General features: G+C 66.8%; 104 protein-coding genes, 2 tRNA genes and 1 pseudogene (2 of these 107 running past the window's edge). 65 read left to right on the top strand and 42 right to left on the bottom strand.

Features of this window, described 5'->3' with window-relative positions:
- The 6 genes from JM664_RS14330 to JM664_RS14305 all read left to right on the top strand — a co-directional run.
- On the top strand, positions 1-151 hold the 3' portion of the coding sequence (locus JM664_RS14330) for an acyl--CoA ligase (RefSeq protein WP_227420602.1). It extends 1,364 nt beyond the left edge of the window; 151 of the gene's 1,515 nt are visible here — the last part of the coding sequence; its start codon lies beyond the left edge, outside the window; the stop codon is at positions 149-151.
- On the top strand, positions 148-1,125 hold the full coding sequence (locus JM664_RS14325; RefSeq protein ID WP_227420601.1) for a 2-dehydropantoate 2-reductase: 978 nt from the start codon (positions 148-150) through the stop codon (positions 1,123-1,125). The genes JM664_RS14330 and JM664_RS14325 overlap by 4 nt, the downstream gene beginning before the upstream one ends.
- A 130-nt stretch (positions 1,126-1,255) precedes the next feature.
- On the top strand, positions 1,256-1,942 hold the full coding sequence (locus JM664_RS14320; protein ID WP_227420600.1) for a fumarylacetoacetate hydrolase family protein: 687 nt from the start codon (positions 1,256-1,258) through the stop codon (positions 1,940-1,942).
- A gap of 201 nt (positions 1,943-2,143) precedes the next feature.
- Entirely contained in the window at positions 2,144-4,600 is a 2,457-nt protein-coding gene (locus JM664_RS14315; RefSeq protein WP_227420599.1) for an NAD-dependent epimerase/dehydratase family protein, read from the top strand.
- Positions 4,601-4,682: 82 nt separating this feature from the next.
- Entirely contained in the window at positions 4,683-5,660 is a 978-nt protein-coding gene (locus JM664_RS14310; RefSeq protein WP_227420598.1) for a calcium/sodium antiporter, read from the top strand.
- 21 nt (positions 5,661-5,681) lie between these two features.
- Positions 5,682-6,644 carry a magnesium transporter CorA family protein gene (locus tag JM664_RS14305; RefSeq protein WP_227420597.1) on the top strand — a complete coding sequence of 321 codons (963 nt, stop codon included), beginning with the start codon at positions 5,682-5,684 and terminating at the stop codon, positions 6,642-6,644.
- 357 nt (positions 6,645-7,001) lie between these two features.
- Here JM664_RS14305 and JM664_RS19035 read toward each other — a convergent pair.
- Positions 7,002-7,121 (bottom strand): annotated as a pseudogene (locus JM664_RS19035) (very short patch repair endonuclease); the annotation flags it as partial.
- Positions 7,122-7,607: 486 nt separating this feature from the next.
- Between JM664_RS19035 and JM664_RS18900 the strand changes: the two are divergent.
- Positions 7,608-7,916, top strand: a complete 309-nt coding sequence (locus JM664_RS18900) for an IS3 family transposase (RefSeq protein WP_227420596.1) — start codon at positions 7,608-7,610, stop codon at positions 7,914-7,916.
- Positions 7,917-8,284: 368 nt separating this feature from the next.
- On the opposite strand, the gene ssb is transcribed toward JM664_RS18900, so the two are convergent.
- Entirely contained in the window at positions 8,285-8,770 is a 486-nt protein-coding gene (gene ssb, locus JM664_RS14290) for a single-stranded DNA-binding protein (RefSeq protein WP_227420595.1), read from the bottom strand.
- 154 nt (positions 8,771-8,924) lie between these two features.
- Between ssb and JM664_RS14285 the strand changes: the two genes are divergently transcribed.
- On the top strand, positions 8,925-9,506 hold the full coding sequence (locus JM664_RS14285; protein ID WP_227420594.1) for a lytic transglycosylase domain-containing protein: 582 nt from the start codon (positions 8,925-8,927) through the stop codon (positions 9,504-9,506).
- Here the strand turns inward: JM664_RS14285 and JM664_RS14280 are convergent.
- Positions 9,503-10,354 carry a DUF1206 domain-containing protein gene (locus JM664_RS14280; protein WP_227420593.1) on the bottom strand — a complete coding sequence of 284 codons (852 nt, stop codon included), beginning with the start codon at positions 10,352-10,354 and terminating at the stop codon, positions 9,503-9,505. The two genes, JM664_RS14285 and JM664_RS14280, sit on opposite strands and share 4 nt — an antisense overlap.
- Before the next feature lie 167 nt (positions 10,355-10,521).
- On the opposite strand from JM664_RS14280, the gene JM664_RS14275 reads away from it, so the two are divergent.
- Entirely contained in the window at positions 10,522-12,042 is a 1,521-nt protein-coding gene (locus tag JM664_RS14275) for a DMT family transporter (protein WP_227420592.1), read from the top strand.
- Between the two features lie 12 nt (positions 12,043-12,054).
- Here the strand turns inward: JM664_RS14275 and JM664_RS14270 are convergent, their stop codons facing one another.
- The gene (locus JM664_RS14270) at positions 12,055-13,689 is read right to left on the bottom strand and encodes an ABC transporter substrate-binding protein (protein WP_227420742.1); all 1,635 of its coding nucleotides are present in this window, start codon (positions 13,687-13,689) and stop codon (positions 12,055-12,057) included.
- A gap of 203 nt (positions 13,690-13,892) precedes the next feature.
- Positions 13,893-14,756 carry a tRNA (adenosine(37)-N6)-dimethylallyltransferase MiaA gene (miaA, locus tag JM664_RS14265; protein ID WP_227420591.1) on the bottom strand — a complete coding sequence of 288 codons (864 nt, stop codon included), beginning with the start codon at positions 14,754-14,756 and terminating at the stop codon, positions 13,893-13,895.
- A 127-nt stretch (positions 14,757-14,883) separates the two neighbouring features.
- Between miaA and pyrH the strand changes: the two genes are divergently transcribed.
- The 12 genes from pyrH to lpxB all read left to right on the top strand — a co-directional run bounded on the left by pyrH (position 14,884) and on the right by lpxB (position 26,514).
- Entirely contained in the window at positions 14,884-15,570 is a 687-nt protein-coding gene (gene pyrH / locus JM664_RS14260) for a UMP kinase (protein ID WP_227420741.1), read from the top strand.
- 49 nt (positions 15,571-15,619) lie between these two features.
- Entirely contained in the window at positions 15,620-16,183 is a 564-nt protein-coding gene (gene frr, locus JM664_RS14255; RefSeq protein ID WP_227420590.1) for a ribosome recycling factor, read from the top strand.
- Positions 16,183-16,938: a polyprenyl diphosphate synthase gene (uppS, locus tag JM664_RS14250; protein ID WP_227420589.1), complete on the top strand. Its 756-nt coding sequence runs from the start codon at positions 16,183-16,185 to the stop codon at positions 16,936-16,938. The genes frr and uppS overlap by 1 nt, the downstream gene beginning before the upstream one ends.
- On the top strand, positions 16,935-17,726 hold the full coding sequence (locus JM664_RS14245) for a phosphatidate cytidylyltransferase (RefSeq protein WP_227420588.1): 792 nt from the start codon (positions 16,935-16,937) through the stop codon (positions 17,724-17,726). The genes uppS and JM664_RS14245 overlap by 4 nt, the downstream gene beginning before the upstream one ends.
- The gene (gene dxr / locus JM664_RS14240; RefSeq protein ID WP_227420587.1) at positions 17,726-18,895 is read left to right on the top strand and encodes a 1-deoxy-D-xylulose-5-phosphate reductoisomerase; all 1,170 of its coding nucleotides are present in this window, start codon (positions 17,726-17,728) and stop codon (positions 18,893-18,895) included. Before JM664_RS14245 ends, dxr begins: the two co-directional genes overlap by 1 nt.
- A gap of 4 nt (positions 18,896-18,899) precedes the next feature.
- Positions 18,900-20,240 carry an RIP metalloprotease RseP gene (gene rseP, locus JM664_RS14235; RefSeq protein WP_227420586.1) on the top strand — a complete coding sequence of 447 codons (1,341 nt, stop codon included), beginning with the start codon at positions 18,900-18,902 and terminating at the stop codon, positions 20,238-20,240.
- 83 nt (positions 20,241-20,323) lie between these two features.
- Positions 20,324-22,657, top strand: coding sequence for an outer membrane protein assembly factor BamA (bamA, locus tag JM664_RS14230; protein ID WP_406675804.1), 2,334 nt, complete (start codon positions 20,324-20,326; stop codon positions 22,655-22,657).
- A complete protein-coding gene (locus JM664_RS14225) occupies positions 22,657-23,247 on the top strand; it encodes an OmpH family outer membrane protein (protein WP_227420584.1) in 591 nt (196 codons plus the stop codon). Before bamA ends, JM664_RS14225 begins: the two co-directional genes overlap by 1 nt.
- Positions 23,248-23,317: 70 nt before the next feature.
- Positions 23,318-23,773 carry a 3-hydroxyacyl-ACP dehydratase FabZ gene (gene fabZ, locus JM664_RS14220; RefSeq protein WP_227420583.1) on the top strand — a complete coding sequence of 152 codons (456 nt, stop codon included), beginning with the start codon at positions 23,318-23,320 and terminating at the stop codon, positions 23,771-23,773.
- A 44-nt stretch (positions 23,774-23,817) separates the two neighbouring features.
- Positions 23,818-24,576: an acyl-ACP--UDP-N-acetylglucosamine O-acyltransferase gene (gene lpxA, locus JM664_RS14215; protein WP_319637544.1), complete on the top strand. Its 759-nt coding sequence runs from the start codon at positions 23,818-23,820 to the stop codon at positions 24,574-24,576.
- A complete protein-coding gene (locus JM664_RS18895) occupies positions 24,548-25,390 on the top strand; it encodes an LpxI family protein (RefSeq protein WP_227420582.1) in 843 nt (280 codons plus the stop codon). Before lpxA ends, JM664_RS18895 begins: the two co-directional genes overlap by 29 nt.
- Positions 25,387-26,514 carry a lipid-A-disaccharide synthase gene (gene lpxB / locus JM664_RS14205; protein ID WP_227420581.1) on the top strand — a complete coding sequence of 376 codons (1,128 nt, stop codon included), beginning with the start codon at positions 25,387-25,389 and terminating at the stop codon, positions 26,512-26,514. Before JM664_RS18895 ends, lpxB begins: the two co-directional genes overlap by 4 nt.
- Here the strand turns inward: lpxB and mnmA are convergent.
- Positions 26,511-27,647 (bottom strand): tRNA 2-thiouridine(34) synthase MnmA, encoded by a 1,137-nt coding sequence (gene mnmA / locus JM664_RS14200; RefSeq protein WP_227420580.1) that lies wholly within the window; start codon positions 27,645-27,647, stop codon positions 26,511-26,513. The two genes, lpxB and mnmA, sit on opposite strands and share 4 nt — an antisense overlap.
- A gap of 128 nt (positions 27,648-27,775) precedes the next feature.
- Between mnmA and sciP the strand changes: the two genes are divergently transcribed.
- The 5 genes from sciP to JM664_RS14175 all read left to right on the top strand — a co-directional run bounded on the left by sciP (position 27,776) and on the right by JM664_RS14175 (position 33,348).
- The gene (gene sciP / locus JM664_RS14195) at positions 27,776-28,075 is read left to right on the top strand and encodes a CtrA inhibitor SciP (RefSeq protein WP_227420579.1); all 300 of its coding nucleotides are present in this window, start codon (positions 27,776-27,778) and stop codon (positions 28,073-28,075) included.
- A 77-nt stretch (positions 28,076-28,152) separates the two neighbouring features.
- Positions 28,153-28,860: a response regulator transcription factor CtrA gene (ctrA, locus tag JM664_RS14190; protein WP_227420578.1), complete on the top strand. Its 708-nt coding sequence runs from the start codon at positions 28,153-28,155 to the stop codon at positions 28,858-28,860.
- Between the two features lie 105 nt (positions 28,861-28,965).
- Positions 28,966-31,071 (top strand): NAD-dependent DNA ligase LigA, encoded by a 2,106-nt coding sequence (ligA, locus tag JM664_RS14185; RefSeq protein ID WP_227420577.1) that lies wholly within the window; start codon positions 28,966-28,968, stop codon positions 31,069-31,071.
- Positions 31,068-33,158: an ATP-dependent DNA helicase RecG gene (gene recG, locus JM664_RS14180; RefSeq protein ID WP_227420576.1), complete on the top strand. Its 2,091-nt coding sequence runs from the start codon at positions 31,068-31,070 to the stop codon at positions 33,156-33,158. The genes ligA and recG overlap by 4 nt, the downstream gene beginning before the upstream one ends.
- Before the next feature lie 31 nt (positions 33,159-33,189).
- Positions 33,190-33,348 (top strand): hypothetical protein, encoded by a 159-nt coding sequence (locus JM664_RS14175; RefSeq protein WP_227420575.1) that lies wholly within the window; start codon positions 33,190-33,192, stop codon positions 33,346-33,348.
- Positions 33,349-33,469: 121 nt separating this feature from the next.
- On the opposite strand, the gene JM664_RS14170 is transcribed toward JM664_RS14175, so the two are convergent.
- Positions 33,470-33,922 (bottom strand): iron-sulfur cluster assembly scaffold protein, encoded by a 453-nt coding sequence (locus JM664_RS14170; RefSeq protein ID WP_227420574.1) that lies wholly within the window; start codon positions 33,920-33,922, stop codon positions 33,470-33,472.
- A gap of 64 nt (positions 33,923-33,986) precedes the next feature.
- Here JM664_RS14170 and hisI point away from each other — a divergent pair, with 64 nt between their 5' ends.
- Positions 33,987-34,346 carry a phosphoribosyl-AMP cyclohydrolase gene (gene hisI, locus JM664_RS14165; protein ID WP_227420573.1) on the top strand — a complete coding sequence of 120 codons (360 nt, stop codon included), beginning with the start codon at positions 33,987-33,989 and terminating at the stop codon, positions 34,344-34,346.
- On the opposite strand, the gene gluQRS is transcribed toward hisI, so the two are convergent.
- Genes gluQRS through gyrA form a run of 3 tightly spaced genes read right to left on the bottom strand, consistent with a single transcriptional unit; the run spans position 34,292 to position 39,313 of the window.
- Positions 34,292-35,215, bottom strand: coding sequence for a tRNA glutamyl-Q(34) synthetase GluQRS (gene gluQRS, locus JM664_RS14160; protein WP_406675803.1), 924 nt, complete (start codon positions 35,213-35,215; stop codon positions 34,292-34,294). The two genes, hisI and gluQRS, sit on opposite strands and share 55 nt — an antisense overlap.
- A complete protein-coding gene (gene trmFO / locus JM664_RS14155) occupies positions 35,212-36,564 on the bottom strand; it encodes a methylenetetrahydrofolate--tRNA-(uracil(54)-C(5))-methyltransferase (FADH(2)-oxidizing) TrmFO (protein ID WP_227420572.1) in 1,353 nt (450 codons plus the stop codon). Before trmFO ends, gluQRS begins: the two co-directional genes overlap by 4 nt.
- A gap of 16 nt (positions 36,565-36,580) precedes the next feature.
- Positions 36,581-39,313 carry a DNA gyrase subunit A gene (gene gyrA, locus JM664_RS14150; protein WP_227420571.1) on the bottom strand — a complete coding sequence of 911 codons (2,733 nt, stop codon included), beginning with the start codon at positions 39,311-39,313 and terminating at the stop codon, positions 36,581-36,583.
- 190 nt (positions 39,314-39,503) lie between these two features.
- Here gyrA and JM664_RS14145 point away from each other — a divergent pair, with 190 nt between their 5' ends.
- Positions 39,504-39,770: an usg protein gene (locus JM664_RS14145; protein WP_227420570.1), complete on the top strand. Its 267-nt coding sequence runs from the start codon at positions 39,504-39,506 to the stop codon at positions 39,768-39,770.
- On the opposite strand, the gene JM664_RS14140 is transcribed toward JM664_RS14145, so the two are convergent.
- Both JM664_RS14140 and JM664_RS14135 read right to left on the bottom strand, forming a co-directional pair.
- Entirely contained in the window at positions 39,745-40,218 is a 474-nt protein-coding gene (locus tag JM664_RS14140) for a disulfide bond formation protein B (RefSeq protein WP_227420569.1), read from the bottom strand. The genes JM664_RS14145 and JM664_RS14140 overlap by 26 nt on opposite strands.
- Positions 40,215-40,793 carry a YqaA family protein gene (locus JM664_RS14135; protein ID WP_227420568.1) on the bottom strand — a complete coding sequence of 193 codons (579 nt, stop codon included), beginning with the start codon at positions 40,791-40,793 and terminating at the stop codon, positions 40,215-40,217. Before JM664_RS14135 ends, JM664_RS14140 begins: the two co-directional genes overlap by 4 nt.
- 90 nt (positions 40,794-40,883) lie before the next feature.
- Here JM664_RS14135 and ypfJ point away from each other — a divergent pair, with 90 nt between their 5' ends.
- Both ypfJ and JM664_RS14125 read left to right on the top strand, forming a co-directional pair.
- Positions 40,884-41,720, top strand: coding sequence for a KPN_02809 family neutral zinc metallopeptidase (gene ypfJ, locus JM664_RS14130; protein ID WP_227420567.1), 837 nt, complete (start codon positions 40,884-40,886; stop codon positions 41,718-41,720).
- A gap of 44 nt (positions 41,721-41,764) precedes the next feature.
- A tRNA-Leu gene (locus JM664_RS14125) sits at positions 41,765-41,848 on the top strand.
- Positions 41,849-41,863: 15 nt separating this feature from the next.
- Here JM664_RS14125 and JM664_RS14120 read toward each other — a convergent pair.
- The 6 genes from JM664_RS14120 to JM664_RS14095 form a co-directional block, all read right to left on the bottom strand.
- Positions 41,864-42,448 carry a nucleotidyltransferase family protein gene (locus JM664_RS14120; RefSeq protein WP_227420566.1) on the bottom strand — a complete coding sequence of 195 codons (585 nt, stop codon included), beginning with the start codon at positions 42,446-42,448 and terminating at the stop codon, positions 41,864-41,866.
- Position 42,449: 1 nt separating this feature from the next.
- A complete protein-coding gene (locus JM664_RS14115; protein ID WP_227420565.1) occupies positions 42,450-43,754 on the bottom strand; it encodes a branched-chain amino acid ABC transporter permease in 1,305 nt (434 codons plus the stop codon).
- The gene (locus JM664_RS14110; RefSeq protein WP_227420564.1) at positions 43,751-44,761 is read right to left on the bottom strand and encodes a branched-chain amino acid ABC transporter permease; all 1,011 of its coding nucleotides are present in this window, start codon (positions 44,759-44,761) and stop codon (positions 43,751-43,753) included. Before JM664_RS14110 ends, JM664_RS14115 begins: the two co-directional genes overlap by 4 nt.
- Before the next feature lie 129 nt (positions 44,762-44,890).
- Positions 44,891-45,571, bottom strand: coding sequence for an ABC transporter ATP-binding protein (locus JM664_RS14105; protein WP_227420738.1), 681 nt, complete (start codon positions 45,569-45,571; stop codon positions 44,891-44,893).
- Between the two features lie 56 nt (positions 45,572-45,627).
- Positions 45,628-46,407, bottom strand: coding sequence for an ABC transporter ATP-binding protein (locus JM664_RS14100; RefSeq protein ID WP_227420563.1), 780 nt, complete (start codon positions 46,405-46,407; stop codon positions 45,628-45,630).
- Between the two features lie 117 nt (positions 46,408-46,524).
- Positions 46,525-47,715, bottom strand: a complete 1,191-nt coding sequence (locus JM664_RS14095) for an ABC transporter substrate-binding protein (protein WP_227420562.1) — start codon at positions 47,713-47,715, stop codon at positions 46,525-46,527.
- Positions 47,716-47,947: 232 nt separating this feature from the next.
- Between JM664_RS14095 and JM664_RS14090 the strand changes: the two genes are divergently transcribed.
- Positions 47,948-49,315, top strand: a complete 1,368-nt coding sequence (locus tag JM664_RS14090; protein ID WP_227420561.1) for a class II 3-deoxy-7-phosphoheptulonate synthase — start codon at positions 47,948-47,950, stop codon at positions 49,313-49,315.
- 40 nt (positions 49,316-49,355) lie between these two features.
- On the opposite strand, the gene JM664_RS14085 is transcribed toward JM664_RS14090, so the two are convergent.
- Positions 49,356-50,048: a PAS domain-containing protein gene (locus tag JM664_RS14085; RefSeq protein ID WP_227420560.1), complete on the bottom strand. Its 693-nt coding sequence runs from the start codon at positions 50,046-50,048 to the stop codon at positions 49,356-49,358.
- Positions 50,049-50,205: 157 nt separating this feature from the next.
- Here JM664_RS14085 and gmk point away from each other — a divergent pair, with 157 nt between their 5' ends.
- Genes gmk through JM664_RS14070 form a run of 3 tightly spaced genes read left to right on the top strand, consistent with a single transcriptional unit; the run spans position 50,206 to position 52,579 of the window.
- Positions 50,206-50,877 carry a guanylate kinase gene (gmk, locus tag JM664_RS14080; protein WP_227420559.1) on the top strand — a complete coding sequence of 224 codons (672 nt, stop codon included), beginning with the start codon at positions 50,206-50,208 and terminating at the stop codon, positions 50,875-50,877.
- Positions 50,874-51,404 carry a gamma carbonic anhydrase family protein gene (locus JM664_RS14075; protein WP_227420558.1) on the top strand — a complete coding sequence of 177 codons (531 nt, stop codon included), beginning with the start codon at positions 50,874-50,876 and terminating at the stop codon, positions 51,402-51,404. The genes gmk and JM664_RS14075 overlap by 4 nt, the downstream gene beginning before the upstream one ends.
- Positions 51,401-52,579: a trans-sulfuration enzyme family protein gene (locus JM664_RS14070; protein ID WP_227420557.1), complete on the top strand. Its 1,179-nt coding sequence runs from the start codon at positions 51,401-51,403 to the stop codon at positions 52,577-52,579. The genes JM664_RS14075 and JM664_RS14070 overlap by 4 nt, the downstream gene beginning before the upstream one ends.
- On the opposite strand, the gene JM664_RS14065 is transcribed toward JM664_RS14070, so the two are convergent.
- Entirely contained in the window at positions 52,564-52,851 is a 288-nt protein-coding gene (locus JM664_RS14065; RefSeq protein WP_227420556.1) for a hypothetical protein, read from the bottom strand. The two genes, JM664_RS14070 and JM664_RS14065, sit on opposite strands and share 16 nt — an antisense overlap.
- A gap of 307 nt (positions 52,852-53,158) precedes the next feature.
- On the opposite strand from JM664_RS14065, the gene JM664_RS14060 reads away from it, so the two are divergent.
- The 3 genes from JM664_RS14060 (at position 53,159) to JM664_RS14050 (ending at position 55,510) form a co-directional block, all read left to right on the top strand.
- Positions 53,159-54,238 (top strand): sensor histidine kinase, encoded by a 1,080-nt coding sequence (locus JM664_RS14060; protein ID WP_227420555.1) that lies wholly within the window; start codon positions 53,159-53,161, stop codon positions 54,236-54,238.
- Between the two features lie 82 nt (positions 54,239-54,320).
- Positions 54,321-54,764 (top strand): type II 3-dehydroquinate dehydratase, encoded by a 444-nt coding sequence (gene aroQ, locus JM664_RS14055; protein ID WP_227420554.1) that lies wholly within the window; start codon positions 54,321-54,323, stop codon positions 54,762-54,764.
- Positions 54,764-55,510, top strand: a complete 747-nt coding sequence (locus tag JM664_RS14050) for a LuxR family transcriptional regulator (RefSeq protein ID WP_227420553.1) — start codon at positions 54,764-54,766, stop codon at positions 55,508-55,510. The genes aroQ and JM664_RS14050 overlap by 1 nt, the downstream gene beginning before the upstream one ends.
- A gap of 275 nt (positions 55,511-55,785) precedes the next feature.
- On the opposite strand, the gene tsf is transcribed toward JM664_RS14050, so the two are convergent.
- On the bottom strand, positions 55,786-56,661 hold the full coding sequence (gene tsf / locus JM664_RS14045; RefSeq protein ID WP_227420552.1) for a translation elongation factor Ts: 876 nt from the start codon (positions 56,659-56,661) through the stop codon (positions 55,786-55,788).
- 67 nt (positions 56,662-56,728) lie between these two features.
- Positions 56,729-57,589 carry a 30S ribosomal protein S2 gene (rpsB, locus tag JM664_RS14040; protein ID WP_227420551.1) on the bottom strand — a complete coding sequence of 287 codons (861 nt, stop codon included), beginning with the start codon at positions 57,587-57,589 and terminating at the stop codon, positions 56,729-56,731.
- Positions 57,590-57,792: 203 nt separating this feature from the next.
- Here rpsB and JM664_RS14035 point away from each other — a divergent pair, with 203 nt between their 5' ends.
- The 3 genes from JM664_RS14035 to JM664_RS14025 all read left to right on the top strand — a co-directional run bounded on the left by JM664_RS14035 (position 57,793) and on the right by JM664_RS14025 (position 60,399).
- Positions 57,793-58,686 (top strand): PfkB family carbohydrate kinase, encoded by an 894-nt coding sequence (locus JM664_RS14035; RefSeq protein WP_227420550.1) that lies wholly within the window; start codon positions 57,793-57,795, stop codon positions 58,684-58,686.
- Positions 58,686-59,609, top strand: coding sequence for a pseudouridine-5'-phosphate glycosidase (locus tag JM664_RS14030; RefSeq protein WP_227420737.1), 924 nt, complete (start codon positions 58,686-58,688; stop codon positions 59,607-59,609). Before JM664_RS14035 ends, JM664_RS14030 begins: the two co-directional genes overlap by 1 nt.
- Before the next feature lie 76 nt (positions 59,610-59,685).
- Positions 59,686-60,399: a DUF502 domain-containing protein gene (locus JM664_RS14025; RefSeq protein WP_227420549.1), complete on the top strand. Its 714-nt coding sequence runs from the start codon at positions 59,686-59,688 to the stop codon at positions 60,397-60,399.
- Here JM664_RS14025 and JM664_RS14020 read toward each other — a convergent pair.
- Positions 60,396-61,427 carry a patatin-like phospholipase family protein gene (locus JM664_RS14020; RefSeq protein ID WP_227420548.1) on the bottom strand — a complete coding sequence of 344 codons (1,032 nt, stop codon included), beginning with the start codon at positions 61,425-61,427 and terminating at the stop codon, positions 60,396-60,398. The two genes, JM664_RS14025 and JM664_RS14020, sit on opposite strands and share 4 nt — an antisense overlap.
- Positions 61,428-61,433: 6 nt before the next feature.
- Positions 61,434-62,207: a 3-hydroxybutyrate dehydrogenase gene (locus tag JM664_RS14015; protein WP_227420547.1), complete on the bottom strand. Its 774-nt coding sequence runs from the start codon at positions 62,205-62,207 to the stop codon at positions 61,434-61,436.
- A 313-nt stretch (positions 62,208-62,520) separates the two neighbouring features.
- Between JM664_RS14015 and JM664_RS14010 the strand changes: the two genes are divergently transcribed.
- The 3 genes from JM664_RS14010 (at position 62,521) to JM664_RS14000 (ending at position 65,341) form a co-directional block, all read left to right on the top strand.
- Complete coding sequence (locus JM664_RS14010) at positions 62,521-64,290, top strand: extracellular solute-binding protein (protein ID WP_227420736.1); 1,770 nt, start codon at positions 62,521-62,523, stop codon at positions 64,288-64,290.
- A gap of 92 nt (positions 64,291-64,382) precedes the next feature.
- Positions 64,383-64,664 (top strand): hypothetical protein, encoded by a 282-nt coding sequence (locus JM664_RS14005; RefSeq protein WP_227420546.1) that lies wholly within the window; start codon positions 64,383-64,385, stop codon positions 64,662-64,664.
- Positions 64,665-64,708: 44 nt separating this feature from the next.
- Positions 64,709-65,341 carry a DsbA family oxidoreductase gene (locus tag JM664_RS14000; protein ID WP_227420545.1) on the top strand — a complete coding sequence of 211 codons (633 nt, stop codon included), beginning with the start codon at positions 64,709-64,711 and terminating at the stop codon, positions 65,339-65,341.
- Between the two features lie 432 nt (positions 65,342-65,773).
- Here JM664_RS14000 and mfd read toward each other — a convergent pair whose 3' ends face one another.
- Both mfd and JM664_RS13990 read right to left on the bottom strand, forming a co-directional pair.
- Positions 65,774-69,247 (bottom strand): transcription-repair coupling factor, encoded by a 3,474-nt coding sequence (gene mfd, locus JM664_RS13995; RefSeq protein WP_227420544.1) that lies wholly within the window; start codon positions 69,245-69,247, stop codon positions 65,774-65,776.
- A gap of 43 nt (positions 69,248-69,290) precedes the next feature.
- A complete protein-coding gene (locus tag JM664_RS13990) occupies positions 69,291-69,791 on the bottom strand; it encodes a component of SufBCD complex (protein WP_406675802.1) in 501 nt (166 codons plus the stop codon).
- A 126-nt stretch (positions 69,792-69,917) separates the two neighbouring features.
- Between JM664_RS13990 and hemB the strand changes: the two genes are divergently transcribed.
- A complete protein-coding gene (gene hemB, locus JM664_RS13985) occupies positions 69,918-70,910 on the top strand; it encodes a porphobilinogen synthase (protein ID WP_406675801.1) in 993 nt (330 codons plus the stop codon).
- Positions 70,911-70,972: 62 nt separating this feature from the next.
- On the opposite strand, the gene aroB is transcribed toward hemB, so the two are convergent.
- Both aroB and JM664_RS13975 read right to left on the bottom strand, forming a co-directional pair.
- Complete coding sequence (gene aroB / locus JM664_RS13980) at positions 70,973-72,091, bottom strand: 3-dehydroquinate synthase (protein ID WP_227420542.1); 1,119 nt, start codon at positions 72,089-72,091, stop codon at positions 70,973-70,975.
- Positions 72,088-72,627, bottom strand: a complete 540-nt coding sequence (locus tag JM664_RS13975; RefSeq protein WP_227420541.1) for a shikimate kinase — start codon at positions 72,625-72,627, stop codon at positions 72,088-72,090. The genes aroB and JM664_RS13975 overlap by 4 nt, the downstream gene beginning before the upstream one ends.
- A 139-nt stretch (positions 72,628-72,766) precedes the next feature.
- Between JM664_RS13975 and JM664_RS18760 the strand changes: the two genes are divergently transcribed.
- From JM664_RS18760 to JM664_RS13960, 4 genes are read left to right on the top strand one after another with little or no spacing between them, the layout of a single operon-like run.
- Positions 72,767-72,901, top strand: coding sequence for a hypothetical protein (locus tag JM664_RS18760; protein WP_264465717.1), 135 nt, complete (start codon positions 72,767-72,769; stop codon positions 72,899-72,901).
- Positions 72,891-74,339 carry a hypothetical protein gene (locus tag JM664_RS13970; protein WP_227420540.1) on the top strand — a complete coding sequence of 483 codons (1,449 nt, stop codon included), beginning with the start codon at positions 72,891-72,893 and terminating at the stop codon, positions 74,337-74,339. Before JM664_RS18760 ends, JM664_RS13970 begins: the two co-directional genes overlap by 11 nt.
- Positions 74,336-75,274: a tyrosine recombinase gene (locus JM664_RS13965; RefSeq protein WP_227420539.1), complete on the top strand. Its 939-nt coding sequence runs from the start codon at positions 74,336-74,338 to the stop codon at positions 75,272-75,274. Before JM664_RS13970 ends, JM664_RS13965 begins: the two co-directional genes overlap by 4 nt.
- Positions 75,275-75,328: 54 nt before the next feature.
- Positions 75,329-76,621 carry an HlyC/CorC family transporter gene (locus JM664_RS13960; RefSeq protein ID WP_227420538.1) on the top strand — a complete coding sequence of 431 codons (1,293 nt, stop codon included), beginning with the start codon at positions 75,329-75,331 and terminating at the stop codon, positions 76,619-76,621.
- On the opposite strand, the gene ligD is transcribed toward JM664_RS13960, so the two are convergent.
- Both ligD and ku read right to left on the bottom strand, forming a co-directional pair.
- Positions 76,618-79,032 carry a DNA ligase D gene (gene ligD, locus JM664_RS13955; RefSeq protein WP_227420537.1) on the bottom strand — a complete coding sequence of 805 codons (2,415 nt, stop codon included), beginning with the start codon at positions 79,030-79,032 and terminating at the stop codon, positions 76,618-76,620. The two genes, JM664_RS13960 and ligD, sit on opposite strands and share 4 nt — an antisense overlap.
- Position 79,033: 1 nt before the next feature.
- On the bottom strand, positions 79,034-79,942 hold the full coding sequence (ku, locus tag JM664_RS13950) for a non-homologous end joining protein Ku (RefSeq protein WP_227420536.1): 909 nt from the start codon (positions 79,940-79,942) through the stop codon (positions 79,034-79,036).
- Between the two features lie 87 nt (positions 79,943-80,029).
- Between ku and JM664_RS13945 the strand changes: the two genes are divergently transcribed.
- Entirely contained in the window at positions 80,030-80,515 is a 486-nt protein-coding gene (locus JM664_RS13945; RefSeq protein ID WP_227420535.1) for a DUF2383 domain-containing protein, read from the top strand.
- A gap of 1 nt (position 80,516) precedes the next feature.
- Here JM664_RS13945 and JM664_RS13940 read toward each other — a convergent pair whose 3' ends face one another.
- Together JM664_RS13940 and JM664_RS13935 are read right to left on the bottom strand one after the other, a co-directional pair.
- Positions 80,517-81,218, bottom strand: a complete 702-nt coding sequence (locus tag JM664_RS13940) for an RlmE family RNA methyltransferase (RefSeq protein ID WP_227420534.1) — start codon at positions 81,216-81,218, stop codon at positions 80,517-80,519.
- A gap of 281 nt (positions 81,219-81,499) precedes the next feature.
- A complete protein-coding gene (locus JM664_RS13935; protein WP_227420533.1) occupies positions 81,500-82,615 on the bottom strand; it encodes a Ppx/GppA phosphatase family protein in 1,116 nt (371 codons plus the stop codon).
- A 146-nt stretch (positions 82,616-82,761) separates the two neighbouring features.
- Between JM664_RS13935 and JM664_RS13930 the strand changes: the two genes are divergently transcribed.
- From JM664_RS13930 to JM664_RS13915, 4 genes are all read left to right on the top strand, one after another.
- Entirely contained in the window at positions 82,762-83,067 is a 306-nt protein-coding gene (locus JM664_RS13930) for a virulence factor (RefSeq protein WP_227420532.1), read from the top strand.
- Positions 83,064-83,786, top strand: a complete 723-nt coding sequence (locus JM664_RS13925; RefSeq protein WP_227420531.1) for an HAD family hydrolase — start codon at positions 83,064-83,066, stop codon at positions 83,784-83,786. The genes JM664_RS13930 and JM664_RS13925 overlap by 4 nt, the downstream gene beginning before the upstream one ends.
- Entirely contained in the window at positions 83,771-84,730 is a 960-nt protein-coding gene (locus JM664_RS13920; RefSeq protein ID WP_227420530.1) for a methyltetrahydrofolate cobalamin methyltransferase, read from the top strand. Before JM664_RS13925 ends, JM664_RS13920 begins: the two co-directional genes overlap by 16 nt.
- Before the next feature lie 181 nt (positions 84,731-84,911).
- Positions 84,912-85,535 carry a VPLPA-CTERM sorting domain-containing protein gene (locus tag JM664_RS13915; RefSeq protein WP_227420529.1) on the top strand — a complete coding sequence of 208 codons (624 nt, stop codon included), beginning with the start codon at positions 84,912-84,914 and terminating at the stop codon, positions 85,533-85,535.
- Positions 85,536-85,604: 69 nt separating this feature from the next.
- Here JM664_RS13915 and JM664_RS13910 read toward each other — a convergent pair whose 3' ends face one another.
- Entirely contained in the window at positions 85,605-86,519 is a 915-nt protein-coding gene (locus tag JM664_RS13910) for a DUF3616 domain-containing protein (protein WP_319637542.1), read from the bottom strand.
- A gap of 268 nt (positions 86,520-86,787) precedes the next feature.
- Between JM664_RS13910 and JM664_RS13905 the strand changes: the two genes are divergently transcribed.
- Both JM664_RS13905 and JM664_RS13900 read left to right on the top strand, forming a co-directional pair.
- Complete coding sequence (locus JM664_RS13905; protein WP_227420527.1) at positions 86,788-88,806, top strand: ASKHA domain-containing protein; 2,019 nt, start codon at positions 86,788-86,790, stop codon at positions 88,804-88,806.
- A 43-nt stretch (positions 88,807-88,849) separates the two neighbouring features.
- Positions 88,850-88,923, top strand: a tRNA-Gly gene (locus tag JM664_RS13900).
- Positions 88,924-89,159: 236 nt separating this feature from the next.
- Here JM664_RS13900 and JM664_RS13895 read toward each other — a convergent pair.
- On the bottom strand, positions 89,160-91,238 hold the full coding sequence (locus JM664_RS13895; RefSeq protein ID WP_227420526.1) for a putative bifunctional diguanylate cyclase/phosphodiesterase: 2,079 nt from the start codon (positions 91,236-91,238) through the stop codon (positions 89,160-89,162).
- Between the two features lie 274 nt (positions 91,239-91,512).
- Between JM664_RS13895 and JM664_RS13890 the strand changes: the two genes are divergently transcribed.
- Positions 91,513-92,808, top strand: a complete 1,296-nt coding sequence (locus tag JM664_RS13890) for a cytochrome-c peroxidase (RefSeq protein WP_227420525.1) — start codon at positions 91,513-91,515, stop codon at positions 92,806-92,808.
- A 121-nt stretch (positions 92,809-92,929) separates the two neighbouring features.
- On the opposite strand, the gene JM664_RS13885 is transcribed toward JM664_RS13890, so the two are convergent.
- Positions 92,930-94,456, bottom strand: coding sequence for an FG-GAP repeat domain-containing protein (locus JM664_RS13885; protein WP_319637541.1), 1,527 nt, complete (start codon positions 94,454-94,456; stop codon positions 92,930-92,932).
- Positions 94,457-94,601: 145 nt separating this feature from the next.
- Between JM664_RS13885 and xylF the strand changes: the two genes are divergently transcribed.
- From xylF to JM664_RS13845, 8 genes are all read left to right on the top strand, one after another.
- A complete protein-coding gene (gene xylF / locus JM664_RS13880; RefSeq protein ID WP_227420524.1) occupies positions 94,602-95,630 on the top strand; it encodes a D-xylose ABC transporter substrate-binding protein in 1,029 nt (342 codons plus the stop codon).
- 59 nt (positions 95,631-95,689) lie between these two features.
- Positions 95,690-96,982, top strand: a complete 1,293-nt coding sequence (locus JM664_RS13875; protein ID WP_227420523.1) for a sugar ABC transporter permease — start codon at positions 95,690-95,692, stop codon at positions 96,980-96,982.
- The gene (locus JM664_RS13870) at positions 96,982-97,740 is read left to right on the top strand and encodes an ATP-binding cassette domain-containing protein (protein ID WP_227420522.1); all 759 of its coding nucleotides are present in this window, start codon (positions 96,982-96,984) and stop codon (positions 97,738-97,740) included. Before JM664_RS13875 ends, JM664_RS13870 begins: the two co-directional genes overlap by 1 nt.
- The gene (gene xylB / locus JM664_RS13865; RefSeq protein WP_227420521.1) at positions 97,740-99,173 is read left to right on the top strand and encodes a xylulokinase; all 1,434 of its coding nucleotides are present in this window, start codon (positions 97,740-97,742) and stop codon (positions 99,171-99,173) included. The genes JM664_RS13870 and xylB overlap by 1 nt, the downstream gene beginning before the upstream one ends.
- A complete protein-coding gene (gene xylA / locus JM664_RS13860) occupies positions 99,170-100,471 on the top strand; it encodes a xylose isomerase (RefSeq protein WP_227420520.1) in 1,302 nt (433 codons plus the stop codon). Before xylB ends, xylA begins: the two co-directional genes overlap by 4 nt.
- Positions 100,472-100,536: 65 nt before the next feature.
- Complete coding sequence (gene rpe, locus JM664_RS13855) at positions 100,537-101,235, top strand: ribulose-phosphate 3-epimerase (RefSeq protein WP_227420519.1); 699 nt, start codon at positions 100,537-100,539, stop codon at positions 101,233-101,235.
- A gap of 29 nt (positions 101,236-101,264) precedes the next feature.
- Positions 101,265-101,909 carry a phosphoglycolate phosphatase gene (gph, locus tag JM664_RS13850; RefSeq protein WP_227420518.1) on the top strand — a complete coding sequence of 215 codons (645 nt, stop codon included), beginning with the start codon at positions 101,265-101,267 and terminating at the stop codon, positions 101,907-101,909.
- Positions 101,910-102,068: 159 nt separating this feature from the next.
- The gene (locus JM664_RS13845) at positions 102,069-102,632 is read left to right on the top strand and encodes a lipid-binding SYLF domain-containing protein (RefSeq protein WP_227420517.1); all 564 of its coding nucleotides are present in this window, start codon (positions 102,069-102,071) and stop codon (positions 102,630-102,632) included.
- Here JM664_RS13845 and JM664_RS13840 read toward each other — a convergent pair.
- Positions 102,622-103,506, bottom strand: a complete 885-nt coding sequence (locus JM664_RS13840; protein ID WP_227420516.1) for an NAD(P)-dependent oxidoreductase — start codon at positions 103,504-103,506, stop codon at positions 102,622-102,624. The genes JM664_RS13845 and JM664_RS13840 overlap by 11 nt on opposite strands.
- A gap of 75 nt (positions 103,507-103,581) precedes the next feature.
- Here JM664_RS13840 and JM664_RS13835 point away from each other — a divergent pair, with 75 nt between their 5' ends.
- On the top strand, positions 103,582-106,038 hold the full coding sequence (locus JM664_RS13835) for a penicillin acylase family protein (protein WP_227420515.1): 2,457 nt from the start codon (positions 103,582-103,584) through the stop codon (positions 106,036-106,038).
- A 22-nt stretch (positions 106,039-106,060) separates the two neighbouring features.
- Here the strand turns inward: JM664_RS13835 and hflX are convergent, their stop codons facing one another.
- The 6 genes from hflX to JM664_RS13805 all read right to left on the bottom strand — a co-directional run.
- Positions 106,061-107,338: a GTPase HflX gene (hflX, locus tag JM664_RS13830; protein ID WP_227420514.1), complete on the bottom strand. Its 1,278-nt coding sequence runs from the start codon at positions 107,336-107,338 to the stop codon at positions 106,061-106,063.
- A gap of 2 nt (positions 107,339-107,340) precedes the next feature.
- Positions 107,341-107,574: an RNA chaperone Hfq gene (gene hfq / locus JM664_RS13825; protein ID WP_227420513.1), complete on the bottom strand. Its 234-nt coding sequence runs from the start codon at positions 107,572-107,574 to the stop codon at positions 107,341-107,343.
- 130 nt (positions 107,575-107,704) lie between these two features.
- Positions 107,705-109,219 carry a TrkH family potassium uptake protein gene (locus JM664_RS13820; RefSeq protein ID WP_227420512.1) on the bottom strand — a complete coding sequence of 505 codons (1,515 nt, stop codon included), beginning with the start codon at positions 109,217-109,219 and terminating at the stop codon, positions 107,705-107,707.
- Positions 109,219-110,595, bottom strand: coding sequence for a Trk system potassium transporter TrkA (gene trkA / locus JM664_RS13815; protein WP_227420511.1), 1,377 nt, complete (start codon positions 110,593-110,595; stop codon positions 109,219-109,221). Before trkA ends, JM664_RS13820 begins: the two co-directional genes overlap by 1 nt.
- A 59-nt stretch (positions 110,596-110,654) precedes the next feature.
- Complete coding sequence (ntrX, locus tag JM664_RS13810) at positions 110,655-112,061, bottom strand: nitrogen assimilation response regulator NtrX (protein ID WP_319637540.1); 1,407 nt, start codon at positions 112,059-112,061, stop codon at positions 110,655-110,657.
- Positions 112,061-113,857, bottom strand: partial view of a sensor histidine kinase NtrY-like gene (locus tag JM664_RS13805; RefSeq protein ID WP_227420509.1) — the 3' portion only. It continues 459 nt past the right edge of the window; the window shows 1,797 of its 2,256 coding nt (coding positions 460-2,256); the start codon falls outside the window, past its right edge; the stop codon is at positions 112,061-112,063. Before JM664_RS13805 ends, ntrX begins: the two co-directional genes overlap by 1 nt.

Below are 113,857 nucleotides of genomic sequence, written 5' to 3'. Positions count from 1 at the left end.
CGTCGACCCGGTCGAGCTGCGCGAGTTCGCGGCGAAGTCTCTGGCGCCGTTCAAGGTGCCGCGCAAGGTGGTGGTGCTGGACGAGATCCCGAAAGGGCCGACGGGCAAGCTGCAACGTATAGGCCTTGCCGAAAAGCTGGGGCTGACATGAGAATCTGTGTCTTTGGAGCCGGCGCGATCGGCGGCTACATGGCGGTTCGGCTGGCCAACACCGGTCAGGACGTCTCGGTGGTGGCACGCGGACCGCACCTTGCGGCGATCCGCGAGAACGGCCTGCGCCTGAGGATCGGCGGCGCGGAGGAGGTGGCAAAGATCGCCGCCACCGATGACGCCGCCGAGCTCGGGCCGCAGGACTACCTCGTCATCACGCTCAAGGCGCATTCGGTGCCGCCGGTGGCAGACAAGCTCACGCCGCTGATCGGGCCGGAGACGACGGTCGTGACGGCGATGAACGGCGTGCCCTACTGGTATTTCCACGGCCTCGACGGCTGGGAGGGCAGGCGAGTCGAGGCGGTGGATCCCGGCGGCGCCGTCAGCCGCGCGCTACCGCCGGCGCAGGCGCTTGGCTGCGTCGTCTACCCCGCCTGCGAGGTCGACGAGCCGGGCGTGATCCGCCACGTCGACGGCGACCGCTTCACGCTGGGCGAACCCGACGGGTCGAAGTCGGAGCGCGCGACGGCATTGGGCGAGGCGATGCGCAAGGCGGGATTCAAGGCGCCGGTGAAGCCGCGCATCCGCGACGAGATCTGGGTGAAGCTCTGGGGCAACCTCGCCTTCAACCCGCTGAGCGCGCTGACCGGCGAGACGCTCGACGTGCTGGCGACGCAGGATGACCTGCGCAGCGTGGCTCGGGCGATGATGGTCGAGGGGCAGGCGGTGGGCGAGGCGCTCGGCACCCGCTTCGCCATCGACGTGGACCGGCGGATCGAGGGCGCGGCGGGCGTCGGCGCGCACAAGACCTCGATGTTGCAGGACCTCGAGCGCGGGCGGCCGATGGAAATCGATGCGCTGGTGACGGCGGTGTCGGAGCTGGGCCGCATCACCGACACGGCGACGCCCACGATCGACCTCGTTCTCGCGCTGGTGAAGGCGCGCGGCCGCACCGCAGGCTGCTACGAGCGCTGATCACGAAACCGCTCATGGCAGCGGGCGTACGTCGGCCCGGATGTGGGGCGGAGAGCTTGCGCAGTCGAGATTGATCCGCCGTCGCGGCCGGTCTAATCGATGCGCGATCAGGATTGGGAGGAGCCCCGAAGTGACCGAATTCGTCATCGACCCGCCGAAGCCCGTCGTCCTGCCCGTTGCAGGCACCGACAAGGTGTTCCCGGTGCGTCGCGTCTACTGCATCGGGCGGAACTACGCGGCCCACGCGGTCGAGATGGGGCACGACCCGGATCGTGAGCCACCATTCTTCTTCCAGAAGAACCCGGACAACCTCGATCCGTCCAGCGAGTTTCCCTATCCGGCCAAGACCGAGGACGTGCACCACGAGGTCGAGCTTGCGGTCGCGCTCAAGGCGGGCGGCACGAACATCGGGATCGACAAGGCGCTCGACCACGTCTTCGGCTACGCGATCTGCCTAGACATGACTCGGCGCGACCTGCAGGGCGAGGCAAAGAAGCTGGGCCGGCCCTGGGAGATCGGCAAGGCATTTGAGCGTTCGGCTCCGATCGGCCCGCTGCACACGGTCGACGCGGTCGGGCATCCGGCGGACGGCCGCATCGAGGTGAAGGTAGGTAGCGAGGTGAAGCAGGAGGGCGACCTCAACCAGATGATCTGGAAGGTGCCCGAAATGATCTCGTATCTCAGCGAATATTTCGAGCTGGCGCCCGGCGATGTGATCATGTCCGGCACGCCCGCGGGCGTCGGGCCGGTGAAGAAGGGCGACACGATGGTCGCCACCATCGAGGGGCTGGGCGAATTGACGGTCCGGGTGGTCTGATCCTGCCGGCACCGCCCGCTGCGGCGGGCGGTCCGCTCTCTCGGCGGATGGCGCTTCAGCCCTCCGCCACCCGACCGACGGGACCGCTTGCTGCGTCAGCGAGCCGCGCGCACGGCGCCGCGTCTGGAACCGCCGGCAATCGCGATGGACCCAGCCGCCGCCGCTGGCGTTGAGGCCCGAAGCATCCGGGGGCAAGAAGCTGTGGAGAAGCCTGTCGTTCTGATTACCGGCGCCGACGGCGAGATCGGCAGTCAGCTGACCCGGCGCCTGGCCGAGCGCTACGAGGTCATCGGCCTGAGCCTCGACAACGAGAAGGGCCTCGACCACATCATAGAGTGCGACCTGAGCGACGATCCCTCGGTCGAACTTGCGATGCGCAAGATCCGCGAGCGGGCGGGCGACCGGCTGGCGTCGGTTGTGCACCTCGCCGCCTACTTCGACTTCACAGGCGAGGAGAGCCCGCTCTACGAGGAGGTCAACGAGGAGGGGACGCGCCGCCTCCTGCGCGCGCTGCAGGACTTCGAGGTGGAGCAGTTCGTCTATGCGAGCACGATGCTGGTCCACCAGCCGGCCGCGCCCGGCGAGCGAATCGACGAGGACGCGCCGCTCGACCCTGGCTGGGCCTATCCGAAGTCGAAGGCGGCGACCGAGCAGGTTATCCGCGACGAGGCAAACGGTATCCCCTACGTGCTGCTGCGCCTTGCCGGTCTCTACGACGATAGGACCGCGGTCCCGACGCTCTCGCACCAGATCGCGCGGATCTGGGAGAGGCACATCAAGTCCCACGTCTATGCCGGTGATGCGCAGGCGGGTCAGGCCTTCATCCACCTCGAGGACATGCTCGACCTCTTCGAGCGCACCATCGACCAGCGCGACAAGCTGGGGGCGGAGACGGTACTGTTGGCGGGCGAGCCTGACACGATGAGCTATGAGGCCCTGCAGGACGAGCTGGGTCGACTGATCCACAACGAGGACCACTGGCGCACTGTCACCGTCCCGAAGCCGCTCGCGCGCTTCGGCGCGTGGCTCGAGACGAAGTCGGAACCTGTCGTGCCGGACGCTCTGGACCAGGGACAGAAGCCGTTCATCCGGCCCTTCATGATCGACCTCTCCAGCGACCACTATGCACTCGACATCAGCCGTGCGCGCGAGGCGCTGGACTGGGAGCCGACACATCGCATCGCCGAGGGGCTGAAGCCGCTGGTGCGCGCACTGAAGGACGATCCCCTCGGCTGGTACGAGGCGAACGGCATCCTGCCGCCGCCGTGGTTGAAAGCCGCCGCACGCCGGGTCGAGGATCCCGAGGCCCTGCGCGAGAGCTACGAGAGCCGCTATCGCGCGCAGCACCGCCGCAGCCTCTGGGCGCACTGGGCGAACGCGGGGCTTGGCGTCTGGCTGATCTGCTCGCCGCCGCTCCTTGGCTACGACGACGGCTGGATGATCGCGAGCTCCATCGTCTCCGGCGCGCTTCTGGTGGTGCTCGCGCTGCTGTCGCTCTCGTGGCAGATGGGCTGGGCTCGCTGGGCATCGGCCGTCGTCGGTCTCTGGGTGCTATTCGCGCCGCTCGTCTTCTGGACCGACAACACCGGCGCCTACCTCGACGGAACGCTGGTGGGACTGCTGGTGATGGCCTTTGCAGTGGGGACGCGGCCCGCGGTGGGGGTGTCACCCGTGGCGCTGGAGACCGGACCGACCATCCCCAAGGGCTGGGACTACTCGCCCTCGGACTGGTTCCAGCGCCTGCCGGTCATAATCCTGGCGATCGTGGGCCTCCTGATCTCGCGCTATCTCGCCGCCTATCAGCTTGAGACAATTCCCGGCGTGTGGGACCCGTTCTTCGGCTCCGATGAGCCGCTCAAGAACGGGACCGAAGCGATCATCACCTCGTCCGTGTCGGAGGCGTGGCCGGTGCCGGACGCGGGCATCGGTGCGGCCACCTACGCGCTGGAAATCGTGGTGGGGCTCATTGGCTCGGCGCGGCGGTGGCGGACGATGCCGTGGCTCGTGGTTCTCTTCGGCATCATGATCGTGCCTTTGGGCGCAGTCTCGATCTTCTTCATCGTGATCCAGCCGATCCAGATCGGCACCTACTGCACGCTCTGCCTGATCGCGGCGGCGGCGATGCTCTGGCAGATCCCGTTCTCGCTCGACGAGCTGGTGGCGACCTACCAGTTCCTGCGCCGGCGTCATCGGGCCGGGCAGCCGTGGCTGCGCGTCTTCTTCACCGGCGACACGGACGAGGGGCCGGACGACCGGCGGCTCGACGACTTCCAGCGGTCGCCGCGGGTCATCCTGCGCGAGATGCTAACGGGAGGCATGACGCTGCCGTGGTCGCTCGCGGCGTCGATGGGGATCGGCGTGCTCCTGATGCTGTCACCCCTCGTCTTCGGCTGGGGCAGCGGCGTTGCGGCCACGAACCACATCGTGGGGGCGCTGGTGCTGACGGTGTCCGTCGCCGCGCTGGCGCCGGTGGCGCGGCTGGCTCGTTTCCTCAACGCGCTGATGGGCGTCGTGCTGATCTTCGCGCCGATGGTGGCGGGGGCGAGCCTCTGGGGGCTGGCGTTCTCCGCGCTCTGCGGGATCGCCCTGATCGCGCTGGCGATCCCGCGCGGATCCGTCAACAACAGCTACGGCGATTGGGATCGACTGATCCGCTGACGCAGGCACGACGTCGGGCTAACGGGCTGCTGTCGTGATGCATTGCGCCGTCAGGCGCAGGGAGGCAAGGAAGCGAGGTGACATGATCTGGATCGAGCTCACCGCCGGACTGGTGCTGCTCCTCGGGGGCGGCGAGGCGCTGGTGCGAGGCAGCGTGTCCGCGGCGTCGCGGCTCGGCGTCTCCAAGCTGCTCATCGGCCTGACGCTGGTCGGATTTGGCACCTCCACACCCGAACTGGTGGCGAGCCTCGAGGCGGCGCTGTCGGGCTCGCCCGGCGTCGCGGCGGGCAACATCGTCGGCAGCAACATCGCAAACATCCTGCTGATCCTCGGTGTCTCCGCCGCGCTCCTGCCCATCGCCACCTCGCGCGACGCATTCCGCCGCGACGGGACGGTGCTGACGGCGGCGACGCTGCTGATGGTGGCGGTAATCCTCGGTGGCGAGATGGGGCGGCTGGTCGGCGGCATCTTCCTGATCCTGCTGCTCGGCTACACGCTCTTCAGTTACTTCAGCGAGACGCGCGCGCGAGACGCGGCGGGCGACGTGTACGAGGCCGAGGCGGACGAGGTCGCAGTTCCCGGGATGTCCCTCTGGGCGGGGCTCGCGCTCGCGGTCGCCGGCATCGCTGGCGTCATCTTCGGCGCGAGCTTGCTGGTCGGCTCCGCCATCGAGATCGCCCGCGGCGCCGGACTCTCCGAGGCGGTGATCGGCCTGACGCTGGTTGCGCTCGGAACGTCCCTGCCGGAACTCGTGACGTCCGTCATGGCCGCGGTCCGCCGGCATGGCGACGTGGCGTTCGGAAACATCGTCGGCAGCAACGTCTTCAACATCCTCGGCATCGCGGGGACCACCGCGCTTGTTTCGCCGTTCGCGGTGCCTCCCGAGATCGTGCGGTTCGACGTCTGGGTGATGCTGGCGGCGACGCTCCTGCTGGTCGTCTTCGCCATCACCGGATGGCGCGTCAGCCGCCGCGAGGGGGCGTTGTTCCTGTTGGCCTACGCCGCCTACATTTTCGTCCAGCTTTCGCCCGGTGCGCGCGCGGCGCTGGGGCTCTCCTGATATGACGGAGAAGCGACCCGGATGATCCGGACCTACAGCCTCGAGCAGGACCGCTGCCGCCTCGACGAAGGCGTGCAGGGCCTGGACGCGGCGTCGGGAATCGCTTGGATCGATGTGCTCCACCCCGATCCGGAGGAGGAGCGGGCGGTGGAGCGTGCGGTTGGCGTCGGTATCCCGACGCGCGAGGAGATGGCCGAGATCGAGGAGACGAGCCGCCTCTACCACGAGCAGGGTGCCGCCGTCATGATCGCGCCGCTCCTCGTGAAGGCGACGGGCGATTATCCCGAGACGACGGACGTCACCTTCGTTCTGACGGACCAGCACCTCGTCACTGTTCGCTATGGTGAGCCGCGCTCTCTCGCGATCTTCGCCGCGACGGCCCAGCGGCGGCCGGAGATTTGCGCAGGCCCGAACAGCATCTTCGTGGCGCTGCTCGACGCCGTGGTGGACCGGATCGCGGACGTGCTGGAGGAGGCGGGACGCGACCTCGACGCGCTGAGCCGCGAAACCTTCGCCAACGCCGGCGTCCAGCCCGACCTCCGTGCGGCAATGCGGCGGCTCGGCCGCGACGGCGAGATCGTGTCCAAGGCGCGCGAGAGCCTCGTCGGGCTGGCGCGGCTGTTGGCCTTCGCCGAGGCGCTGCCGTCACTCAGGGGCGACACGGACAACGCGCCAAGTCTCAGTGGCCTCGCGCGCGACGCGGAGGTGCTGCTGCAGCACGCGACGTCCCTAGCGGACAAGAGCACCTTCCTGCTCGACGCGCTGCTTGGGATGATCAACATCGAGCAGAATGCCATCATCAAGACGTTTTCGGTGGTGGCAGTGATGTTCCTGCCGCCGACGCTGATCGCCAGCATCTACGGCATGAACTTCGAGCATATGCCCGAGCTCGACTGGCGATTCGGCTATCCGCTGGCGCTGCTGGTCATGGTCGGATCGATGATCGCGCCATACCTGTTCTTCAAGAAGAAAGGCTGGATCTGATGCGGCCGCAGTTGGCTCAGAACAGAAAAACTGACGCATTGGCCGACCTGTGTGTGAGTGGATGGGACGCGAAACCCGAGGAGAATTGGGCGTGGGCGCGGTGTAATAGGCGGCAGGAAGTTCCGGAGGGCAAGATTTCCGGTCGTTTCGGCGAAAGAGCGCTGTGCGCTGAGGCCACCGGCGTTTTCGGCAGTACGGGACCCGGAGGGAACCGAAGCTGCCACTGAATTGAGGCCCTCCCGTTGCCGTCGTTTGCAAAGCGCGCCCTCCCACACGACGGCGACGCGCCAGCCGGCAGCAAGAAGCTCATCACGAAGCCTGGTGGTCCCGTGCAACGTTCTGCCGAAACTTCTCATGTCAGAAGGAGCGGCGGGTGCTCGGTGTCGTGGCCTTAGACCAGCCGCCGTGGCGATGCCTTAACCAACCATCGACGAAGATGACCGCGCGCCACTCCGACAGGACGATGTCGGGGCGACCCGGGAGATCGCTTGCTTAAAGACGAACGCGGAAGCCTCGGCGATGCAGGTGTGATCGAACGACGACGGACCGCTTTCTCGAGCTTTCTCGTCGAGTTGAGTGAAGATCGAAGTGGCTGTCACCAGTCGCGTCGACGGAGATACCCTCGCGAAGATCTGCTTCAGCGGCCTAATAGGAGGCGCGGGAGGATGTTCTGCATCAGGAGCGCAGCATCTTCAATACGGTCCGAGAAGCTTCGATTCGGTCTCGCACGATGTCGCGCATCCCGATGAATCGCAGGAGTGTGTGTCGTAGTTCGATCAGAGACTGGCCGCGTCGGGTGTATTGCGGGGTCGTTCTGGTTCGTGAATCTCTCCGTCAACGCCGAGGCGTGCTTCCACCTCAGGGTCGCTGTAGCCAGCGATTTCGCGGACCAGATGCTCGACGTGTCGGCGATGAAGGAGCTCCTGGAAAAGCGCTGGTGAGCCCGCGGAGCGGCGACGCGCCGTGGGCTATCTCATGACGGAGCTCGGCCTCAGCGGGCGACGCAGCTGCCGGATCGTTGGTCTGTCGCGATTGGTGCAGCAGTATCGGCCGACGCCAAAGTACGATGACGCCATGGTCGAGCGACTGAAGGAGCTGGCATCGGAGAACCGGCACTACGGCTACCTCCGGCTGCACGCAGTGCTGCGGCGGGAGGGCCAGGTGGTAAACCGCGAGCGGACCTACCGGCTCTACACCGACGGGCCTCCAGGTGCGGACAAGGAAGCGACTCAAGCTGCCGCGCCGGGATCAGTTCGCGCCGCAGGTGCCTAGAACGGCCGATGCAGCGCTGATCGCTCGACTTCATCGGCGACCAGCTCGTTGCTGCCGTTCGAAACTCAACCTCGGCCGGAGAATTCCAGTGAAGCCCGGCCCTGATCGCAGGCAGCGAAAAGATGAAAGTGAACGGTTGAGGGCGTATCAGGGATTGAGCCCTGCCTCGCGCAGGTGTACAAGCAATCCCGCTCTCCGGAGAATGGCTTCTGGCGGTGCCAGGACAGCGTCATGGAACGGGCCGACACGCCATCCAGACCGATGACGAGCGGGAAGCGCGTGACATCGTCTCTGTAGGGGAGAGCCCCCAAACTCGATGAGGGTTAGCGATCCTTCGCCGCGAAACGTCCGCTTCGGCTGCTGAACCGTTAGAACGGGATCTCGTCGTCCATGTCGCTGTAGCCGCCCGACTGACCGCCACCGCCGCTGCCGCCGCGATTGCCGTAGTCGCCGCCGGAGCGATCTTCCGGATAACCGCCGCCACCGCCACCGCCGCCTTCGCCGCGGCCGTCGAGGAGCGTCAGCTCGCCCTTGTAGGGGCGCAGGACGATCTCGGTGGTGTAACGGTCCTGGCCCGACTGGTCCTGCCATTTGCGCGTCTCGAGCTGGCCCTCGATGTAGACCTTCGAGCCCTTGCGCAGGTACTGCTCGGCGATTCGCGCCAGCGGCTCGGAGAAGATGGCGACCGAATGCCATTCGGTCCGCTCGCGACGCTCGCCGGTGTTACGGTCTTTCCAGTTCTCGGAGGTGGCGAGGCGCAGGTTGCAGACCTTGCCGCCATTCTGGAAGGTCCGCACCTCGGGGTCGCGACCGAGGTTGCCCACCAGTATGACCTTGTTCACCGAGCCCGCCATCGGCCGCTCCTTTCGTTCAGGATGTCCCGGACTGCCTAGTGCATCGCGCGGGCCGTCCGCAAGCGCCTGCGCGGCGGCGGCTGCAGGGACTGGATTTTCGCCGCCGCATCATCCTAGTCTGGCGCTCGGAACGGGACGACACCGGACGGGGGACATGCGGAGACTGTCGCTTGCGACCACGGTTGCCATCTGCGCGGCGTCGGCCGCCGTGGCCGACATCACGGTCGCATCGAAGAATCGCGCGCGCATCTTCGAGAACCAGACGGCGCTGCTCGACGGACGGGCTGCGCAGCAGTACGCCGGCTCGGTGCGGTTGCAGCCGCGGCGGGTGGAGATACCGGGCGTCGGCGCGCCAGCCTTCACCGGCGGCTACCGAGGTCCGTACCTGCAGATGGCGCGCGACGCGGCGCGGCGCCATGACGTGCCGGAGGATCTGTTCCTGAGGCTCGTCCAGCAGGAGAGCGGATGGAATCCAGATGCCGTCTCGCACAAGGGCGCCATTGGCCTAGCGCAGCTCATGCCGACCACGGCGGTTCGGCTGGGTGTCGACGCGCGCGATCCGCGGCAGAACCTAGAGGGCGGCGCACGTTACCTGCGGGGGCAGTACGAGACCTTCCGCTCGTGGCCGCTGGCGCTGGCGGCCTACAATGCGGGGCCGGGGGCCGTCACGCGCTACGGCGGCGTGCCGCCTTACCGCGAGACGCAGGGTTACGTGCGAGCGATCTGGGGTGACTAGGCCACTGACTCCGCCTTGTCCTTGAGCCTCGCCGCCAGCGTCTCGACGTCGTCGCCAGCGACCTTTGGCACGATGCGGTAGGCCGCATTCACGAAGCAGAAGATTGCAAAGCCGAGAAGGCCGATGCAGACGACGGCGACCAGGATCTGGCCGTAAGCTTGCTGCGACAGCCACTGGAACGCTTCGCCCACGCCGCCGGCTTCAGACGGATCGGCTTGCAGGGCGGCGTAGACGAAGAGCAGGCCGACGATCGCGATCACGACCCCCTGCGCGGCGACGCCCGCCTTGAGGACAACGTTCCAGCGCGTGGTGAAGCGGTTGGCGCGCAGGTGTCTGCGATATTTTTCCTTCCACGCCTTGTGCAGGTAGTAGACGCCCGCGCCGATCACGATCAGCCCGACCACCCCGACGATCCAGCGTCCGCCGGGAAGCCGCATGACCCAGCCGATCGCGCGCGGAATTGACGAGCCTTGGCCGCTTCCGCCGCCCCCGGTGAAGAGGAGCGAGAAGGCGAGTATGCCGATCGACAGGTGGGCCAGCCCGGTCACCACCATGCCTATGCGCGCGATGATACCCGTCCCGTCCGCGCCATAGGCTTCGAGGTCATAGAACGCGTCGAGCAGGCGCCAGACGGCGTAGGCCATCATCCCGATGAAGATCAGCAGCAGCACACCGTTGCCCCACCACGTCGTCTCGAGCTGCGACAGGGCCGAGGAGGTGCTCTCGGCCTGCCCGCCGCGCCAGATCGCGTAGAGCGAGAAGCCGGCCACAACGAGATACACGATGCCGCGGCCGGCGTAGCCGATGCGCATGACGGGCACCGCCCATGAAAGATCGTGTTGCGACATCGCTGCCTCCCTTCAGCATCAACGGCCGCACGCCACGGATGTTCCGCGGTACCTAGGGCCGGAACTGTCGGCTTCGGTGGTGTTGAGTGGTCGCGGGATGTGGTCTAGCTGATCCGATCGCCGTCTGCTGCCGTGCGCCAGCCAGACCGACAGCCGGGGGAAGTGCAGTGTTTACCGAGAGCAGGGCGATCTACCTGATCCTGATTTCGGCGGTACTCTGGTCGGTGCAGCCGGCCTTCATCCTGCTCGTCGGCGTCGAATACGCGAACGCGGCGGCGCTGTTCATCGGCCTGACCGAGCTCATCGGCTCGATATTGGCGGGGGTCTTCGCATGGCGCCTGACGCCGCGCGACTTTCTCCGCCGCTTCTTCGCCGAACGGCGGCGCACTGTGCGGTTCCTGGCAGTCACGATCCTCGACGGAATCTTCGTTTCGGTGTCCTACACGGCGCTCATCTTCTCGGCCCGCACTTCCAGCCTGTCCGAGGCGGCGGTCCTCTTCGAATCCTGGCCGATTTTCGTCTCGGCGCTCCTGTTCTTCGTCCTGCCCAAGAAGGACGACAGCTTTACCGGCGCGGGCCTCGGCATCCTGCTTCTCGTCGCCGGCTTCTCGGTGCTGAACTTCAACGGGATCGAGGCGCTGATGCAGGACGGCTTCGACTGGCTCGACGGGCTGCCGCTGCTGTCTGCGGTATCCATGGCGCTCGCCGTGTCGATCATCCAGGTGCTGATCGCGGCCGACAAGGAACTGGGGGAGTGGCAGAACTTCTTCTTCGTCATGGCGGTGCGAAACGGGTTCGCGTTCCTCTTCATGTTCCTCATCTTCTGGTGGTCAGGCGAGACGCTCAGCGAAGGCGGCCGCGATCTGAGCTTCATGGCGCTGTCGCTAACGGTCGGCGCCTTCTTCTTTCTCTCCAGCGTTTTCTTCCACATGGGCTACAAGCTGGCGTCGACCAACGCGACCGGGCTGGTCGCGCTGCTCTCGCCGGTGCTCGGGCCGATCTTCCTCTTCGTGCTGGGCTATGCGTCGCCGACGGTCGGCTTCCTGATGGGGGCGGCCTTCATCCTCGGTGGCCTTGCCGTGTCGACGCGGGCCGACGACAACACCGCGAACTACAAGATCGTGCTGATCTCGACGCTGGCAATTGGCGCGGTCATCGTGATCTTCGATGGCTCGCCCGCCGAAAACTACTTCAACTATCTCAACGCGCTGGCTCTGTTCTACGGCATCATCCAGGCGAACATCCTCAACCAGCTTGTGCGGCGGCACGACGAGGTTCTAGCGCTCCATTCAGAGCTCTTCGTGCAGTTCAGCCTGCGGCGCGACCCGGAGCACCGCGCGCGGACACGCGCCGAAATCGAGCGGGTGCGGGACATCAGGCGACGGTCGAGTTCGCTCTCCGAGATCCTGCTGATGACGGTGATCTTCTTTGCCATCTCCGCAGTGATCGTGTTCGAGCGCGAGAATACGCTGCTGGGCGACTTCGTCGCGTTCACCATATCCGTGACCTCGCTCTACCTGCTTGGCATCTCGTGGCGCTACTTCACCGACATCGTGACCTCACCGGCGCGCCTAGGTCGGCACCGTCGGCGCGGGTCGAGCCTGAGGTTCCGGCTTTTCAGCCACGTCACGCTGATCGTGCTCTTCCTGTGGCTCTACCTGACGATCTACGCCACCTACGTGCTCTGAACGCCGCACGAGTCAGTCGGCTGGGCGCATTCCCGCCCAGCCGAGCCTATAGGGATAGATCTCGAACATCGGGTGCATCTCGGCCCCCGTCACGCCCTCGCGGAAGTGGCGGTAGGTCGAGCGCCAGTAGGGCTGGATGATGACGCCTTCTTCGCGCAGGAGTTGCTCTAGCTCGGCCATCACGACGCTGCGTCTTTCGGCCTCGGCGATGGCCATGGCCTCGGCGAGGAGCTGATCGAAGCGGGCATTGGAAAAGCCCGTCTCGTTCCAAGGCTCGCCGGAGCGGTAGGCCAACGCGAGCACCTGGACGCCCAGCGGCCGCTGGCTCCACTCCGTCGCGGAGAACGCGAAGTTCTGCCAGTCCTGGACGTAGGACGAGCTCGGCAGGATGGTGCGCCGCACGAGAAGCCCCGCATCTCGCAGCTGCGCCGCGACCGCGTCACAGGTGTCGCGCTGATAGCCGTCGTCGAGCGAGACCAGCTCGTGCTCGAAGTCTGCCATACCCGCCTCTTCCATCAGGGCGAGCGCCAGGTCGGGGTCGTGCTCGGCCGGTCCGATCTCGGCGTATTCTGGATGGATCGGGCAGACGTGGTGGTTTGCAGCGACGATGCCGAGGCTCTGGTAGCCGAGCTCCAGCAGGATCTCGTTGCTGCAGGCGAGCTGGAGCGCCCTGCGGACGCGCACGTCCGTGTAGGGGCGCCGTCCCCCGACCTCCGCCCTCTGGTTAGGCCGGATCACGATGGTGTTCGCGGTCACGGCCTCGGACTTCACCAGCTCCAGCGTGTCGAGGATCGCGATGAACTCGCCGACGCTCTCGTAGAGCATGTCGACCTCGCCTGCCTCAATGGCCGCGAGCCAGGTGGCGGGATCGGTACCGTAGTCGAGGTACTCGATCCGGTCGAGGGTGGCGCCGCCATAGACGTCTTGGCCCCACCAGTCATGCTCGCGGTTGCGGACGAGGACGCCCCGCTCGTTCAAGACGTACTCCGCGGGCAGGTAGGGACCGGTGCCGATCGGCTGCTCGATGGGATTGCCGCCGTCGTAGGAGGGATGGACAATGGCCGCCGGATAGTCGGCGAGGTTCGCGATCAGCGCGATGTTGGGTTCGGGCAGCGAGACGCGCAGGGTCGTGTCGTCCACCACCTCAAGCGTGCCGTCGCGCACTTCGCCAGTGGAGAAATCGACAATATTGGCAAATCGGGACGCCATCGAATTGCCTTCGACGGCCGGGTCGGCCCAGCGGCGGAAATTGTAGGCGACATGCTCCGCCGTCAGTGCGTCGTCATTGTTCCACGTCACGCCGGGGCGAACGCGCAGCACGTACTCGGTCGCGTCGTCGTTCACCTGCCACGAGTCGAGCAGCATCGGGCGGAATGTGCCGTCCGCCTGGTACTCGACCAGGTACTCGAGCCAGCCGCGGCCGAAGTTGGCCATCTCGCTCCAGTCCCAGAGGCGCGGGTCCTTCATCGCGATGATGTCCATCTGGACACGGAGCGTGCCGCCGCCTCGCGCCTCCTGTGCTCGAGCCGCTGGTGCCGCGAGACCGATGATCCCATAGGCCGTGCCCGACGAGACGCCGAGGGCAGTCGCGCGCGTCAGGAACTCGCGGCGGGAGAGACTCCCGGCGCGGAGCTCGGCCGCGTACATCCGGACGGCAGGGTGGATCCTAGGTCGGCCGATCGTTGACACGGGACTGTAGCCTCCTCGGCCTGGTCGATCGCGATGGCGTCGCCGCATCGCCGCCTGCGGTTCTTGCGGCTAGCGGATGACCGTTAATCGCTTCGACGGGATGAAAGGGGCAAAGCAGTGCGGGTGCAAGATGGAAGGTTGAACGCCGGGCCCACGCCGCATCACGGCAGCGAGATCGGAGTCCAGCCGCGCATCCGGGCGCGGAACCACGTCCGCTGGCGCTTCGCAAACTGACGGGTTGCGACGACCATGCGCTCGCGAACCTCTTCGAGGGGGAGGCGGCCGTCGAGGTGCGCCATCAGCTCTGCCGCGCCGATTGCCTTGGCGGAAGGCCGCGCGGGATTCCAGCCCGGCCGGTTCGCCTGCGCTTCGTCCACTGCGCCGTCGGTGAGCATCTTGTCGATCCGCGCGGCAAGCCGGGGCGTCAGACGCTCCGGCGGACATTCGACGAGCAGCGCCTGCGTGTCAGCCAGGGGCAGGATAGCCGGCGTCGGCCGGTCTTGCCACTCGGCGAGGCCACGACCCGTTGCTTGCAAGACTTCCCAGGCGCGGCGGACGCGAGCAGGGTTCGCGCAGTCGATGCGCGCGGCCGTCGCGGCGTCGATCTCGGCCAGCAGGACCTCGGCGGGCCGATCGCGTGCCGCCTGCCGGACCTCCTGCGGGACAGGTGGAATGTCGGCGAGTCCTTCTGTGAGCGCCATGAAGTAGAGGCCGGTGCCGCCGACGATAACTGGCCTGCGATGCCCGAGGAAGGGGGTCACGTCACGCAACCAGGCGCCGACGGAATAGTCGATGTCTCCCGCCACGTGGCCATAGAGCGCGTGCAGCACGCGCGCCTCATCCTCGGGCGAGGGTCGGGCGGTCAGCAAGCGCCAGTCGGAGAAGACCTGCAGCGCGTCGGCGTTGACGACGACGCCGCCGGTCCGCGCCGCCACCTCCATCGCCAGCGCCGACTTGCCGGAGCCTGTCGGACCCGCGATCAGCACCGGCCGTTCGGCGTCGAGCCGCTCGATGATCTCGCGCACGAAACACGTTCCAAGCGACTGTTGAACCCCGCCGGCTTTTCCGACATTTTGCCGCCGAATGCAAAAGCCGGGGGCGCACGTGGACCAAAGCACCAACCATCCGCGCCAGCCGACCTATTCCCGCGTGATGCTCAAGATCTCCGGCGAGGCGCTGATGGGCGACCAGGGCTTCGGCCTGCACCCGCCGACGGTCGCGCGCATCGCCAGCGAGGTGAAGTCGGTGCGTGATCTCGGCGTCGAGATCTGCATGGTCATCGGCGGCGGCAACATCTTCCGCGGCCTCCAAGGCTCGGCGCAGGGAATGGAGCGGACCACCGCCGACTACATGGGAATGCTGGCGACGGTGATGAACGCGCTGGCCATGCAGTCGGCGCTCGAGGGCATGGGCGTCTACACCCGCGTCATCAGCGCGATCCCTATGGACCAGATCTGCGAGCCCTACATCCGCCGCCGCGCGGTCCGTCACCTCGAGAAGAAGCGGGTCTGCATCTTCGCCGCCGGGACGGGAAACCCGTACTTCACGACCGATACCGCTGCGACGCTGCGCGCCAACGAGATGAGCTGCGAGGCGATCTTCAAGGGCACCAAGGTTGACGGCGTGTACGACCGCGACCCGAAGAAGAACCCGGACGCGCGCCGCTACGACACTGTGACCTACGACGAAGTGCTGGCGCAGCACCTCGGCGTCATGGACGCGAGCGCGATCGCGCTCGCGCGCGACAACCGCCTGCCGATCATCGTCTTCAGCCTCGACGAACCGGGCGGCTTCCGGGGGATCCTCGCCGGACAGGGCACCTATACAATCGTCTCCTGATGGCGATATAGAGGCGCCGAACATTCGAGAGGCGATCAGCGGGGAGAGCATGGCGGACGAGTTCGAGCTGGACATCGACGACCTGAAGCGGCGCATGGACGGCGCGATGGCGGCGCTGAAGACCGAATTCGCTTCACTGAGGACCGGCCGCGCCTCGGCCAACATGCTTGAGCCGGTGCATGTCGATGCCTACGGCCAGCAGACTCCGATCAACCAGCTCGGCACCGTCAACGTACCTGAGCCGCGGATGGTGACGATCAACGTCTGGGACAAGTCGATGGTCAGCAAGGTCGAGAAGGCGATCCGGGAGAGCGGCCTCGGCATCAATCCGCAGACCGACGGCACCATCATCCGCCTGCCGATCCCTGAGCTGAACGAGGAACGTCGTAGGGAATTGTCAAGGGTTGCGGCTCAGTATGCCGAGCACGCCCGTGTCGCGGTGCGCAACGTGCGCCGCGACGGGATGGACCGGCTGAAGCGCGCGAAGTCCGAGGGCATGAGTGAGGACGACCACAAGATCTGGGGCGACGAGGTGCAGAGCCTCACCGACGAGTACATCAAGGCGGTGGACCGCGCGCTCGAGACGAAACAGGAAGAGATCATGCAGGTCTGATGCCTGCTGTTCTCCAGGAGGGTGCCCCGGTGGACGGAGCCTATCACGAACGGACCGGACCGCGGCACGTCGCGATCATCATGGACGGCAACGGCCGCTGGGCGCAGGCACGCGGCAAGCCGCGGCTCTACGGTCACCATGCCGGCGGCCAGCGGGTGCGCGAGATCATGGAGGCGTGCCCCGATCTCGGGATCAAGTATCTGACCGTCTTTGCCTTCTCGACCGAGAATTGGAAGCGGACGCAGGCCGAGGTCTCGGGACTGATGAGCCTCTTCCGTCGTTACATAACCCGCGAGGCGCAGACGCTGGTAGATCACGGCGTGCGGGTGCGCTTCATCGGCGACCGCATCCGCCTCGACGAGACGCTCGTGCGCCTGATGGACGAGCTCGAGCTGCTGACGGCCGATAACGACCTGCTGCATCTCACCGTGGCGCTGAACTATGGCGGCCGGGACGAGGTGGCGCGGGCGACCAAGCGCCTGGCGCGCGAGGTTGCGGCGGGCCGGCTGGACCCTGAGCGCGTGGATGCCGAGACGCTGGCACGCTACCTCGACACCTATGTCCTTCCGGACCCTGACCTGGTGATCCGCACCAGCGGCGAAGCGCGGATCTCGAACTTCCTGCTCTGGCAGTCGGCCTATTCCGAGTACGAGTTCGTAGACACGCTCTGGCCGGACTTCACCCGCGCGGAGTTCTCGCGGCTCGTGGCCAACTTCGCCCGGCGAGAGCGACGGTTCGGCGCCGTTCCGACATGACGCCCGCGCCCGGGCGCTGGGAGGATCTGAACACGCGGCTGGCCACGAGCGCGGTGATCGCGGTGTTCGGCCTGCTGGCGGTCTGGATCGGCGGCTGGATCTTCGTCGCGCTGGTGGCGGTCGTCTGCGCCGTCCTGACGTGGGAACTGGTGCAGATGCTCAAGGCCGGCAGCCGCATGGCGCTGCCTCTGGCTGGGCTGGCGGCCGGTGTCATCCTGCTAGGCGAATTCCTGCCGCCGGGGTTTGCGTTGCCGTTCCTGCTGGCGCCGGCAATGGTGGGTATCGGCCAGCTCGAGCGAAATCGCACCGTCTTCGCCGTCTTTACCACGTTGATCCTCGTCGCGGGCTATGGCCTGCTGGTGCTGAGGACGGGCTTCGGCTTTTACTGGATGCTCTGGCTCGTATCGGTCGTGATTGTGACGGATGTCGGCGGCTACTTCGCTGGCCGCTGGCTCGGCGGGCCGAAGTTCTGGCCGCGCGTGAGCCCCAAGAAGACGTGGTCGGGCACGGTCGCCGGCTGGATCGCGGCGGCGATCGTCGGCGCGGTCTTCGTAGCGATCTTCGGCGGCAGCACGCAGCTTATCGGCGTGAGCATCGCGATCTCGATGGCGAGCCAGCTGGGCGACATCGCAGAGAGCGCGGTGAAGCGGCGGATGGGCGTCAAGGACAGCTCGACGCTGCTGCCCGGGCACGGGGGACTCTTCGACCGCTTCGACGGGATGCTGGGCGCCTCCATCTTCTTCCTGCTGGTCGAGCAGCTGGTCGTCTTTCCCCCACTCGCCTACTGATGCGCCGCGCCTCCGTCTTCGGCGCGACCGGCTCGATCGGTTGCAACACGGTTGAGCTGATCGCTGCATCGCCGGAGGAGTGGGACGTCGTCGCGCTGACCGGGGGGCACAACGTGGCCCTGCTGGCCGAGCAGGCGCGGCGGCTACATGCCGAGCTTGCGGTGACGGCGCACGCGGAGTGCCTCGCCGATCTGCGCGAGGCGCTGGCAGGCAGCGGGATCGAGGCGGCCGCAGGGCAGGCGGCGCTTCTCGAGGCGGCGGAACGGCAGGCCGACTGGATCATGTCCGCAATCGTTGGCGCGGCCGGGCTGGCGCCGGGCCTCAAGGCACTGGAGCAGGGAAGCACGCTGGCCCTCGCAAACAAGGAGAGCCTCGTCGCCGCCGGTCCACTCCTCATGCGGACCGCGCGCCAGGCCGGCGCGACGGTGCTGCCGGTCGACAGCGAGCACTCGGCGGTCTTCCAGGCGCTGGTTGGCGAGGATCTGGAACAGGTCGAGCGCATCGTCATAACCGCCTCGGGCGGCGCGTTTCGCGACTGGTCGCTGGAGCGTCTGGCGGCGGCGACACCGGAGGAGGCTGCTTGTCATCCCAACTGGGACATGGGCCAGCGGATCACGATCGACAGCGCCAGCCTCTTCAACAAGGCGCTCGAGGTGATCGAGACGCGGGAGTATTTCGGCGTGGCGCCCGAGAGCATCGAGGTGCTGGTGCATCCCGAGAGCCTGGTTCACGCGCTGGTAGGCTTCGTCGACGGCGGGTTGATGGCGCATCTGGGACCACCGGACATGCGTCATGCGATCGGCTACGCCATGCACTGGCCCGAGCGGCGGGCGCTGCCGGTCGAGCGGCTGGACCTAGCGCGTGTCGGGAGCCTCACGTTTCGCGCGCCGGACGAGGTGCGATGGCCGGCGCTGCGCCTCGCGCGCGAAGTCATGGCCGCCGGCGCGCTGAGCGGCGCGGCCTTCAACGCGGCCAAGGAAGCGGCGCTCGACGCGTTCCTCGAGCGCAGGATCGGCTTTGCCGAGATGGCGGAGGTGGTCGAGGAGGTGCTGGCCCGGCTTGACGGTGAGACTGCGCTGTGCGCCGACGTCACACTTGAACACGTGATGGAAGTGGACCACCTAGCACGACAGCGAGCGGACGAGGCGGTTCGCGAAAGACGGACCTGAGAGCATGGACCTCGTCAGCCTTTTGCCGTCCTTCGGCAACGTCATCTGGACCCTCGCGGCCTTCGTGGTCGCATTGTCGGTGATCGTCGCGATCCACGAGTTCGGGCACTATATCGTCGGTCGCTGGAGCGGCATTGATGCCGAGGTCTTCAGCCTGGGATTCGGCCCCGTGCTCTTCAGCCGAATGGATCGACGCGGCACGCGCTGGCAGGTCGCCGCCCTGCCGCTTGGTGGCTACGTGCGATTCCTAGGCGACGCCGACCCTGCCTCGGCGGGCGCCGACGACGAGGTCGTGGCGGCGATGACCGAGGACACTCGTCGCCGGACCATGCAGGGCGCCCCGCTCTGGGCGCGGGCGGCTACGGTCGCGGCGGGACCGTTCTTCAACTTTGCGCTCTCTATCCTGGTCTTCGCGGCGGTGCTGACGCTGCAGGGCGTGGCGTCGGAGCCGCTGACGGTCGGGGCGGTGCGGCAGGAGGTGCCCGGCGCGGCGGCGCTCGAGGCAGGGGACCGGATCCTCTCTATCGACGGCGAGGTACTGCCGGACGTGGGCGGACTGGACGCGGTCCTGCCGGCGCTGCCGGAGGAGAGTCCGCTGGATTATGAGGTCGAGCGTGACGGTGAGAGGCTCGTGGTCGCCGCGCCGCACCCGCTCCCGCCGCTGGTGGCCGGCGTCACGCCGGGTTCGGCCGCCGCCGATGTGGGATTAGGCGAGGGCGACCTGATCGTCGCCATCGAGGGAGAGCCGGCGGAGACCTTTGCCGACCTGCGCGACGCGGTCGCGGCCTCAGAGGGGCGGCCCGTCCTGCTCGAAGCCATGCGCGACGGCGAGAGGCTGGAGATCGTCGTGGTGCCGCGGCGGACCGACGTGCCGACGCAGGACGGGGGGTTCGAGACGCGGTGGCTCGTCGGGATATCCGGTGGGCTGCTCTTCGAGCCCCAGACGCGGACGCCGGGGCCGCTGTCCGCGCTCGGCTACGGCGTGGAGCAGACGGCCTTCATCGTGGAGTCGAGCCTCTCGGGGCTCTGGCACATGGCGGCCGGCGCGATCAGCTCGTGCAACCTGAGCGGCCCGATCGGCATCGCCCAGACCAGCGGTGCGGCGGCCAGCCAGGGCTGGCTCAGCTTCGTGTGGTTCATCGCGGTGCTATCCACCGCGGTCGGTTTGCTGAACCTGTTCCCGATCCCAATCCTCGACGGCGGGCACCTCGTGTTCCACGCCTACGAGGCGGTTTCAGGCCGGCCACCAAGCGACCGGGCGCTTAGGGTGCTGATGGCGATGGGCCTCGCGTTCCTTCTGACATTGATGGCCTTCGCGCTGACCAACGACCTCTTCTGCCCCTGACGCGCCTGCATCGGCTTTTGACATGATCTGACGTTGCCGTTACTCCGATCCTAAAAGCAGGCGATCGGGCGGGGACAGACATGATGAGAGCTCTTTCGGGGCGTGTCGGCGGGGCTGGCGCGCCTCTGGCTTTGGCAGCGTTGCTCTTCGGCCTCGTGCTGGGGTGGGTCCCGCCACCGGCGGCGGCTCAGGGTTTCAGCTTCGGCTCGGTGGCGATCGAGGGGAACCAGCGGATCGAGGACGCCACGATCCTCGAGTATCTCGACATCGGGAGCGGTCAGGCGGTGAGCGGTGGCGATCTCAACGCGGCCTACCAGCGGCTGATCAACTCAGGCCTCTTCGAAACGGTGGAGATCACGCCGCGGAGCGGCACTCTCGTCGTGGAGGTGGTCGAGCGGCCAACGATCAACGCCATCGCGATCGAGGGCAACCGGCAGATCGACGACGAGCGCATCCTGACGGTGGTGCAGTCGCAGCCGCGCCGGGTCTTCTCGCCGTCGCTGGCGGAGCAGGACGCGCAGCGCATCGCCGAGGCCTACCGCGTCAGCGGACGCCTTGCGGCGACGGTCGAGCCGCGGATCATTCGCCGCCAGGGCAACCGCGTCGACCTCGTCTTCGAGGTGACCGAAGGGCGGATCGTCGAGAACGAGCGGATCTCGTTCGTAGGCAACCGCGCCTATTCTGACCGGCGGCTGCGCCGGGTGCTGGAGACCTCGCAGGCCGGCCTGCTGCGCCGTCTTATCCAGAGTGACACCTTCGTCGCCGAGCGCATCGAGGTCGACCGGCAGCTTCTGCGGGACTTCTACCAGTCGCGCGGCTATGTAGACTTCCGCATCCTCGACGTGACCACCGAGCTGGCGCGCGAGCGGGACGCGACCTTCATCACGTTTGTTGTGCAGGAGGGACAATCCTTTGATTTCGGCGTCATCACCGCGGCAAGCGAAGTTCCCGGCGTCGACGCGGCCGACTACCTTGCGGTAAGCCGCATCCGCCCGGGCCAGACCTACAGCCCAACGGCGGTCGAGAACACGATCGCGCGGATGGAGCGTCTGGCGACGCAGCGCGGCCTCGACTTCATCCGGGTGGAGCCGGTCGTAAGCCGCGACGACCGCAACCTCGAGCTCGACATCGAGTTCCGCATTTCGCGTGGGCCGCGGGTCTTCGTCGAACGGATCGACATCGAGGGCAACCAGACGACGCTCGACCGGGTGATCCGACGCGAGTTCCGCACCGTGGAAGGCGATCCCTTCAACCCGCGGGAGATCCGGGCTGCGGCCGAGCGGATCCGGGCACTGAACTACTTTGCCAACGTGGACGTCAACGCGCGCGAGGGTTCATCGTCAAACCAAGTCGTCGTCGACGTCGACGTGGAGGAGCAGCCGACCGGTTCGCTCTCGTTCGGGGCGAGCTATAGCGACGAATCGGGCCTCGGCTTTGCGCTCAGCTTTTCCGAACGCAACTTCCTCGGGCGCGGCCAGACGCTGCGCTTCGAAGTGAACACCGGCGTCGACAACGCCTCGTCTCGGATCACCTTCATCGAGCCCTACGTGCTGAGCCGCGACCTGCGGTTCAGGTTCGACGCGTTCTACGCGACGACAGACCGCGATAACTCGTATTACGACACCGAGGTTGTCGGAGTGTCGCCCAGCATCAACTTCCCGATCAGCGAGAACGGGCGACTGACCCTGCGCTATTCGATCTCGCGCGACACGATCGACGACATCGATGAAGATTCCTCTCCCATCCTGCTCGAGGAGGAGGGGACCCTCTGGACAAGCGCCGTCGGCTACACCTTTACCTACGACACCCGCCGCACCGGGCTGAACCCGAACGCGGGATTTCTCTTCAGCTTCGGTCAGGACTTCGCCGGCGTCGGCGGCGACAACCAGTACATCAAGACGACGGCCGAACTGACCGGACAGACGCTCGTCTGGAACGAGGAGGTGACGCTGCGAGCCACGATCGAGGGCGGCGCGCTGACGATGATCGACGGCGACAGCCGCGTCACCGACCGGTTCTTCCTTTCGTCGCGCCAGTTGCGCGGCTTCGAGTCGCGCGGCGTTGGTCCGCGCGACCTCAACGTCGACAACGATGACGTGCTCGGCGGCAACTACTACGCCGCGGCGCGCTTCGAGACCGAGTTCCCGCTCGGCCTGCCGGACGAGTACGGCGTCACCGGCGGCGCGTTCCTCGACTTCGGTTCGGTCTGGTCGCTCGACGACGTGGACGGCGGGTCGGACGGCGACGACGGGGACGAACTGCTGGACGACGAATTCGCGCTTCGCTCGGCCGTTGGACTCTCGCTCTTCTGGGACACGCCGCTCGGGCCGCTGCGGTTCAACTTCTCGACGCCGCTCATCAAGGAAGAGTACGACGAGGAGCGGAACTTTGCGTTCACGTTCTCGACCCGGTTCTGATGGCGGCGCGTGCCCTCCTCGTCGCCGCCTTCCTTGGCCTTGCGGCGCCGGCCGCAGGGCAGGAGGAGGCGCCGGCCCCAATCCTCGTGATCGACCAGGACCGCCTCTTCACCGAGAGTCGCTTTGGCCAGAGAGTTTTGGCCCAGATCGAGGAGCGGTCGGCGGCACTGGCGGCCGAGAACCGAGCGATAGAGGCCGAACTGATCGCAGAGGAGCGCGATCTCACCGAAAGACGCCCCCAGATGACGCCGGAGGAGTTCCGCCGGCTGGCGGATGCGTTCGACCAGAAGGTCCAGCGCGTCCGCGATGAACAGGACACCAAGTCGAGCGAGCTGGCCGGGCTGCGGGATCGCGAGCGGCAGGCGTTCGCTGCATACGTAACGCCAGTGCTAGCGGAAATCCTGCGCGACCGCGGCGCGCTCATCATCCTCGAGCGCCGGGCGGTTTTCATTGCCTCGCAGCAAATCGACGTGACTGACGAGGTGATCCGCCGGATCGACGCCGAGGTCGGCGATGGTGAGAGCGTGGTGGACGAGGCCCCGGCAAGCTCCGAGGAAGCCGGGCCGGACGCGGTCACGACCGGCGAATGACCGTCGGTGCCTTGCCGGGATGCTGCGTGCTTGCTACGACGCGCAGCATCCGAGCACGAGGCGACATCCGATGAGCGAATTGCCCAGCGCCGACATCGCCCTGATCCGGCGGATCCTGCCGCACCGGTATCCCTTCCTGCTAGTCGACCGGGTCGAGGAGATCGATGGCACGCAGAGCGCCGTCGGGATCAAGAACGTCACCGCCAACGAGCCGCACTTTCAGGGGCACTTCCCGGAGATGCCTGTCATGCCTGGCGTGCTGATCGTCGAAGCGATGGCGCAGACGGCGGCGGTGATGGTGGGCGTGACCATAAAGCTCGCCGACAAGGCGATGCTCGTCTACTTCATGGGGATCGATCAGGTGAAATTTCGCCGGATGGTGCGGCCGGGCGACGTGCTCACAATGCGTGTCGAGACCCGGCGCGGCGGCGGGAAGGTCTGGAAATTTACGGGCCGCGCAACAGTCGGGGACGAACTCGCGGCCGAGGCAGAGTTCACCGCGATGATGGACCTCCCGAAGGCGTGAGCGCGTCGGCAATCCACCCGTCAGCTCGAGTTCATCCCTCGGCGGTGATTGAGGAGGGCGCGGTCCTGGGCGACGGCGTCATCGTTGGCGCATTTTCAATGGTCGGTCCGGACGTGCGGCTGGCTGCGGGCGTCGAGCTGAAGTCGCACGTCGTTTTGACCGGCCGTACCGAGATTGGCGAAAGCACCGTCATCTTCCCCTTCGCAAGCGTTGGTGAGATCCCGCAGGACCTCAAGTACCGTGGGGAACTCACGCGGCTGATCGTCGGTGCCCGCTGCCGGATCCGCGAAGGCGTGACGATGAACACCGGCACCGAGGGTGGCGGCGGTGTGACACGCGTCGGCGACGACTGCCTCTTCATGACCGGCGCGCATGTGGGTCACGACGCGCAGGTGGGCGACCGGGTGATCGTCGCGAACCAGAGCGCCCTCGCGGGCCATGTGGTGGTCGAGGACGACGTGATCATCGGCGGCCTGTCGGGCATCCACCAGTTCGTGCGGATCGGCCGCGGCGCGATCATCGGCGCCGTCACCATGGTGACGAACGACGTCATCCCCTACGGTCTCGTCCAGGCGCCGCGCGGAATGCTCGACGGGCTGAACCTCGTCGGACTGAAGCGCAAGGGCGTCGCGCGCTCGGACATTACTGCGCTGCGCGCCGCATATCAGATGCTGGCGCAGGGTGAAGGTGCATTCCAGGAACGGGCGCGCCGGCTGGCCGACGAGACCGACAGCGACTATGTTCGCACCATCGTCGATTTCATCCTGAGCGACAGTGACCGATCCTTCCTCAAGCCCGGCTAGACATCGCCGCGCGATCGTCGGCGGACGCGGCCGGCTGGCGGACCTCGTCGCCGATGCGTCGCCGAGCGATACCTGCATCTACGCTCCCGAAGGGGTCGGCTTCGGCACCGACGGCCGTAGCGCCCGCTCGTTCCGAGTTGAGCGGCTTGGCGGGCTGATCGCGGACATGCGGTCGCGCGACGTGGGCGAGCTGGTGCTGGCGGGCGCGATGCGGCGGCCGCGGCTCGAGCTTGAACAGATGGACAGATTCACGCGCACCGCGATGACGCGACTGGCGCCCGCGATGCGCGCCGGCGACGACACACTGCTGCGCACCGTGATCTCCATCTTTGAGGAGGAAGGTTTCCGCGTGCTCCCGGCCCAGGAGGCCGCGCCGGCGCTGCTCCCGGAGACCGGGCTCCTGAGCCGGGCGCGACCCTCGCCGCAGGACGAGGAGGACGCTACGCGCGGCTTTGAGGTGCTACGGCTGATCGGCGCGGCGGACATCGGGCAGAGCCTTGCGGTAGCGCAGGGCCAGGTTCTCGCGGTGGAGGCCGGCCCGGGTACCGACTGGATGCTGGATACACTCTCGGGCGATGTGCCGGGGCGGCCGGAACCTCACGATGGACGCGGCGTGCTTTGCAAGGCGCCGAAACCGGGGCAGGACCGGCGGGTCGACCTGCCGGTCATTGGTCCAAAAACGGTAAGGGCCGCGGCGCGAGCTGGTCTCGCGGGACTGGCCGTCGAGGCGGGCGGCGTCATGGTGCTCGACCGGTCGGAGGTGACGGAGGCCGCCGACGAGGTCGGCCTCTTCGTGTGGGTACGCGCCTCGTGAAGCTGTTTCTCACGGCGGGCGAGCCATCGGGGGACCGGCTTGGTGCGGCGCTGCTCGCCGGGCTCAGGAGCATCGTGCCGGACCTTGAGGTGCAGGGCGTGGGCGGGCCGCTGATGGCGGAGCAGGGGCTGACGAGCCTCTTTCCGATGGACGACCTTTCGGTCATGGGTATCGCCGAAATCCTGCCGCGCTATCGCCTGCTGCGCCGGCGGATCGGAGAGACAGCGGCCGCTGCGGTCCAGGCACGGCCCGACGCCCTCATCACCATCGACAGCCCGGACTTCTCGCTTCGCGTGATCCGCAAGGTCCGCAGCCGGCAGAAGGTTCACACCGTCCATTACGTCGCACCAACCGTCTGGGCATGGCGATCGGGCCGCGCCATGAGGATGGCGCCGATGGTGGACCAGGTGCTGGCGCTTTTTCCGTTCGAGCCGCCTTACTTGGAGGCAGAGGGAATGCGCTGCGACTTTGTCGGGCATCCCGTCGTGACGGAAAGGCAGGCGAGCGACAGCGAGGTCGCGGCGCTGCGTGCGAGGCTCGGGCCGGGTGCGCCGGTCGTCCTGGTCCTGCCCGGCTCGCGGCACGGTGAGGTGGCGCGGCTGGCCCCGATCTTCGGCGCGACGCTGCGCCGGGTGGCGGAGCGCCACCCGAACTTGCGGGTACTGGTGCCGGCGCTGCCCCAGCGCGCTGCCGAGGTCGCGCAACTGGCGTCGGAATGGCCCGGCGCGCCGCTGATCGTGACCGAGCGGGAGGAAAGGCGTGCTGCCTTCAAGGCTGCCGATGTGGCGCTGGCCAAATCCGGCACGGTCACGCTGGAGCTGGCCGCCGCAGGTACGCCAATGGTCGTCGGCTATGACATGACGTGGATCAGCCGGCAGATCCTGAAGCGGATGCTCAGGACCGACACCGTCACGCTCGTGAACCTTGTCTCGGAAACACGTGCGGTGCCGGAGTTCCTTGGCGCCGACTGCCGCCCGGACCTGATGGCGCGTGCACTGGTGAGGCTGCTCGAGAATCCGTCACCGCAGATCGAGGCGCTGGAAACGACGATGAGGCGCTTGGGCCGCGGAGGGACGGAGCCGGGGCTGCGGGCCGCGCGGGCGGTGCTGGACGGACTGCCCTAGCCGGCGACGATCCAGCCGCCGCCGAGCACGCGCGTGGTGCCGGTGTCGTAGAAAACGCAGGCCTGTCCGGGCGACACGCCTTCTTCGGGCGACAAAAGCTCGACCTCTGCCGTAGCCGGCGACAGCGGGCGCAGGGTCGCTTCGCGCGGCGGCCGCGTCGAGCGGACCTTGACCGAAATCTCGCGCGGCCCGTCGTCGAGCGCACCTTCGCCCAGCCAGTTGATCTCGGCCACCGGGACGCGTCTCGTGGCGAGCATCTCCTTCGGGCCGACGACCACCTCGCGCCGGTCGACGTCAAGCCTGACGACGTAAAGCGGCTCGCTCAGGCCGCCGATACCGAGGCCGCGCCGCTGGCCGACGGTGTAGTGGATGACGCCGCGGTGCGCGCCAAGAACGCGGCCATCGGCGTGCACGATCTCGCCCGGATCAGCCGCACCGGGTCGCAGCTTCTCGATCACGGCCGCGTAGTTGCCATTCGGCACGAAGCAGATGTCCTGGCTGTCAGGCTTGTCGGCGATCGGCAGACCATGTTTCCCCGCGAGCGCCCGCGTCTCGGCTTTCGACGCGAGGCCACCGAGCGGAAAGCGCAGGTAGGACAGCTGCTCCGGCGTGGTCGAGAACAGGAAGTACGACTGGTCGCGCGCCGGATCGGCGGCGACGTGCAGCTCAGGCCCCGCGGCACCGACCTCGCGCCGTATGTAGTGGCCCGTCGCCATGCAGTCCGCCTCGAGGTCGCGCGCGGTCTCGAGCAGGTCGCGGAACTTGACGCGTTCGTTGCAGCGGATGCAGGGCACAGGCGTCGCGCCGGCCAAGTAGGCGTCCGCGAAGTCGCCGATGACCGAGTCGCGAAAGCGGCTCTCGTAGTCGAGGACGTAGTGCGGAAAGCCCATCCGCTCGGCGACGCGGCGCGCATCGTGAATGTCCTGCCCCGCACAGCAGGCGCCCTTTTTCGCAAGCGCGGCGCCGTGGTCGTAGAGCTGCAGCGTGATGCCGACGACGTCATACCCCTCGGCCGCCAGCTCCGCCGCCACGACCGAGCTGTCGACGCCCCCGGACATCGCGACGACGACGCGCGTCTCGGACGGGGCCTTGGCGAAGCCGAGCGAGTTCAGCGCGGTGCTGTCGAGGGCCATGAGTCATCCTTCGGGAAAAAGCCGTCGGAAATATAGGAAAATCCGCCACATTCGCAAGTGACGGCTTTACGGCAAGGTAAGGCGCCGCACGGCATCGAAAGCTCCAAGCTGTAGTGAGGGGTGACGAGATGTACCTGAGGAAAGTGGACGGGCCGCGTGCGGTGACGTTGCCGGACGGAACGATCATGACACGGGCAGATTTGCCTCCCGAGAACACCCGACGCTGGGTCGCGAGCCGCAAGGCCGCCGTGGTGCGTGCGCTGGATGCCAGGCTCATCGGCGAGGAGGAGGCGATGTCGAAATATTCCTTGTCTTTCGAGGAGTTGCAAGCTTGGCGGGAGGCCGTCGTACAGCATGGAGAGATTGCGCTGAAAGCCACCACGTGCCAGCGGTATAGACAACTCAAAGTTGAGGCAGATAAAGTGTAAATGATGGTAACGTGTGGTTAACCACTGCGCGTCTAAGGTTAACGCCATCGCGAGGGGATGACTGCGGAGATATCGGAATGCGCGTACTGCTGGTTGAGGACGACCCGACCACGTCGAAGAGCATCGAACTGATGCTGACCCATGCCAACCTCAATGTCTATGCCACGGACCTTGGGGAGGAAGGGATCGACCTGGCCAAGCTCTACGACTACGACCTGATCCTCCTGGACCTCGGGTTGCCCGACATCAACGGCCACGAAGTGCTGCGCCAGCTGCGACTCGCCAAGGTCGACACGCCGATCCTGATCCTATCGGGCAACGACGACACGGAGAACAAGATCAAAGGCTTCGGCTTCGGCGCCGATGACTACCTGACCAAGCCGTTCCACCGCGAGGAGTTGGTGGCGCGCATCCACGCGATCATCCGCCGGTCCAAGGGACACTCGCAGTCGATCATCCGCACCGGCAAGATCGCGGTAAACCTCGACGCGAAGACGGTAGACGTCGACGGCACCCCGGTCCACCTGACCGGCAAGGAGTACCAGATGCTGGAGCTCCTCTCCCTTCGCAAGGGCACCACGCTGACCAAGGAGATGTTCCTGAACCATCTCTACGGCGGCATGGATGAGCCGGAGCTGAAGATCATCGACGTCTTCATCTGCAAGCTGCGAAAGAAGCTCGCGCAAGCCACCGGCGGCGACAACTACATCGAGACGGTCTGGGGCAGGGGTTACGTTTTGCGCGATGCCGAGCCGGCTGCGGAAGGACGCCGCAAGATCGCCTGAGACTCACGAAGCGGGGATGCTGCAAGGGGCCTTCGGGCCCCTTTCGCATGTCTGGACGGAGGCGGGCGCGCCTCCTATCACTCTCGCACGCGGGCGGAGTTGGACATGGGCAGGACGGCGGTCGAGGAGTTGGACGAGGCGGAGGCCAAGACCGAGCTCGCCGAGCTCGCCCGCCAGCTCGACCGGGCGAACCGCGCCTATCATGCCGAAGACTCACCTGAGATCAGCGACGCCGACTACGATGCGCTGAAGCGCCGCAACGCCGCCATCGAAGCGCGCTTTCCGTTCTTGAAGAGGGCGGACAGCCCGTCCGAGCAGGTCGGTGCCGCCCCTTCCGAGGGCTTTGGCAAGGTGCGGCACGCGCGGCCGATGCTCTCGCTCGACAACGCCTTCGAAGCCGACGAGGTGCGGGAGTTCGACAAGCGCATCCGCCGCTATCTCGGGCTCATGCCAGATGAGCCGCTGCGCTACACTGCCGAGCCCAAGATCGACGGGCTCTCGCTGAGTCTGCGCTACGAAAGCGGCCGCCTTGCCGTCGCCGCCACACGCGGCGACGGTGCCGAGGGCGAGGACGTCACGCGCAACGCCCTGATGGTGGCGGACATCCCCGACCGGCTGTCAGGCGCGCCCGAGGTTCTGGAGGTGCGCGGCGAAGTGTACATGAGCCACGTGGCTTTCGCCGAGCTCAACGCGCGGCAGGAGGCCGCGGGCCGGCGCCTCTTCGCCAACCCGCGCAACGCGGCCGCGGGCTCGCTGCGCCAGCTCGATCCGGAAGTCACCCGCGAGCGGCCGGTCGGCTTCTTCGCCTATGCCTGGGGCACCGTCAGCGCGGCTCTGGCCGAGACGCAGATGAAGGCGATCGAGCGTCTGGCGGAGCTTGGGTTTCGTACCAACCCGCTCGCGCGCCTCTGCGACGGGCCCGACGAGATGCTCGCGCACTACGGCGAGATCGAGGCGCAGCGCGCGACGCTCGGCTACGATATCGACGGCGTGGTCTACAAAGTGGACGACCTGACGCTGCAGTCGCGGCTCGGCTACCGCTCCACGACGCCGCGGTGGGCGCTCGCGCACAAGTTCCCGGCCGAGCTGGCCTGGACGCAGCTCTTGGCCATCGACATCCAGGTAGGGCGGACGGGCGCGCTGAGCCCGGTAGCGCGGCTGAAGCCCGTGACCGTGGGCGGCGTCGTCGTGCAGAACGCGACGCTGCACAACGAGGACTACATCGCCGGCCGCGACTCCTCCGGCAACCCGATCCGGGACGGCAAGGACATCCGCGTGGGCGACTGGGTGCAGATCTATCGCGCCGGTGACGTCATCCCCAAGATCTCCGACGTCGACCTTACCCGCCGGCCGGTGGATTCGCAGCCCTTCAGCTTTCCGGAGGCGTGTCCCGAGTGCGGCTCCCAGGCGATCCGCGAGGCGGGGGACTCGGTACGCCGCTGCACCGGCGGCCTGATCTGCCCGGCCCAGGCGGTCGAGCGGCTGCGCCACTTCGTGAGCCGAGCGGCATTCGACATCGAAGGCCTTGGGGCGAAGCAGGTCGAGCAATTCTACCGTGACGGCTGGATCGCGGAGCCGGCCGACATCTTCACGCTCGGCGCGCGGTACGGGGACGACCTGCGCCAGCGCCAGGGCTGGGCCAAGAAATCGGTGCAGAACCTGCTCGCCTCGATCGAGCGGCGCAGGACGATCCCGCTCAACCGTCTGATCTTCTCGCTCGGCATCCGCCATGTCGGCGAGAGCGCCTCGATGGTGCTCGCCCGGCGCTACGGGACTTGGGAGGCGTTTGAGCAGGCGGTCACGCAGGCGCAGGTGGGCGAGGGGCCGGAATGGGCGGACCTAATCGACGCCGACGGCGTCGGGCCGGTGCTCGCGGCGTCTCTAGTGACCACGTTCGCGCAGGACGAGGAGCGCGCGTCGATCGACCGCCTGGTCAAGCAGCTGACGGTGGAAGAGGTGGCTCGCCCCGCTGCAGCCAGCGCGATCTCCGGCAAGTCGATTGTCTTCACCGGCACGCTCGAGCAGATGACGCGAGCCGAGGCCAAGGCACGGGCCGAGGCCTTGGGCGCCCGCGTGGTCGGCTCGGTCTCGGCGAAGACGGACCTTGTCGTGGCGGGGCCGGGCGCCGGCAGCAAGGCGAAGAAAGCGGCGGAACTCGGCATCGAGACGATCGACGAGGATGGGTGGATGGCGCTCGCCCGCGGCGAATGAGCGGCCGGCCCGAGATCCTGTTCCCGCTCTTCGGGTCGCTGGAGCGACTGCCGGGCATCGGCGCCAAGACCGCGAAGGCGCTGGCGAACCTGCGCATCGAGACGCCGCGCGACATGCTCTTCACGCTGCCCCAAGGCATCATCGACCGGACGTTGCGCGGCTCGGTCCGCGACGCCGTCGCACCGTGCGTTGTCACCGTGGAGGTCGAGGTCGAGCGGCACGCACCGCCGCTGAAGCGCGCACGGCCCTATGTCGTGACGGTGCGCGATGCGGCGACAACGTTCCAGATCGTGTTCTTCCACCCGCGCGACGAGTGGATACGCAAGCAGCTTCCCTTGGGCGCTCGCCGCATCGTCTCGGGCCGCATCGAGCTCTACGACAACATTGCGCGCATGGCGCACCCCGATTACATCGTCGCGCCCGAGGATTTAGGCGACCTCCCCGAGATCGAGCCAGTCTATCCGCTCGCCAACGGCGTGACGCAGCGCTTGATGCGCAACGCCGCGCGCGCGGTGCTGGACCGCCTCCCGCAGCTAGACGAATGGACCGATCCGCACTTGCTGACGCGAGAGGGGTGGCCGGACTGGAGCGAGGCGCTCCGCCTAGCGCACTGGCCCCGAAGTCAGGAAGACGTGCGTCCGCAAGCGGCGGCGCGGCGGCGACTCGCCTATGACGAGCTTTTCGCGCACCAGATGACGTTGGCACTTGCGCGCGCCCGCAGTCGCCGCGCCGCAGGCCGTCCGAGTGTCGGCACCGGGCAGATGACCTCGCGCCTCCGCGGTGCGCTGCCATACGCCCTGACGTCTGCGCAGGAGCGGTGCCTGCGTGAGATCGAGCACGACTTGGGCCGTCCGATCCGCATGAACCGCCTGCTGCAGGGGGATGTCGGCTCTGGCAAGACCGCGGTGGCGCTGCTTGCCTTGGCGGTGGCGGTCGAGGCGGGCGGGCAGGGGGTGCTGATGGCGCCGACCGAGATCCTGGCGCGGCAGCACGCCGATGGGCTGCGGCCGCTGGCCAAGGCGGCGGGCATCCGGCTGGAGGTGCTGACCGGCCGTGACAGCGGCCAAGCACGCGCGCGTCTCCTCTCAGACCTCGCCGAGGGGCGGATCGACGTGCTGGTCGGCACCCATGCGGTGTTCCAGAAGGACGTCGAGTTCCGTGACCTGCGTCTCGCCATCGTGGACGAGCAGCATCGCTTCGGCGTGGCGCAGCGCCTGGAGCTTCGCAGCAAGGGGTGTGCCGCCGATGTCCTGGTCATGACGGCAACGCCGATCCCGCGCTCGCTGGCGCTCGCGCACTACGGTGAAATGGACGTCTCGATCATCGACGAGAAACCGCCGGGGCGAAAGCCGGTCACGACCGCTCTCGTCTCTGCCGACCGCATCGACGAGGTAGTCGGACATCTGCGGCGGGCCATCGGCGAGGGGCGGCGCGCCTACTGGGTCTGCCCTCTGGTCGACGTCAGCGAGGCGACCGACCTCGCCGCCGCCGAGGAGCGCTACCAGGATTTCCGCGCCGCCCTCGGCGCCTCGCATGTCGGCATGATCCATGGCCGGATGGCGCCTGCGGAAAAGGACGCGGCCATGGCGCGCTTCGTGAGCGGCGAGACCAGCGTGCTCGTCGCGACGACCGTCATCGAGGTCGGCGTCAACGTGCCCGAGGCGAGCATCATGGTCATCGAGCGCGCCGAGACTTTCGGCCTCGCCCAGCTCCATCAACTTCGCGGGCGGGTGGGGCGTGGCAGCGAGAAGTCGACCTGCCTGCTGATGTACCAGCCGCCCCTGACCGAAAGCGGGCGCCGCCGGTTGGAGCTGCTGCGCCGCACTGAGGACGGGTTCGAGATCGCAGAGGAGGATCTGGCGATGCGCGGCGCCGGAGACGTGATCGGCACGGCACAGTCCGGTCTCCCGAGGTTCCGCATAGCGGATGCCGAGCGGCAGACCGACCTCATGGCGATGGCGCAGATCGATGCCCGCCTCCTGTTGGAGCGCGACCCCGATCTGGCCTCGGACCGGGGCAGGGCGGTGCGTACGTTCCTTTGGCTGATGCGACAGGACGAGGCCATCCGCCTGCTCGGCGTCGCCTGACCCACAGGAGGGTTTACAAACGGTTCCCGAGATGAGAACAATGCAGGAACATCAAGCGGAGCGGCCCATGCACCAGGTAATTGCCAAGCTTTCCGGCCTCCAGCAGGGCGAGGTTGCTGCGGACGTCGCCGGTGTGGCCGCCATTGTCGCCATGCTGGTTGTCGGGCTGCATCTTCCTCTGCTGATCTGATCTGCCCGCGCCTCGGGACGGCAAACATCGCGTCCCTCCTGCGGCTCGCTCCCTGGCTGCCGCGCTGCTGCCGAGGCGTGACCTGCCGCCGTGCTCCCACAAGCGCGGCGGCTTTTTTACGTCAGGCGCAGGCGGTGTCCTCGGCCTGCGCCATCGCCTCGGCCGTGGCGTCAAGCGACAGCATGATGGACGCGTGCCTGTTCTTGTAGTCCCGCGCGGGCCTGAGCACCCCGAGCTGCTCAAAGGGCGCTACAGGATCCGGTCCGTCGGACTTCAGCATCGTCCGCAGCTGTTCGCGCGCGGCCTCGACCTCCGCGCGCGTCCGGCCGATCGCGACGGAGCCCAGCACCGACGCGGCAGCCTGTCCCAACGCACACGCCTTCACGTCCTGCGCGAATTCCGCAATCCGGCCCTGTTCGTCCAGCCTTAGATCGACAGACACGGTCGAGCCGCATAGCGGTGACCGCTTGCGAACGGATGCCTGCGGGGACTCCAGCCGCCCCAGATACGGTATGTCGGCCGCAAGCTGGAGGATCTGACCCGAATAGAGCTTGATGAGGTCGGCGTCCGACATCGCTTTCTCCCGTCCCGCGCATGTTCTACTTAGCCGCAGCCAACGGCCGATCAAAGGTGTCGCGATGACGTTCGATCTGACCACGCTGCGTTATGACGCAGCCGGGCTCATTCCCGCCGTCGCCCAGGACGAGCAGACGGGAGAGGTTCTGATGCTCGCCTGGATGAACCGCGAGTCATTAAGAGCCACGCTGGAGACCGGGCGGGTGACCTACTGGTCGCGGTCGCGACAGGCCCTCTGGCGCAAGGGCGAAACGAGCGGCAACGTGCAGCATCTGGGCGAGATCCGCATCGACTGCGACCGGGACTCGCTGCTCCTCATCGTCCGGCAGGAAGGGCCCGCGTGTCACACCGGCCGCCGCTCGTGCTTCTATACGGCGGTGCGCGGCGGAGACGAAGCCGAGATCATGGCGCGCGGCGCCTGACGCAGTCCGACCAGACGTCGCAGGTCCGCGGGCGTGGCACCGCGGTCGCGGTACTCCCTGATGGCGCGCGCGTCGTGGCGCTTGGCGAGGCGGCGCCCGTCGGCATCGCGGATAAGGTCGTGGTGTAGATAGACGGGCGTCGGCAGTTCTAGCAGGCGCTGGAGAACGACGTGGATAGCCGTCGCCTCGAAGAGATCCTCGCCCCGCACGACATGGGTGATCCCTTGGCCGGCGTCATCTAGTACGACCGAGAGGTGGTACGAAGTTCCTACGCCGCGCCGCGCAAGTACCACGTCGCCGACGCTCGAGATCAAGTTATCGGCCGAGCGAGTGACAGACCTCGTGGGGCTGTTTCGTTCGAGAAACTCAACCGCACCTATAGCTTGCATCGCCTTCCTCATGTTCAGCCTCAGCGCCGAGTCCGGCAGTGGCCCGGCTCGGCGAGCGGCGCGGCATGTTCCGGGATAGACGACGCCGTCTGGCCCCAGCCGGACCCCCTCCTGTGGCGCCGAGACGGCCGATGCGATGTCCGCGCGCGTGCAGGAGCAGGGGTAAAGAAGGCCCATATCCCAAAGTCGCTGGAGTGCCGCGCGGTAGTGCTCCATTCGCTCGGACTGACGGAGGACAGGGCCCGACCATCTGACTCCTAGCCATTCCAGATCTGTCCGGATCAAATTCTCCCACTCGGGGCGGGCGCGGCTCTGATCGATGTCCTCGATGCGCAGCAGCAATTCTCCGCCATGGAACGTCGCCAGGTTTGAGGCGATCCAGACAGAGTAGGCGTGCCCAAGGTGCAGCGGCCCGGTCGGTGAAGGCGCGAAGCGGGTCCTGAGCCGCGAGCCGTCGCTCCCGCGGGGCAGAATGGTCAAGCTGCGGTCTCTGTCCGCTGCCCCAGCCACTGGTTCCAGTCGCGTTTCGCGCGTTCGGTGAAGGCGGCATAGCGCTCGCGACGGTTGCGGCGCCCGCCCTTGGCGTCGATTGGAGGGAAGAGACCGAAGTTGACGTTCATCGGCTGGAAGGTTGCGGCGTCGGCACCACTGGAGATATGATGCACAAGCGCGCCGGTCGCAGTGGTCATCGGCGGAGCCGAGGCATCCAGGCCGAAGCGTTCGGCAACGGCCAATCGTCCCGCAAGCAGGCCGATTGCCGCCGACTCGACGTATCCCTCGACACCGGTAATCTGGCCAGCGAAACGGATGTTCGGCTGCTTCCTGAGACGCATCCGGTCGTCGAGGAGCCGCGGCGAGTTCAGGAACGTGTTGCGGTGGATCCCTCCAAGCCGCGCGAACCTGGCCGCCTCCAGACCCGGGATCATCCTCAGGACGTCGGTTTGCGCGCCGTACCTCATCTTGGTCTGAAACCCGACGATATTGTAGAGGGTGCCTAACCTGTTGTCGCGCCGCAGCTGCACCACTGCATAAGCCTTCCGGTCCGGCCTGTGCGCATTCGTCAGCCCCACCGGCTTCATGGGCCCGAAACGTAGTGTCTCTCGCCCGCGCTGCGCCATGACCTCGATTGGCAGGCAGCCGTCGAAGTAGCCTGCGGTCTCGCCTTCATGAAAATCTACCGCGTCGGCTGCCAGTAGCGCGTCGACAAACGCCTCGTACTGGCCCTTGTCCATCGGACAGTTCAGGTAGGCCGTACGCTCGTCTTGCGTCTCGCCCTTGTCGTACCGGGACTGCGCCCATGCCACCGACATGTCGACGCTGTCCGCATAGACGATGGGCGCGATGGCATCGAAAAATGCGAGGCTGTCTTCGCCGGTCACGCGCCGGACTGCCTCGCCCAGAGCAGCCGAGGTCAGGGGCCCGGTGGCGAAGATCCAGTCGCCACTGGACGGAAGCGACGTTAATTCAGCGCTTTCGACGCGGATCCGCGGATGGGAACGCACAAGGGACGTCACCATCTCCGAAAAGCCGTGGCGGTCCACGGCCAGCGCGCCCCCGGCTGGCAGCCTGTGCCGGTCGGCCGCATTCATGATGAGACTACCCGCCGAACGCATCTCCCAGTGCAGTTGCCCAACTGCGTTATGAACGTCGTCGTCGGAGCGGAAGGAATTCGAGCATACAAGCTCCGCCAAGTTGCCAGTCTTGTGCGCGAAGGTGCCGACGGCGGGCCGCATTTCGTGGATCACGACGTCACAGCCGGCCTCCGCGGCCTGCCATGCAGCTTCCGAACCGGCGAGACCGCCGCCGACGATGTGCAGAGCGTCGCTCATCGCGTTGGGCCCAGTGTCATTCTACCAGCTTCCCGGCATCCTCGGCATCGGCGATCCACGCCACCGAGACCACGCGCTCGTCAGGCCCGGTCGAAAAGACCTTGACCCCGCCCGCCGTCCGCGACCGAAAGGAAATGCCTTCGACCGGGACGCGTATCGACTGGCCCCGCGAGGTCGCCAACATGATCTGGTCGCTCATCTCCACCGGAAAGGCGGCGACGAGACGGCCGCCGCGCAGCGCACGGTCCATGGCCATCACGCCCTGGCCGCCGCGGCCCCTGACTGGATAATCGTGTGAGGACGACAGCTTGCCGGCGCCTCTCTCGGTAATCGTCAGGATGAGGTCTTCGGCGGCGGACATCTCCGCGTACCGCGACTGGCTGAAGTCCATCGTCGTGTCGATGCCTTCGTCTTCGTCGGCCTCGCCTTCAGCCTCGTCGGTCAGGCCCTCGACGGCCCGGCGCATCTTGAGATAGGCCACCCGCTCGCCTGGCGTGGCCTCGAAGTGCCGGATGACCGCCATCGAGACGACGCTGTCACCCGGCGCGAGGCGGATGCCCCGGACGCCGGTCGATGCACGGCCGCGGAAGATGCGCACGTCGGTCGTGCGGAAGCGGATGGCGCGCCCCATGGCTGTGACCAGCATCACGTCATCGTCCTCACTGGCGATGCGGGCATTTACCAGCGTCACCCCCTCCGGCAGCCTCATCGCGATCTTGCCGTTCCGCATGACATTCGTGAAGTCGCTCAGGGCGTTGCGGCGCACATCTCCAGCGGAGGTCGCAAAGATGATCTGGAGCTCATCCCAATCCTCCTCGTCCCGATCAACCGGCATGATGGCGGCGATCGAGGCGCCGCCGATCGCGTCTATCACGTTCGAGATCGCGCGCCCGCGGGCATTGCGTCCGCCGAGCGGAAGGCGCCACGTCTTGAGCTTGAAGACCATGCCGTCGGTCGTGAAGAACAGCAGTTGCGTGTGCGTGTTCGCGACGAAGAGCGTGGTGACGACGTCGTCATCCTTGGTCGACATGCCCGACAGACCCTTGCCGCCGCGGCGCTGGCTGCGAAATTCGGTCAGGGGGGTGCGCTTGATGTAGCCGGTCTGCGTGACCGTCACCACCATGTCCTCGCGCTCGATGAGGTCCTCGTCCTCCATGTCGCCGGACCATTCGACGATCTCCGTCCGCCGCGGGATGGCGAAGTCGCTGCGGACCTGCCGAAGCTCGTCCGAGATGATCGACATGATCCTGCTGCGGGATCTGAGGATGTCGAGATAATCCTTTATCTTAGCGGCCAGATCCTGGAGCTCGTCCGTCACCTCCTTGACCCCGAGCTGGGTGAGACGCTGCAACCGCAGGTCCAGGATCGCGCGCGCCTGGATCTCGGACAGGTTGTAGGTCCCGTCCTCGTTGATCGTGTGCGTCGGGTCGTCGATCAGGCGGATGTAGTCGGCGATGTCCGAGGCGGGCCAGCGCCGCTCCATCAGCCGTGCACGTGCCTCCGCCGCGTCGGCCGAGGCCCGGATCGTCGCCACGACCTCGTCGACGTTTGAGACCGCGACGGCGAGGCCGCAAAGGATATGGCTGCGCTCCCGCGCCCTGCGAAGTTCATAGGCCGTGCGGCGGGCGACAACTTCTTCTCGAAACGCGATGAAATGGCTCAGAAAGTCGCGGAGCGTCAGCTGCTCAGGCCGACCGCCGTTCAGGGCCAGCATGTTGCAGCCGAACGACGTCTGCAGCTGCGTAAAGCGGAAGAGTTGGTTGAGCACCACATCCGGCGTGGCATCGCGGCGGAGCTCGATGACGACACGAATGCCGACCCGGTCGCTTTCGTCCTGGATACCGGAGATGCCTTCGAGACGTTTCTCGCGGACGAGGTCGGCTATCTTCTCGACAAGAGCTGCCTTGTTCACCTGGTAGGGGACTTCGTCCACAACGATGGCATGTCTGTCCTTCCGGACTTCCTCCACATGGGTCCGGGCACGAATGATGACGCTGCCGCGGCCCTCCAGATAGGCGCGGCGGGCGCCCGAGCGGCCGAGGATCAGGCCGCCCGTCGGGAAGTCCGGGCCCGGCACCATTTCCATGAGCTGCGAGGAGTCGAGGTCCGGATCTTCGATGAGCGCCAACGTTGCGTCCACCACCTCGCCCAGATTGTGCGGCGGGATGTTGGTCGCCATGCCCACGGCGATGCCCCCGGCGCCGTTCACCAGCATGTTCGGGAAGCGCGCCGGCAGGACCACGGGCTCGCGATCCTTGCCGTCGTAGTTGTCCTGGAAGTCGACCGTCTCCTTCTCGATGTCCGCAAGAAGCGCCTGCGCCGGACGGTCCATGCGAACCTCGGTGTAGCGCATGGCCGCCGGGTTATCACCGTCCATCGAGCCGAAGTTTCCCTGGCCGTCGAGGAGCGGTAGCGACATCGAGAAGTCCTGCGCCATCCGTACCAGAGCGTCGTAGATCGCGCTGTCGCCGTGCGGGTGGTACTTGCCCATGACGTCGCCGACGGGGCGGGCCGACTTGCGGTATGCCTTGTCGTGCGTGTTCCCGGTTTCATGCATCGCGAAGAGGATGCGCCGGTGCACAGGCTTGAGACCGTCGCGCAGGTCGGGGATCGCTCGGCTGATGATGACGCTCATCGCATAGTCGAGGAACGACGACGTCATCTCGTCGGATATCGAGATCGTTGGTCCGACGAGCTTAGCCGTGCCATTTTCCTCGGCATCGTCAGGGGGTTCTGGGATGTCGCTCACGCAGCCTCTCATGACGCGCGGTGGCGCCTTCCTGTAGCTGCCGGACACTAGCAGAACGGCGCGCGGAGGTGCAATGCCGCCTGGCGATTGCGCAACTCGTGCGGCGGGCGCCGCGCCAACCGATCATCATCGTTGATTAGTGACGCTCGTGGTGGCTCACTGAAGGGGCAGGTCTTGGAGAGTTGCTGAGATGAAGAGAGAAACGGAGCTGATGCTTCGGGGGTACGGCCTGACGACGGCGGAGTTCTTCTACCGCATGCCGGACTACCGCAACGTGCTCAATTCCTTTGTGTGGCAGGACTACGACGTGGCGCCGGACCACCCGCGCCTCTTCAAGTTCATCGAGTTCTGGCAAGAGAGCATAGAGGGACCGCTGCACTCGGTGCGCTTCACCCACAGGAAGGAGATCAGTCCCGGCGAGTGGCGTCACGTCACGGGCGAGTTCCGGCTGAATTGAACCGCAGCGCGTAGAGCCAGAGAGCGGCGAGTCCGAAGGAGAGGATCGCGTTCCACCCGGCCATCGAGATTCCCGCCAGTTGCCACGCGATGTCGTCGCAGCGGACGATGGGCGCGTTGAGGATCTGGTCCATCAGCTGCTCCGTCGAGAGGCCGCTGATGTCACCTGCGGTGCAGGTCGCCGGCCCCTCCCACCAGTCGCGTTCCACACCGGCGTGGTAGACGCCGATCGCGCCGGTGGTCGCCGCGGCAAACGCTCCCGCGATGGCCACGGGCGCCACGGGAGCCACGATGGCGACCGCCCCCATCAGCGCCGCGGCGCTGTGAGGCCAGCGCTGCCACAGGCAGAGCTTGCATGGGTAGTAGCCCAGCGACTGAAACACCCAGGCACCGACCAGCAGCCCCAGCGATCCGAGGCCGGCCAGGACCATCAGGTGGCGGCGCGTCACATGAACCTCACGGCATAGAAGCCGGCCAAGAGGATGCCCACGAACATGGTGAAGAGGATCCCGAGCCGGCGCTCGACGAAGACCCGCACAGGCGGCCCGAAGCGGTAGAGCAGGGCGGCTACCAAGAAGAAGCGCAGCCCGCGCGCGACGATGCTGGCCAGGATAAAGACCGGCAGGTTCAGCGCGGTGGCGCCGGAGAGGATGGTGATGACCTTGTAGGGGAAAGGCGTCACGCCGGCGATCAGCACCGCCCAGGCGCCCCACTCGTTGTAGCGCGCACCGAACTCGGCAAAGTAGGCGTCCTTGCCGTAGAACTCCAGCACGGGGCGGCCGACACTGTCGAAGAGAAGCGCGCCGATCCAGTAGCCTGCAAGGCCGCCGAGGACCGACGCCACGAGTGCGACTCCCGCGATGATCCAGGCACGCGACGGCCGGGCGAGGATCATCGGGATCATCAGCACATCCGGCGGTATCGGGAAAACCGACGACTCGATGAAGGCGACAACCGCCAGCGCCCACAGTGCATGGGGCGTATCGGCCAGCCTCAGCGTCCAGTCATACGCGCGCCTGATCATGCCGCCCCCGGTTTCGCATCCCGCCTTTTGGGTGGACCCCGCATCCCCGTCAAGCGTTGCCGGCGAGAGGTGGAGTCGGAGGCGGAAAGGATGAGGTGGAGAGGGCGGCGCGGCAGCGTCAATGTTAGTGACAGACGCGGGTCGCGAGGCGTCGTCCGTGGCGGAGCGGGCGGGCTTGGGGTCCTGGCTATCGTGCTCGTCGGCTGGCTCCTGGGCGTTGACCTGACGCCACTCCTTGGCGAAGCCGAGGTTCGCGCCCCCACGCGCCCCTCGACTGCGGCCGAGGAGGAGGCAGGTGCATTCGTGAGCGTCGTGCTGGCCGACACCGAGGACGTGTGGGCGGCAGTCTTTCGGGATCAGGTCCGCGAAAGCTACCATCCGCCGACGCTAGTGCTCTTCTCCGGGATGACCAACAGCGGTTGCGGGCAGGCGAGCGCCGCAACGGGTCCGTTCTACTGTCCGCTCGACGGCAGGGCCTATCTCGACACCGCATTCTTTACCGCACTCGAGCGACGGTTTGGTGCGGGCGGGGATTTCGCGGCCGCCTATGTCGTGGCGCACGAGGTCGCCCATCACGTCCAGCGCGAGATCGGCATCTTGGGGGAGGCGCACGCGATCCGCCGCCAGGTCAGCGAGTCCGAATCGAACGCCATCAGCGTGCGACTAGAATTGCAGGCCGACTGCCTCGCCGGCCTCTGGGCGCACCACGCGCAGGAACGTTTCGCGATCCTCGAAGAGGGCGACGTGGCGGAAGCCATGAATGCCGCCGCGCAGATCGGCGACGATATCCTGCAGCAGCGGACTGGTACCGTCAGGCCCGAGACTTTTACCCACGGCACAGGGGAACAGCGCCAGGACTGGTTCCGCACCGGGTTCGAGACCGGCGAAATCCGCGCCTGCGACACCTTCGAAGCCGAACCCATCTGACGGGGCTTGGAGCGCCCCGCTCGTGGCGCTACAGAAGGCCAGCGGCCCGAGTGGCGGAATGGTAGACGCAGGGGATTCAAAATCCCCCGCCGCAAGGCGTGTCGGTTCGAGTCCGACCTCGGGCACCATCGGAAGGTGACGCTTCAGCGGCGGGCGCGCCAGCGAAGCCAGTCTTCCGGTGTGTCGAGGTCGACGATGGCGCGACCATCCTCCAGCGCCACCAGGACCTGTTCCTCGCGCTTCAGGATGTCCTTCGCCCCCTGATCGCCCTCAAGCGCCCCGAGCGCTTGGAAAAGGCGCCGCGGGAAGATCACCGGATGACCTGGCACGCCCTCGCTCGTCGCCGCCCGGACCACGGCATTCGGCTTGTCGAGCGACTGGCGCAGCAGACGGAGCAGGTCGTCGGTACGGACCTCGGGCATGTCACCCAGGAGGAGCAGGAGGTGGCTCGCCTCTTCCGGAAGCGATCGGACGATCGCGCGGATCGAGGCGGACATTGCCGGCTCCTCCTCCGCGACAGGGACCGATGCCACGGCTTCGCCCAGCAAGGCCGCCTCACGGGATTTCTCGTATGCCGGCAGTGCCACGGTGACGGGCAGTCCGGTCGCGAGGGCGATCCGCGCCTGACGCACTATGAGCGGCATCCCGTCCACCGGCTGCAGAAGCTTGTCGCGCCCGCGCATTCGCGACGAGGACCCTGCGGCCAGGATGCCGATGACCGTTGTCACTTCACCGCTCAGGGAGCAGGCCGCGCGGACTGAACCTGAGGACGAGCAGCAGGACGAGCCCCATCGTGAGCAGCCGCATGTGCGCGGCGCCATCCAGCAGATGCAGCCGGACCACTGAATCCGCCGGTAGCCCGGAGGTGATGGTGACAATCAGCCACTGGCCCAGCGGCTCGACCTCGACCCAGAGGAACCAGATCAGGAACCCGCCGAGGACCGCACCGAAGTTGTTTCCGGAACCGCCGACGATGACCATCACCCAGACAAGGAACGTGAAGCGCAGCGGCTGATAGGTGCCGGGCGTGAGCTGTCCGTCGAGCGTTGTCATCATCGCGCCGGCGAGGCCGCAGACGGCGGAGCCGAGGATGAAGACCTGCAGGTGCCGCGCCTTCACGTCCTTGCCCATGGCCTCGGCCGCCACCTCGTTGTCGCGGATCGCGCGCATCATCCGGCCCCAGGGAGAGCGGAGGGCGGTCTGCGCCAGCCAGAGGAGCACGAGAACAACTGAGATAAACAGCCCCGCGTAGGCGAGCTTGACGGCGATCGAGGAAGCTGTCGCGGCGTCGATGCCCAAGCCCGCCGCCCGCGCCACGAAGTCGGGATCGTTCTGCAGGTCGATCTCGTACGGGACCGGCCGCGGGACCCCGATCACGTTCTTGACCCCGCGGCTGAGCCAGTCCTCGTTCTTGAGGACCGCGATGATGATCTCTGCGATGCCGAGCGTCGCGATCGCGAGATAGTCCGCCCGCAGTCCGAGCGCCGTCTTGCCGACGATCCATGCCGCGCCCGCGGCCAGCAGAGCGCCGATCGGCCAGGCCAGGAGGACGGGCAGGCCGAGGCCGCCGAGGTACCCCGATGCCGCCGGATTGATCGCCTCGATGGCCGCCACGGCGGGGTCGAAGATCCAACGGAAATGGAAGAAGCCCGCGGACAGCACCGACACGAGCGCCACGACGCGGACCGCACCTCGCGGGAGGCGCCGCCAGAGCTGGATCGCGGCCGCAATGGCAGCCGCGCCGACTGCCAGTGCCAGAAGAACCCTCGCACCACCGGCGGCCCAGGCCTGAGTCACGGGAGGCATCGCCACGACGACCGCCCCCAGGCCGCCAAGCGCCACGAAGCCCATCACCCCGATGTTGAACAGGCCCGCGTAGCCCCATTGCATGTTCACGCCCAGCGCCATCACTGCCGAGATGACGCCCATGTTGAAGATCGAGAGCGCGACGTTCCAGCTCTGCAGGAAGCCGGCCATCAGGATCAGGACCAGCATCGCGACGAAGAGCAGCAGGTTGCGAAGCGGGAATGTCACGACGTCTGCCCCCGGAAGAGCCCGGTAGGCCGGAACAGCAGCACGATGACGAGGATAGCGAAAGAGACGGCGAACTTATAGTCGGTGGAAAGGAGCTGCATCAGCCCCGCCGGCTCAAGCGCGTCGGGCAGCAGATAGCCCAGCACCTTCTTGAAGGCATAGGTCACCGTTACCTCGGAGAAGGCGATGACGAAGCCGCCCGCGATCGCGCCCACGGGCGAGCCGAGGCCGCCGACGATGGCCGCGGCGAAAATCGGCAGCAGGAGCTGGAAGTAGGTGAAGGGCTTGAACGTCTTGTCGAGGCCATAGAGCACGCCTGCGATGGTGGCGAGCGCGGCGACGATGATCCAGGTGATGGCGACCACGCGCTCGGGGTCGATGCCGGACAGGAGCGCGAGATCCTCATTGTCGGAGTAGGCGCGCATGGACTTGCCCGTACGTGTGCGATTGAGGAACCAGAAGAGCGCTGCGACCACGACGATGGCGGTCACCAGGGTGATTGCCTGCGTCGTCCGTATCGCAAGTCCTTCGTCGAGCCCGGTCAGATCCCGGAAGTCGCGCGCATTGATGAGGAAGCGGGCACCGTCAGCAAACACCTGATCGTCTACGCCGATGACGAAGCGCACGATCCCGTTCATCACGAACATGACGCCCATCGACACGATCACCAGGATCACCGGCGCGACGCGCTGGCGGCGGTAGAAGCGATAGACCACGCGGTCTGTCGCGAGGACCAGCAGCGCCGTGACCGCGATGCCCGCGGGCAGGGCGAGGAGGGCCGTCGGGAGGACGCCGAACGTCACATCCTGCGCCTGCAGCCACCACGTCAGGAGGATCGTCACCATGGCTCCGAAGGCCATCGTGTCGCCGTGCGCGAAGTTCGAGAAGCGCAAGATGCCGTAGATCAGCGTCACGCCGAGAGCGCCCAGCGCCAACTGCGCGCCATATGCCGTCGCCGGAACGATGACGAAGTTCGCAAGCGCGACGAGCGCGTTCAACGGTTCCAAGCGACTTTCAACTCCCGATCCCGTAGGTGGCGCGCCCGTCGGCGGGCGACGCTGCGCGTGTTGCAGCAGGTCGAGGGCATGCGGAACCCCGTCGCCCGCGTCAAGATCAGGGGCGGTCGGAACAAGGAATCAGCCGCCTAGGAAGGTCCGGCGCACCTCGGGGTCCGCCAGAAGCGCTGCGCCGGTGTCGGTGTAGGCATTGCTCCCCTGGACGAGAACGAAGCCACGGTCCGCGATTTGCAGCGCCTGCCGCGCATTCTGCTCGACCATCAGGATCGAGATGCCGGTGCGCGCAACCTCGATGATGCGGTCGAAGAGCTCGTCCATCACGATGGGAGAGACGCCAGCGGTCGGCTCATCCAGCATCAGCACCTGCGGCTGGGTCATGAGCGCCCGGCCGACAGCCACCTGCTGCCGCTGACCGCCGGACAGCTCTCCCGCGGCCTGCCGGCGCTTGTCGCGCAGTATCGGGAAGAGGTGATAGACCTGCTCCAGCGTCGCGTGAATGTCGTCGCGCCGCAGGAAGGCGCCCATCTCTAGGTTTTCCTCGACGGTCAGCGCGCCGAAGATATTGCGCGTCTGTGGGACGAAGGCCATCCCCTCCGCCACGCGCGCCTGCGGGGCGAGGCCGGTGATGTCCGTTCCGCCGATGCGGACGCGCCCCTTGCGGAGCGGAAGCATTCCAAAGACTGCCTTCATCGCGGTCGACTTGCCGGCGCCGTTGGGGCCGACGATGACCGCAATTTCGCCGCGCCTGACGGAGACGGTGCAGTCATGCAGGATGTCGGCGGCGCCATAGCCACCGGTCATGCCCTCGCCGATCAGGAACGGCTCTCCCGGTCCGGTTTGTTGCGCGGGCAGGGCGCTCACGCCGGCACGGCCTTGTTCTTGAGCCCGGTGCCCAGATACGCCTCGATAACCCGCTCGTCGGCCATGATCTCGTCGGCCGACCCTTGCGTCAGGACGCGACCCTCCGCCATGACGATGACCGGGTCGCAAAGCCGGGCGATGAAGTCCATGTCGTGCTCGATCAGGCAGAAGGTGTAGCCGCGCTCGCGGTTGAGGCGGACGATCGCGTCGCCAATGGTGCCGAGGAGGGTGCGGTTCACCCCGGCACCGACCTCATCAAGGAACACGATCTTGGCATCGACCATCATCGTCCGGCCCAGCTCCAGCAGCTTCTTCTGCCCGCCGGAGAGATTGCCTGCCTTTTCGTCGGCGAGGTGAGAGATCGTCAGGAAATGGAGCACCTCGTCCGCACGCTCGACCAGACGCCGCTCCTCCTGCGCAATCCGGCGGCGCGAGAACCACGCGCTCCAGAGCGACTCGCCCGTCTGGTTCGCGGGCACCATCATCAGGTTCTCGCGCACCGACATCGAGGCGAATTCGTGCGCAATCTGGAACGTGCGCAACAAGCCGCGGTGGAAGAGGGCATGCGGCGGCTCGCCCGTCACGTCCCCGCCATCCATCAGGATGCGCCCGGAGGTCGGCTGCAGGTTGCCCGCGATGACGTTGAAGAGGGTCGTCTTGCCGGCGCCATTCGGTCCGATGAGACCGGTGATGGAACCATCGGCAATTTTCAACGTTGCACCATCGACGGCGCGGAAGCCGCCAAAATGCTTGTGAACGTCTTGAACGACGATCATGTCCCCAATCCCCACAAGCACGCTGGCCGCCCGTTCGTCCCCACCGGGGCGGCCAGACCAGGCCAAGCGCGTCATCGAAACGGCCCGGTCCTCAATGACCGGGCCGTTTCTCCATCTTCAGTGGAACGTCACCGTCTCGATCTTGCCGTCGCGGATCTCGATCTCGCGATAGTTGCCGGCGCTTTCTCCTGGCTCCACCAGCTCCACGTCGGATGCGCCGACATAGTCGATGTCGCCACCCTCGGTGAGGATCTGCAGCGCCTTGGCGAGTTCACCGGGCATGATCGGCTCGCCGGGCGCGTTGGCGACATTCATCACCGCCGCGGCCACCGCCTGACCATCGGTGCTGTCGGCCGCCTGCATCGCGAGGAGGAGCACCGCCGCGGCGTCGTAGCCTTCCTTGGCGTAGGGCGAGGTGCCGTCGACATCGTCCTCCGCCAGCATCGCCTCGAGCGTCTGCGCGCCCTCGTTCTGCGAGCTCGGGTGTTGCCCGAACGAGCCGTCGATGCTGTTCCCGAAATTCTCTTCCAGCGCGCCGGCCACCATGCCGTCCGGCAGGACAAACATGTCGAACGCGCCGGAATCGAGCGCAGCGCGGATGATGCCGGAGCCGCCCTCGTCGACGTAGCCTGCCACGACGAGCGCCTCGCCGCCGGCCGAAGCGAGCGCGCCGATCTCGGCGGAGTAGTCGGCTTTGTTGTCCTCGTGTGCGGCCGACAGCGTGATGGTGCCGCCGGCTTCGGTAAAGGCGCTTTCGAAGCTGTCGGCCAAGCCCTTGCCGTAGTCGTTGTTGGTGTAGGTCACGGCGACTTCGTCGATGCCGCGTCCCTGGATGATCTCCGCCATCAGCTCGCCCTGCCGTGTGTCGGACGGCGCGAGGCGGAAGAAGAGGCCGTCGTCCTCGATCGTCGTCAGGGCAGGCGATGTGGCGGAAGGAGAGATCTGCACGATGCCGTTCGGGCGCGCGACGTTCGTGAAGACGGCGCTGGTCGCGCCCGAGCACATGGCGCCGACAATGCCGACGATGCCGTCGCTGGTCACCAGCCGCTCGGCCACAGCCGTCGCGGCACTGGCGTCCACGCAGGTGGAGTCTCCGCGGATCCCCTCGACGTTCCGCCCATTCATGAAGGATCCGGCCTCGTTTACCTCGGCGATTGCAAGCTCGGCACCCGCGGCGATCGGCGGCGCCAGTGACTCGAGCGGCCCAGTGAATCCGAGGATGACGCCGATCTTGACCGGGTCGTCCTGCGCCACGGCCGAGCCCGCGCAGAGCGCGCCTACCGCGGTGGCGATCATCAGTCTCTTCATTCCTAAGCTCCCTGAGCTGATCTTCTCCCGCGCAGGAGCCTAGGTCGGCCTCGCGGCGAAGGAAACCAGCTTGTGGCACCGCGGGAGGGGGCTGCCGCAGGGTCATTGCGCGAACGGATTGTGGCTGGCGGCGCAGATCGTCCTGCGCGCGAGCGCGGACGACACATTATGGTTTGCGATGCGGTTCGCGTCGCCTATACCTGCGCCCCGACAGACGGACGGGAGTTTGGACATGGGCGAGTGGCAGAAGACTGACTGGAGGCGCAAGCCCCGGGTGCAGATGCCTGAATACACCGATCAGGCGGCGCTGCATCCGGTCGAGGCGCAGCTGGCGAAGTATCCGCCGCTGGTCTTCGCCGGCGAGGCACGGCGGCTGAAGGCGGCGTTGGCGCAGGCGGCCCGTGGCGAGGCATTCCTGCTGCAGGGCGGGGACTGTGCCGAGAGCTTCAGCGAGTTCTCTGCCGACAGCATCCGCGACACCTTCAAGGTCATGCTGCAGATGGCGATGGTGCTGACCTTCGCCGCAAAGGTGCCGGTGGTGAAGGTCGGCCGCATGGCGGGCCAGTTCGCCAAGCCGCGCTCGGCCCCGACCGAAATCCGCGGCGACGTGGAGCTGCCATCTTATCGCGGCGACATCATCAACGACATCGACTTCACATCCGAGTCGCGGACGCCCGATCCGGCGCGGATGCTGCAGGCGTACACCCAGGCCGCCGCCTCGCTGAACTTGGTGCGCGCGTTCTCCACCGGCGGCTATGCCGACGTGCACAAGGTTCACTCCTGGACGCTCGGTTTCACAGATCGGGAGGAAGCCGAAAAGTACCGTGAGCTTGCGAACCGGATAAGCGACGCGCTGGACTTCATGCAGGCGGCGGGCGTGAACCAGGACACGGCGCACACGCTGCAGTCGGTCGACTTCTACACCAGCCACGAGGCGCTGCTGCTTGAGTACGAGGAGGCGCTGACGCGGGTCGATTCCACGACCGGCAAGTGGGTCGCTGGGTCGGGGCACATGATCTGGATCGGCGATCGGACGCGCCAGCCTGACGGCGCGCATGTAGAGTTCTGCCGCGGCGTCCAGAACCCGATCGGGCTGAAGTGCGGTCCGTCCCTCACGGTGGAGGATCTGAAGGTCCTGATGGCCCGGCTGAACCCGCAGAACGAAGCCGGCCGTCTGACGCTGATCGCGAGGTTCGGCGCGGGCAAGGTCGGAGACCACCTGCCGCGCCTCGTCCGTGCGGTCCAGCAGGAGGGGGCGCAAGTCGTCTGGTCCTGCGACCCGATGCACGGCAACACGATCAAGTCGGTTTCCGGTTACAAGACCCGGCCCTTCGACAGCGTGCTGCGCGAGGTGCAGGAGTTCTTTGCAGTTCACAACGCCGAGGGCACGATTCCCGGCGGCGTCCATTTCGAGATGACCGGGCGGGACGTCACCGAGTGCACCGGCGGCGTCCGCGCCGTGAGCGACGAGGATCTCTCGCACCGCTATCACACCGCCTGCGATCCGCGACTGAACGCAAGCCAGGCGCTGGAGCTGGCCTTCCTGGTTTCAGAGGAGCTGACCGCGCGACGGCGCGCCGCGCTCGAGGCCGCTGTTTGAGAGGCTCGGATGCCGGCCACTGGCCGGCATCCACCAGATCTCAATCCTGCGAGACCACCAGGCGTAGATGGGGCCGGTCGGCCCTCTCGAGCCGCTCGAGCAGGCCGGGTCGCACCGCTTCTTCGGCGAACCCGGCGCTGCGCTCGGCTCCGTCGGATGCGAGGTTGGTCGTGCAGCGATGATCGCCGGTGCCGATCATCGTCTGGCAGGTGTGTGACAGGACGTCGAATCGGCGCGGCGCACGGCCGATCTTGCCGGCCGCCACCAGCACACCCAGGGCTCGACTGACGTCTCCGAGGTCGCTCCGAAGCGGCAGGAGGACCATCTGCGCCTGCATCCGCGGCTTGCCGAGAGAGCCTTGCGAAACGAGCTCAAAGCGTGCGACGGCAGGTTCTTCGAACATTGTCTCGAGCGCGGAGCCAACGGCGTCACGCGACTCGGGCGCGATCATCGCCGTGAGGGGCATCCCGCGCACTTCCATGCCCATCAGGTCGTTCAGGTGCATTCCCGCGAGACGGAAGCGGGCGAGGCCCTTGGAGATCCGTTCGAGAATGAAGGCGTTGCCGAGCGCACTCGAAATCTGACGCGGGTCGATCTCGGACCGGGCAGGGACCACACGACCGTTCCGCAAGCTTTCCCAGTAGGCCTCGATCCTCTTGAGCGCGCCCTGCTGTGCGCGCTCCCGAAAGCTGTCGATAGACACGACCGTATTGATGTCTCGTATCTCGCTCACGTCGGACCTCTCGGTCGGCGGCGCCGCGTTGTGGCGGCAAACGCCGTCTGTTAACTGATGATTAGGGCACGGTTACTACTCCGTTAAGATGACACAATCACCGCTGAAATCAGCTCCAAATTTAAGAAAGGGTTAAGATCTGACGCACTCGTCGATCATGACCCAACGGGAAGGACGCGCGGTGACGGAGACAACGCGGCGCGGACTGCTCGTCATCCTTTCTTCGCCATCGGGTGCTGGAAAGTCTACATTGGCGCGCCGGCTGCGGCAGTGGGACCCTTCGATTGTGTTTTCCGTCTCAGCGACCACGCGCAGTCCGCGGGTCGGAGAGGTCGAGGGGCAGGACTATCACTTTGTCGATGACGAGCGTTTCCGCCGCTGGGTCGATGAAGGTGACATGCTTGAGCACGCGAACGTGTTCGGCAACTATTACGGTTCGCCCCGCGGGCCGGTCCAGCAGGCGATCGACGCCGGTCGCGACGTTCTCTTCGACATCGACTGGCAGGGTGCGCAGCAGATCAAGAACGGTCAGCTTCGGGACTACGTGCTTTCGGTCTTCATCCTGCCGCCCTCCATCGCAGAACTCCGGCGCAGGCTGACGGAACGCGGTCAGGACACGCCGGAGGTCGTCCGTGCGCGGATGCTCAAGAGCTGGGACGAGATTAGCCGCTGGTCCGAATACGATTATGTCCTGGTGAACGACGACCTGGAGCGCACTGAGGAGCGACTGAGAGGAATTGTCGCTGCCGAGCGGCTGCGCCGAACGCAACAACCCGGCCTGCTCGCCCATGTCAGGCGGCTTCAGGCGGAATTCGAGGGAGAGACATGACGCTATATGCGCTCGACGGCATCACGCCGTCGCTGCCGGATTCGGATGACTACTGGGTCGCGCCGGATGCCAATCTGATCGGACGCGTGATCCTGCGCAGCGGCAGTTCTGTCTGGTTCGGCGCCACGTTGAGAGGCGACAACGAGACCATCGAACTGGGCGAGGGGTCCAACATTCAGGAAAACTGCGTCCTACACACCGACTTGGGCTTCCCTCTGACCATCGGGCGGAACTGCACGATCGGCCACAAGGCGATGCTCCACGGCTGCACGATCGAGGACGGCAGCCTGATCGGGATGTGCGCGACAGTTCTGAACGGTGCGCACATCGGGCGGAATTGCCTGATCGGTGCCGGAGCGCTGATCACGGAAGGCAAGCGGATCCCCGACAACTCCCTCGTCATGGGTGCGCCGGGCAAAGTGGTGCGCGAGCTGGACGAGGCGGGGCGGCGCAAACTCGAGGCGTCGGCGCGCAGCTATCAGGAGCGCATGCGCAAGTTCCGCGCCAACCTCGAGGTCGCCAGTTGAGCCGCACGCCAATCCGTCGCACGCCCGTTCCAGCGAGCAGCAGCCGCGCCGTCGTCACGCCCATCATGCCCTCCGTGGTCTATGCCTCGGAAAGCCCGGACGCGCTCGACGACCAGTACGAGAGCCGCTCTCCGGGCTATACCTATGCGCGCGAAGGACACCCGAACGCGGACGTCCTGGCGCAGAAGATCGACGCTCTCGAAGGCGGCAGCGGGGGGCTGATCGTCGGCTCCGGCATGGCCGCCGTCACTGCCATGTTCATGGCGCTCCTGAAGAACGGAGACCATGTCATCGGCGGGAGCCAGCTCTATGGCCGCTCACTGCGCCTGATGAAGGAGGACCTGCCGCGCCTCGGTATCGCGACGAGCCTGGCCGATCCGACAGATGTCGAGGCGGTCAGGCAGGCGCTGCGGCCCGAGACGCGCCTCATCCTCCTTGAGGTCGTGGCGAATCCCACGCTGCGAGTTGCCGATGTCGAGGGCATCGCGCGGCTGGCGCACGACCGCGGGGTGCTCCTCGCGGTCGACAACACCTTTACCACGCCGCGGGCCTTTCAGGCGTTCGGTCATGACGCGGACATCGTCATCCACTCCGTGACGAAGATGCTCGCCGGCCATTCGGACGCGACGCTCGGATACGTGCTGGCGCAGGATCCGGAGCTGCAGGCGCGGATCCGCACCTTCGCCGTCACGGCCGGCCTTACGCCCAGTCCATTCGATTGCTGGCTCGCAGAGCGTGGGCTCTATTCGTTCGAACTGCGCTACGATCGCGCCGAGGCGAATGCAGCTGAGCTTGCCGATCATCTCGCGCAACTGCCGGGTGTGACGCGCGTGCTTTATCCGCTTCGGCGCGACCATCCGGACTATGAGCGGGCGCGCTGTCTTATGGGGACGCATGCATCAAACATGGTCAGCTTCGAAGTCGAGGGCGGTCGCTTTGCAGCAAATGCGCTCGTGCGGGCGGTGCCGGACCTGCCGTTCGCTCCGACGCTTGGCGACATCGGAACGACTCTGAGCCATCCGGCCAGCTCGTCGCACCGCGCGCTCACGCCTGACGAGCGGGCGGGGCTAGGATTGTCCGAAGGTTTCTTCCGTATCTCGGTCGGCTGCGAAGACATCGCCTTGCTGAAGGAGGAGTTCGCGACCGCAGTCGCAGCATCTCAGGCCGAGAGGTGAGCAGGAATGGGATCGATCTCGATGTCGAGGCCGGGAAAGAGCGAGCGAAGTTCGCCCAGAACCATTTCCGGACACGGCAAGGCGTCGGTCAGGACACGGTACTTGCCCTTGAAGCCCAGATCGTGCAGCCGCTGAGCCAGATCCACGCAGTCGAAGCGGCGCGCAAGGAGGGACGAGATCACGACCTCGGGCCGTACCACCTGAAGCAGTCCTGTGTCGACCTCATGAAATTCGGCGAAGGATATCCGCGAGTCGCCGCTGCGCTTGCGCACCGGATGCCTGTGAGGCGAGGTCTCACCAACGGCAAGAACCATCGCACGCGCTTCAAGCTGCCGCTCCGTTGCGGCAGCCCGGGACGAGGCGAAACGATCCCGTATGGATATGACGCCCCGATGATGCGCGATTTCTCCAGCCCCTTATCTCTAAGCGCCGCAGCAGTTTGCCCGGCCGCCGCTCCCGGTGAGCGTCCCGTCATGAGATAAGCCAAGCTTGGGGCGCAGCAAATCCCCATATTAGGGGAAATGTCATTCTGCAAGTCGTGACGTGCGAAATGCAACCCTGCCGAGTGGTCCTGAGCCGATGACCGATAGCCCGCAATCCTTCCTGGACGCAGTGCCGTCGCCCCAGATGCTTCTGGGGCCAGACGAAAAGGTGCTGATCGTCAACGAAGGGGCGAGGAGGCTGTTTGGCCGAGCGGTCGTCGGCAGGCACTATATCACCGCACTGCGTCATCCGGCGGTGTTGGACTGTGTCGAAGCCACGATCCGGCGGCGCAAGCCCGCCATGGCGCTCTACCCGGCGCGCGACGGAACGCGTGACACGACTTGGCAGGTCTCGGCTGGTCCCGTCTCGCTGGCGAGCGGTCAAGGGACCCTGATCACCTTCGACGACAAGACGGACCTGCAGGAAGCCGGGCAGATCCGTCGGGATTTCGTCGCCAACGTCAGCCACGAACTGCGGACGCCTCTGACGGCTCTGCTCGGCTTTATCGAGACCCTGCAGGGACCGGCGCAGGCAGACCCCGAGGCCCGATCGCGCTTTCTGAGGACCATGGAGCATGAGGCCGCCCGGATGAACCGGCTTGTTCACGAACTCCTGTCACTCAGTCGGGTGGAGAGCGAGGAGCGCGTGCGTCCGACGCAGCGGGTTGATCTCTTGGCGACGCTTGCGTCCGTCGTAGAGGCTGTGCGGCCTCTGGCGATACAGCAGGACGTCCGCATCGTATTGACCGGTGCCTCTGAGCTCCCGGCACTCTGGGGCGACGGCGACCAGCTCTGTCAGGTCTTCACGAACTTGATCGAGAACGCGATCAAGTATGGCCGTCCCGGCGGCGAAGTCGTCGTGACCGTGTCCGGGTCTGCCCGCGAGCCAAGCCTGCGGGGGCCTGCCGTTCGCGTCGCCGTGCGTGACCAGGGCGAGGGCATCGCCGCCATTCATATCCCGCGGCTCACCGAGCGGTTCTACCGGGTCGATACCCATCGTTCGCGCGAACTGGGCGGGACCGGCCTCGGGCTCGCGATCGTCAAGCACATCGTGGCGCGTCACAGGGGTCGTCTACGGATCGAGAGCGAACTCGGCGTCGGCAGCATCTTCACGGTGATCCTGCCGCTTCCCGAAGTCGGACAGGGCGATACCGAGCCCGCCCAAGGAATCGCCTAATCGGTATTATGCTATTGCGCGAGCAACTATCGACAAGTCCTGTCATCGAAAGCTAAGGTTCAGATACCGTGGGGTAAACATCATGTCGTCGGTTCTCGTCCTGAATGGCCCGAACCTCAATCTGCTGGGCACCCGGCAGCCCGAGATCTATGGCTCGACCACATTGACGGAGGTCGAGAGCATGTGTCGAGAGGCTGCGCGCGAGCTCGAATTTGACCTCGTGTTCGAGCAATCGAATCACGAAGGCGTCCTCATTGACCAGCTACACGAGGCTCAGGGCCGGCAGGATGGCGCTGTCATCAACGCGGGCGGCCTTACACACACCTCGGTCGCTCTGGCAGATGCGGTGCGCTCTGTCGATTTCCCTGTGGTCGAGCTTCACCTCTCGAACATCCACGCGCGGGAGAGCTACCGTAGCCACTCCTACATCGCCGCAGCCGCCGTCGGTCAGATCTGCGGTTTCGGACCCTTGGGCTATCCGCTCGCCATCCGGGCGCTGGTCGGGATCATCCAGCGGAGCGTTTGATGGACATCCTCGATTGCCTCGACAGGATCACGCGCGCCAAGTCCGTCGAGGAGACGTGGCGCCTGCTGACGAAGGCAATGGAGGCCTACGGCTTCGACCGTCTGCTCTACGGCTTCACACGTTTCCGGACCACGAACTCGTTCGGAGACAGCGACGACATGCTTATCCTTTCAAACCACGATCGCTCATACGTCGAGAAGTTCGTCGACGGGCGTATGTACCAGCACGCGCCGATGGTGCGCTGGGCCACCGAGCACACCGGAAGCTGCTCATGGGGCTGGATCTTCAGCAACCTGGACGCCCTCAGCGATGCGGAGCGCAAGGTTGCCGAGTTCAACAGGAGCAGAGGCATAGTCGCGGGCTACACGATCAGCTTTGCCGAAACGTCGGTCAGGTCGCGTGGCGGCATCGCACTCACAGCGGCTGCCGGTATGTCTCAGGATGAGGTTGACGCCGTGTGGGCGGCGAGTGGTCGTGCCATCGAACTGCTGAACAACGTGGCGCACCTGCGGATAACTAACCTGCCCAACATCGGGCGGCGCAAGCTGACGCAGCGTCAGAGAGAGGCGCTGGAATGGGTAGGCGATGGCAAGACCACGCAGGACATCGCAACCATCCTCGGGCTTACGACCGCCACGATCGAAAAGCACCTGCGGCTGGCGCGCGAGGCGCTGAATGTCGAGACAACGGCGCAGGCGGTGTTCAAAGCCTCGATCCAGAACCAGATCTTCGTGGTTGAGCCATAGCGGCAGTGGCGGGTAAGGATTTCCCCACTAGGATGACGCTGCGGAAATCGGCAGTCTGTCCATGTTCCGCAAGTGACGGCCATATGCCAGGAACGACCGACCGCAGGACTCGCGATATCGGGCAACCACGGTTGGAGCCGGACCTCCGGCACCGGTCAACGACGATTTCGCGTCGCTCTGATCGGATGGAAGGGTGACGCCGTGAACCTCATCCCCATGGGTGGCGCACCTGACGGCGGCGGTGCGGATCGCAAGATTCGCACCGCCGTATCAATTCAGCCCTGAGCGGTCTTGGCAACTTCGGCCGCAAAGTCCTCTTCGACCTTCTCGATGCCCTCGCCGACTTCGAGGCGGACGAAGCCGGTGATGGTGATGCCGGCCTCTTCCGCCGCCTTGCCGACCGTTACGTCCGGGTTCACCACGAAGGCTTGGCTCAGCAGCGTGTTCTCGGCGTAGAACTTCTTCATCCGGCCTTCGATCATCTTCTCGATGACTTGTTCCGGCTTGCCCGACTCGCGTGCTTGCTCCGCCAGTACGGTGCGCTCTCGCTCGGCGAGCGCGGGATCAAGGTCACCCTCGCTCAGCGCCGCCGGGTTCACGGCGGCGACGTGCATCGCGACCTGCCGCGCCAGCGCCTCGCCGGACCCGGAGAAGGCGATGAGGACGCCGATCTTGCCCATGCCGTCGGCCGCGGCGTTGTGCACGTAGGCGACGACGCTTTCGCCCTCGAGCGCAGCCATCCGGCGCAGCGACATGTTCTCGCCGATCTTGGCAATCTTCTCGGTGATGACTTCTTCGACCGACTTGCCGCCAACCTGGCGTGTCTTCAGGTCTTCGACGTCGCTCGCTCCGAGTGCGACACCAGAGATGTCCGACACCATGCCCTGGAACTCAGCGTTCTTGGCTACGAAGTCCGTCTCGGAGTTGATTTCGACGGCCACTCCGCGGCCGCCTTCGACGCGGACCGCGACCAGACCCTCCGCCGCTGTGCGCCCAGACTTCTTCGCGGCCTTGGCGAGGCCCTTGGTGCGCAGCCAGTCTACGGCCGCTTCCATCTCGCCGCTGGTCTCGGTCAACGCCTTCTTGGCGTCCATCATGCCTGCGCCGGTCTTGTCGCGCAGCTCTTTCACCTGTGCGGCCGTGATAGCCATTCCGTCACCTCTTCATCGGAATTAGGTCCGGAGGCGCGGCTCGCCTCCGGCTCGGAACCGATACGGTTCAGCCCTTGTTCTGAAGCTCGTACGGAGCATCCTTGGCGATCGCGTCGTCGTGGACGGCCTCGTCGCTGATCTCCTTGCCCGTCACGGACGGCTCGCCCGCCGGATCGGCTGCAGCAGCTTCCTCGAGCGCCGCTTCCTCCAGCGCGCCGACGTCAACGCCCGCTGCGCCGAGCTGTGCCGACATCCCGTCGAGTGCCGCGCGGCTGACAAGGTCGCAGTAGAGGCTGATCGCGCGCGCGGCGTCGTCGTTGCCTGGGATGATGTAATCGACGCCCGCGGGCGAGCAGTTCGTGTCGACGACGGCCACGACCGGGATCCCCAACTTCTTGGCCTCGGAGATCGCCAGGTCCTCCTTGTTGACGTCGATGACGAAGAGCAGGTCCGGCACGCCGCCCATCTCGCTGATGCCGCCGAGCGAAGCCTGCAGCTTGGCCTGCTCGCGCTCCATGCCGAGGCGCTCCTTCTTTGTCAGGCCGCCTGCCCCCTCGCCCATCTGCTCGTCGATCGACTTCAGGCGCGCGATCGATTGGCTGACGGTCTTCCAGTTGGTGAGCGTCCCGCCGAGCCAGCGGTGGTTCATGTAGTACTGCGCGCATTTTTCCGCCGCCTCGGCGATCGGCTTCTGCGCCTGCCGCTTAGTGCCGACGAACAGGACGCGACCACCCTTGGCCACGGTGTCGCGGATGACCTGCAGCGCCTGGTCGAGCAGCGGCACGGTCTGCGTCAGGTCAATGATGTGGATGCCGTTGCGGTCGCCGTAGATGTATTCGGACATCCGCGGGTTCCAGCGGGCCGTCTGGTGGCCGAAGTGCACGCCAGCCTCAAGAAGCTGACGCAGGGAGAATTCAGGCAGCGCCATGATTTTTTCCTTTCCGGTTTCGATCCTCGACGGGGCGCGCAGACTCTCGTCCAACCGGCGGATCCGCGGGGATGTCTCCCCCGGAGGACCCAAAGCCCCGCCTGTGAAGTGTCGCGCCCGATAGCCCGTCGACCGCCGGAAGGCAAGGGCTTGTTGCGCCCCCTGCCCTTGTCTTGCCACTGCCACCACCGCATGAAGGTGCGGTGACACACGAGACAGACATCATCTGCATCGGCTCCGTTCTCTGGGACGTGATCGGGCGCTCGTCCGCGCACATGCGCGTCGGCTCCGACGTCCCCGGACGCATCGTTCGCCACCCCGGCGGCGTCGCGATGAACATCGCCCGCGCACTCACCCGTTTCGGCATGCGGCCGATACTGCTTACTGCAGTCGGCGATGACGATGCGGGTCACGAGCTTCTGGCGGCCGCGGCTGGACACGGCATGGACACGTCCCATGTCTATGTCTCCAGTAACTTGCCGACCGATGTTTACATGGCAGTTGAGGGCGCGAACGGCCTGATCGCGGCCATCGCCGATGCTCACTCACTGGAAGCTGCGGGTGACAAGATCCTGAGCCCCCTGAAAGACGGCCGCCTGGGGTCGGCGGATGCCCCGCACCAGGGCCTCATCGTCCTCGACGGCAACCTGACGGAGGATCTCCTGACGGTGGTCGCCGCCGATGCGGCCTTTGAACGTGCCGACCTTCGTGTCGCTCCGGCGTCGCCTGGCAAGGCGGAGCGCCTGCTGCCGCTGCTACCGCGTCCGAACGTCACACTCTACCTCAACCGCGAGGAGGCGTCACTGCTGACTCGCCGCAGCTGCGTGACCGCGGCGGAAGCGGGGCAGGCCTTGCTTGACCGAGGCGCCTCGCGCGTTCTGGTCACCGACGGGGCCAACATCGCGGCGGAAGGCTGTGGCGGGGAAGTCTGGACGTACCGGCCGCCGGAAGTGCTGGTGACGCGCGTCACCGGCGCCGGCGACACCTTCATGGCCGCGCACATTGCCGCAGAGATTCAAGGCAGCGCCAGCGTCGAAGCTTTTGGCGCTGCACTTCAGGCAGCGGCGCATTTCATTTCCGGAGATATGCACCTGTGATCAGTCACCTGCCGATCAGGCTTTCCGCCGAAGTCGAAGATGCGCAGCAGTCCCGTCGGCCTCTCGTGGCGCTTGAGAGCACGATCATAACTCACGGTCTTCCGAGGCCCCAGAACCTGGAGGTCGCCAAGAAAGTCGAGAGCGAAATCAGAATGCTCGGGGCCGTTCCGGCAACCATTGCGGTCATGGATGGAACGTTGCACGTCGGTCTCGAGGACGCTCAGCTCCAGCGGCTGGCGGAGGCTGATGAGGTCGCCAAGCTCTCCCGCGCCGACGTTGGCGCTTGCATCGCAAGCGGCGGCATGGGCGCCACGACTGTCGCCGCGACGATGATCGCGGCGAACGTGGCGGGCATAGAGGTATTCGCCACCGGCGGCATCGGGGGTGTGCACCGCGGCGCCTCCACCAGCTTCGACGTATCGGCGGATCTGTACGAGCTTGGCAGAACGCCGGTCAGCGTCGTCGCCGCGGGCGCCAAGGCGATTCTCGACCTTCCGGCGACACTCGAGGTGCTGGAGACGTTGGGCGTCCCCGTCTTTGTAATGGAGCAGGCGACCTTCCCCGCCTTCTGGTCACGCGACAGTGGCCTTCCCGCCCCCGTTCCCGCACCGGACATCGCGACCGTCGCGCGCGCGAAGCTTGTCCAGGAGAGCCTCCAGATCCGCGTGGGACAGCTGGTCGCCAACCCGATCGACGCGAGCGACGAGATCCCGGCCACCGAACTCGCGCCCATCATCGAGGCAGCGACGCGCTCCGCGGCCAGCGCAGGTATACGCGGAAAGGCCGTGACGCCTTACCTGCTCTCGCGCATCTTCGAGGCGACCCAGGGTCGCTCGCTGACCGCCAACGTTGCGCTGGTGCTGAAGAACGCTCGTTTGGCTGCGCGGCTCGCCCAGGAAATCGCAGCCTTGCGCTCCAGATGAAGCCAGGAAGATACGCAGCATTGTGAGTGCAGAGCGGACCGCGTAGGTTTCCGCTGCCCATGCAGAAACGCCCGGAATGAGCTCGTCACTGAAAGATCCGAAACAAGCTTCCTCCGGGCGCGGCTCGCTCTTCGGTGGTCTGAGGGCCAGCTTCCTGACCGGACTGGTGGTCATAGCTCCGCTTGGGCTGACGGTCTGGCTGCTCTGGACCTTCGTCGGATGGGTCGATGGATTTGTACTGCCGCTGGTGCCGATGCGGCTGAGGCCCGAGCAATATATCGGAATCAATCTCCGCGGCGTCGGCGTCATCTTCTTCCTGCTCTTCACCATCGCTGTCGGCTGGTTCGCGAAGGGCCTGATCGGGCGCTCGCTGATCCGATGGGGCGAGGGGTTGGTCGACCGAACGCCGGTCGTCCGCTCGCTCTACGGCGGGCTGAAGCAGATCGCCGAGACGGTATTTGCCCAGACTGAGACCTCGTTCGACAGGGTGTGCCTCGTTGAGTATCCGCGAAAGGGGCTATGGGCACTGGCTTTCATCTCGACCTCCGCCAAGGGCGAAGTGGCGCAGTCGATCCAGGCGGGCGAGGACCTGATCTCGCTCTTTTTGCCGACCACGCCGAACCCGACCTCCGGCTTTTTGCTCTTCGTGCCGCGCCGCGACGTCATTGAGTTGGACATGTCGGTCGAGGATGCGGCGAAGCTCGTTATCTCTGCCGGGCTGGTCTATCCGAATCGCGAGGAGGCCGAGGGTTCGAATGTTGCGCGCCTGCGGGAGCGCGTAGACGCCTAGGAGAACATCTCGCTGAGGGAAACCGTCGTCTCGACGCCGATCCGCGTGGCGCCTGTCTTCAGAAAGCCTTCGGCAGCGGCCTCTCCTGCCGCCCTCAGCCGGCCGATCACGTAGGGCGAAGGCACCAGCTTGGTGGCGACGCTGAGGTCGTTCATCAGGTCGTCGTCCGAAATCATGTGGATGAGCACGTCCTTCATCGCCTCGCGCGGGATCCGGCCGTCGGCTATCAGCTCCTTCACGAAGTTGATCGCCCGGAGTTCGCGTAGCAACGACGAATTGAAGCTTATCTCATTAATACGGTTCACAATTTCTTGCGGCGTACGCGGGATGCTGTCGCGCTTCAGCGGGTTGATGTTCACAATCACGATGTCATCCGGGAGGTCGCGCTCAAACAAGGGAAAGAGCGCCGGGTTCCCGGTATAGCCGCCGTCCCAGAAGGCTTCGCAGTGGCCCGTTCTTGGATCATCGATCTCGACCGCCTGAAAAATCGTGGGAAGGCAGGCCGAGGCGAGGATCACGTCCGTGCTGATTTCGGTCCCGGTGAACACGCGGATCTTGCCGGTGCGGACATTCGTGGCTGAGATGAAGAGACGCGGGCCGTCGGACGCGCAGACTTCGTCATATCGAAAACGCTCGGCGATGCGACGCAGCGGATTCTGATAGAAGATGCCGTAGCTGTAGGGACTCAGCACGCGCGTGGCGGCGTCCATCATCGAGAACGGTAGCGAGTACTCGATTGCCTGACTGATCAGCGACGGCGCCGGGTTAAGGTAGGTCATCCAGCTCGTCAGCCGCAGGTCGTTCAGGGCCGTCACCTGCCCCCAGAGCCTCGCAAGGTTCTCCCGCGCTCCCTCGCGCCCGCCATGAATCATCCCCGCCTTGAGCGCGGCGCCATTCAGCGCGCCGGCGGACGTGCCAGAAATCGCGGCGATCTCAATGTCCGGCTCGCGCAGCAGCCTGTCGAGCACGCCCCAGGTATAGGCGCCATGTGCGCCGCCACCTTGGAGGGCGAGGTTGATGCGCTGCATGAGCGACTAAAGGGCAGTCCAGCCACCGTCGACGCTGATCGTCGTGCCGGTGATCTGCGCCGCTGCGTCCGAGCATAGGAACACGGCGGTGCTACCTAGCTGCTCCACGGTGGCGAACTCCTTGGATGGTTGCCGCGCCAGCAGGACGTCACGAATGACGGTGTCGCGGTCCATGCCGTACTCCTTCATGGTGTCAGGGATCTGCGCCTCGACAAGCGGGGTCAGGACGTAGCCCGGACAGATGGCGTTGCAGGTGATCGGCTCTTCGGCCGTCTCCAGTGCCACCGTCTTCGTCAGCCCCACGATGCCGTGCTTGGCCGCGACGTAGGCCGACTTGTAGGGCGACGCCGTCAGGCCGTGGGCCGACGCGATATTGACCACCCTGCCCCATCCGGCCTCGCGCATCAGTGGCAGCGCGACAGCCGTCGTGTGGAAGGCCGAGCTGAGATCGATTGCGATGATGGCGTCCCACTTCTCGACTGGGAAATCCTGGATCGGAGCGACGTGTTGGACTCCCGCGTTGTTTATCAGGATATCGCACTGGCCCGCCTGCTCGATGAACGACCGGCACGCTGCGCCATCAGACATGTCGGCCTGGATGTAGCGGACCGCGACGCCCGTCTCCTTGGCGATCTGCTCGGCCAGCGCATGATCCGCTTCGTCGTCGGTGAAGGAGTTGAGGACGACGTCCGCGCCGGCGCGCGCCAGTTCCCAGGCGACTCCAAGCCCGATGCCCGAGTTCGAACCGGTGATCACTGCGGTCTTGCCCTGCAAGCTCATGCTCTGCCTCCTCAGTCTTCGCGGGCGCAGCCTACTTGCTGCGGATGCGAAGAAAAGTGCGATCTGGAGAGCCTGCGACAAAAAAAGCGCCCGCACGAGGCGGGCGCTAAGTTATTGAGGCAGGTTTCATACAGGCAAGAAACCTATCGAGCAGTGAGATCAATATACCCGTGCAGTCGCCGGCGTCCAAGCTAAAAGTTTGTAAAGGCTAGGGACCGGCCTTACCCTCGCCCGCAAAAGACACCTCGGGCAGGAGATCGAAGCCGTGATCAGGGTAAGAGGCGCGTTGCGCGCGTGGGTTGCCAGCGCAGCGATGGTACTGGCCTGCGGCTCACATGTTGTGTCTGCCGAGCCGGGACATGGCATAGCTATGTATGGCGAGCCAGCCTTGCCCCCCGATTTCGAGTGGCTCCCTTACGTCAACCCTGACGCACCTGGGGGCGGCCGCATCGTTTTCGGCGAGGCGGGCAGCTTCGACAGCCTCAACCCCCACATCCTGCGCGGACGAGCTCCCTACGGGGTCGGAAGCTACGTCTTTGAATCCCTTCTGGGTAGAAATTGGGACGAGCCGTTCACGCTATACGGGCTTCTTGCCGAATCGGTCGAGACGCCCGAGGATCGCAGCTGGGTCGAATTCACACTGCGCCCCGAGGCCGCCTTTTCCGACGGGACGCCGGTCACGGTGGAGGATGTGCTATGGTCGTTCGAGACACTTGGTACCCAGGGGCATCCTCGCTATCGCACCGCCTGGACGGCGGTTGAGAGCGCCGAGGCGACCGGCCCGCGGTCGGTACGCTTTACCTTCAACACGGCAGACAGGGAGCTGCCGCTGATCCTCGGGCTGCGGCCGATCCTTAAGAAGGCACAGTACGAGGGACTCGACTTCGATCAGAGCGGCTTCGGCGTCGTTCCCATCGGATCGGGACCTTATGTAATCGGCAATTACGAGGCGGGCCGCTTCATCGAGCTCGACCGGGACCCGGACTGGTGGGGTCGCGATTTGCCCTTCAACCGCGGGCAGCACAACATCGGCACGATCCGCTACGACTATTTCGGTGACGGCGACGTGGTGTTCGAAGCCTTCAAGGCAGGCACCATCGACAGCTACCGCGAGACCAACGTGGTGAAGTGGGCGGAGCAATACGACTTCCCTGCCGTCACACGGGGCGAGATCGTGCAATCCCGCATCCCGCATGAACGGCCGTCGGGCATCGCGGGGCTGGTCATGAACACGCGACGCGACGCGTTCGGGGACTGGCGCGTGCGCGAGGCGATGATGAACGCCTTCAATTTCGAGTTCATCAATGGCGTGCTGAATGGCGGAGAAGCGCCCAGGATCACGTCCTACTACTCCAATTCCGAGCTCGGGATGAGACCGGGCCCGGCGGAAAGCCGTGTGGCCGACCTGCTCGCGCCATTTGCCGAAACTCTGCCGCCCGGCACGCTAGAAGGGTACACCCTGCCGGTGTCGGACGGCAGCGAACGCAATCGCGCCGGCATCGCGCGCGCGCTCGAGTTGATGGCGGAGGCTGGGTGGACAGTGCAGGAGGGGGTGATGCGCAATGCCTCGGGCCAGCCCTTCACGTTCGAGATCCTGCTGAACCAAGGCGCGACGGAGACGCAGCAGATCGTCGACATCTTCGCAAGCGCCCTCCGCAGGCTCGGCATCTCGCCGAGGATTACCAGCGTCGACAGTGCACAATACGAGGAGCGGACGCAGGAGTTCGAATTCGACATGGCCTACTACACCCGTGGCCTGTCGCTCAGCCCTGGCAACGAGCAACGCCTCTACTGGGGATCGGAGGCGGCCAATCAGCCCGGCTCGCGCAACTGGATGGGCGCGAAATCGGAAGCGATCGACGCGATGATCGACGAAATGCTGGCATCCGAGACACGGGAGGACTTCGTGGCCGCGGTGCGGGCGCTCGACCGGGTGCTGACGGCGGGGCGCTACGTCATCCCGATCTGGCACCGTCCCGAGGGATACCTCGCGCACCGCTCGTCCTTGCACTTCCCGGACGACCTGCCGATCTACGGTGACTGGATCGGCTTCCAGCCTGATGTATGGTGGGTCGAGGAATAAGCTGCTGACGTAGCGGCACTCGAGGTGAATTGGCGAGGGAACCGCTCGCGGGGGCCTGCATTGGTCCGGAACGGTATCACCCGGAGGATGTCATGGACTGGCACACTGTGGCGCGGAACTGGCCCGCCTTCGTCGACCGGATCGAGGAGCGTTGGCCGGCGACCGAGGAAACCGATCTTCTCGACATCAACGGAGACCGTCCGCGTTTCACCAGCTATCTCTCCAAGGTGCATGACCTGACGCGCAACGAGGCTCACGAAGACATCGAGTTCTGGTTGACGTGGCAGGCGCCGAGTGACGTCGTTCAAGATGGAGTTGAGGCGGCTGATGCTCCAATCGGTCGTGGCGGCGGGAGCGCTCGACGCACGCATTGAGCCGCCCCTGCCCGGCCGGCCTGACCAGCCTGCGGGAGGGAGACATGAAGCTCGACATACTTTCCGATCCGATCTGCCCTTGGTGCTACATCGGGAAGGCGCATCTCGATCGGGCTTTCGCAGCGCGCCCGAACCATCCGTTCGTGGTTGAGTGGCACCCCTTCCAGCTGAATCCCGCCATGCCCGAAGGCGGGATGGATCGCACAGTCTATCTCGAGGCAAAGTTCGGAGGGCGGGACAACGCGGCCCGCACCTACGCTCGGATATCGGATGCCGCCGACGAGGCCGGGCTTCAGATCGATTTCGAGAAGATCGAGCGGACCCCGAACACGCTCGACGCGCATCGGCTGATCCATTGGGCGGGGCTGGAGGGACGTCAGACGGCAATGGTCTCGACGCTGTTCCGTGCGTATTTCCGTGAAGGCGCCGACCTCGAGCAGAGGCAGACGCTGGTAGACCTCGCCACGAGCGTCGGGCTCGACGGCGGGATGATCGAGCGTCTGTTCGATACCGAAGCTGATGTGGAGGAAATCCGTGCGCGTGACGCCCATGCCCGCGAGAGGGGCATCAAGGGCGTCCCGATGTTCGTAGTGGGCGAGCGCCACGCTGTCTCAGGCGCCCAGGCAACCCAGCTTTGGACCGACGTCATCGACGAACTGGTCGGCCGTGAGGCATAGGCCGATCGCGGAGGGGCGCGTTCGCAACACTACCGCTAAGCAACTGACTTAGAGCGGAAAAGTCCCACATATATCTCGGGTTTATGGAGGGTCGTTTGATTACCCCCGCCCATTGCTCCATTCATCTCTCGTGTGGCTGACCTTACAACCCCGGTCGCCGCAAGGGTGCCGGGTCCGGCGCAGAGGCGTTGCCTCGAACTTTGATCAGTGAGTGCTCGTGCATCCCCGCGCGAATTGTTGCAAGTGAATCGGCCGCCGGACCCGGCATCTCCAATCCGCAGTTGTGACCGCAGCACCTGATCTCGCCGATGCCGCGGCGCGTCTTGGGAGAGGCTGACGTCGGATCGCCGAGACCGAACGAGAGGAAATTCTGCTTCGGTATCTCTGGGAAAGGATTGGTCGGCGATGATCTGAAGCCAGATCGATGACCGGCTAGCTCACCTGGGACTTGGCCGGCTTCGCCTTTGCCTTGGCTGCGAGGTCGCGGGCGATCGCGAAGGAACCGCGGATCTTGTCCTTGTCACTCGACCAGTCGCGCCGGACGACGATCTTGTTGTCCTTCACCTTAGCCAAGCCGTCCTGGTCCCGGATGAATTCCACAAGGCCTTCAGGCCTCGGGAACTTGTCGTTGTGGAACTGGATCGTCGCGCCCTTTGGCCCGGCGTCCAGGCGGGCGATGCAGGCCTTCTTGCACTCGGCCTTGATGCGGATGACCAGCAGCAACGTGTTCACCTCGCGCGGCAGCTCGCCGAAGCGGTCGATGAGCTCGGCGGCGAAGCCCTCCAGCTCGACCTTGGTCGTCAGCTCCGACAGGCGGCGGTAGAGGCCCAGCCGGACGTCGAGGTCCGGCACGTACTCCTCCGGGATCAGGACCGGCACGCCCAGATTGATCTGCGGCGCCCAGGTATCCCCCTCGTCCGGCAGCCCCTCGAGATCGCCGGACTTCATCTTCGCGATCGCCTCTTCCAGCATCGACTGGTAGAGTTCGTAGCCGACCTCGCGCACGTGTCCGGACTGCTCCTCGCCCACGAGGTTGCCTGCGCCGCGAATGTCGAGGTCCTGGCTCGCGAGCGTGAAGCCGGCACCGAGACTGTCAAGAGAACCCAGCACGCGCAGCCGCTTCTCCGCAGCCGGCGTCAGCTTCGCCCGCGGCTTCGTCGTCAGGTAAGCATAGGCGCGCGTCTTGGAGCGCCCCACCCGCCCGCGGATCTGGTAGAGCTGCGCGAGGCCGAACATGTCCGCCCGGTGCACCACCATCGTGTTCGCAGTCGGGATGTCGAGGCCGGACTCGACGATGGTGGTCGCGAGCAGCACGTCGTACTTGCCGTCGTAGAATGCGTTCATCCGCTCGTCGAGTTCGCCCGCCGCCATCTGCCCGTGGGCGATGATGAAGCTGACCTCCGGCACCTGCTCGCGCAGGAATTCCTCGATCTCGGGCAGGTCGTTCACGCGCGGGACCACGTAGAAGGTCTGCCCGCCGCGATAGTGTTCCCTCAGCAGCGCCTCGCGAATCGTGACCGCGTCGAACTCGCTGACATAGGTGCGGATCGCCAGGCGGTCGATCGGCGGTGTGCCGATAATCGAGAGGTCCCGCACGCCCGTCAGCGACATCTGCAGGGTCCGCGGGATGGGCGTGGCCGTCAGCGTCAGGACGTGCACGTCCGTCCTCAGCGATTTCAGCCTCTCCTTGTGCGTCACGCCGAAATGCTGCTCCTCGTCGATAACCAGGAGACCGAGGTCCTTGAACCGGACGTTCTTCGAAAGAAGCGCGTGGGTCCCGATGACGATGTCCACCGTGCCGTCAGCCAGCCGCTTGCGCGTGTCCGCCGCCTCCTTCTGGCCGACGAAGCGCGAGAGTTGTCGCACTTCCACAGGAAAACCGCGGAACCGCTCGGAAAAGCTCTTGAAATGCTGGCGACTGAGCAGCGTCGTCGGGGCGATGACGGCGACCTGCATACCTGACATCGCCGCGATGCAGGCGGCGCGCATGGCGACCTCGGTCTTGCCGAAGCCCACATCGCCGCAGATCAGGCGGTCCATCGGTATGCCCTCGGCCAGATCCGTGAGCACGTCCTCGATGGCGTTCAGCTGGTCCTCCGTCTCCTCGTAGGGGAAACGGGCGGCGAACGCGTTCCACATCTCGTGCGGCGGCTCGAGGATTGGCGCCTTGCGCAGCAGCCGCTCTGCCGCGATCCGGATCAGCCGGTCCGCGATCTCGCGGATCCGCTGCTTCATCCGCGCCTTCTTGGCCTGCCAGGCGCCGCCGCCCAGCTTGTCGAGGATGCCCTCCTCATGGCCGTAGCGGCTGAGCAATTCTATATTTTCGACAGGTAGATAGAGGCGGTCGCCACCCTGATACTCGAGGTGGATCATCTCGTGCGCCGCACCGAGCGCAGTGACGACCTCCAGTCCCACGTAACGCCCGACGCCGTGGTCGACGTGGACGATCAGGTCCCCCGGCGTAAGGCTCTGGTGCTCCGTGAGGAAGTTGTCCGCCCGCCGTTTCTTCTTCGGCGCGCGAACGAGCCGGTCGCCGAGGACGTCCTGCTCCGAGATGACGATGATACGGCCCCCCTCATGCGGCCCCTCGAACCCATGCTCAAGGCCCCAGACGGCGAGGAAGAGGCCGCCCTTGCCTTTCGGCACGTCCCGGATGTCGCGGATCGACCTGGCGCCGCTGACTTCCTGATCTTCCATCAGGCCCTGCAGCCGCTCACGCGCGCCCTCGGAATAGCTCGCGACGACGACCTGTCCTTCCTGACGCTTCTTCGCAACATGATCGGCCAAGGCACCGAACAGGCTCACACTCTCCTGTTGCCGCTCCGGCGAGAAGTTGCGGCCGATCCGGCCGCCGGCGTCGATGACGCCGGGCCCCGTCGACTGCGGCAGCGCGACGAACTGCAGCACGCGGCGATCGCTTGTGGCCTCATGCCACGCCGCGTCGTCGAGGTAGAGCAGGCGCGGCGGCGCGGGCTTGTAGACGCTGTCGAGACGGGACTTGGCCGTCATCGCCTCGCGCCGGCTCTCGTAGGCGTCCTCGATCAGGTCCCAACGGCTGAGGCGCGCGGGCGTCGACTGATCGTCGAGGCAGATCGTGGCACGCGGCATGTAGTCGAAGATCGTCTCGAGGCGCTCGTGAAGGAACGGCAGCCAGTGCTCGACGCCCTGGTGCTTGCGCCCCGCGCTCACCGCTTCGTAGAGCGGGTCGTCGGTACCCGCGGCTCCGAACTCAGCACGGTAGGACTGGCGAAAGCGGGTGATCGCCGCCTCGTCGAGGATGACCTCGCTCACCGGCGCGAACTCCACGACCGCAAGCTTCTCGATCGTGCGCTGGGTGGCCGGGTCGAAGCGCCGCGCGCCCTCGAGCTCGTCGCCGAAGAGGTCAAGTCGGACCGGACCACCCTGTCCCGGCAGCCAGACGTCGATGATGCCGCCGCGAATGGCATAGTCGCCCGGCTCGGCCACCGTCGGTGCCTGGCTGAAGCCCATCCGGGCGAGGAAAGTGCGCAGCGCCTGCTCGTCGATGCGGTGGCCGACGCGGGCGGTGAAGGACGCCTCCCGCACCGTGTCGCGCGCCGGCACCCGTTGCGTCGCCGCATTCAGCGTGGTCAGCAGGACGAACCGGTCCGGCATCCCCTGCGCGAGCGCCGCCAGCGTCGCCATCCGCTCGGCCGAGACGTCGTGGTTGGGGCTGACGCGGTCGTAGGGCAGGCATTCCCAGGCGGGGAAGGTCCAGACGGCGACATCAGGGGCGAAAAACGCGAGCGCGTCGCGCATCGCTGCCATGCGTCTGTCGTCGCGCGCGACATGGAGGACGGGAGCGCCCGATTTCTCGAGCTCGGCCGCGACGAGTCGGGCGTCGAACCCTTCCGGCGCGCCGCCTGCGGTGATGTGCGATTCGGGCATGCGCGCTCAGGTAACGACCGGGGAACCGGTGTCAACGCCGACGTCAGAAGGCCCAGGTCACTATGTTGATGTACATGCCCCATATGGCGGTGGCGAAGATGGTGATACCGCCCATCACCTGCGTCGCGAGCCGGTGCCGCATGAGATGGCGCAGCGCCGCCCCGTCCGCCACGATGCGTGTTGCGGTACGCAGGCTGAGGAGCAGGACGCCGGCCAGCGGCAGCAGCAAGAGCGCCAGCGCCTGCGCCAGTTCGAACCCGTAGACGAACCCGGTCAGGATCAGTGTCGTCGCCACGGCGCAGACGAAGCCGATGCCGACCGCGCCGCCCTCACGCGCCAGGCGCAGAATGCGTCGCGACATCATGTCGGCCAGGGTGCGCACCTCGGCCTCGGCCTCGCCTCCCTTGCGCCGGGCCTGCTGCAGCATGTCGAGCGGCACGCCGAGTGGCCGGCGCGCTGCCGAGGACCACGCGGCTGCGAGGGCGAGCCAGTACCAGATGTTCGAGAACGAGCGCACCTCGATCAGTTCGAAGACCGTCAGCACCGCCTCCATCCCGCTGCCGCACCGCGAGGCGCGACCGTATCGCCGGCCTCAAGTGATGGCCAGACTTGAGGCACGGCTGCTTTCGTGCCAACCCGAGCCCGAACCGATGATGATGAGATTGTTTCAGTGACCGTCGCACCCTATCCGTCCGCCCGCTTCCGCCGCCTGCGCCGCACGGATGCGCTGCGCCGCCTGACGCGCGAGGCGCGGCTCTCGCCGGACGACCTGATCTGGCCCATCTTCGTCATGGAGGGGGAGGATGCGGAGACCGCTGTGTCGTCGATGCCGGGCGTGTCGCGCCTGACGGTGGACCGGGCAGTGGCCGCCGCGAGCGAGGCGGCAGGGCTCGGCATCCATGCCATCTGTCTCTTTCCGTACGTCGAGGCGGACCGCAAGACCGAGCTCTGCGAGGAGGCGTGGAGCCAGGAGAACCTTTCGAACCGCGCGACCCGCGCGATCAAGGAGGCCGTGCCGGAGATCGCGGTGATGACGGACGTGGCGCTCGACCCCTACAACGCCCACGGGCACGACGGCATCGTGCGCGAGGGCGTGATCGTAAATGACGAGACGGTCGACGCGCTGACGCGGATGGCGCTGGCGCAGGCCGACGCGGGTGCGGACATCCTCGGCCCCTCGGACATGATGGACGGCCGGATCGGCGCGATGCGGCGCGCGCTGGAGGTCGCGGGGCACAAGGACGTTTCGATCATGTCCTACGCCGCGAAGTACGCGAGCGCATTCTACGGACCGTTCCGCGACGCGGTCGGAGCATCGGGCGCATTAAAGGGCGACAAGAAGACCTACCAGATGGACCCGGGCAACGGCAACGAGGCGCTGCGCCTTGTCGAGCGTGACCTGTTGGAGGGCGCCGACATGGTCATGGTGAAGCCGGGGATGCCCTATCTCGACATTTGCCGCCGGGTGAAGGAACGCTTTGGCGCGCCGACCTTCGCCTATCAGGTTTCGGGAGAGTACGCGATGATCCGCGCCGCCGCGCAGAACGGCTGGATAGACGGCGAGCGTGCGATGCTGGAGAGCCTGCTGGCCTTCAAGCGCGCGGGCTGCGACGGGATCCTGACATACTTCGCGCCGGAGGTGGCGCGGCTGCTGGGCCGTTAATCATGCGGAGGCGCGTTCCGCGCCACGCCTTTACTGGGGCGCCGCCCTGACGGGCGCCGCGATCAGCGCGTCTTCGCCGCGAGCCCATCGCTCAGGACGGACCGGACGATGTCCGGGTCGACATCGGTGGCCACGAAGGCGCGGCCGATCCCGCGGGCCAAGACGTAGCGCATCCGCCCGGCGATCACCTTCTTGTCCTGCGCCATCAGCTCCATCAGCCGGTTCGGATCCGGCAGATCGCCGGGAATGTCGACGAGGCCGGCGCGGCAGCCCATCTGGCGAAAGTGGGCCGCGACCCGCACAGGATCCTCCTGGCTGCAGAGCCCTAGGCGGGCGGAGGCTTCGAAGGCCAGGACGCAGCCGATCGCCACGGCCTCGCCGTGCAGCAGCCGGTCGCAGTAACCCGTCGCGGCCTCGAGCGCGTGTGCGAACGTGTGGCCGAGGTTCAGGAGCGCGCGGTCGCCGCTCTCCGTCTCGTCCCGTTCCACGATCCGCGCCTTGGCTGAGACCGAGCGCGCCACCGCCCACGACCGGACCGCCGCGTCGCCGTCGGCAAGCCGCGCACCGTCTCGCTCGAGGGCATCGAAGAATCCTGCGTCACCGAGAAGGCCGTACTTTGCCACCTCGCCATACCCCGCGAGCAGGTCGCGCCGCGGCAACGTGTCGAGCAGGCCGATGTCCGCGAGTACGAGCGACGGCTGATGGAAGGCGCCGACCAGGTTCTTGCCGTGCGGCGAGTTGATGCCGGTCTTCCCGCCGACGGAGCTGTCGACCTGTGCAAGGAGCGTGGAAGGCACCTGCACGTATCGCACGCCGCGCCTGAGGATGGCTGCGGCGAAGCCCGCGAGGTCGCCGATCACCCCGCCGCCGAGCGCCACGACCACGTCCGCCCGCTCCACCCGGCGCTCGAGCAGCCATTCCACCGCGCGCGAGAGGTGCGGCCAGCTCTTGGAGCCCTCGCCCGCTGGCAGGGCCAGCGCCTCCGACTCGATCCCTTCGCGGCGGAGCGCGGCCTGAAACGCCTGCAGATGCAGCGCCGCGACGGTCTCATCGGTAATGACCGCCACCCGTGGCCGCGCGAGCAACGGGCCGATGTGGCGGCCGGCCTCTTCGAGCAGGGCCGGACCCACGATGACGTCGTAGGCCCGCACGCCCAGCTCGACCCGCACCGTCTCGGTCATGCCAGCACATCCTCCCGCGCCGCGAGCGCCTCGTAGACGAGGCCGGCGGTCTCGACGGCGGTGATATCGGCGCGCGTGTCGACGACCACGTCGGCGAGGCCGTAGACCGGCGCGCGCTCCTCGGTCAGGCGCGCGAGCGTACCGCGCGGATCTGGCGTCCTGAGGAGCGGCCGCGTCTTCTTGTGCCGCACCCTTTGCCACAGCACGTCGACCGTGGCCCTCAGCCAGACCGAGATGCCGCGCGACGCGACCACCGCTCTGATCTGGGGCGAGAGGAAGGCGCCGCCGCCCAGCGAGAGCACGCGCCGGTTGTCATCGAGCAGACGCATGACGACCTGCTCCTCCTTCTCGCGAAAGAACGCCTCGCCTTCGCGCGCGAAGATCTCGGCGATCGTCAGGTTCGACGCCTTCTCGATCTCGAGGTCGCTGTCTGCAAAGGGCACGCCGAGCCGTCGGGCGAGTACGGTACCCACGGCAGTTTTGCCGGCGCCCATCATGCCGACCACCACCACGGACTTCGCCAAACGTTGTCGCAAACCGGCAGCGCCCCGCCCAAACCTTCGTGCCCAGTTCACTTGCATGAAGCCATCCGGGATGAAACACCATATATGAACCGGGCCGAGGGTCGTCGCAGACACGGGCCGGGCAGGCGAGAGCAGAGAGACGGACGTCACGATGGGCCGCAAGTGGAAAGCGCTGATCACACTCCTGGTGTTGGGCTTTCTGGCGTTCGTCGTCTTCGCGTATCTGGGCGATCTGTCGCCCGAGACTGTAGACGTCAACCAACCGGTGACGCTCGATGCGGACTAGCGTGCTGGGCTTTGTGCTCGCCGGCGCCGTCGTGGCATCCGCCGGGGCGCAACAGGACGCGCCGCTCTCGGCCATAGACTGGCTCTCGCGCAGCATCGAAGCGCCGGAGGCGTCGGACAATGCTTTGCCCGGTGACGTGACGGTCGCGCCACTCGATGAGCCTTTGAAGGCCGCCGGAACCATGTCGCCTGCAGCAGCGGGATTGCCGGAGCAGCTCTGGCACGGGTCGTCCCAGCACGACCTGATCCGGCTGATCGAGGCGCTGCCGAGCGACGTGCCGCCAGCGCTGCGCGGAACCGTGATCGACATGATGCTCGCCGCCGCCGCGCCCCCTGACGCCGATGAAAATTTCCTGTTTGCGCGGATCGACCGTTTGCTCGCCATGGGCAGGCTGGAGGACGCGCGGGCGTTGATAGAGGCTGCCGGCCCGCTTACGCCAGGCCTCTTCCGCCGCCTCTTCGACGTCGCGCTGCTGACCGGCACGGAGGACGCGGCCTGCGCCGAACTTGAGGCGCGGCCCGAGATCGCGCCGACCTATCCTGCGCGTATCTTCTGCCTTGCGCGCGGCGGCGACTGGCCGGCGGCGGCGCTGACGCTGGAGACCGCTCAGGCGCTCGACGCGCTCGACGCGGGCGAGCAGGTGATCATGGCGCGGTTCCTCGACGACGGAGAGAGCGACCTCTTGCCTCCGCCCGTCGGGACGGAACGCGTGACGCCGCTCCATTTCCGGATATACGAGGCCATAGGAGAGCCGCTGCCGACACGGCCCCTGCCCCTCGCCTTCGCGCACGCGGACTTGCGGGCGCAACTTGGCTGGAAGCGCCAGATCGAGGCTGCCGAGCGCCTTGCGCGTGCAGGCGCGCTGCCTGCGGATGGTCTGCTGGATCTTTATACCAGCCGCTCCCCTGCGGCGTCCGGCGGCGTCTGGGAACGGGCGGAAGCGGCGGCGGCACTGGTCGAGGCCCTGGAGGAAGGCGATGCCAGACCCGTCGCCGCGGCGGCCTTGGCGGCGTGGCAGGCATTCGCAGCCGCGGGGCTGGAGCACGTCTATGCCGATCTTTGGGCAGAACGGCTGAACGAGCTACCGCTGCAGGGAGAGGCTGCGCGGCTCGCGGAGACAGCCCTCCTGCTCGCAGGGCGAGGCAGCGCCGAAGACGCGGTCGATCGAGCAGCGTCGCTTGTCGGCAACGCGCGAACGGAGCGGGTCGAGACGGTCCGGCGCGGCCTCGAACGCGCTGAGCCGCGCTCTGTCGACGCCGAGCTCCTCCTGGACAGCCGGACGGGCGAGGCGATACTGTCCGCCCTCGGTCGTGCCGGAAGCGCATGGGAGGGCGGCGCCGACGACATGGCTGCGCTCCTCGCTACCCTGAGGGCGGCAGGGCTCGAGGAGGCGGCAAATAGGACTGCGGCGGCCTTTGTCGTCGCGCCCAAACCATGAGCGGCTCTGCGGCACCCGACGCCATCCGCGCCGCGCTCAGCATCGACGCTTTCCTCGAGGCGCAGGCGGCCGAACTCGGCGCCGCACACAACACGCGCCTCGCCTATGCACGCGACCTGCGGCACTTCGCCGACTGGCTTGACGAGCACGGCTCGTCCTTTGCAACCGCGCAGCGAGACACGATCGAGAGCTATCTGATCGACTGCGATCGGCTTGGCCTGTCTCGCGCGACGCGGGCACGCCGCCTCTCGGCGATCCGCCAGTTCTACCGCTTCGCATTCGAGGAAGGCTGGCGCGGCGAAAATCCGGCGATCCAGATCAGGGGACCCGGCCGCCAGAAGCGCCTGCCGCAAACCCTGAGCGAGGACGAGGTGGGCCGATTGATCGCCGCGGCATCTGACACCGGGCGTGGGCCGGCGGAGCGCCTGCGCAACGCTTGCCTCATGGAGCTGCTCTACGCCACCGGCATGCGCGTCAGCGAGCTGGTCGGGCTGCCGGTCGCCGCCGCGCGCGGCGACCCGCGGATGCTATTGGTGCGCGGCAAGGGCGGCCGCGAGCGGATGGTCCCGCTGACCGAGGACGCGCGCGCGCGGCTGGGCGAATGGCTGGTGCTTCGCGACGAAGCCCACTCTGCCTCGCGCCACCTCTTCCCGTCACGAGGCGCGGCCGGCCACCTGTCGCGCCACCGATTCTATCTCCTCATAAAGCAGATCGCGCTGAATGCTGGAGTCGACCCGGCGCGGGTGACGCCGCACGGACTGCGCCATGCCTTCGCGACGCACCTCCTTGCCAACGGCGCCGACCTGCGGTCGATCCAGACCCTACTGGGTCACGCTGATGTGGCGACGACCGAGATCTACACCCATGTCCTCGAGGCGCGGCTGCGCGACCTCGTCCTGACGCGCCACCCGCTGGCGCGGGAGGACACGGCCTGATATCTCCCTTTTCTCGGCGGGACCATCCGCCCCTGCCCGCAATCTGACGGAACCATGGACGGAATTCTCGATACCGCCTTCTGGACGACCATCCTCGCGATCATCGCGCTCCTGATCATGTCGGCCTTCTTCTCGGGCAGCGAGACGGCGCTGACGGCGGCCTCGCGCGGCAAGCTCAGGTCCCAGGCCGACAGGGGGTCAAGCGGCGCGCAGAGGGCGCTGACGATCACCGAGGACAGCGAGCGGCTGATCGGTTCGGTCCTGCTCGGCAACAATCTGGTCAACATCCTCGCGGCTTCGCTCGCAACCTCGCTCTTCACGCGCATCTTCGGCGAGAGCGGTGTCGCGCTGGCGACGCTGGTGATGACCTTCCTCGTCCTGATCTTCGCCGAGGTGCTGCCGAAGACCTACGCCATCACCAACGCCGAGACCGCCGCCGCACGGGTAGCGCCCGCGATCCGCTTCGTCATCCTGATCTTCGCCCCGGTGGTCAGCGCGGTACGAGCGTTCGTGCGATTGATCCTGCGGCTTTTCGGCGTGCGCACCGATCCGGATGTGCACGTCCTCGCAGTGCGGGAAGAGATCATGGGCGCGCTCTCGATCGGTCATTCCGAGGGTGTGGTGGAGAAGGAGGATCGCGACCGCATCCTCGGCGCGCTCGACCTCGCGGACCGCACCGTCGAGGAGATCATGCTCCACCGCAGCCAGATCGAGATGATCGACGCCGACCTCCCGGCGAGCGAGATCGTGGCGCTCAGCCTGCGCTCGCCGCACACCCGCCTGCCGCTCTACAAGGGGGACGCCGAGAACATCGTCGGCGTCGTGCACGCCAAGGATCTGCTGCGGGCGATGTACGACCGGCGCGAGGTTGCGGGCAAGGAGGACCTGACCGAGTTCAACGTGACCGATGTGGCGATGGAGCCTTACTTCGTCCCGGAGACGACGCCGCTCGACGAGCAGATGCGCCAGTTCCTGGTGCGGCACACCCATTTCGCATTGGTCGTCGACGAGTACGGCGCACTCAGGGGCCTCATCACGCTCGAGGACATCCTCGAGGAGATCGTGGGAGAGATCACCGACGAGTTCGACGTGGACGAGCGCAAACGCATCCGGCGCACCGAAGCGGGCGACTGGCTGGTCGACGGCGGCATGACGATCCGAGACTTGAACCGCGAGACCGACTGGAACCTGCCGGACGAGGAGGCGAACACCGTCGCAGGCCTCGTCATACACGAGGCGCAGACGATCCCGATCCAGGGACAGGTCTTCTCGTTCCACGGCTTTCGCTTCGAGGTCGTGGCGCGCAAGGAGAACCGCATCACCCGGCTGAAGATCCGCCCGCTCTAGGCGGCGATGGCGTCCTCAAGCCGCCGGAGCACCGCATTGGAGAGCGTGCCTGTGGCGATGGCGGCCAACGGATCCGGCCGGTCCAACCGCTCCAGCGCGGCCGCCACGTTGAACGCGTTGCCGCCTGGCAGGTCAGGTAGCTCGTCCCAGTCGAGCGGCATAGCCACCGGAGCGCCGGGCCGCGCACGCACCGACCAGGGGCAGATGGCCGTCGCGCCACGGGTGTTGCGCTGCCAGTCGACGAAGATGCGGCCCTTGCGGGTGGACTTCGTCATCTTGGCGGTGAACCGGTCGGGCCAGCGACCGGCCATGTGCGTCGCGACGGTGCGGGCGAACGCGGAGATTGTCTCCACGTCGGTGGTGCGCCTCAGGGCCAGGACGACATGCAGGCCCTTGCCACCCGTCGTCATCAGACCTGGCTTTAGCCCGATGTCGCTGAGGAGCGCCCGCAACTCCGCCGCCGCCTCGCGGACGGCATCGAAGGTTAGGCCCTCGTCGGGGTCGAGGTCGAACACGACCCGGTCCGGACGGTCGAGACGATCGCGCCGCACCCCTCGGATGTGGAACTCGACGCTGCCCATCTGCACCGCCGAGATCAGTGCCTGCGCGCCGCCGAGATAGAGCCAGTCCTCGCCCTCGCTGCGGAAGGTCGTCATCGCGGCCGGAAAGCCCTTGCCGCCATGCTTCTGGAAGAAGCACGAGCGCGAGACGCCATCCGGGCAGCGGATCAGGCTCAGCGGCCGGTCCTGCCCGTGCGCCAGCAGCCGCTCGGCGGTCGCCGCATAGTAGTCGGCCAGCCCGCCCTTAGTCAGCCCGGCATTGGGGAACACCTGCCGGTCCGCGCTCGAGATGCGGATACCGAGCACTTCGCGCTGCTTCGGCTCCTCCGGCGGCGCAACGCCCACGTCATGCGCACTCACCTCGTCGGCGGCCTTGTCCTCGCGCAGGCCCTCGTAGACGCCGTGGCGGATGATCCCCTCGGACGTCAACTCGGCGTAGCGGACCTCGACCACCAGCTTCGGCTCGACCCAGCGCGCGCCACGCGCATCGGCGGGCGCCCTGCCGAAGGGCGAGCCCTTGCGGGCGTGCCGCTCCAGCAGCGGCGCAAGCTCCTCGAAGGCAGGCGCCCCGAAGCCGCCGCCGACCCGGCCGCGATAGGTCAGCTCCCCGCCCTCCCGCGTGGCGAGGACCAGCGAGGCGAACGGGCGCCCCTTCTTGTCGGACGGCATCCAGCCGGCGACGATGAACTCCGCTCGCCGGGTGCACTTGATCTTGCGCCACGCCGTCCCGCGGCCGGACCGCCACTTGCCGTCGATCCGTTTGGCGATGACGCCCTCTCCCCCCGCCGCGCAGACAGCCTCGAAGAGCGCCGGCCCGTGCCCCTCGATCATCGGCGAAAGCCTGAGCGGCCCGCGCGGCGGCAGCGGCTCCAGCAGCGTCTCCAGCCTCTCCCGCCGCTCCGTCAGCGGCCGCGACGACAGCTCCGTTCCGTCCAGGTGCAGGAGGTCGAAGGCATAGGCCACCAGCGACCGCCCCTCCTTCAGCGCCGTCTGCAGCCCGGAGAAGGACTCGTCGTCCCGCGCGACGATCTCGGCGTCGATCAGCGCGCGGCGACAGGTCAGCCCCTCCGCCGCCTGCGCCACGTCGTGGAAGCGGTCGGTCCAGTCCAGCCCGTTGCGCGAGTAGCAGCGCACCCCGCCCTTCCCCACGGCGATCTGGCAGCGATAGCCGTCGAGCTTCGGCTCGAACCACCAGGCGTCGCCCTCGGGAATGTCGTCGCTTGCGGTGGCCAGCATCGGGTCGCGGAACTTCGGCCGCGCGCCGCGCTCGGGCGCTCTGGCAGGCGCGTCGGCAGCGATCTCCTCGAGGTCGCGCCCGGTGGCGATGGATGTCGTGTGCTCTCCGATGAGCCCATCGGGCTCGTCGGTCGCGAGGTCGTCCGCCTCCTTGACCAGCAGCCAGTTCTCGCGCTTTGCATCGCCCTTGCGGGCGCCGCGCATCCGCACCAGCGCCCAGCCGCCCCGCATCCGCGCGCCATGGATGCGAAAGTGCAGCTTGCCCTGCCGCAGCCCGTCGTCCACGTCGTGCAGCGGCTCCCATTCGCCCCGGTCCCAGAGCATGACCGTGCCCGCGCCATACCCCTCGGGAATGACGCCCTCGAACCCGCCGTAGTCGATCGGATGGTCTTCCGTCCTGACCGCCAGCCGCTTCTGCGAGGGATCTGTCGAAGGCCCCTTCGTCACCGCCCAGCTCAGCAGCACGCCCTCGTGCTCGAGCCGCAGGTCGTAGTGCAGCCGGGTCGCGTCGTGCTTCTGCACGCAGAACGAACGGCCGGAAGCGGTGGACGTCCCTCCCCGCGGCTCGGGCGTCGCGTCGAAGTCCCGCTTCGCCTCGTAGTCCTTGAGGGCCATGTCAGGCCTGCTTGCGGCTCTTCGCGGCGGGCTTCGCGGACGACTTGGTCGCGGGCTTGTCGCCCGCAGCCGCCTTGGGGCGCGTCGATTTGCCGGAGGACTTCGAGCCCTTTCCCGAGGATTGCAGGCTCTTTTTCAGCGCGTCCATGAGGTCGACCACGTTTTCGCCGCCGGCGGGCTTGGATTCGCCGCTGTCGCCCGTCGCAACGCGGCGCGTCTTCTTGGACTTCGTCTTGGCGTCGATCAGTTCGCGCAGGGCCTTGTCGTAGCGGTCTTCGAAGGAAGCGGCCTCGAATGGCGCAGTCTTGCGGTCGATGAGCTGCGTGGCCACCGCCAGCAGCTCCTCGTCGGCCGGATCGTCCTCAATCCCCGAGAACAGCGGGTCCGCCTTGCGTATCTCGTCGGCGTAGTGGAGCGTCTCGAGCAGAAGTCCGTCGCCGCACGGTCGCAGCGCGCAGAGATACTCCCGCCCGCGCATCACGAGCTGCCCCAGCCCGACCTTGTCGGCCTTGCGCAGAGCGTCGCGCACAACGCGATAGGCATCCTCCGCAAGGTCATCCGTCGGCACGACGTAGTATGGCCGGTCGTACCAGAGTGGGCTGATTTCGCAGGCGCCGACGAACTGCACCAGCTCCAGTGTCTTCTTCGTCTCGAGCTTGATCTCGTCAATCTCTTCGGGCTCGAGCAGGATGTATTCGTCGCCCCCGGTCTCATAGCCCTTCAGGATCTCCGAGCTGTCCACCGGACCGACGCCCGGCACGACCTTCTCGTAGCGCACGCGCTTGCCGGAGGGACCATGGATCTGGCGAAAGCTAACCCTCGCGCCCGACTGCGTGGCAGAGTGGATCTCGACCGGGATCGAGACGAGCGACAGCCTCAGCTGACCCTTCCAGACGGCGCGCGATGCCATTGCGGTGCCTCCGTGACCTCTACTTGCGGAACGCGGCCGGACCAGCGGGCGTTCCGCATAGGCCGCCGGCATTCGAGGGAGGACGAGATGAGCACCAGCACGATACTGCCCGTGATCCAGCCGGTGGAGGGGGACCCGCACCCGGAATCCCTCGCAAAACTGCACACCGCGATCGTCGACGCCCGCAACGCCGACGAGTCGTTCGGCGACAGAGCCGACGCAGGCCTCGCTGCGCTCCTCGCGGAGTTCCGGGCGCTGCACGACGAGCACGACCGCCAGCTTGCGATGGCGATGGCGCGCCATGGGCATCCGCCGGACGAAGGAGGCTCGTTCACCATCTATCTGCACGAGGGGGTGGCCCGGCTGCGCGACTTCTTTGGCCGGGGCGACGGCGACGCACGCGCCCAGCTCATCGACGGGGAGCGCCACGTGATCGAGGCCTACAACGAGGCGCTGCGCCGCGGTCAGCCGGCCGACGTGAACGAGCTGTTGCAACGCCAACGCGAGGAACTAGCCGAGATGATCGTGCGCCACGATCCAAGCGCCGCCACCTCAGGGCGCCACCCGCTCTGAGCTAGCCGCGGAAACCTGTCGCGACGACGAATTTCTCCGAGCTATCGGCGCGGGACGCAGGCGGCTTGACGTTGGAAACCTTCTCGAAGCGCTGCTTGAGGAGCGTCTGCAGCCCGGTCTCGGCGCCGCCCGCCAGCACCTTGGCGACGAAGGTGCCGCCCTCTTCCAGCACGTCGAACGCGAGTTCCGCGGCCGCTTCGCACAGCGCCACGATGCGCAGGTGATCGGTCTGCTTGTGGCCGGAGGCCGAGGCCGCCATGTCCGACATCACAACGTCGGCGCGACCGACCAGCCACGCGCGCACCTGCGCGTCGGCGGCCTCCGAGAGGAAGTCGAGCACGTGCAGCTCTGCCCCAGCGATCGGATCGACCGGCTTGAGGTCGATGCCGATGACCCGTCCCTGCGGCTTGCCCGCGCGCTCCCCGAGCGCGTTCGTCCGCTCCACCGCCACCTGGCTCCAGCCACCTGGGGCGCAGCCGAGGTCCACGACTCGCGCGCCCGGGACGAGGAAACGGTACTTGTCATCCAACTCGATGATCTTGTAGGCGGCGCGGCCGCGATAGCCGTTAGCCTTGGCGCGTCGGACATAAGGGTCGTTCAGCTGCCGGTCGAGCCAGCGGGTCGAGCTCAGCTTGCGTCCGCGGGCTGTCCGGACCTGGACTCTCAGATCACGCTGACCGCGCCCACTCGTCTTCTTCGCCATGACGTCTCATCCGTTGCGATGCCGCCGCCGCTAGATGCGCGCCGGAGCGGCTCAGGTAAACCCCGCGTCGGACCCGACGGAGGGGCGCGTCCTTGAGGGCATCGAGCCCCTCGCCCGCGCACGGACGCGCCTGTGGGCGCGCCGTGGGCCCCACGCCCGAATGTCGGCGCATTCGCCCGCCGCCCTTGTCGCGCCGGATCGGCCGAAGCGCCCGGCGGACCGCAGGTCCGTCGCGCGTCCGACGGGGCTCGATGCCTCCGAGGAAGCGGCCCCCGGAGAAGTCAGTACGGCCCGTCCTCGAGCACGCCGTCCGCCGACATCTGCGAATAGAGCAGCCCCTCGCGCAGCCCCCTGTCCGCGACAGAAAGACGATCGGTCGGCCAGACCCGCAGGAGCGCCTGCAGGATCGCGGCGCCCGACATGATGAGCGCGTGGCGGTCCCGGCCGATCCGCGGATCGTTCCGCCGCCCCTCGGGGCCGAGCGACAGGTAGTCGCGGATGACCTTGTCGATCTGGTCCGATGTCATGCGCAGCCCATCGACCTTGTTGCGGTCATAGCGCCTCAGCCCCAGGTGGCTCGCCGCGACCGTGGTAACGGTGCCCGACGTGCCGACGATCTGGAACCCCTCCCGCGTCTGCTCGGCCTCGTAGGGGCTGAACTCCGACAGATTCTCCTCGAAGAACCAGCTCATCAGCGCGAAGCGCGCCGCGTCGTCGGTGACGTCGTCGAACTGGTCACGCAGGGTTGCCACGCCGAGCGGCACGGAGATCCAGTCGACTACTTGGGCGGCGGGAAACGGCGAGCCCTTCTCGGGCAGGAAACCGCTTTTCAGCCGCATGATGGCGCGCGGGCGGTCGAGCTTCGGGACCCGCGTGAGGTCGATCCAGACGAGCTCGGTCGAGCCGCCTCCGATGTCGACCACGAGGAGCTGCTCCGTCCGCGTTGAGACGAGCGGCGCGCAAGAGATGACGGCGAGGCGCGCCTCCTCCTCGGGCTCGATGATCTCGAGATCGAGCCCGGTCTCGCGTCGGACCATTCCAAGGAAGTCCGCACCGTTGCGCGCACGTCGGCAGGCTTCGGTCGCGACGAGGCGCATGCGCCGCACGTCGTGCTTGTAGAGCTTCGACCGGCAGATCCGCAGCGCCTGGATCGTCCGCTGCATCGAGGCGCGCGCCAGCCGACCCGACGCCTCGAGCCCGTGACCGAGCTGCACCGATTTGGAGAAGCTGTCGACGACGTGGAACTGGTTGCCCTTGGGCTGGGCGATCAGCATGCGGCAGGAGTTGGTGCCGAGGTCGAGCGCCGCATAGAGCTCGGCCGGATCGGCAATCGGCGGCGCGGACGGATCGACCGGCAACAGGATCGCGCCCGCACCCTTGGGACGCTTGGGCGGCATCTCGCCCTCCATTTCGAGTTGCACCGACTGTAGGTGCGCCGGTGCATCTGCGCAAGCGACGCAGCGTCAGCATCCTCCGGTGCACTCGCCTTGCCCCGCGACCGCAGCGAGGCTAAGCCCCCCGCAGGATGCGAGGAGGGACCGAGATGCCGGACGTCACCATCGTCTACTGGCGTGACATACCGGCTCAGGTGATCGTCGGGCGCGGTCGCTCGGCGGTGAAGCTGCCCCTCGCGGAACGTTTCGAGCAGGCGATCGACCGCGCGGCCATGCGCTCGGGGCTGGCCGGCTCCGACGCCTACCTTGGCGAATGGCGCCGCGTTCCCGAAGCCGCCGATGCCGCCGAACCGCAGGTCGCGGCGCGACAGGCGGCCGACCGGCTGGAAGCGGAACACGACGTGGAGCGGCTGCGCGAGCTGGTGGAGAATGGCGGCTGGTCGCGCGCGACATGAGCGGGAGCGCCGGGATACAACGCCGCGTCGCGGGCGGAGCTTCGCTGGAACTCGCGGCGTTGCTCTTCGATCTCGACGGCACGCTCCTCGCGACTGACGACCTCCACTACGAGGTCTTTGCCGATCTTGGTCGCCTGCACGGCGTCGGGATCGATCGGGCGCGCTATGATGCCGAGATCCAGGGACGGATGAACGCCGCGATCTTCGCCTCGCTCTTTCCGTCCGGCGACGCTCCTGCCCTCGCCGACGCGAAGGAGGCCGAGTTCCGACGGCGCCTGGCCACCGCCGGAGCGCAACCGCTCCCCGGCCTGCCGGACCTGCTGGAGTGGGCGGCGCAGCGGCGGCTGCGGACGGCAGTGGTGACGAACGCCCCGCGCATCAATGCCGATGCAATGCTGGCGGCGATCGGCCTCGCCGGGCGCTTCGACACCATCGTCATCGCCGAGGAGTGCGCGCGCGGCAAGCCCGACCCGCTGCCCTACCTCACGGCGATGCGGCGCATCGGCGTCGCGCCAGAGGGCTGCGTCGCCTTCGAGGACAGCCGGTCGGGCATCCGGTCGGCATGCGCGGCCGGTGCGCGGGTCGTCGGGCTGCGCACATCGCTTGACGCCGCTGCGCTCGAGGCCGCAGGTGCCGGTCTCGCAATCGGCGACTTCACCGACCCCGCTCTCTGGGACCTCCTCGACAAAGGAAGGCAGACCGAATGGCCCGAACCGTAATCGAATCCGCCAGCCGCACCGTCGTCATCGGCTTCGACCAGCCCTTCTGCGTGATCGGCGAGCGCATCAACCCGACCGGGCGCAAGAAGCTTGCCGCGGATCTGGAGGCCGGCGACTTTGCAACGGTCGAGCGCGACGCGGTGGAGCAGGTTGCCTGCGGAGCCATGGCGCTCGATGTCAATGCGGGCGTGGTCTACAACTCGAACCCAAATCCGAACGAGACCGAGCCGCCGCTGATGCGGACGATGATCGAGCTGGTCCAGAGCCTGGTGGACGTGCCACTGGTCATCGACAGCTCCGTTCCAGGAGCCCTGCAGGCAGGCCTCGAGGTGGCGAAGGGGCGACCGCTGGTCAATTCCGTCACCGGTGAGGACGAGCGGATGGAAACCGTCCTGCCGCTCGCCGCCAAGTACAACGTTCCCGTGGTGGCCATCTCGAACGACGATACCGGCATCTCGGAGGACCCGGACGTGCGCTTCGCCGTGGCGAAGCGTATCGTCGAGCGTGCGGCGGACCATGGCATCCCGGCGCACGACATCGTCGTCGACCCGCTGGTGATGCCGGTGGGCGCCATGGCGACCGCAGGGCGCCAGGTCTTCGCGCTCGTACGCCGCCTGCGCGAGGAACTCGGCGTGAATACTACCTGCGGCGCATCTAACGTCTCCTTCGGACTTCCGAACCGGCATGGAGTGAATGCGGCCTTCCTGCCGATGGCCATCGCCTCGGGCATGACCAGCGCAATCATGAACCCGACGCGGCCGGTCGAGATGGAGGCCATCCGAGCGGCGAACCTGCTGATGAACAACGATGCCAACGGCGCCGCTTGGATCGGCTTTGCACGGGTACTCGAAGCCGTAAAGGCCGGCACGCCTTATGCAGAGGCCGCGACTGCGGCCGCAGCGGGTGCCTCGCGGCGTGGCGGACGCCGCCGGGGACGCGCCTAAATCTCCGTTCGACTGCGTACGATCGCAATCAACGCTTGCATCCTGTTAACCCTTCGTTCACGTTGCTGAAACCGATCGGGTCAGAAGTGTGTTACCGGTCTGGAGTGGTTGTGAGTGGCCTTGGTTGCAAGAAATTGTCCGGTGCCCTCGCAGCGTCTCTATAACTTGTGAGGGGTACCAAATGCTCAATATCAAGAAACTCGTGACTGCGGCAGCACTCGCCGTCCTGCCGGGGATGGCTTCGGCCGCAATTCTCGACTTTACTGCCGCCGGTTCGTTGACCGGTACGTTCCAAGGTGTTGGCTACACCGTGACGGGTTCGCCGCGCGCCGCGAACCAGCGTCAGAATTTCGATGGCGATGCGTCGCTGGTTCTGGCGCCTCTCGCGCTTGAAAAGGATGGTATCGGCGTCGGCGACGACGAGATTTCCTTCGGCGAAATCGTGACGATCACTTTCGACAGGACGGTGACCATCCGCGATATCTACTTCCTCGACCTCTTCGAGTCGCCGAGCACGCGTGAGGAAGAAGTCGCCATCGTCACCGGCGACGATGTTCCTGGCGTCCTGACGTTCGGCGCCTTCGAACGCTACCCCGGCACCGGTTATGCCGAGGCGTCGCTCGCGGGTGGGCTGCGCGGCAGCGTCTTCACCTTCACGTCGTCGTTCACGAACGACTCGGTTGGCCGCCCGGACTACGCGCTGGCCGGTCTCAACCTGGCGCCGATCCCGCTTCCGGCGGGCGGTCTGCTCCTGGTGTCGGGCCTTGCCCTCGCCGGCGGCATCGCGCGGCGCCGCAAGGCCTGAGGTCGCCGCTGGCAGCCACCGGCTGCTGAACAAGCTGAAGGGCAGCCGCATAAACGCGGCTGCCCTTTCTCATGTCTGGTGCGCCCAGATGTCAGCGGTGACGCGGGCTGGCTCCGACCCAAGTCGCGCCTGCGCCGGACTGTCGTAGACCACCATCCAGGGGCTGTCGTCCCACCTCACGATGCCTTCCGGATGATCCTCGACGCCACGGTAGGGCAACTCGCGGATCATTTCGACATCGCCTCCCGCAACCAAGCCGGATGCCGTGGCCAAGGCCCCTCCCCTCCACCGCCAGATCGCGGCGGCGCCGTCGCCCGCCATGGCCGGACCGGTCAGCAGGATCAGGTCGTCGCCCTCCAGCGCGAGGTCGCGCACCCCCTGCCCGCGCACTGGCAGAAGGTGCTTGCGATAGCGTCGCTTGCCCTCGATCCGGCGGGCCTTGAGCCGTCTTCCGCCCTTGAGCTTCATCTCGAAGCCGAGCACCACGGCCAAGCCACGCAGGACCGGTCCGCGCAGGCCCATCCAACCCCGGAGGTCCCGCGCCGCAATTCCCTCGATGTCGAACCCGTTTTCCTTGCAAGGAAGGTCCAGAAACGGCGCGAGGTGCGGGTCCTTCCTCAGCCACTTGCGCAGTACGCTCTTGTTCTTCCGCAGCTTGATGTGCGCGAGGCGCCGGTCTCTGTCCCGGCGCACCGGCATCGGGCCGTCGCCGGTGTCGACCAGCGGTATCCTCGCGAGGAATGCACGGTTCGGGTCCCGCTCGATGCACGCCAACGCTTCCAGCCCTGCCTGCGAATTGCCCTCGGCCTTGCCGCGCTTGAGGGAGTGGGATCCCACCACCCATAACCAGCCGTCTCTTGCGTCGAGCCCCTCGATGTCCATCTCGCCGCCGGGCCCCGCCGGGAGGTCGACCAGCTCGCCGAGCGCGAAGTGGACGTGGTTGCCCCAATTGCGGTTGTTCGCCTCGCGCGTCAGCCGATCCACTCCTGCCGTTCTCGTCGCAGCTGAAGAAGAGTGCATTGCCCCAGCGAGCGACGGCGGAGAGGTCCTTGTGGATCGGATCGTCGACATGTTCGAAGGCTTCCTTGCCCTCAAAGGTGAGCGTGATCCTGCGTCGTGGTCCATCGCTCTTTGCCATGCGCGGCCTCCTCTGGCATTGCGCCTTCAACCTGCCGGCGCGCGGCGCGGTTCCTCGCGCCTTCCGCCCGGCCGCGATGCCGCTAAAGTGGTGCCGAAGACAGAAAGGGCAGCCATGACCAACGACCCGCTCGTCGTCTTCATGCCCTCCGGCCGACGCGGCCGGGTGCCTCAGGGCACGACGGTGCTCGCCGCCGCGCGCAGCCTGGGCGTCGACCTGGACAGCGTCTGCGGGGGGCGCGGCATCTGCTCGAAGTGTCAGATCGCTCCGGGCCACGGCGCGTTCCCGAAGCTCGGCCTGGACGTGGACGAGGACGCGCTCAGCCCGTGGAACAAGGTCGAGGAGCGGTACGATACGAAGCGCGGCCTGCCCGCCGGCCGCCGACTCGGCTGTCAGGCGCAGATCGTCCGCGACGTGGTGATCGACGTTCCCCCGGAGAGCCAGCTGCACCGCCAGGTGGTGCGCAAGCAGGCCGACTCCCGGACCATCCTGATGGACCCCGCGACCCGCCCGCTCCTCGTGCAGGTGCCGGAACCGGAGATGAACGATCGAGGCGGCGACGCCGAGCGGCTGAAACGGGCGCTCGCCGAGCAGTGGCAGGTCGAGGGTGCGACGCTATCCCTGGTCGCCCTCCGCCGCCTGCAGGCTGCGCTTCAGGCGGGCCGAGGAGAGGTGACGCTGGCGCTTCACCGTGAAGGGGACGGCCATCGAATTCTCGATGTCTGGCCCGGCTTTCGAGAGGGGCCGCTCTACGGGCTGGCAGTGGACGTGGGGTCCACCACGGTCGCCGCGCACCTCTGCGCCCTCGACGACGGGCGCGTCGTCGCGTCGGCCGGCATCATGAACCCGCAGATCCGCTTCGGCGAGGACCTCATGAGCCGTGTCTCCTATGCAATGATGAACCCCGGCGGGGCCGAAGCGATGACGACCGCGATCCGGGAGGCGCTCGACCGGCTGGCGGCCGAACTGGAGGCCGAGGCAGGCGTTCCGTCCGACGCGGTGGTCGAGGCGGTGATCGTCTGCAACCCAGTGATGCACCACCTGTTGCTCGGGCTGGATCCGACGCCGCTGGGACAGGCGCCGTTCGCTTTGGCGACGGCGGAGGCGCTGTCGTTTCCGGCAGGCGACCTGGAGCTTCGCGAGGTGAACGCGGGCGCGCGCCTGCATGTCCTACCCTGCATCGCCGGCCATGTCGGGGCGGACGCGGCCGCGGTCGTGCTTGCCGAGGAGCCGCAGAAGTCGGAGGATCTTGTCCTGCTGGTCGACGTGGGGACGAACGCCGAAATCGTGCTGGGCAACCGCAGCCGCGTCCTCGCCTGCTCGTCGCCGACTGGTCCCGCCTTCGAGGGCGCCCAGATCAGCTCCGGCCAACGCGCTGCGCCGGGCGCGATCGAGCGGGTGCGGATCGATCCGGCCACGGGCGAGCCGCGCTTCCAGGTGATCGGCTGCCCGCTCTGGTCCGACGCGCCCGGCTTCGCAGAATCCGTGGCGAAGACCGGGGTCACCGGCATCTGCGGCTCGGGCATAATCGAGGCAGTGGCCGAGATGCGCATGGCGGGACTGCTAGACCGCAGCGGCATGATAGGTTCGGCCGAACAGACTGGCTCGGCCCGTTGCCGCGCCGAAGGGCGCACCCACGGCTATCTGCTCCACGAGTCCGACCGCGGCCGCATCATGATCACGCAAGGCGACATCCGCTCGATCCAGCTTGCCAAGGCCGCGCTGTATGCGGGCGCGCGTCTCCTGATGGACGAGATGGGCGTGGAGCGGGTGGACCGGGTCGTGCTGGCCGGCGCGTTCGGTGCTCACATCTCGCCGCTCCACGCGCTCGTGTTGGGCATGATCCCGGACTGCCCGCCCGAGCGGGTATCGTCCGCGGGCAACGCCGCCGGAACCGGTGCGCGCATCGCCCTTTGCAACCGCGCCGCGCGAGAAGGTCTGACGGAGACGGTGCGTCGCATCACCAAGGTCGAGACTGCGATAGAGCCGCGGTTTCAGGAGCACTTCGTCGCCGCGAGTGCCATCCCCCACGCCACGGACCCGTTCCCGATGCTTGCCGCTGTCGCGGACCTGCCCAACGTCGCCTTCGGCGCCACATCGACCCGCACCGCCCAGCGGCGCCGGCGCTCCTGAACGCTTGACGCGTCAAGGGACGGCGGCTACGACACCGTGCGGTGCGGGTGTAGCTCAATGGTAGAGCAGAAGCTTCCCAAGCTTACGACGAGGGTTCGATTCCCTTCACCCGCTCCAGTCCCTCCAGCCTCATGTCCGTAGCCGCTAGCGTGCAATCCTTGCGCGGAAGTCTCGGATTGGATCGAGGCCCAGAACGCGGCCTTTGACGAACGGCGTTGCCGAGATCCGCAACGCGCCTGCCTGGTCGGGCATCGGTTTCCCGCTGTGCCCGGGGCTTCCCGGCATCCCGCCCTGCGAGGAAGCGGGATGCCGGAAGGGTCGCCGCTTCACTCGACGCGGACGCGCGAGCCGGTTCACACGGCGATAGCTTCGGCTCTGAGCGGCGGACTGAAATAGTAGCCTTGCACGTCGTGGCAGCCGATGCGCCTAAGCGCCTCGACCTGCGCCGCATTCTCGATCCCCTCGGCGACGATGCGCTTGTCGAGACTCTTGCCGACGCGCACCATCGCCTCGACCAGCTTCTCCCCCTCGGCGTGCTCGATCTGCCAGACGAAGGAGCGATCGATCTTGATCTTGGAGACCGGCACGCGCCGCAGATAGCTGAGCGAGCTGTAGCCGGTGCCGAAGTCGTCGATGACGAGGCCTATGCCGCGGCTTTCGCAGACCCGGAAAAAGCTCCTGACCGAGGGGATCTCGTAGTCGATCAGCGCCCCCTCGGTGATCTCCAGCTCGATATCGTCTCCGTCGAGTCCGGCAGCGTCGAGAGTCCGCGCGAGGAAATCGGGGTAGTCGTCGTAGGCCGTTTCGGCTGGCGAGACGTTGACCGCGACCTTGAAGTCGAGCCCTCGCGCCTTCCAGGCGGCCCGCTGCGCGCACGCCTTCCTGAGCACCCACTGTCCCAGGCTTCGGATCGCGCCGCTTTCCTCGGCCACCTGGATGAAGTCGACGGGAGGGACGAGGCCTTCCCGTACGTGCTGCCAGCGGACCAGCGCTTCGACGCAGGTCATCCGACGCGTGGCAATGTCGAAAAGCGGCTGAAATTCCAGGAACATCTCGTCCCGCTCGATCGCGCCCTTCAGCTCGCTCTCCAACTGCGAACGCTTCAGTTCTGCCGCAGCCACCTTCTCGTCAAAAAAGCAGATCGAGCCGCGTCCGTAGGACTTGCACGTGGACAGAGTAAGGTTGCAGCTGCGCCAGAGTGAGGCTGTATCGGTCGCGTCATCGGGAAAGATGGTGACGCCGAAGCTGGTGCCGATGTCGATGGCGCCGCCATTGACCGTGACCGGGCCTGAAACCGCTGCGCGGATCCGCTCCGCCACTGCGATTATCTCGTCACGGCTATGTCGTCCGCAGACCATCAGCGCGAACTCGTCGCCGCCGGTGCGCGAAAGCGTGTCGGTCCCGGATATCTCCGCGGCCACGCGTTCCGAGACGCTGCGCAGTACCGCGTCGCCCACCGAGTCGCCGAGCAGCTGGTTGATCGAATGGAACCGGTCGAGGTCGAAGAGGACGAGTCCGACCTTCGTGCCGTCCTTCGCGGCGCCTTCCACGCCGCGCTCCAGCTCCTGCATAAAATAGTCCCGCTTGATCAGGGCCGTCAGATCATCGAGGCGCGCCTGTCGCTCGGCGTGATTGACTGTCTCGGCGTTGCGGAGCACCGCCAGCGAGGAGACCGTCATCAGAAGAATGGTCAACAGGCTCAAGCGAAAATTCGGATCGAACACTTCCGCCCTCACCAGGGCCAGCGTTCCGAGGCACAGGAGAAACGGTCCGAGCACCGCGAACGGCAGCATCCGCCGCGCTGCATCGGATCCAGTGCCGACGTCGAAGAGCAGGCCGATCCAGCTTGCCTGCGGTCGTGCGGCGAGGAGTGCGGCATGGAGCATCGCGGCCGTGACGGCCGTGTGCGGCGCCATCGCGGAGAAGATGAAAATCTCGGTCAACGCGCGTGAGTCGAAGGCGTATCCGACAACCCCAACTAGGGACAGGAGCAGGCCCAGGGTGGCGCAAGCGGAGAAGGCACGATCGGACTGCAGGCGGACACTGGCGAGAGCGGCAAGGCAGTAGGAGGCTAGCAGAAACTGGAAGGCGGTCGCGAATGACATGGACCCCTGCCGCCAGTCCTCCGCCACCAGCCCCTCGATGCCTCCGACCTCTCCCGCGGCCAGCGCTGCCAGATCGACCACTGCGACGCAGGCGACGACAAGGGCGATGGCCGTCGCAGGGACTGCGCGGCCCGCCAGCGGGGGGGTCGCAAGTATGCCGAGCGCGACAAGGACGAAAGAAAGGGCAGTACTTGGCACCATTCCACTCAGTGCGAAGCCAAAGAGCTCAAGCGATGTGGTTCCATCGGCCCAGGTCATCAGCAGAACACCGCAGGAAATCGCCAGTGTGAGCGTCGCGAGGGCCGTCGAGACAGAGCGGGCGCTCATGCCGACGACTCGGGTACCTGACCTCGTGATGGTCGCCGCATGTCTTCCGTCTCCCGGTTCGACACCTTAAGGTTGAGTGCGCGCGCGGGCGCGTCAAGCAGGCAAAGGCAGCGTGCGCCTTGAAGCGTCCTGCGCACCTCCTTTCACGAGGCGTGCAAAAGCCCGGGGTGGCGGGACAACCATCTTCTCACGGCGCCGCTCGACGCAGGCCACTGCACCGCGGTCACTCTTCGCAGCCTCGACAGACGGCGGCGGGTGCTTCAGCATCCGCCTGATGCGACTGCTCATCGCCCTCACGCTCCTGGCGTTGCCTGCGCGGGCCGAACTGCCGCCGCCGGTCACGGACGAGATGTACCTGCCCATAGACCCGCAGGAGGCGGCGCTGGGGCGGCTGCTCTTCTGGGATCCGATCCTTTCGGGCAACCGCAACATCTCCTGCGGCACCTGCCATCATCCGCGCTTCGGCACTTCGGACGGACTGTCGCTCGGTCTCGGCGAAGGCGGAATCGGCGTCGGGCCCGAGCGACGTGCGGATCCCGCAAACCTGCCGGAGCAGCGGATCCCCCGCAACGCCGCAGCGCTTTTCAACCTCGGCGCGCGTGAGTTCCAGGTCCTGTTCCACGACGGGCGCGTCGAGAGCGATTCCTCGCGCCCCTCGAGCCTCCGCACGCCGATGGAGGACGAGATGGTCGCCGGCTTTGATGGTGTCCTGTCGGCACAGACCATGTTCCCGGTCCTCTCGCCCGACGAAATGGCGGGACATTACGGCGAAAACGACGTCTCCATCGCGGTGCGCAGCGGCCGCATCACGGGCGACGGCGGCGCCTGGGACCTGATCGCGCGCCGTGTCGCCGCAATTCCCGAATATGCCGACCGCTTCCGCGAGACATACCCCCATGTGGCGGCGGGAAGTCCCATCGCCTTCACCGACATCTCCAACGCCATCGCCACCTTCGTGGCCGACGAGTGGCGGAGCGACGGCAGCCCCTTCGATGCGCATCTTCGCGGCGAGGCGCCGCTCGATGGTCCGGCGGCAGAGGGCATGGCACTCTTCTACGGCCCGGCGGGCTGCGCCTCGTGCCATTCCGGCCCTTTCCTGACCGACCACGCGTTCCACGCGACGGGCGAGCCACAGCTTGGCCCGGGCAAGGCCGAGCGCTTCGAGAGCCACCACCGCGATGTGGGAAGGATGCGAGTGACGGGGCGCGACGAGGATGCCTACCGCTTCCGGACGCCTTCGTTGCGCAATGTCGCCGTCACCGCCCCCTACGGCCATGCCGGCGCCTTCGCGATGCTAGAGGGTTTTCTCCACCACCATCTCGACCCGAGCCTTCCCTACGATCCCGAGGCCGTACTGCCGCCCCTGCCCGGCGCGACGGACTACCTGCCGCTCGAGGATCTGCGAGAGCTCGAGGCGATGTTGGCCGCGGCGGAGCAGCCGGCCGCGAGGCTGTCGGAACGCGAGATCGAGGCCCTGCTCGCGTTCCTCGAGGCCCTGACGGACCCGGCCGCGACGGACGCTTCAGGCATTCCCGACACCGTACCGAGCGGCCTGCCCGTCGATCGCTGAGAGCGACGTAGCCACTCGTCTCGGGGCGTCAGCCCCCGGCGGCGCGACGAGCGGTGGCCCCGACCGGGGCCGCCCGAGCGCGCCGCGCTCGCCGCCTGCCCTCAGCGCAGCCGGTGCAGCGTCAGCCCGGAATCCACTCCGACGTCCGTCCAGTCCGAGACTCCGCCATCCGGCCAATGCACCCGCACCCGCGCCCCATCTCGCTCCCGAGGCCGAAATGTTGCGGCAGCGCCTGGCCGCCGCCGTGTCCGCCGCCCACGGTGATCTCACGCCAGCGCGTCCGCCCGTCCGCCTCCAGCTCGATCCAGGCGCCGACCGCGTTCCGGTTCGGCCCCGGCTGCTCCAGGTTCAGGGCCAGCCAGTGGCCGGTGCCGTCGCTGACGTTGCGCCACAACTCCATCGGCGCCCGGCGGTTGACCACCACAAGGTCGAGCCGCCCGTCGAGGTCGAAATCCGCGAGCGCCGCACCCCGCGCGCGCTCCACCGTCGCCACGCCTGCCGCTTCCGCCGTCTCGGCAAAGCGCCCGTCCGACTGCTGCATCAGCAGGTTGTTCGGGTCCTTCAGTGCGTTCGAGGGCATCTGGTCGACGTTTCCCTTCGCGATGAAGAGGTCGTCGCGTCCGTCGTTGTCGACGTCGCCGAACTCGGCATGCCAGCCCGTGCTGGGCCGCCCGTCGTCGCCGAGAAACGGCCGCGCCGCGTAGGTGCCGATCTCGTAGGGTGCCGCGACATAGCCGTCGGCCGTGGCGATCTGCAGGAGCTGGTCGCCCATCGAGGTGGACATGACCTCCGGCAAACGGTCTCCCGTCAGATCGCGGCTGGCAATGCCCATGCCCCAGAGCGAGACCTCGGGCCAGCCGTCGCCGCCCCCGAGCTCCTCCATCGTGTCGAGGCGGATCATCTGCTCGCGCCCGCCGCGGATGTAGTAGTGCCGGTCGTTCGAGACTCGCAGGTCGCGCCGCCCGCTCCGCGCCCAGTCCGATATCAGCATCGACAGTGCGCAGTGCGTCTCGAAGCGTTCCGGCTTTCCGTAGCCATCGTTCCTCGGCCGGTGCAGCTCGCTGGCGTCGCAGGCGCCGAACGGCCCCTCGGGATCGGCCCTGTCGACGTAGTTGCCCACGACCAGCGTCGGCAGCCCCGCGCCCGCCTCCCACGTCGCGGCGAAGGAGGTCGACCAGGCGTCACCAGCCGCGAACCCCCAGTCGCCCCGGCCGAACGCGCAGTCGCCCTGATTGCGCAGGAGCATGTTTTCCCCGACCCGCAGCACGGCAAGGTCCATGTGCCCGTCGCCGTCGATGTCGAGCGGCCAAGCACCGGTGACGGCGGTCATCTCCGGCAACGCGCCCAGCTCGAAGCGGAAGTCGCCGCGGTTGCGGAAGAGGCGCGCGGGCGAAGTTCCTCCTGCGGCGAAGATGTCGGGCAGCGCGTCGCCGTCGCAATCGAACACCGCCACGCCCCCGCCGACGAAGTGCTCCCATTCGCCGGAATAGACGTGGCTTACGGGCAGGTCGACCGAGCGGTCCTCGAACCGCACCTCCGCCCGCCCCCCGGGCGCCACGAGGACCAAAGCGAGCGCCAGCCCACGCGGCCATGGAGCCACGTTTCCTCTCGTGCCCATGTCGCTCGTGCTCTCGAATCCGGTTGCCATGGCCTCTGCTCCTGCGCGCCGACAGCCTAAATCAGGCGCGGCGCCTCTAAAGCACTTTTTGACAACCGAATTTGATCGCGTCATCGTCGACCTCATCAAGAGATCGGGCAGCCGGCGGCGGCGACCCGACCATAGGGAGGACTAGATGCGATACGCACTTCTGTCGGCTGCGGCGATGTCCGTCGGCCTGTCTGCGACCGCTTACGCGCAGGACGACCTGACCGTTGGCGTGAGCTGGTCGAACTTCCAGGAGGAGCGCTGGAAGACGGACGAGGCCGCAATCCGGGGCGCGCTCGACGAAGCGGGCGCCGAGTATATTTCGGCCGACGCTCAGTCGTCTTCGGCCAAGCAGCTTTCCGACGTGGAGAGCCTGATCGCTCAGGGCGTCGATGCTCTCATCATCCTTGCGCAGGACACGCAGGCGATCATTCCCGCCGTGCAGCGGGCCGCGGACGAGGGCATCCCTGTCATCGCCTACGACCGTCTCATCGAGGACCCGCGCGCCTTCTACCTGACCTTCGACAACGTCGAGGTCGGCCGGATGCAAGCGCGCGAAGTGCTCGAGGAGGCGCCCGAGGGCAACTACGTGATGATCAAGGGCTCGCCCACCGATCCGAACGCGGACTTCCTCCGCGGTGGACAGCAGGAGGTGCTGCAGGAGGCGATTGACGCCGGCCGCATCAACATCGTCGGCGAAGCCTACACCGACGGCTGGGTGCCAGCCAACGCGCAGCGCAACATGGAGCAGATCCTGACCGCGAACGACAACCAGGTCGATGCGGTCGTCGCGTCCAACGACGGCACCGCGGGCGGCGCAGTCGCGGCGCTGGCGGCACAGGGGATGGACGGCATCCCGGTCTCGGGCCAGGACGCCGACCACGCGGCGCTGAACCGCATCGCGCAGGGCACACAGACCGTCAGCGTCTGGAAGGACAGTCGCGACCTCGGCCGCGAGGGCGGCGAAATCGCGGTCGCACTGGCGCAGGGAACGGAGATGAGCGAGATCGAGGGCGCCGAGGAATGGACCTCGCCAGGTGGCACGACCCTCTGGGCCAAGTTCCTCGAGCCGGTGCCGATCACGCAGGAGAACCTCTCAACGATCGTCTACGCCGGCTGGATCGATCAGGAAACGCTCTGCCAGGGCGTACAGAACGGCCCGGCGCCCTGCAATTGATCTGACGCGGCGCCGCGCGCCAAGGGCGGCGCCGCACTCAAGGGCATCGGGGACCAACCATGACCGAGACGGCACAGCAACCGGCGCCGACACGACGCAGCGTCTTTGCGTCGCTCGAACTCGACACGCGCCTCCTCGGGATGATCGGCGCCTTTGTCGTGCTGGCGCTGGTCTTCAACGTCGTCACCGACGGACGCTTCCTGACGCCGCGCAACATCTTCAACCTGACGATCCAGACCGTCAGCGTCGCAATCATGGCGACCGGCATGGTCTTCATCATTGTGACGCGTCATATCGACCTCTCGGTCGGCTCCCTCCTCGCCACCTGCTCCGCTATCATGGCGATGACGCAGACGGTTATCGTGCCCGGCTGGCTGGGGCTGGGCCTCGGCCACCCCCTGATCGCGCCCCTAGCCATCGTCGCCGGCCTCGTCTGCGGCACGCTGATCGGCGCGTTCCACGGTTGGCTGGTCGGCTATCTCACCATCCCGGCTTTCATCGTGACGCTCGGCGGCCTGCTGATCTGGCGCAACGTCGCCTGGTACCTCACGAACGGGCAGACGATCGGTCCCCTCGACGAGACCTACCAGCTCTTCGGCGGTATCGGCGGCACCCTGGGCGAGACCGGCAGCTGGATCGTCGGCATGCTCGCCGTGCTGGCCGCCTGGGTGGCGATGTGGCAGGGACGCCGGTCGAAGCTCGCGCACGAGTTCCCGGTAAAGCCGCTCTGGGCCGAGGCCGTCATCGCGGCCGTCGCCGCGGTGGGCATAATGGGCTTCGTCCTGCTTCTGAACAGCTACGAGGTTCCCGGCCCGCGCCTGCAGCGCATCTTCGAGGCACGCGGAGAGACCATGCCGGCGGGCTACACGGCGGGCTACGGCATTCCCTACTCCGTGTTGCTGCTGCTGGCCGTGGCGGTGGTGATGACGTTGATCGCGCGAAAGACACGGTTGGGCCGCTACATCTTCGCAACCGGCGGCAATCCGGACGCGGCAGAGCTGAGCGGCATCAATACCCGCCTGCTCACGGTCAAGGTCTTCGCGCTGATGGGCGCGCTTTGCGCACTGGCGGCGCTGGTAGCGTCGGCGCGGCTGACCTTCCACTCCAACGATATCGGTACGCTGGACGAGCTGCGGGTCATCGCTGCCGCCGTCATTGGCGGCACCGCGCTCTCAGGCGGCATCGGCACGATCTACGGCGCGATTCTGGGCGCGCTCATCATGCAGTCGCTGCAGTCCGGAATGGCGATGGTGGGCGTGGACGCACCGTTCCAGAACATCGTCGTGGGCGGTGTCCTGGTGTTCGCGGTGCTGGTGGACATCATCTACCGCCGCCGGACGGGAGCCAAATGATGGTCGATCGCAGCGGAACCCCCCTTGTCGAGTTGCGCGACATCTCGATCGCCTTCGGCGGCGTCAAGGCCGTCGACCACGTCAGCGTCGACCTCTATCCGGGCGAGGTCGTCGGTCTGCTCGGCCACAACGGCGCCGGCAAGTCCACGCTCATCAAGTGCCTCTCGGGCGCCTACAAGCAGGACTCGGGCGAGATTTTCGTCAACGGAGAACGGGCGGAGATCAACAACCCGCGGGATGCGCGGCGCTACAACATCGAGACGATCTACCAGACGCTCGCGCTTGCCGACAACCTCGACGCCGCCTCCAACCTGTTCCTTGGCCGCGAGCTGACGACGCCGTTGGGCTTCGTAGACGACGCGGCGATGGAGGCCGAGACCCGCAGGATCATGGGCCGCCTCAACCCGAACTTCCGCAAGTTCGGCGCCCCGGTCGCGGCGCTTTCAGGCGGACAGCGACAGTCGGTGGCGATCAGCCGCGCAGTCTACTTCAACGCCCGCATCCTGATCATGGACGAGCCCACCGCCGCCCTCGGCGTGCAGGAGACCAAGATGGTCTCTGACCTGATCCAGGAGCTCAAGCGGCAGGGCATCGGCATCTTCCTGATCGACCATGACATCCATCAGGTCATGGCCATGTGCGACCGTGCCAGCGTGATGAAGAACGGCGAACTGGTCGGCACGGTGAATGTCGCGAACGTTACCGAAGACGACATCCTGGGCATGATCATCCTCGGCAAGATGCCGCAGGCCGCCTGATGCATCTCGGTCTCGACCTCGGCACGTCCGGCCTCAAGGCCGTCCTGATCGACGACGACGAGCGTCTCGTCGGCGAAGCGACGGCGCCGCTTCAGGTATCGCGCCCGCACGACGGCTGGTCCGAACAGGATCCGGCGGACTGGATCGCCGCCGCCGAGGCAGTGCTCGCCGCGCTGGCAGCAGCGCATGATCTCTCCGGTGTCCGCGGCATTGGCCTCTCCGGCCAGATGCATGGCGCGACGCTTCTGGGCGATGATCGGGCGCCGCGCCGGCCCTGCATGCTCTGGAACGACACGCGCTCGCACCGCGAGGCGGCCGAGATGGATGCTGACCCGGCGTGGCGCGACATCACCGGCAACATCGTCTTTCCAGGCTTTACCGCGCCCAAGGTCGAGTGGGTCCGGCGTCACGAGCCGGAGGTCTTCGCCAGGACCACGCGCGTCCTGCTGCCCAAGGATTATCTGCGCCTCTGGCTGACGGGTGAGTACGTTTCGGAGATGTCCGACGCCGCGGGCACGGGCTGGCTCGACACCCCGGCGAGAGACTGGTCGGACGAACTGCTCGCGAAATCGGTCCTCGGTCGCGAAGCGATGCCGCGCCTGGTCGAGGGTGCGGCCCCGTCCGGCGCCGTGCGCGAGGGCATCGCGGCAAGATGGGGCCTGCGGCCCGGCACCGTCGTCGCCGGCGGCGGCGGGGACAACGCGGCATCCGCCATCGGCGCCGGTGTGGTGGCCGAGGGCTCGGCATTCCTGTCGCTCGGTACCTCCGGCGTGCTCTTCGTGGCGACCGACGGTTACCGCCCCGCGCCGGAGACGGCGGTCCATACCTTCTGCCATGCCGTGCCGGAGACTTGGCACCAGATGGGCGTGATCCTGTCGGCGACGGACGCGCTCAACTGGTTCGCCGCACTGGTCGGCCGCCGCGCCGACGCGCTCACGAAGAACCTCGGCCCGCTGCGCGCGCCGGGGCGGACGACGTTCCTGCCTTACCTCGGCGGCGAACGCACGCCGCACAACGACGCCGCCGCGCGCGGCGCCTTTGTCGGCCTTGAGCATGCGACGGACACCGCCGCCGCCACCCGGGCGGTGCTGGAGGGTGTGGCCTTTGCGGTGCGTGACTGCCGCGACGCCCTCGCCTCCACCGGCACACGCCTCGAGCGGGCGCTCGCACTCGGCGGCGGCAGCCGGTCGAACTACTGGCTCTCCTGCATCGCCACCGCGCTCGGCATCCCGCTCGACGTGCCGGCGGACGGTGAGTTCGGCGGCGCATTCGGGGCCGCCCGCCTTGGCCGCATGGCCGAGACCGGTGACCTGTACGTCGCGCCGCCCCCGGTCCGGCGGACGTTCGAGCCGCAGGCGGACCTTGTTGAGGCGTTCGACGCCGCGCACGCCCGCTACCGCGCCACGTACACATCGCTGAAGGACACCCGATGAGCTATTTCGCCGGCATCGAGCCGATCCGCTACGAAGGACCGGAGAGCGGGGTCGAATTGGCATTCCGCCACTACGATCCCGACGCGACGGTGGGCGGCGCGCGGCTGGAGGACCAGCTCCGCTTCGCCGTCGCCTGGTGGCACAGTTTCGCCTGGCCGGGCGGCGACCCGTTCGGCGGCCAGACGTTCGAGCGCCCGTGGTTCGGCGAAACGATGGAGGCGGCGCGCGCCAAGGCCGATGCCGCCTTCGATCTCTTCGCGATCCTGGGCCAGCCGTTCTTCTGCTTCCACGATTTCGACATCCGTCCCGAGGGCGACAGCTTCGCCGAAAGCACCCGCAACTTCGAAGAGATCGTCGACTACATTGGCGAGAAGATGGAGGCGGGCGGACCCCGACTTCTCTGGGGCACGTCGAACCTCTTCTCGCACCGTCGCTTCATGGCGGGCGCGGCGACGAACCCGGACCCGGATGTCTTCGCCTACGCTGCGGCCACGGTGAAGACGGTCCTCGATGCGACTCACCGCCTCGGCGGGCAGAACTACGTTCTCTGGGGCGGGCGCGAAGGTTACGAGACGCTCCTCAACACCGACCTCAAGGCCGAGGCGGATCAGGCAGGGGCGTTCCTGTCGAAGGTCGTCGATCACAAGCACAAGATCGGCTTTAAGGGCACGATCCTGATCGAGCCCAAGCCGCAGGAGCCGACGAAGCACCAGTACGACTACGACGTAGCAACGGTGGCCGGCTTCCTGCACCGCTACGGATTGCAGGATGAGGTCAAGCTGAACCTCGAGCAGGGCCACGCCATCCTGGCCGGTCACTCGTTCGAGCACGAGATCGCGCTGGCCGCGTCGCTTGGCCTCTTCGGCTCGATCGACATGAACCGCAACGACTACCAGTCCGGCTGGGACACCGACCAGTTCCCTGACAACCCGCGCGAGGTCGCGCTCGCCTACTACGAGATCCTGAAGGCCGGCGGGTTCACGACGGGCGGCACCAACTTCGACGCCAAGCTCCGCCGGCAGTCGCTCGATCCCGTCGACCTCGTTGCCGCGCATGTCGGCGCGATGGACGTCTGCGCCCGCGGCTTCAAGGCCGCGGCGGCCATGATGGAAGACGGCGGTCTCGAGGCGGCGCGGCGAGAGCGCTATGCGGGCTGGCAGAGCCGGGATGCGCGGCGGATGCTCGAGGAGGAGACGCTGGACGCCATCGCGGCGCGCGTGCGCGAACAGGACCTGCGGCCCGAGCCGCGGTCTGGCCGGCAGGAGCGGCTGGAGAACTACGTCTCGCGCTTCATCTGACCGCGGCGGGTTGCCAATCAGCCGCGCAAGATGAAGAAGGCGCGCGACGAGAGGAGTGCCGCCCGATGACCTTCGACCGACGCATCCGGATCGCGCCGTCGATCCTGTCCGCCGACTTCGCCGACTTTGGCCGCGAGTGCCGCGCCATCGAGGCGGCGGGCGCCGACTGGGTGCACGTGGACGTCATGGACGGCCACTTCGTGCCGAACATTACCTTCGGGCCCGCGACCTGCCGCGCGATCCGCCCGCACATCTCCGGTTTCATGGACGTGCACCTGATGATCGCGCCGGTCGACCCGATGATCGAGGCCTTCGCCGAGGCGGGCGCCGACCTCATTTCGGCGCACGTCGAGGCGGGACCGCACGTCCACCGTACGCTGCAGGCGATCAGGGGCAGCGGCGTGCGGGCGGGCGTAGCGCTGAACCCCGGCACGCCGGCCGAGACGGTGTCGAACCTGCTCGACATGGTGGACCTCGTCCTGGTGATGACGGTGAACCCGGGGTTCGGCGGACAGAAGTTCATCCGCTCGCAGATCGACAAGGTGGTCCGGCTGCGCGAGATGATCGGCGACCGCGAGATCCACATCGAGATCGACGGCGGGGTTGACCAGGAGACGGCGCCGATGGTCGCGGCGGCGGGCGCCGACGTGCTTGTCGCCGGTTCGGCGGTGTTCCGCGGCGGCTCGGTCGACGACCCGGAGCCCTACGCCCGCAATATCCATACGATCCGCGCCGCTGCGGAAAGCGGCGCCACCGGCGGTTGAGCGACAGACGCCGCAGGTATCCTGCGGCCGTGGTCTTCGATCTCGACGGGACGCTCGTCGACAGCGTTGCCGACATCCATGCCGCGACGAACCGGATGCTCCACGAGGTGGCGCTCCAGCCACTCGACCTTGCGACGGTGCGCGGCTTCATCGGCCACGGCGTGCCGAGGCTGGTTGCGCAGGTCATGGAGACGCGTGCGGTGACACCGGCGCGCCATGACGAGATGGTGCGCGTCTTCCTGCGCCACTATCGTGCCGCGCCGGCCGACTTGACGGATGTCATTCAGGACGTACCCGCCGCGCTGGAGGAGCTGCGGCGCGAGGGTCACGCGCTTGGCGTCTGCACGAACAAGCCGGGCGAACTTGCGCGCGCGGTGCTGGACCGCCTGGGCCTCGCCTGCCACTTCAGCGCCGTTCTGGGGGGCGACGAGGTGCCGGTCGCGAAGCCCGATCCTGCGCCGCTCATCGAGACGGTGTCGCGGCTGGGGGGCGGCCCGGCGATCTATGTCGGCGACAGCGAGGTCGACGCCGATACTGCACGGCGGGCGGACGTCCCGTTCCTCCTCTACACGGAAGGATATCGGAAGCGGCCTGTGGAGGAGCTGCCGGCAGCGGCGACCTTCGACAGCTTCGCAGCCTTGCCGTCGCTCGTGCGGCGCGTTCTGAAGCACTGACGGCTGCTGCCGGATTGGTTCAGGCGAAGTAGGCGGTCGGCCGCGCGAGCCTGCTGAAGCGCGTGGCCGCTGGTGACACTCACGCGGGCGTTGGCTACACTCCGCGACCAGAGCGGTCCGAGAAGGCCGCCGGAAACAGGCAACGGATCGGGCATCGGCATGGAACAGCTTTCGCGACGCGCGCTCGTCACGGGCGCGGCGGCATCGGCACTTGCGCTTGCGGGGTGCGGCAACGGCATCGGGAGCCCGGGTAGTCGGACCATCGACGCACGCGTGGACACGACCCTCGACTATCTCTACCGAAACTATCCCGGCACAGCCAAGCTGCGGGATGATGCCGTCGGCATCCTGGTGATGCCCCTGATGACGCGCGCAGGCTTCCTTACCGTCGGCGGCGCCTATGGCCGCGGCGCACTGCAGATCCGCGGTTCGACCGTGGACTACTACTCGGCAACGCGAGCCAGCTTCGGACCCCAGATCGGTGCGCAGCAATACGCCCACGTGCTCTTCTTCATGACCGAGCAGGCGCTCCGCACCTTTCGCACCTCACCCGGCTGGGCCGCGGGCGCGGACCTCGTCTACGTCGCGAACAACGAGGGAGAGACGCTTTCGGCCGAGACGACGACGCAGATGGCGCCCGTCATCGCGGTGGTCTTCGGTCAGGCGGGCCTCATGGTCGGCGCGACACTGGAGGGCACGAAGTATACCCGGATCATTCCCTGACTTGCGCGAGATCGTTGAGGCGCCGGATCAGGGACGAGGTGTCCCACCGGCCGCCGCCCATCGACTGGACGTCCCTGTAGAACTGGTCCACCAGTGCGGTGACGGGAAGCGACGCGCCGACCTCATCCGCCGCTTCAAGGCAGATGCCCAAGTCCTTGCGCATCCAGTCGACAGCGAAGCCGTGCTCGAAGGCGCCCTCCAGCATTGTCTCGTGCCGGTTGACCATTTGCCACGATCCGGCGGCACCCTGGCTGATGACTTCCACCACCGCATTCGCGTCAAGGCCCGCCTTCTGGGCGAACGCCAGCCCCTCCGACAGCGCCTGCACGAGGCCCGCAATGCAGATCTGGTTGACCATCTTGGTCATCTGCCCCGCGCCGCTGTCGCCGATCCGGCGGCAGATCTTTGCATAGGTCTCCATCACCGGCTCGGCGCGCGCGTACGCGGCCTCGCTCCCGCCACACATGATCGAGAGCGCGCCGTTCTCCGCGCCGGCCTGTCCGCCCGAGATCGGCGCGTCGACGAAGCTGATCCCCTTCCCGTCGGCTATCGCGGAAAGCTTCCGCGTGACCGCAGCCGAGACGGTGGTGTGGTCCACGAACACGCTGCCTTCGGCCATGCCGGCAAAAGCCCCATTGTCACCCAGACACACTTCGCGCAGGTCGTCGTCATTGCCGACACAGGACATGACGAAATCCGCGCCTTCGGCTGCTTCGCGCGGCGTGGCGGCGGTCGCGCCGGAGTGCGTCTCGGCCCACTTCTTGGCCTTCGCGGCAGTGCGATTGTAGACGGTGACCTCATGCCCGGCCCGCGCCAGGTGCCCCGCCATCGGGAAGCCCATGACCCCCAGTCCCAGAAACGCGATCTTGACCATGTTCTCCCCGCTTTCACTCGCTCTTGCCGCCGAACCTAAGTAACCGACCCGCCGACACCGTCAACCAGAGCGACCATGGCCCGAACCTTCCGCTGGCTCACCCGCATCCTCACCGGCATGATCCTGGTGGTCGTGGCGACGACCACCCTTGCCTACTGGTTCGGGTCGCGCTCGCTGCCGGACTACGACGCGGTCCACGAGGTCGAACGCCTTGCCGCTCCTGTTGAGATCGTGCGCGACACGTCGAACGTGCCGCACATCTTTGGCGAGTCCGAGGCTGATGTCTTCTTCGGCCTCGGCTTCGTCCATGCGCAGGATCGCCTGTGGCAGATGACGATGCTGCGTCGTGCCGCACAGGGACGGCTGTCCGAGCTGTTCGGGCCCCGGACGCTGGGGACCGACAGCCTGGTGCGGCGGCTCGATCTCCACGGTGCGGCCGTGGACTCGGCCGAGGCGCTGGACGAGGAGACGCGCGCTGCGCTCCAGGCCTACGCCGACGGCGTCAACGCTTGGCTGCGTGAGGTGAACGAAGGCGCGCGGGGCCGTGGTGCGCCCGAGTTCTTCCTGTTCTCCAACGAGATCGCCCCTTGGCAACCGGCGGACTCGGTCGCACTCATCAAGCTGATGGCGCTGCAGCTCTCCTCCCACGTCGAGGCGGAGGTGCTGCGCGCGCGTCTGTCTCTCGTCCTGCCGGAGGAGCGGGTCGACGACATACTGCCCGAGACGCCAGGGCCCGGCGTTGCCGCGCTTCCGGAATACGCCTCGCTCTTTCCCGAGATGCCGCGCATCGCTCAGGCCTCATCGCCGCCGCAGCCGATGTCGCCGGCGCAGCCCCTGCCCTTCGGCGGCGCGTCCAACGCTTGGGCCGCGGCACCCGACCGGTCGGCGACCGGCGGCACGTTGCTCGCCAACGACCCGCATCTGGGTTTCACCGCACCCAGCATCTGGTATCTGGCGCGCTTGGAGCTGCCGAGCGGCGCGGTGATCGGCGGGACCATCCCCGGCACGCCGTTGGTGCAGGTCGGCCGCAGCGCCGCGCTCGGCTGGGGGCTCACCTCGTCCTACATGGACGATGCCGATCTCTACATGGAAAAGGTCAATCCCGACGATCCGGAGCAGGTGCTGACGCCCGACGGTTGGGTGGCGATGGAGACCCGCCCCTCCATCATCCGCATCGCCGGCGCCGATCCGGTGACGCTGACGCTGCGTTGGACGCCGAACGGACCGGTGCTTGCAGGCTCAGACTTCGACGTGGGGCTAGTGACGCCGCGCGGGCACGTGGCTTCGCTGGCGTGGACCGCCCTCTCGCACCGTGACACGACGCTTGCGGCCGGTCTGCGCCTTATGCGCGCGACGGACGTGGAGGAGGCGCTGACCGCGACAGAGGATTACATTGCGCCGTCGCAGAACGTGATCCTGGTCGACGGCGATACCATCGCCCTCAGGACCGTCGGCGCGATGCCGCGCCGCAATCCCGACCACCAGAGCAAGGGACGGATGCCATCGCCGGGCTGGTTGTCCGAGAATCTCTGGCAGGGCTGGATGGATGCAAGCGCGAGTCCCGAGTTCGTCGACCCGCCGGGCGGCATACTGGGCAACACCAACAACAAGACGGTGGAGCGGCCATTTCCTTTTCACGTCAGCTACTTGTGGGGCGATACGCAGCGTGTCCAGAGGTGGCGTCGACTGATGCAGAACAGGCAGGTCCACACGCGCGAAAGTTTCATGGAGGCACAGCTCGACACCGTGTCCTTCACCGCACGGGCGCTTCTGCCGCTGATCGCCCGCGACCTCTGGTTTACCTCCGAGACCGCGCCACAGGGCAGCGTCGAGAGGCGCCGGAAGGAGGCACTGGACCTCCTCGCCGACTGGAACGGCGAGATGAACGAGCACCTTCCAGAGCCTCTCATCTATGCCGCTTGGCTGAGCGCGCTTCAGGACCGGCTGATCCGCGACGAGATCGGTCCGGTCGCGGACGAATTCGCACATCCCGAACCGCTGTTCCTCGAGCGGGTCTTCCGGGATGTCAACGGTGCCTCGCAATGGTGCGACGTGCGCCAGTCGAGCGCAGTGGAAACCTGCACCGACATTGCCCGGATGGCGCTCGACGATGCACTTGTCTGGATCGACGAAAGGTTCGGCGGTGCGCTGGAGGGACTGCGGTGGGGTGATGCGCACCAGGCGGTCCATGACCATCCTGTTCTTGGCGAGGTGCCGATCCTCCGGTGGATGGTGAACATCCGCCAATCCACCAGCGGCGGTGACAACACGCTGATGCGCGGACTTGCGGCAGGGCGCGGGCCGGAGCCCTTTGCGAACGTTCACGGAGCCGGCTATCGCGGCATCTACGACTTCGCCGACCCGGACAGCTCGATCTTCATCATTTCGACCGGACAGTCAGGGCATCCACTCTCGCGCCACTACGACGACATGAGCGAGCTGTGGCGGCGGGGGGAGTATGTGCCGATGTCGCTGGACCCGAAGCTCGCCCGGGCGGGAGCAATTGGCGTGACGACCTTGACGCCGCAATAGCTTGCAGAGCGATCCTGCCGCGTCAGCCGAGCTTTCGAAAGCGCGCGGCCTGCGGGCCGGTCCAATTCACGGTAAGTCGGATGCCGTCCTCAGCCTCGGTCTCGGCCTCCACAACGCCCTGCTGGTGGAGCCAGGCGCGGCGGCGGCCGTCGCCGTAATGCAGATCCACAACCTCGCGCGTCCTCTCCTCGGAAAGCCGTCGCGCCATTTCCCGCCGAAGGTCGCCGAGCCCTTCCCCGGTCAGTGCCGACGCAATCACCGCGTCGTCAGAACGGGCCGCCTGCGCTTCGAGCGCAGCGCGAGCATCGTCATTCAAGACATCTATCTTGTTCCATATATTGAGGATTGGTATCTCGCCGGTGACGCCCAGCTCCGTCAGGATCGAAGTGACGTCCGCCGCGTGCGCTTTGGTCTCGGGATGCGAGACGTCGTGCACGTGGCAGATGAGGTCAGCGGCCAGAACCTCCTCCAGCGTCGCTCGGAAGGCCGCGATGAGTTGCGTCGGCAGGTCGCTGATGAAACCTACCGTGTCAGACAGGATGACTTCCTGCCCATCGCGAAGCTCGATAACGCGCATGGTCGGATCCAGCGTGGCGAAGAGCATGTCCTTGGCCACCACAGAAGCGCCGGTCAGACGGTTGAACAGGCTGGATTTTCCGGCATTTGTGTAGCCGACCAAGGCGACGATCGGGTACGGCACCTTCGCGCGGGCGGAGCGATGGAGTTCCCGCGTCTTGACGACCTTGTCGAGCTGCCGCCTGAGGCGGACGAGCGCCTCGTCGATCGCTCGCCGGTCAGCCTCTATCTGCGTCTCGCCGGGCCCGCCGACAAAGCCAAGGGCGCCGCGCTGCCGCTCGAGGTGCGTCCAAGCACGGACCAGCCGCGTCCGTTGATAGCTCAGAGCCGCCATCTCGACTTGGAGCACGCCTTCACGCGTGCGGGCGCGATCGGAAAATATTTCGAGAATCAGGGACGTTCGGTCGAGTATCTTGAGCTTCCACTCACGTTCCAGATTGCGCTGCTGCACCGGTGTCACCGGTCCATCCACCAGCACCAACTCGACCTCGTTCTGGTCGAAGCGGGACTTCAGTTCCTCCAGCTTTCCCTTGCCGAACAGCAGGCCGGGCCGCGGGCGTGGCAGCGACACGATCTCGGCGCCCACGACCTCGATGCTCGGGAGCGCCTCGGCCAGCGCCACCGCCTCGTCCAGCGCAGGTTCGGCGGCACGGCGTTGCCTGTCGCTGGTCAGGTCCGGGTGAAGGACCCAGGCGCGGGTTCGCGAGACCTCACCCGCTTCCACGGTCAGTCATCGCTTTCGTGAAGGTTGATCGGCTGGGAGGGCATGATCGTTGAGATGGCGTGCTTGTAGACCAGCTGCGATTGACCATCGCGGCGCAGGAGAACGCAAAAGTTGTCGAACCAGGTGATGACCCCCTGCAGCTTGACGCCGTTAATCAGGAAGATGGTCACCGGGACCTTCGTCTTTCGGACATGATTGAGAAATACGTCCTGCAGGTTCTGCTTGTCCGAAGCCATAGTCCCACGTCCTTGTCGTTGTCATGGCCGCACGCAGGCGCGCACGAGGGCCGGGTTCGGGCGATTATGAACGTCGGGGAAAGATCATTCCAGTCCCGATTCAGTCCTTTAGAGTGCGTGGTATCGTCCGTCAGGCGCGCCAGAGCGCGGGATTCAGCAGCGCGATCAGGGCCAGCGTTTCCAGCCGCCCCACGATCATCGCCGCACTAAAAACGGCTTTGGCGGCGTCCGAGAGGGCGGCGTAGCTGATCGGCACCTCGCCGGTCACGTTGGCGAGCGGCCCCGTGGTGGAGAGCGCGGCAATCGTCAGGATGTTCGCGGCGCGGAAGTCGAGGCCGGTCAGCGCAAACGCGCCCGACACGACCGTGACCGAGATTGCGAACAGCATGAAGAAGATCCAGGCGAGGTAGGCGCCCTGCCTTCGGATTCGACGTGCCTCGGCGCCAGCGCCGCCGATTGAGGAGGGATGGACCAGCCGCTCGATCTCGCGCTCCCCATGCTTGTAGAGCGCGTAGACCCTGAGCAGCTTGACCCCGCCCGCCGTGGTCGCGATGCCGCCGCCGACCAGCGCCAGCCCCATGAGGATGAGCGCAGGCGTCTGCAACGCCGACCAGGACTGCGCAATCTGCCACGAACGGCTTTCGAAACCCGTCGTGGTGAGGAAGGACGCCGCCGTAAAGGCGGCGCCCCAAAGCGCCCCGATGGCGTCAAGCCCGTCCCACTGGGTCGCGCGCGGATCGAACCAGTGTCGGGCGAAAAGCAGCACCATCACGCTCGTCACCAGCGCGAGCGCCACGCGCAATTCTGGATCGGTCGCCAGCGAGCGCAGCGCCTGCGGCCGCTCGTCCGCCCGGAATGTCAGGCGCGACAAGGCGAAGACGAAGAACGGGAAGATGACAATCTCACCCGCAAAGCCGGCCCCGGACTCGGTCAGACCGCCGATAGGCGAGATGCCCGACGTCGCCATGGTCGACATCGCATGGCAGAGAGCGACGAGTGGATCTGAGCCGGCGAGGATGAGGCCAAGCCACAGGCACAGCGTCAGCGCGCTGTAGACCGGCAGGAGCTGGGCGGCGAAGCGCCGTAGGCGCTCGGCGGGATCGGCGACGTGCGTGATCGGGCCCCGCAGGATGCCGCCGCCGCCGATGCCGGTGCCGCTGCTCACCTCGAAACCGCCGAGGTTAAGCGGCGCCAGCACACCCACGGCCGTCACCCAAGCGAGGAAGCCGCCAAGCCAGCCGACCTCCGCCCGCCAGAGATGGACCGTCGGAGAAACAGTCGGCATCGAGGGCAGCAGCGTGGCGCCCGTCGTGGTCAGGCTCGAGACCATCTCGAACCAGGCGTCGAAGAGGCGGATGCCCGGCAGCGCCTCGGTCACCGGCACGGCGAGCATCAGCGGTCCGATCGTGAACGCGCCGAGGAGAGCCAGGAGATGGCTCCGCGCCGGCCGGATTGCCGGAGGCCGGTCGAAGACGATCGCGAAGAAGATGAAGACGAGGCCGAAGAGCAGCGCCGAGTGCAAAAAAGCGCGCGCGACCTCCCAGTCGCCAGTGACGGCGGCGTGCAGCGCGGGGAGGAACATGGCAAGGGTGCCATAGCCCAGCAGGATCATCAGGACCGGCAGCGACTGGAGGCGTCGGCGCATCAGAAGAAGTCGATCGACACCTGGAACAGCCGCTCCACCTCGGGAACGTCCGCCGCCAGCGCAAAAACGACGATCACGTCGCCTTCCTCGATCCGCGTCTCCGAGACGGGCTTGATGACCTTGCCGCGCTTTTCGACCGCGCCGACCAAGACCCCCTCAGGGAAGTCGATGTCGCGGATCTGCTGGCCGGCGATGGGCGAGGTGGAAAGGACCTGCGCCTCGATTACCTCCGCCTCGGCGTCGCCTATCGAATAGACACCCCGCACCCGGCCGTGGCGGATGTGGCGCAGGATCGAGCTGACAGTCGTGGCGCGCGGATTGATGTAGGCGTCGATGTTGAGCGGCGCCATCAGCGGGATCAGAGTCGGGTCGTTCACTAGGCAGATCGACATGGGACATCCGGCAGTCTTGGCACGCACCGCCGCCAGCATGTTGGTCTTGTCGTCGTCCGTGACAGCCAGCACCGCGTTCGCGCGCGCGATGTTCGCCTCGGCCAGAAGCTCGGCGTCGAGACCGTCCCCCAGCAGCACGATCGTGCGCTCGAGCGCGTCGGCCGCCCGCTCGGCCGTCGCGCGGTCCTTCTCGATTATCTTTGCGCGCGTCCGCTGGACCCGGCTCTCGAGCGTGCGCGCGACCGCCAGGCCGACGTTGCCGCCGCCGATGATGACCACCCGCTCCTGCTTCACCATGGCCTTGCCAAAGATTTCGAGCGTGCGGTTCACGTCGTCGGAATGGCTCACGACGTAGATCTCGTCATCCACGAAGAGCTGGTCGTTCGGCTCCGGCGAGAACAGCCGCCCGCCGCGCCGTATTCCCACGACGATGGCGCGGAGCGTCGAGAAGAGGTCGGTGAGCTGCCGCAGCGGCGTGTCGAGGACCGGACAGTTCTCGTCGAGCTTCAGGCCGAGGAGCGTTGCGCGGCCGCCGAGGAAGTGTTCAGTGTCGAACGCAGCCGGCGCGTTCAGCCGCCTGAGCGCTGCCTCCGCCACCTCCTTCTCCGGACTGATGACGACGTCGATCGGCATGTGCTCGCGCCGGTAGAGGTCGGAATAGATTGCATTGAGATAGCTTTGCGCTCTCAGCCGCGCGATCTTGCGCGGTACGGCGAAGACCGAGTGGGCCACCTGGCAGGTGACCATGTTGACTTCATCGGAGTAGGTCGCGGCGATGATCATGTCCGCGTCGCGCGCGCCGGCACGGTCCAGCACGTCCGGGTAGCTTGCGAAACCGGCAATCCCCTGGACCTCGAGCGTGTCGGTGGCCCGCCGCACGAGGTCGGCGTTGTTGTCGACGACCGTCACGTCGTTGCGTTCGCTCGAGAGATGTCGCGCGATCTGCCAGCCGACCTGCCCGGCGCCGCAGATGATGACCTTCATGCTCGCAACCCGCCTGTCTTCAGCTGAGCAGGGTTGTCAGAACCCCGCGCAAGGGTCAATCAAGCGTCCTCCTCGGTGCCGACGCAGGCTACCCGCGCACCCGACCGCGTCGAGGTAACCACGTTCAGCGACTTGAGCTTGCGGTGCAGCGCCGATCGCTCCATTCCGACAAAGCTGGCGGTACGGCTGATGTTGCCGCCGAATCGATTGATCTGCGCCATCAGGTACTCCCGCTCGAAAACCTCGCGCGCCTCGCGCAGCGGCAGCGTGGCGAGGCTGGCGGAGAGGACGACCTGGCTCGACCCGTTGGTCTTCCCCTCGTCTGCCGGCACCTCTTCGGCGGCGATGTCCTCCCGCTCCGGCCCGAGGATCAGCACCCTCTCGATCACGTTGCGGAGCTGCCGCACGTTGCCTGGCCACGCCATCGTCTGGAGCAGCGTCGCGGCCTCGTCGGAGAGACGCCTCAGCGGCAGACCCTGATCGCGGTTCAGTGCGGCGATGAAGTGCTCTGCCAGTCGCGGGACGTCCTCCCGACGTTCGGAGAGTGAGGGAACGTCGATCGGTACGACATTGAGCCTGTGATACAATTCACTGCGGAAGCGACCGGACTCGATCTCAGCCGGCAGGTTCCGGTTGGTGCTCGAGATCACCCGGACGTCGACGCCAATGCGATCAGTGCCGCCGACGCGGGTGAACTGCTGTTCCGTCAGAACACGCAGGACCTTGGACTGCGCCCCAAGCGGCATCTCCGCCACCTCGTCCATGTAGAGGACGCCGCCGTCCGCCTGCTCCAGAAGGCCGGGCGCGAGCCCGCGTTCCACGCTCTCCCGGCCAAACAGCAGTTCTTCGACCCGCCCGGGCTCGACCGCCGCGGAGTTCAGCACGACGAATGGCTTGTCCGCCCGGCCGGAATTGGCATGGATGTAACGCGCGGCACTTTCCTTGCCCGTTCCCGGTTGTCCCGTCAGCATCACGCGCCCGTTCGACCGCGTTACCTTGTCGAGCTGTGATTTCAGAGTGTTGAACGCAGGGCTTGCCCCGATCATCTCGACCGCCGCCGCATCGCCGCGCCTTAGTTCGCTGTTCTCGCGACGGAGCCTTGATGTCTCCATCGCCCTGCGAACAACCACCGTCAACTGGTCGATGTTGAAGGGCTTTTCGATGAAATCATAGGCGCCCTGCTTAATCGCGGCGACGGCGATCTCGATGTTGCCGTGCCCGGAGATAATGACGACGGGGATCGAAGGGTTGTGCGACTTCACGTGCTTCAGGATGTCGATGCCATCCATCCGGCTGTCCTTGAGCCAGATGTCCAGGATCATCAGTCCTGGCGGATCCTTCTGCAGTTCCTCGAGGCACTGTTCCGAGTTGGCGACAGTTCGCGTGCCATAGCCCTCGTCCCGCAGGATATCCGAAACCAGTTCCCGGATGTCTCGCTCATCATCCACGATCAGAATGTCGCCCATCATGCCCCTCCAACTGCCATGCTTCTTGTCTTTGCCTCAGGCGCGGCGTCGGTCGTCGGAAGCAGGATTTCCACACATGCGCCGACGTGGCCGCTTTCGTCCCAGGCGGGTGCGTCGCCCAGACGCATCGTTCCGCCATGTTCCTCTACGATCTTGCGCACGATCGGCAGGCCGAGCCCCGTACCCTTCTCGCGCGTCGTGACGTAGGGCTCGAACAGACGCGCCCGATCCGCCGGCAGCCCGATCCCGTTATCGGCAATCGTCAGCCGCGCCTGCCTTTCCTCGAGCGCAAGCCGAACCTCGATCCGCGGAGCGAAACCATCTCCCCGATCTCTCCGGGCTTCAAGTGCTTCGCCAGCGTTCTTAATAAGGTTTGTGAGTGCCTGTCCCACGAGCGTGGAGTCCAGATCCATGCGCACCGGGTGGTCCGGCAATTCCAGCGTGAACTGCACCGCCTCCTGCGCTGCATCCTGCAACGTTACCGCGTCGCGGACCAGATCCCGCAGGTCGTTTCGTGTGCGTTCTGGCTGCGGCATCCGGGCGAACCTCGAGAACTCGTCGACAATTCGACGCAAGTCGTTGGTCTGACGAACAATTACATCAGTCATTCGGTCAAAGGTGGCGGCGTCTTCCTCATTCGCCGGCCGGAATTTGCGCTTTATCCGTTCGGCAGAGAGCTGGATCGGCGTCAACGGGTTCTTGATCTCATGAGCGATGCGACGTGCGACGTCGCCCCATGCCGCCATCCGTTGCGCGGTCACCAGGTCGGTAACGTCATCGAAGGCAACGACATAGCCCTCGAGATTGCCGTTCTCGCTCCGCCGCGTCGACATCCTGACCAGGAGGTTCTCGACGGCGCCTTCGCGGCTTATGGGAATTTCCTCCTGCGCCAACTCAGCGCCGCCAACTTGCAGGCGGTCGAATAGCGCAGCAAACTCCGGCACCGCTTCGGCCAGTGCGACCGCATGACCGTCCGCCTCCTCCATTCGCAGCAGGCGCTCCGCCGAACGGTTCACGAAGGTCACCCGTCCGCCGGAGTCGAGGCCGACGACGCCCGCAGTGACGGAGGCTAGCACCGAGTCGAACAGACGGCGACGCCGCTCGATCTGCCGATTGGTAGCCAGCAGAGTCTCACGTTGCGCCTTCAGTTGTCGCGTCATCTGGTTGAAAAGGCGCCCAAGCATCGCAATTTCGTCGTCGCCTCGCACCTCGCGCACATGGACATCGAGGTCACCCGCGCCGACCCGCTGTGCGGCGCCAGCGAGCTGGCCGACCGGGCGCGATAGCCGCTCCGCAAACCAGAGGCCGAGCCAGATGGCCGCGAGGATCAGGATGACCGCGAAGCCCAAATAAAGCAGACCGAATTCAAACAGTATTCGCCCGCGCTCGCTCTCGAGCTGATTGTAGAGCCGTACCGTCTGCTGGGTATCATCGAGCAGGGCGAGAAGCTGGCCATCGACCTCCCGGCTGACGTAGAGAAAGCGGTCGTTGAACGACGGCATGGAAACGAGCGCCCGGAACTCGTTCGTGTCCCAGTCCTCGATCACGACGAGCCCCTCGTCCCGAGCTGCCTCGATCTGCTCTGGCGCCGGCCGCTCGAAGTCGAAGAGGTACGAGCGTTCGCCGCGCGCCCGGATCTCGCCACTGCCGTCGATCACGTAGGCCTCGCGCAGTCCACGCTGGATCTGGTTCTGGCCCTGCGTGAGCAGCCTCCGGATATCGCCGTCGAAAAGAAAGCCGGCGGCACGACGGTTTGCCTCCAGGTACTCGGCGAGCACCGTCGCATCCTGCCTCAG

This window comes from Roseitranquillus sediminis, from assembly GCF_016918935.1.
In the GTDB taxonomy this organism is placed as follows: domain Bacteria; phylum Pseudomonadota; class Alphaproteobacteria; order Rhodobacterales; family Rhodobacteraceae; genus Roseitranquillus; species Roseitranquillus sediminis.
Note: the sequence above shows the minus strand (reverse complement) of the source record. Positions and strands in the feature narration are given on the sequence as shown.

Coding starts and splice junctions, on each gene's coding strand:
- JM664_RS14025 (WP_227420549.1), top strand. CDS start 59,686: ATGAGCTCGTCACTGAAAGATCCGAAACAAGCTTCCTCCGGGCGCGGC.
- ypfJ (WP_227420567.1), top strand. CDS start 40,884: ATGAGGTGGAGAGGGCGGCGCGGCAGCGTCAATGTTAGTGACAGACGC.
- ssb (WP_227420595.1), bottom strand. CDS start 8,770: ATGGCGGGCTCGGTGAACAAGGTCATACTGGTGGGCAACCTCGGTCGC.
- sciP (WP_227420579.1), top strand. CDS start 27,776: ATGTACCTGAGGAAAGTGGACGGGCCGCGTGCGGTGACGTTGCCGGAC.
- JM664_RS13960 (WP_227420538.1), top strand. CDS start 75,329: ATGGACGGAATTCTCGATACCGCCTTCTGGACGACCATCCTCGCGATC.
- JM664_RS13940 (WP_227420534.1), bottom strand. CDS start 81,218: ATGGCGAAGAAGACGAGTGGGCGCGGTCAGCGTGATCTGAGAGTCCAG.
- JM664_RS13835 (WP_227420515.1), top strand. CDS start 103,582: ATGGCCCGAACCTTCCGCTGGCTCACCCGCATCCTCACCGGCATGATC.
- aroB (WP_227420542.1), bottom strand. CDS start 72,091: ATGACCGAGACGGTGCGGGTCGAGCTGGGCGTGCGGGCCTACGACGTC.
- JM664_RS13920 (WP_227420530.1), top strand. CDS start 83,771: ATGGCCCGAACCGTAATCGAATCCGCCAGCCGCACCGTCGTCATCGGC.
- hisI (WP_227420573.1), top strand. CDS start 33,987: ATGACGTTCGATCTGACCACGCTGCGTTATGACGCAGCCGGGCTCATT.
- ligA (WP_227420577.1), top strand. CDS start 28,966: ATGGGCAGGACGGCGGTCGAGGAGTTGGACGAGGCGGAGGCCAAGACC.
- JM664_RS18760 (WP_264465717.1), top strand. CDS start 72,767: ATGGGCCGCAAGTGGAAAGCGCTGATCACACTCCTGGTGTTGGGCTTT.
- JM664_RS13945 (WP_227420535.1), top strand. CDS start 80,030: ATGAGCACCAGCACGATACTGCCCGTGATCCAGCCGGTGGAGGGGGAC.
- JM664_RS13965 (WP_227420539.1), top strand. CDS start 74,336: ATGAGCGGCTCTGCGGCACCCGACGCCATCCGCGCCGCGCTCAGCATC.
- JM664_RS14280 (WP_227420593.1), bottom strand. CDS start 10,354: ATGTCGCAACACGATCTTTCATGGGCGGTGCCCGTCATGCGCATCGGC.
- mnmA (WP_227420580.1), bottom strand. CDS start 27,647: ATGGCCCTCGACAGCACCGCGCTGAACTCGCTCGGCTTCGCCAAGGCC.
- JM664_RS14060 (WP_227420555.1), top strand. CDS start 53,159: ATGACCGATAGCCCGCAATCCTTCCTGGACGCAGTGCCGTCGCCCCAG.
- JM664_RS14325 (WP_227420601.1), top strand. CDS start 148: ATGAGAATCTGTGTCTTTGGAGCCGGCGCGATCGGCGGCTACATGGCG.
- mfd (WP_227420544.1), bottom strand. CDS start 69,247: ATGCCCGAATCGCACATCACCGCAGGCGGCGCGCCGGAAGGGTTCGAC.
- JM664_RS14105 (WP_227420738.1), bottom strand. CDS start 45,571: ATGACCGGTGGCTATGGCGCCGCCGACATCCTGCATGACTGCACCGTC.
- hfq (WP_227420513.1), bottom strand. CDS start 107,574: ATGGCTTCGGACAAGCAGAACCTGCAGGACGTATTTCTCAATCATGTC.
- JM664_RS14305 (WP_227420597.1), top strand. CDS start 5,682: ATGATCCGGACCTACAGCCTCGAGCAGGACCGCTGCCGCCTCGACGAA.
- JM664_RS13845 (WP_227420517.1), top strand. CDS start 102,069: ATGGAACAGCTTTCGCGACGCGCGCTCGTCACGGGCGCGGCGGCATCG.
- JM664_RS13875 (WP_227420523.1), top strand. CDS start 95,690: ATGACCGAGACGGCACAGCAACCGGCGCCGACACGACGCAGCGTCTTT.
- JM664_RS14270 (WP_227420742.1), bottom strand. CDS start 13,689: ATGTACGCGGCCGAGCTCCGCGCCGGGAGTCTCTCCCGCCGCGAGTTC.
- tsf (WP_227420552.1), bottom strand. CDS start 56,661: ATGGCTATCACGGCCGCACAGGTGAAAGAGCTGCGCGACAAGACCGGC.
- JM664_RS13915 (WP_227420529.1), top strand. CDS start 84,912: ATGCTCAATATCAAGAAACTCGTGACTGCGGCAGCACTCGCCGTCCTG.
- JM664_RS13930 (WP_227420532.1), top strand. CDS start 82,762: ATGCCGGACGTCACCATCGTCTACTGGCGTGACATACCGGCTCAGGTG.
- JM664_RS14310 (WP_227420598.1), top strand. CDS start 4,683: ATGATCTGGATCGAGCTCACCGCCGGACTGGTGCTGCTCCTCGGGGGC.
- gmk (WP_227420559.1), top strand. CDS start 50,206: ATGACCCAACGGGAAGGACGCGCGGTGACGGAGACAACGCGGCGCGGA.
- JM664_RS13925 (WP_227420531.1), top strand. CDS start 83,064: ATGAGCGGGAGCGCCGGGATACAACGCCGCGTCGCGGGCGGAGCTTCG.
- JM664_RS14010 (WP_227420736.1), top strand. CDS start 62,521: ATGGTACTGGCCTGCGGCTCACATGTTGTGTCTGCCGAGCCGGGACAT.
- ku (WP_227420536.1), bottom strand. CDS start 79,942: ATGGCATCGCGCGCCGTCTGGAAGGGTCAGCTGAGGCTGTCGCTCGTC.
- JM664_RS13820 (WP_227420512.1), bottom strand. CDS start 109,219: ATGCGCCGACGCCTCCAGTCGCTGCCGGTCCTGATGATCCTGCTGGGC.
- JM664_RS13890 (WP_227420525.1), top strand. CDS start 91,513: ATGCGACTGCTCATCGCCCTCACGCTCCTGGCGTTGCCTGCGCGGGCC.
- xylF (WP_227420524.1), top strand. CDS start 94,602: ATGCGATACGCACTTCTGTCGGCTGCGGCGATGTCCGTCGGCCTGTCT.
- JM664_RS13905 (WP_227420527.1), top strand. CDS start 86,788: ATGACCAACGACCCGCTCGTCGTCTTCATGCCCTCCGGCCGACGCGGC.
- recG (WP_227420576.1), top strand. CDS start 31,068: ATGAGCGGCCGGCCCGAGATCCTGTTCCCGCTCTTCGGGTCGCTGGAG.
- JM664_RS14090 (WP_227420561.1), top strand. CDS start 47,948: ATGGGCGAGTGGCAGAAGACTGACTGGAGGCGCAAGCCCCGGGTGCAG.
- pyrH (WP_227420741.1), top strand. CDS start 14,884: ATGCTCAAGATCTCCGGCGAGGCGCTGATGGGCGACCAGGGCTTCGGC.
- JM664_RS13870 (WP_227420522.1), top strand. CDS start 96,982: ATGGTCGATCGCAGCGGAACCCCCCTTGTCGAGTTGCGCGACATCTCG.
- JM664_RS13885 (WP_319637541.1), bottom strand. CDS start 94,456: ATGGCAACCGGATTCGAGAGCACGAGCGACATGGGCACGAGAGGAAAC.
- rpe (WP_227420519.1), top strand. CDS start 100,537: ATGACCTTCGACCGACGCATCCGGATCGCGCCGTCGATCCTGTCCGCC.
- frr (WP_227420590.1), top strand. CDS start 15,620: ATGGCGGACGAGTTCGAGCTGGACATCGACGACCTGAAGCGGCGCATG.
- bamA (WP_406675804.1), top strand. CDS start 20,324: ATGAGAGCTCTTTCGGGGCGTGTCGGCGGGGCTGGCGCGCCTCTGGCT.
- JM664_RS14015 (WP_227420547.1), bottom strand. CDS start 62,207: ATGAGCTTGCAGGGCAAGACCGCAGTGATCACCGGTTCGAACTCGGGC.
- ligD (WP_227420537.1), bottom strand. CDS start 79,032: ATGGCCCTCAAGGACTACGAGGCGAAGCGGGACTTCGACGCGACGCCC.
- JM664_RS14095 (WP_227420562.1), bottom strand. CDS start 47,715: ATGAAGAGACTGATGATCGCCACCGCGGTAGGCGCGCTCTGCGCGGGC.
- fabZ (WP_227420583.1), top strand. CDS start 23,318: ATGAGCGAATTGCCCAGCGCCGACATCGCCCTGATCCGGCGGATCCTG.
- rpsB (WP_227420551.1), bottom strand. CDS start 57,589: ATGGCGCTGCCTGAATTCTCCCTGCGTCAGCTTCTTGAGGCTGGCGTG.
- JM664_RS14145 (WP_227420570.1), top strand. CDS start 39,504: ATGAAGAGAGAAACGGAGCTGATGCTTCGGGGGTACGGCCTGACGACG.
- JM664_RS14020 (WP_227420548.1), bottom strand. CDS start 61,427: ATGCAGCGCATCAACCTCGCCCTCCAAGGTGGCGGCGCACATGGCGCC.
- JM664_RS14075 (WP_227420558.1), top strand. CDS start 50,874: ATGACGCTATATGCGCTCGACGGCATCACGCCGTCGCTGCCGGATTCG.
- ctrA (WP_227420578.1), top strand. CDS start 28,153: ATGCGCGTACTGCTGGTTGAGGACGACCCGACCACGTCGAAGAGCATC.
- trkA (WP_227420511.1), bottom strand. CDS start 110,595: ATGAAGGTCATCATCTGCGGCGCCGGGCAGGTCGGCTGGCAGATCGCG.
- JM664_RS14245 (WP_227420588.1), top strand. CDS start 16,935: ATGACGCCCGCGCCCGGGCGCTGGGAGGATCTGAACACGCGGCTGGCC.
- JM664_RS13895 (WP_227420526.1), bottom strand. CDS start 91,238: ATGAGCGCCCGCTCTGTCTCGACGGCCCTCGCGACGCTCACACTGGCG.
- JM664_RS14285 (WP_227420594.1), top strand. CDS start 8,925: ATGCGGAGACTGTCGCTTGCGACCACGGTTGCCATCTGCGCGGCGTCG.
- JM664_RS14000 (WP_227420545.1), top strand. CDS start 64,709: ATGAAGCTCGACATACTTTCCGATCCGATCTGCCCTTGGTGCTACATC.
- dxr (WP_227420587.1), top strand. CDS start 17,726: ATGCGCCGCGCCTCCGTCTTCGGCGCGACCGGCTCGATCGGTTGCAAC.
- JM664_RS14225 (WP_227420584.1), top strand. CDS start 22,657: ATGGCGGCGCGTGCCCTCCTCGTCGCCGCCTTCCTTGGCCTTGCGGCG.
- trmFO (WP_227420572.1), bottom strand. CDS start 36,564: ATGAGCGACGCTCTGCACATCGTCGGCGGCGGTCTCGCCGGTTCGGAA.
- JM664_RS14170 (WP_227420574.1), bottom strand. CDS start 33,922: ATGTCGGACGCCGACCTCATCAAGCTCTATTCGGGTCAGATCCTCCAG.
- JM664_RS14005 (WP_227420546.1), top strand. CDS start 64,383: ATGGACTGGCACACTGTGGCGCGGAACTGGCCCGCCTTCGTCGACCGG.
- ntrX (WP_319637540.1), bottom strand. CDS start 112,061: ATGGGCGACATTCTGATCGTGGATGATGAGCGAGACATCCGGGAACTG.
- JM664_RS13935 (WP_227420533.1), bottom strand. CDS start 82,615: ATGCCGCCCAAGCGTCCCAAGGGTGCGGGCGCGATCCTGTTGCCGGTC.
- JM664_RS14100 (WP_227420563.1), bottom strand. CDS start 46,407: ATGATCGTCGTTCAAGACGTTCACAAGCATTTTGGCGGCTTCCGCGCC.
- JM664_RS13840 (WP_227420516.1), bottom strand. CDS start 103,506: ATGGTCAAGATCGCGTTTCTGGGACTGGGGGTCATGGGCTTCCCGATG.
- JM664_RS14135 (WP_227420568.1), bottom strand. CDS start 40,793: ATGATCAGGCGCGCGTATGACTGGACGCTGAGGCTGGCCGATACGCCC.
- xylB (WP_227420521.1), top strand. CDS start 97,740: ATGCATCTCGGTCTCGACCTCGGCACGTCCGGCCTCAAGGCCGTCCTG.
- JM664_RS13970 (WP_227420540.1), top strand. CDS start 72,891: ATGCGGACTAGCGTGCTGGGCTTTGTGCTCGCCGGCGCCGTCGTGGCA.
- JM664_RS14050 (WP_227420553.1), top strand. CDS start 54,764: ATGGACATCCTCGATTGCCTCGACAGGATCACGCGCGCCAAGTCCGTC.
- JM664_RS14175 (WP_227420575.1), top strand. CDS start 33,190: ATGAGAACAATGCAGGAACATCAAGCGGAGCGGCCCATGCACCAGGTA.
- aroQ (WP_227420554.1), top strand. CDS start 54,321: ATGTCGTCGGTTCTCGTCCTGAATGGCCCGAACCTCAATCTGCTGGGC.
- uppS (WP_227420589.1), top strand. CDS start 16,183: ATGCCTGCTGTTCTCCAGGAGGGTGCCCCGGTGGACGGAGCCTATCAC.
- xylA (WP_227420520.1), top strand. CDS start 99,170: ATGAGCTATTTCGCCGGCATCGAGCCGATCCGCTACGAAGGACCGGAG.
- rseP (WP_227420586.1), top strand. CDS start 18,900: ATGGACCTCGTCAGCCTTTTGCCGTCCTTCGGCAACGTCATCTGGACC.